Origin of the sequence: Klenkia taihuensis, from assembly GCF_900112525.1 — a bacterium.
GTDB lineage: Bacteria > Actinomycetota > Actinomycetes > Mycobacteriales > Geodermatophilaceae > Klenkia > Klenkia taihuensis.
In genome coordinates this window covers 1,301,628-1,415,364 of record NZ_FOMD01000001.1, presented here as the reverse complement: position 1 = coordinate 1,415,364, position 113,737 = coordinate 1,301,628, and the positions used below count along the sequence as shown (strand labels likewise).

109 protein-coding genes, 3 tRNA genes and 1 pseudogene (2 of these 113 only partly in view) are annotated in these 113,737 nt (G+C 74.7%); 51 read left to right on the top strand and 62 right to left on the bottom strand.

The genetic code is table 11. From position 1 onward, the window contains the following. The 4 genes from treS to BM158_RS07005 all read left to right on the top strand — a co-directional run. Positions 1-1,812 carry the 3' portion of a maltose alpha-D-glucosyltransferase gene (treS, locus tag BM158_RS07020; protein ID WP_091555798.1) on the top strand. It extends 21 nt beyond the left edge of the window, so 1,812 of the gene's 1,833 nt are visible here — the last part of the coding sequence; its start codon lies off the left edge, out of view; it ends in the stop codon at positions 1,810-1,812. After that, entirely contained in the window at positions 1,809-3,158 is a 1,350-nt protein-coding gene (locus BM158_RS07015; protein ID WP_091555796.1) for a maltokinase N-terminal cap-like domain-containing protein, read from the top strand. The genes treS and BM158_RS07015 overlap by 4 nt, the downstream gene beginning before the upstream one ends. Positions 3,159-3,184: 26 nt before the next feature. After that, entirely contained in the window at positions 3,185-5,857 is a 2,673-nt protein-coding gene (gene glgB / locus BM158_RS07010; RefSeq protein WP_091555795.1) for a 1,4-alpha-glucan branching protein GlgB, read from the top strand. A 125-nt stretch (positions 5,858-5,982) separates the two neighbouring features. Beyond that, positions 5,983-7,383, top strand: coding sequence for a neutral zinc metallopeptidase (locus tag BM158_RS07005; RefSeq protein WP_091555793.1), 1,401 nt, complete (start codon positions 5,983-5,985; stop codon positions 7,381-7,383). Between the two features lie 10 nt (positions 7,384-7,393). Here BM158_RS07005 and BM158_RS07000 read toward each other — a convergent pair whose 3' ends face one another. Beyond that, complete coding sequence (locus tag BM158_RS07000; RefSeq protein WP_091555791.1) at positions 7,394-8,371, bottom strand: tetratricopeptide repeat protein; 978 nt, start codon at positions 8,369-8,371, stop codon at positions 7,394-7,396. Between the two features lie 328 nt (positions 8,372-8,699). On the opposite strand from BM158_RS07000, the gene BM158_RS22660 reads away from it, so the two are divergent. Then, entirely contained in the window at positions 8,700-9,242 is a 543-nt protein-coding gene (locus BM158_RS22660) for a C40 family peptidase (protein ID WP_268247915.1), read from the top strand. 162 nt (positions 9,243-9,404) lie between these two features. Further along, a complete protein-coding gene (locus BM158_RS06990; RefSeq protein ID WP_091556439.1) occupies positions 9,405-10,271 on the top strand; it encodes a hypothetical protein in 867 nt (288 codons plus the stop codon). Between the two features lie 67 nt (positions 10,272-10,338). Here the strand turns inward: BM158_RS06990 and BM158_RS06985 are convergent, their stop codons facing one another. Genes BM158_RS06985 through BM158_RS06975 form a run of 3 tightly spaced genes read right to left on the bottom strand, consistent with a single transcriptional unit; the run spans position 10,339 to position 13,991 of the window. After that, complete coding sequence (locus BM158_RS06985) at positions 10,339-11,811, bottom strand: phytoene desaturase family protein (RefSeq protein ID WP_091555788.1); 1,473 nt, start codon at positions 11,809-11,811, stop codon at positions 10,339-10,341. A gap of 24 nt (positions 11,812-11,835) precedes the next feature. Further along, positions 11,836-12,786 carry a methylmalonyl Co-A mutase-associated GTPase MeaB gene (meaB, locus tag BM158_RS06980; RefSeq protein WP_091555787.1) on the bottom strand — a complete coding sequence of 317 codons (951 nt, stop codon included), beginning with the start codon at positions 12,784-12,786 and terminating at the stop codon, positions 11,836-11,838. A gap of 2 nt (positions 12,787-12,788) precedes the next feature. Continuing rightward, positions 12,789-13,991: an acetyl-CoA C-acetyltransferase gene (locus BM158_RS06975; protein WP_091555786.1), complete on the bottom strand. Its 1,203-nt coding sequence runs from the start codon at positions 13,989-13,991 to the stop codon at positions 12,789-12,791. Positions 13,992-14,156: 165 nt separating this feature from the next. Here BM158_RS06975 and BM158_RS06970 point away from each other — a divergent pair, with 165 nt between their 5' ends. The 7 genes from BM158_RS06970 (at position 14,157) to BM158_RS06940 (ending at position 21,681) form a co-directional block, all read left to right on the top strand. Continuing rightward, on the top strand, positions 14,157-14,993 hold the full coding sequence (locus tag BM158_RS06970; RefSeq protein WP_091555784.1) for an alpha/beta fold hydrolase: 837 nt from the start codon (positions 14,157-14,159) through the stop codon (positions 14,991-14,993). 120 nt (positions 14,994-15,113) lie between these two features. Beyond that, the gene (gene mce / locus BM158_RS06965; RefSeq protein WP_091555783.1) at positions 15,114-15,563 is read left to right on the top strand and encodes a methylmalonyl-CoA epimerase; all 450 of its coding nucleotides are present in this window, start codon (positions 15,114-15,116) and stop codon (positions 15,561-15,563) included. Between the two features lie 66 nt (positions 15,564-15,629). Further along, a complete protein-coding gene (gene ccrA, locus BM158_RS06960; RefSeq protein ID WP_091555782.1) occupies positions 15,630-16,961 on the top strand; it encodes a crotonyl-CoA carboxylase/reductase in 1,332 nt (443 codons plus the stop codon). Between the two features lie 88 nt (positions 16,962-17,049). Continuing rightward, positions 17,050-18,270: a coiled-coil domain-containing protein gene (locus BM158_RS06955; protein ID WP_091555780.1), complete on the top strand. Its 1,221-nt coding sequence runs from the start codon at positions 17,050-17,052 to the stop codon at positions 18,268-18,270. A gap of 91 nt (positions 18,271-18,361) precedes the next feature. Then, on the top strand, positions 18,362-20,083 hold the full coding sequence (locus BM158_RS06950; RefSeq protein ID WP_091555779.1) for a hypothetical protein: 1,722 nt from the start codon (positions 18,362-18,364) through the stop codon (positions 20,081-20,083). An 84-nt stretch (positions 20,084-20,167) separates the two neighbouring features. Next, complete coding sequence (locus tag BM158_RS06945; protein ID WP_229827594.1) at positions 20,168-21,019, top strand: DUF4397 domain-containing protein; 852 nt, start codon at positions 20,168-20,170, stop codon at positions 21,017-21,019. 101 nt (positions 21,020-21,120) lie between these two features. Then, on the top strand, positions 21,121-21,681 hold the full coding sequence (locus tag BM158_RS06940; RefSeq protein WP_229827595.1) for a class F sortase: 561 nt from the start codon (positions 21,121-21,123) through the stop codon (positions 21,679-21,681). Here the strand turns inward: BM158_RS06940 and BM158_RS06935 are convergent. From BM158_RS06935 to BM158_RS06920, 4 genes are all read right to left on the bottom strand, one after another. After that, the gene (locus tag BM158_RS06935) at positions 21,675-21,974 is read right to left on the bottom strand and encodes a hypothetical protein (protein ID WP_091555778.1); all 300 of its coding nucleotides are present in this window, start codon (positions 21,972-21,974) and stop codon (positions 21,675-21,677) included. The genes BM158_RS06940 and BM158_RS06935 overlap by 7 nt on opposite strands. Before the next feature lie 13 nt (positions 21,975-21,987). Next, on the bottom strand, positions 21,988-23,769 hold the full coding sequence (locus BM158_RS06930; protein ID WP_091555776.1) for a 3-hydroxyacyl-CoA dehydrogenase family protein: 1,782 nt from the start codon (positions 23,767-23,769) through the stop codon (positions 21,988-21,990). A gap of 106 nt (positions 23,770-23,875) precedes the next feature. Then, a complete protein-coding gene (nucS, locus tag BM158_RS06925) occupies positions 23,876-24,547 on the bottom strand; it encodes an endonuclease NucS (RefSeq protein ID WP_091555775.1) in 672 nt (223 codons plus the stop codon). Between the two features lie 43 nt (positions 24,548-24,590). Next, the gene (locus tag BM158_RS06920; RefSeq protein WP_229827596.1) at positions 24,591-25,925 is read right to left on the bottom strand and encodes a dicarboxylate/amino acid:cation symporter; all 1,335 of its coding nucleotides are present in this window, start codon (positions 25,923-25,925) and stop codon (positions 24,591-24,593) included. A 237-nt stretch (positions 25,926-26,162) separates the two neighbouring features. Between BM158_RS06920 and BM158_RS06915 the strand changes: the two genes are divergently transcribed. After that, complete coding sequence (locus BM158_RS06915; RefSeq protein WP_091555772.1) at positions 26,163-26,888, top strand: YqjF family protein; 726 nt, start codon at positions 26,163-26,165, stop codon at positions 26,886-26,888. A 6-nt stretch (positions 26,889-26,894) separates the two neighbouring features. Here the strand turns inward: BM158_RS06915 and BM158_RS06910 are convergent, their stop codons facing one another. Then, the gene (locus BM158_RS06910) at positions 26,895-28,904 is read right to left on the bottom strand and encodes a protein meaA (protein ID WP_091555771.1); all 2,010 of its coding nucleotides are present in this window, start codon (positions 28,902-28,904) and stop codon (positions 26,895-26,897) included. Between the two features lie 98 nt (positions 28,905-29,002). On the opposite strand from BM158_RS06910, the gene BM158_RS06905 reads away from it, so the two are divergent. Further along, the gene (locus tag BM158_RS06905) at positions 29,003-29,326 is read left to right on the top strand and encodes a hypothetical protein (protein WP_091555770.1); all 324 of its coding nucleotides are present in this window, start codon (positions 29,003-29,005) and stop codon (positions 29,324-29,326) included. Between the two features lie 7 nt (positions 29,327-29,333). On the opposite strand, the gene murA is transcribed toward BM158_RS06905, so the two are convergent. Continuing rightward, entirely contained in the window at positions 29,334-30,623 is a 1,290-nt protein-coding gene (gene murA, locus BM158_RS06900) for a UDP-N-acetylglucosamine 1-carboxyvinyltransferase (RefSeq protein WP_091555768.1), read from the bottom strand. Positions 30,624-30,662: 39 nt separating this feature from the next. Here murA and BM158_RS06895 point away from each other — a divergent pair, with 39 nt between their 5' ends. Then, a complete protein-coding gene (locus tag BM158_RS06895) occupies positions 30,663-31,274 on the top strand; it encodes a cob(I)yrinic acid a,c-diamide adenosyltransferase (RefSeq protein ID WP_091555766.1) in 612 nt (203 codons plus the stop codon). Here the strand turns inward: BM158_RS06895 and BM158_RS06890 are convergent. The 14 genes from BM158_RS06890 to BM158_RS06825 all read right to left on the bottom strand — a co-directional run bounded on the left by BM158_RS06890 (position 31,271) and on the right by BM158_RS06825 (position 42,421). Further along, a complete protein-coding gene (locus BM158_RS06890; protein ID WP_091555763.1) occupies positions 31,271-31,675 on the bottom strand; it encodes a DUF2550 domain-containing protein in 405 nt (134 codons plus the stop codon). The genes BM158_RS06895 and BM158_RS06890 overlap by 4 nt on opposite strands. A gap of 31 nt (positions 31,676-31,706) precedes the next feature. Next, complete coding sequence (locus BM158_RS06885) at positions 31,707-32,099, bottom strand: F0F1 ATP synthase subunit epsilon (protein WP_091555761.1); 393 nt, start codon at positions 32,097-32,099, stop codon at positions 31,707-31,709. Positions 32,100-32,273: 174 nt separating this feature from the next. Further along, positions 32,274-32,513, bottom strand: coding sequence for a hypothetical protein (locus tag BM158_RS06880; RefSeq protein WP_091555759.1), 240 nt, complete (start codon positions 32,511-32,513; stop codon positions 32,274-32,276). A 267-nt stretch (positions 32,514-32,780) separates the two neighbouring features. Further along, complete coding sequence (atpD, locus tag BM158_RS06875; RefSeq protein ID WP_091555757.1) at positions 32,781-34,223, bottom strand: F0F1 ATP synthase subunit beta; 1,443 nt, start codon at positions 34,221-34,223, stop codon at positions 32,781-32,783. 37 nt (positions 34,224-34,260) lie between these two features. Next, positions 34,261-35,223, bottom strand: coding sequence for a F0F1 ATP synthase subunit gamma (locus tag BM158_RS06870; RefSeq protein WP_091555755.1), 963 nt, complete (start codon positions 35,221-35,223; stop codon positions 34,261-34,263). A gap of 1 nt (position 35,224) precedes the next feature. After that, positions 35,225-36,862 carry a F0F1 ATP synthase subunit alpha gene (gene atpA / locus BM158_RS06865; RefSeq protein ID WP_091555753.1) on the bottom strand — a complete coding sequence of 546 codons (1,638 nt, stop codon included), beginning with the start codon at positions 36,860-36,862 and terminating at the stop codon, positions 35,225-35,227. Between the two features lie 50 nt (positions 36,863-36,912). Continuing rightward, positions 36,913-37,746 carry a F0F1 ATP synthase subunit delta gene (locus BM158_RS06860; RefSeq protein WP_091555750.1) on the bottom strand — a complete coding sequence of 278 codons (834 nt, stop codon included), beginning with the start codon at positions 37,744-37,746 and terminating at the stop codon, positions 36,913-36,915. Then, complete coding sequence (locus BM158_RS06855; RefSeq protein WP_091555748.1) at positions 37,746-38,330, bottom strand: F0F1 ATP synthase subunit B; 585 nt, start codon at positions 38,328-38,330, stop codon at positions 37,746-37,748. The genes BM158_RS06860 and BM158_RS06855 overlap by 1 nt, the downstream gene beginning before the upstream one ends. A 49-nt stretch (positions 38,331-38,379) precedes the next feature. Further along, entirely contained in the window at positions 38,380-38,607 is a 228-nt protein-coding gene (gene atpE, locus BM158_RS06850) for an ATP synthase F0 subunit C (RefSeq protein WP_056288464.1), read from the bottom strand. A 97-nt stretch (positions 38,608-38,704) separates the two neighbouring features. After that, the gene (gene atpB / locus BM158_RS06845) at positions 38,705-39,538 is read right to left on the bottom strand and encodes a F0F1 ATP synthase subunit A (RefSeq protein WP_091555746.1); all 834 of its coding nucleotides are present in this window, start codon (positions 39,536-39,538) and stop codon (positions 38,705-38,707) included. Then, on the bottom strand, positions 39,535-39,918 hold the full coding sequence (locus BM158_RS22005; protein ID WP_191328630.1) for an AtpZ/AtpI family protein: 384 nt from the start codon (positions 39,916-39,918) through the stop codon (positions 39,535-39,537). Before BM158_RS22005 ends, atpB begins: the two co-directional genes overlap by 4 nt. 14 nt (positions 39,919-39,932) lie before the next feature. Further along, positions 39,933-40,445: a hypothetical protein gene (locus tag BM158_RS06835; RefSeq protein WP_191328632.1), complete on the bottom strand. Its 513-nt coding sequence runs from the start codon at positions 40,443-40,445 to the stop codon at positions 39,933-39,935. Continuing rightward, positions 40,442-41,698: a glycosyltransferase family 4 protein gene (locus BM158_RS06830; RefSeq protein WP_091555744.1), complete on the bottom strand. Its 1,257-nt coding sequence runs from the start codon at positions 41,696-41,698 to the stop codon at positions 40,442-40,444. Before BM158_RS06830 ends, BM158_RS06835 begins: the two co-directional genes overlap by 4 nt. Before the next feature lie 81 nt (positions 41,699-41,779). Then, positions 41,780-42,421 carry an L-threonylcarbamoyladenylate synthase gene (locus BM158_RS06825; protein ID WP_091555742.1) on the bottom strand — a complete coding sequence of 214 codons (642 nt, stop codon included), beginning with the start codon at positions 42,419-42,421 and terminating at the stop codon, positions 41,780-41,782. Between the two features lie 34 nt (positions 42,422-42,455). Here BM158_RS06825 and BM158_RS06820 point away from each other — a divergent pair, with 34 nt between their 5' ends. Continuing rightward, positions 42,456-43,226 carry an endo alpha-1,4 polygalactosaminidase gene (locus BM158_RS06820; protein WP_207506218.1) on the top strand — a complete coding sequence of 257 codons (771 nt, stop codon included), beginning with the start codon at positions 42,456-42,458 and terminating at the stop codon, positions 43,224-43,226. Here the strand turns inward: BM158_RS06820 and prmC are convergent. The 9 genes from prmC to argS all read right to left on the bottom strand — a co-directional run bounded on the left by prmC (position 43,202) and on the right by argS (position 54,622). Continuing rightward, on the bottom strand, positions 43,202-44,044 hold the full coding sequence (prmC, locus tag BM158_RS06815) for a peptide chain release factor N(5)-glutamine methyltransferase (RefSeq protein ID WP_278247562.1): 843 nt from the start codon (positions 44,042-44,044) through the stop codon (positions 43,202-43,204). The two genes, BM158_RS06820 and prmC, sit on opposite strands and share 25 nt — an antisense overlap. 14 nt (positions 44,045-44,058) lie before the next feature. Further along, positions 44,059-45,129, bottom strand: a complete 1,071-nt coding sequence (prfA, locus tag BM158_RS06810) for a peptide chain release factor 1 (RefSeq protein WP_229827598.1) — start codon at positions 45,127-45,129, stop codon at positions 44,059-44,061. 85 nt (positions 45,130-45,214) lie between these two features. Continuing rightward, entirely contained in the window at positions 45,215-45,439 is a 225-nt protein-coding gene (gene rpmE / locus BM158_RS06805; RefSeq protein ID WP_091555736.1) for a 50S ribosomal protein L31, read from the bottom strand. Positions 45,440-45,574: 135 nt separating this feature from the next. Then, positions 45,575-47,929, bottom strand: coding sequence for a transcription termination factor Rho (gene rho, locus BM158_RS06800; protein ID WP_091555734.1), 2,355 nt, complete (start codon positions 47,927-47,929; stop codon positions 45,575-45,577). Positions 47,930-48,182: 253 nt separating this feature from the next. Next, positions 48,183-49,109 (bottom strand): homoserine kinase, encoded by a 927-nt coding sequence (gene thrB / locus BM158_RS06795; protein WP_091555732.1) that lies wholly within the window; start codon positions 49,107-49,109, stop codon positions 48,183-48,185. Then, complete coding sequence (thrC, locus tag BM158_RS06790) at positions 49,106-50,170, bottom strand: threonine synthase (protein WP_091555731.1); 1,065 nt, start codon at positions 50,168-50,170, stop codon at positions 49,106-49,108. Before thrC ends, thrB begins: the two co-directional genes overlap by 4 nt. Next, positions 50,167-51,486: a homoserine dehydrogenase gene (locus BM158_RS06785; protein WP_091555729.1), complete on the bottom strand. Its 1,320-nt coding sequence runs from the start codon at positions 51,484-51,486 to the stop codon at positions 50,167-50,169. Before BM158_RS06785 ends, thrC begins: the two co-directional genes overlap by 4 nt. Then, complete coding sequence (gene lysA / locus BM158_RS06780) at positions 51,483-52,964, bottom strand: diaminopimelate decarboxylase (protein ID WP_091555727.1); 1,482 nt, start codon at positions 52,962-52,964, stop codon at positions 51,483-51,485. Before lysA ends, BM158_RS06785 begins: the two co-directional genes overlap by 4 nt. Continuing rightward, positions 52,961-54,622: an arginine--tRNA ligase gene (argS, locus tag BM158_RS06775; protein WP_091556430.1), complete on the bottom strand. Its 1,662-nt coding sequence runs from the start codon at positions 54,620-54,622 to the stop codon at positions 52,961-52,963. Before argS ends, lysA begins: the two co-directional genes overlap by 4 nt. Before the next feature lie 195 nt (positions 54,623-54,817). Between argS and BM158_RS06770 the strand changes: the two genes are divergently transcribed. From BM158_RS06770 to BM158_RS06745, 6 genes are all read left to right on the top strand, one after another. Then, a complete protein-coding gene (locus BM158_RS06770; RefSeq protein WP_229827599.1) occupies positions 54,818-55,756 on the top strand; it encodes a DUF3105 domain-containing protein in 939 nt (312 codons plus the stop codon). 69 nt (positions 55,757-55,825) lie between these two features. Next, positions 55,826-56,515 carry a DUF305 domain-containing protein gene (locus BM158_RS06765; RefSeq protein WP_091555725.1) on the top strand — a complete coding sequence of 230 codons (690 nt, stop codon included), beginning with the start codon at positions 55,826-55,828 and terminating at the stop codon, positions 56,513-56,515. 38 nt (positions 56,516-56,553) lie between these two features. After that, positions 56,554-56,625: transfer RNA gene (locus BM158_RS06760), tRNA-Arg, on the top strand. A gap of 72 nt (positions 56,626-56,697) precedes the next feature. Further along, complete coding sequence (locus BM158_RS06755; protein WP_091555722.1) at positions 56,698-57,216, top strand: SRPBCC family protein; 519 nt, start codon at positions 56,698-56,700, stop codon at positions 57,214-57,216. Beyond that, positions 57,213-58,415: an MFS transporter gene (locus BM158_RS06750; protein ID WP_091555720.1), complete on the top strand. Its 1,203-nt coding sequence runs from the start codon at positions 57,213-57,215 to the stop codon at positions 58,413-58,415. Before BM158_RS06755 ends, BM158_RS06750 begins: the two co-directional genes overlap by 4 nt. A gap of 69 nt (positions 58,416-58,484) precedes the next feature. Continuing rightward, a complete protein-coding gene (locus tag BM158_RS06745) occupies positions 58,485-59,273 on the top strand; it encodes a lysophospholipid acyltransferase family protein (RefSeq protein ID WP_091555719.1) in 789 nt (262 codons plus the stop codon). On the opposite strand, the gene BM158_RS06740 is transcribed toward BM158_RS06745, so the two are convergent. The 3 genes from BM158_RS06740 to BM158_RS06730 are packed head-to-tail and all read right to left on the bottom strand — an operon-like array spanning position 59,245 to position 62,406. After that, positions 59,245-60,876 carry an ABC-F family ATP-binding cassette domain-containing protein gene (locus BM158_RS06740; protein ID WP_091555717.1) on the bottom strand — a complete coding sequence of 544 codons (1,632 nt, stop codon included), beginning with the start codon at positions 60,874-60,876 and terminating at the stop codon, positions 59,245-59,247. The two genes, BM158_RS06745 and BM158_RS06740, sit on opposite strands and share 29 nt — an antisense overlap. Then, a complete protein-coding gene (locus BM158_RS06735; protein ID WP_091555715.1) occupies positions 60,873-61,892 on the bottom strand; it encodes an adenylate/guanylate cyclase domain-containing protein in 1,020 nt (339 codons plus the stop codon). The genes BM158_RS06740 and BM158_RS06735 overlap by 4 nt, the downstream gene beginning before the upstream one ends. Before the next feature lie 55 nt (positions 61,893-61,947). After that, positions 61,948-62,406, bottom strand: coding sequence for a universal stress protein (locus tag BM158_RS06730; protein WP_091065631.1), 459 nt, complete (start codon positions 62,404-62,406; stop codon positions 61,948-61,950). A 160-nt stretch (positions 62,407-62,566) separates the two neighbouring features. Here BM158_RS06730 and BM158_RS06725 point away from each other — a divergent pair, with 160 nt between their 5' ends. The 7 genes from BM158_RS06725 (at position 62,567) to BM158_RS06695 (ending at position 71,316) form a co-directional block, all read left to right on the top strand. Beyond that, positions 62,567-63,478 (top strand): ABC transporter ATP-binding protein, encoded by a 912-nt coding sequence (locus BM158_RS06725; RefSeq protein ID WP_229827600.1) that lies wholly within the window; start codon positions 62,567-62,569, stop codon positions 63,476-63,478. Beyond that, positions 63,475-64,251 carry an ABC transporter permease gene (locus tag BM158_RS06720; protein ID WP_091555712.1) on the top strand — a complete coding sequence of 259 codons (777 nt, stop codon included), beginning with the start codon at positions 63,475-63,477 and terminating at the stop codon, positions 64,249-64,251. The genes BM158_RS06725 and BM158_RS06720 overlap by 4 nt, the downstream gene beginning before the upstream one ends. A 43-nt stretch (positions 64,252-64,294) precedes the next feature. Continuing rightward, positions 64,295-65,146 (top strand): ankyrin repeat domain-containing protein, encoded by an 852-nt coding sequence (locus BM158_RS06715; RefSeq protein WP_091555711.1) that lies wholly within the window; start codon positions 64,295-64,297, stop codon positions 65,144-65,146. 118 nt (positions 65,147-65,264) lie between these two features. Further along, positions 65,265-69,101 carry a multifunctional oxoglutarate decarboxylase/oxoglutarate dehydrogenase thiamine pyrophosphate-binding subunit/dihydrolipoyllysine-residue succinyltransferase subunit gene (locus BM158_RS06710; protein WP_229827601.1) on the top strand — a complete coding sequence of 1,279 codons (3,837 nt, stop codon included), beginning with the start codon at positions 65,265-65,267 and terminating at the stop codon, positions 69,099-69,101. 17 nt (positions 69,102-69,118) lie between these two features. Further along, positions 69,119-69,313, top strand: coding sequence for a DUF6104 family protein (locus BM158_RS06705; protein WP_091555707.1), 195 nt, complete (start codon positions 69,119-69,121; stop codon positions 69,311-69,313). A gap of 18 nt (positions 69,314-69,331) precedes the next feature. Beyond that, positions 69,332-70,507 (top strand): multidrug effflux MFS transporter, encoded by a 1,176-nt coding sequence (locus BM158_RS06700; RefSeq protein WP_091555705.1) that lies wholly within the window; start codon positions 69,332-69,334, stop codon positions 70,505-70,507. Between the two features lie 104 nt (positions 70,508-70,611). Continuing rightward, positions 70,612-71,316, top strand: coding sequence for a metal-dependent hydrolase (locus tag BM158_RS06695; RefSeq protein WP_091555703.1), 705 nt, complete (start codon positions 70,612-70,614; stop codon positions 71,314-71,316). Between the two features lie 2 nt (positions 71,317-71,318). Here BM158_RS06695 and BM158_RS06690 read toward each other — a convergent pair whose 3' ends face one another. Next, on the bottom strand, positions 71,319-72,494 hold the full coding sequence (locus BM158_RS06690) for an NAD(P)-dependent malic enzyme (RefSeq protein ID WP_207506210.1): 1,176 nt from the start codon (positions 72,492-72,494) through the stop codon (positions 71,319-71,321). A 63-nt stretch (positions 72,495-72,557) separates the two neighbouring features. After that, complete coding sequence (gene sodX, locus BM158_RS06685) at positions 72,558-72,890, bottom strand: nickel-type superoxide dismutase maturation protease (RefSeq protein WP_229827602.1); 333 nt, start codon at positions 72,888-72,890, stop codon at positions 72,558-72,560. Between the two features lie 85 nt (positions 72,891-72,975). On the opposite strand from sodX, the gene sodN reads away from it, so the two are divergent. From sodN to BM158_RS06660, 5 genes are all read left to right on the top strand, one after another. Beyond that, positions 72,976-73,380 carry a superoxide dismutase, Ni gene (gene sodN / locus BM158_RS06680; RefSeq protein ID WP_091555697.1) on the top strand — a complete coding sequence of 135 codons (405 nt, stop codon included), beginning with the start codon at positions 72,976-72,978 and terminating at the stop codon, positions 73,378-73,380. A 76-nt stretch (positions 73,381-73,456) separates the two neighbouring features. Further along, the gene (locus BM158_RS06675) at positions 73,457-74,140 is read left to right on the top strand and encodes a phosphatidylserine decarboxylase (RefSeq protein ID WP_091555695.1); all 684 of its coding nucleotides are present in this window, start codon (positions 73,457-73,459) and stop codon (positions 74,138-74,140) included. Next, on the top strand, positions 74,137-74,943 hold the full coding sequence (gene pssA, locus BM158_RS06670; protein WP_091555693.1) for a CDP-diacylglycerol--serine O-phosphatidyltransferase: 807 nt from the start codon (positions 74,137-74,139) through the stop codon (positions 74,941-74,943). Before BM158_RS06675 ends, pssA begins: the two co-directional genes overlap by 4 nt. Then, positions 74,940-75,422, top strand: coding sequence for a GNAT family N-acetyltransferase (locus tag BM158_RS06665; protein WP_091555691.1), 483 nt, complete (start codon positions 74,940-74,942; stop codon positions 75,420-75,422). Before pssA ends, BM158_RS06665 begins: the two co-directional genes overlap by 4 nt. After that, the gene (locus BM158_RS06660) at positions 75,419-76,198 is read left to right on the top strand and encodes an HAD-IIA family hydrolase (protein ID WP_091555689.1); all 780 of its coding nucleotides are present in this window, start codon (positions 75,419-75,421) and stop codon (positions 76,196-76,198) included. Before BM158_RS06665 ends, BM158_RS06660 begins: the two co-directional genes overlap by 4 nt. Before the next feature lie 3 nt (positions 76,199-76,201). Here BM158_RS06660 and BM158_RS06655 read toward each other — a convergent pair whose 3' ends face one another. Then, positions 76,202-76,678: a hypothetical protein gene (locus tag BM158_RS06655; protein ID WP_091555688.1), complete on the bottom strand. Its 477-nt coding sequence runs from the start codon at positions 76,676-76,678 to the stop codon at positions 76,202-76,204. A gap of 68 nt (positions 76,679-76,746) precedes the next feature. On the opposite strand from BM158_RS06655, the gene BM158_RS06650 reads away from it, so the two are divergent. Next, on the top strand, positions 76,747-77,721 hold the full coding sequence (locus BM158_RS06650) for a diacylglycerol/lipid kinase family protein (protein WP_091555686.1): 975 nt from the start codon (positions 76,747-76,749) through the stop codon (positions 77,719-77,721). Positions 77,722-78,082: 361 nt separating this feature from the next. Then, complete coding sequence (locus tag BM158_RS06645; protein WP_091065577.1) at positions 78,083-78,334, top strand: WhiB family transcriptional regulator; 252 nt, start codon at positions 78,083-78,085, stop codon at positions 78,332-78,334. Between the two features lie 78 nt (positions 78,335-78,412). Here the strand turns inward: BM158_RS06645 and BM158_RS06640 are convergent, their stop codons facing one another. From BM158_RS06640 to BM158_RS06630, 3 genes are read right to left on the bottom strand one after another with little or no spacing between them, the layout of a single operon-like run. After that, positions 78,413-79,903: a sensor histidine kinase gene (locus BM158_RS06640; RefSeq protein ID WP_091555684.1), complete on the bottom strand. Its 1,491-nt coding sequence runs from the start codon at positions 79,901-79,903 to the stop codon at positions 78,413-78,415. Positions 79,904-79,911: 8 nt separating this feature from the next. Then, a complete protein-coding gene (locus BM158_RS06635) occupies positions 79,912-80,172 on the bottom strand; it encodes a biotin/lipoyl-binding carrier protein (RefSeq protein WP_091065570.1) in 261 nt (86 codons plus the stop codon). Between the two features lie 37 nt (positions 80,173-80,209). Continuing rightward, complete coding sequence (locus BM158_RS06630) at positions 80,210-81,241, bottom strand: biotin carboxylase N-terminal domain-containing protein (protein WP_091555682.1); 1,032 nt, start codon at positions 81,239-81,241, stop codon at positions 80,210-80,212. Between the two features lie 165 nt (positions 81,242-81,406). On the opposite strand from BM158_RS06630, the gene BM158_RS22850 reads away from it, so the two are divergent. Beyond that, on the top strand, positions 81,407-81,481 hold the full coding sequence (locus BM158_RS22850) for a 50S ribosomal protein bL37 (RefSeq protein ID WP_369299104.1): 75 nt from the start codon (positions 81,407-81,409) through the stop codon (positions 81,479-81,481). A gap of 44 nt (positions 81,482-81,525) precedes the next feature. Here BM158_RS22850 and rsrA read toward each other — a convergent pair whose 3' ends face one another. After that, positions 81,526-81,852, bottom strand: a complete 327-nt coding sequence (gene rsrA / locus BM158_RS06625) for a mycothiol system anti-sigma-R factor (protein WP_207506208.1) — start codon at positions 81,850-81,852, stop codon at positions 81,526-81,528. Beyond that, entirely contained in the window at positions 81,849-82,544 is a 696-nt protein-coding gene (locus BM158_RS06620) for a sigma-70 family RNA polymerase sigma factor (RefSeq protein ID WP_278246999.1), read from the bottom strand. The genes rsrA and BM158_RS06620 overlap by 4 nt, the downstream gene beginning before the upstream one ends. A gap of 204 nt (positions 82,545-82,748) precedes the next feature. On the opposite strand from BM158_RS06620, the gene ybaK reads away from it, so the two are divergent. Further along, on the top strand, positions 82,749-83,225 hold the full coding sequence (ybaK, locus tag BM158_RS06615) for a Cys-tRNA(Pro) deacylase (RefSeq protein WP_091555680.1): 477 nt from the start codon (positions 82,749-82,751) through the stop codon (positions 83,223-83,225). Positions 83,226-83,229: 4 nt separating this feature from the next. Here ybaK and BM158_RS06610 read toward each other — a convergent pair whose 3' ends face one another. Then, complete coding sequence (locus BM158_RS06610) at positions 83,230-84,747, bottom strand: fused MFS/spermidine synthase (RefSeq protein WP_091555678.1); 1,518 nt, start codon at positions 84,745-84,747, stop codon at positions 83,230-83,232. A 1-nt stretch (position 84,748) separates the two neighbouring features. After that, positions 84,749-85,495, bottom strand: coding sequence for an SOS response-associated peptidase (locus BM158_RS06605; RefSeq protein WP_091555676.1), 747 nt, complete (start codon positions 85,493-85,495; stop codon positions 84,749-84,751). Positions 85,496-85,626: 131 nt separating this feature from the next. On the opposite strand from BM158_RS06605, the gene BM158_RS06600 reads away from it, so the two are divergent. The 4 genes from BM158_RS06600 (at position 85,627) to BM158_RS06585 (ending at position 91,270) form a co-directional block, all read left to right on the top strand. Then, a complete protein-coding gene (locus BM158_RS06600) occupies positions 85,627-87,051 on the top strand; it encodes an NAD-dependent succinate-semialdehyde dehydrogenase (RefSeq protein WP_091555674.1) in 1,425 nt (474 codons plus the stop codon). A gap of 48 nt (positions 87,052-87,099) precedes the next feature. Beyond that, a complete protein-coding gene (gene aroA / locus BM158_RS06595) occupies positions 87,100-88,377 on the top strand; it encodes a 3-phosphoshikimate 1-carboxyvinyltransferase (protein WP_091555672.1) in 1,278 nt (425 codons plus the stop codon). Positions 88,378-88,390: 13 nt separating this feature from the next. After that, positions 88,391-89,395 (top strand): ribosome small subunit-dependent GTPase A, encoded by a 1,005-nt coding sequence (rsgA, locus tag BM158_RS06590; RefSeq protein ID WP_091555671.1) that lies wholly within the window; start codon positions 88,391-88,393, stop codon positions 89,393-89,395. A 66-nt stretch (positions 89,396-89,461) separates the two neighbouring features. Then, complete coding sequence (locus BM158_RS06585; protein ID WP_091555669.1) at positions 89,462-91,270, top strand: putative bifunctional diguanylate cyclase/phosphodiesterase; 1,809 nt, start codon at positions 89,462-89,464, stop codon at positions 91,268-91,270. Here BM158_RS06585 and BM158_RS06580 read toward each other — a convergent pair. After that, positions 91,237-91,782, bottom strand: a complete 546-nt coding sequence (locus BM158_RS06580) for a DUF2087 domain-containing protein (RefSeq protein ID WP_091555667.1) — start codon at positions 91,780-91,782, stop codon at positions 91,237-91,239. The two genes, BM158_RS06585 and BM158_RS06580, sit on opposite strands and share 34 nt — an antisense overlap. A 23-nt stretch (positions 91,783-91,805) precedes the next feature. On the opposite strand from BM158_RS06580, the gene hisN reads away from it, so the two are divergent. Beyond that, positions 91,806-92,600, top strand: coding sequence for a histidinol-phosphatase (gene hisN / locus BM158_RS06575; protein ID WP_322789650.1), 795 nt, complete (start codon positions 91,806-91,808; stop codon positions 92,598-92,600). A gap of 6 nt (positions 92,601-92,606) precedes the next feature. Here the strand turns inward: hisN and BM158_RS21725 are convergent, their stop codons facing one another. The 4 genes from BM158_RS21725 to BM158_RS06560 form a co-directional block, all read right to left on the bottom strand. Further along, on the bottom strand, positions 92,607-92,780 hold the full coding sequence (locus tag BM158_RS21725; RefSeq protein ID WP_165628847.1) for a hypothetical protein: 174 nt from the start codon (positions 92,778-92,780) through the stop codon (positions 92,607-92,609). Between the two features lie 84 nt (positions 92,781-92,864). Beyond that, positions 92,865-93,377 carry an XdhC family protein gene (locus BM158_RS06570; RefSeq protein ID WP_091555666.1) on the bottom strand — a complete coding sequence of 171 codons (513 nt, stop codon included), beginning with the start codon at positions 93,375-93,377 and terminating at the stop codon, positions 92,865-92,867. Next, positions 93,374-94,315: an aldo/keto reductase gene (locus BM158_RS06565; RefSeq protein WP_229827603.1), complete on the bottom strand. Its 942-nt coding sequence runs from the start codon at positions 94,313-94,315 to the stop codon at positions 93,374-93,376. Before BM158_RS06565 ends, BM158_RS06570 begins: the two co-directional genes overlap by 4 nt. Before the next feature lie 60 nt (positions 94,316-94,375). Then, complete coding sequence (locus BM158_RS06560; protein ID WP_207506206.1) at positions 94,376-95,155, bottom strand: aldo/keto reductase; 780 nt, start codon at positions 95,153-95,155, stop codon at positions 94,376-94,378. 100 nt (positions 95,156-95,255) lie between these two features. On the opposite strand from BM158_RS06560, the gene BM158_RS06555 reads away from it, so the two are divergent. From BM158_RS06555 to nhaA, 4 genes and pseudogenes are all read left to right on the top strand, one after another. After that, complete coding sequence (locus BM158_RS06555; RefSeq protein ID WP_091555664.1) at positions 95,256-96,671, top strand: cystathionine beta-synthase; 1,416 nt, start codon at positions 95,256-95,258, stop codon at positions 96,669-96,671. Then, a complete protein-coding gene (locus BM158_RS06550; protein WP_091555662.1) occupies positions 96,668-97,804 on the top strand; it encodes a cystathionine gamma-synthase in 1,137 nt (378 codons plus the stop codon). Before BM158_RS06555 ends, BM158_RS06550 begins: the two co-directional genes overlap by 4 nt. Positions 97,805-97,837: 33 nt before the next feature. Then, positions 97,838-98,332, top strand: coding sequence for a VOC family protein (locus tag BM158_RS06545; protein WP_091555661.1), 495 nt, complete (start codon positions 97,838-97,840; stop codon positions 98,330-98,332). A 94-nt stretch (positions 98,333-98,426) separates the two neighbouring features. Continuing rightward, positions 98,427-99,572, top strand: a pseudogene (nhaA, locus tag BM158_RS06540) (Na+/H+ antiporter NhaA); the annotation flags it as partial. Positions 99,573-99,596: 24 nt separating this feature from the next. On the opposite strand, the gene BM158_RS22310 reads toward nhaA, so the two are convergent. From BM158_RS22310 to BM158_RS06510, 6 genes are all read right to left on the bottom strand, one after another. Beyond that, positions 99,597-100,235, bottom strand: coding sequence for a DsbA family protein (locus BM158_RS22310; RefSeq protein ID WP_229827604.1), 639 nt, complete (start codon positions 100,233-100,235; stop codon positions 99,597-99,599). 95 nt (positions 100,236-100,330) lie between these two features. Next, positions 100,331-100,407 (bottom strand) — tRNA-Met (locus tag BM158_RS06530). Between the two features lie 61 nt (positions 100,408-100,468). After that, on the bottom strand, positions 100,469-101,896 hold the full coding sequence (locus BM158_RS06525; protein WP_091555655.1) for a chloride channel protein: 1,428 nt from the start codon (positions 101,894-101,896) through the stop codon (positions 100,469-100,471). Positions 101,897-101,952: 56 nt separating this feature from the next. After that, positions 101,953-102,029 (bottom strand) — tRNA-Met (locus BM158_RS06520). A 48-nt stretch (positions 102,030-102,077) separates the two neighbouring features. Beyond that, a complete protein-coding gene (locus BM158_RS06515) occupies positions 102,078-105,068 on the bottom strand; it encodes a UPF0182 family membrane protein (protein ID WP_229827662.1) in 2,991 nt (996 codons plus the stop codon). 232 nt (positions 105,069-105,300) lie between these two features. Then, positions 105,301-106,335 carry a YlbL family protein gene (locus BM158_RS06510; protein WP_191328634.1) on the bottom strand — a complete coding sequence of 345 codons (1,035 nt, stop codon included), beginning with the start codon at positions 106,333-106,335 and terminating at the stop codon, positions 105,301-105,303. A 118-nt stretch (positions 106,336-106,453) separates the two neighbouring features. Here BM158_RS06510 and BM158_RS06505 point away from each other — a divergent pair, with 118 nt between their 5' ends. Next, positions 106,454-107,869, top strand: coding sequence for a zinc-dependent metalloprotease (locus BM158_RS06505; RefSeq protein WP_091555650.1), 1,416 nt, complete (start codon positions 106,454-106,456; stop codon positions 107,867-107,869). On the opposite strand, the gene BM158_RS06500 is transcribed toward BM158_RS06505, so the two are convergent. Next, positions 107,870-108,406, bottom strand: coding sequence for a M48 metallopeptidase family protein (locus BM158_RS06500; protein ID WP_091555648.1), 537 nt, complete (start codon positions 108,404-108,406; stop codon positions 107,870-107,872). A 259-nt stretch (positions 108,407-108,665) separates the two neighbouring features. On the opposite strand from BM158_RS06500, the gene BM158_RS06495 reads away from it, so the two are divergent. Together BM158_RS06495 and BM158_RS06490 are read left to right on the top strand one after the other, a co-directional pair. Further along, on the top strand, positions 108,666-109,784 hold the full coding sequence (locus tag BM158_RS06495) for a ThiF family adenylyltransferase (RefSeq protein ID WP_091555646.1): 1,119 nt from the start codon (positions 108,666-108,668) through the stop codon (positions 109,782-109,784). Then, positions 109,781-111,103, top strand: a complete 1,323-nt coding sequence (locus BM158_RS06490) for an ABC1 kinase family protein (RefSeq protein WP_207506203.1) — start codon at positions 109,781-109,783, stop codon at positions 111,101-111,103. Before BM158_RS06495 ends, BM158_RS06490 begins: the two co-directional genes overlap by 4 nt. Before the next feature lie 51 nt (positions 111,104-111,154). Here BM158_RS06490 and BM158_RS06485 read toward each other — a convergent pair whose 3' ends face one another. From BM158_RS06485 to BM158_RS06470, 4 genes are all read right to left on the bottom strand, one after another. Further along, positions 111,155-111,382 carry a hypothetical protein gene (locus tag BM158_RS06485; protein ID WP_131801986.1) on the bottom strand — a complete coding sequence of 76 codons (228 nt, stop codon included), beginning with the start codon at positions 111,380-111,382 and terminating at the stop codon, positions 111,155-111,157. Then, positions 111,379-111,648, bottom strand: a complete 270-nt coding sequence (locus BM158_RS06480; RefSeq protein ID WP_191328636.1) for a WhiB family transcriptional regulator — start codon at positions 111,646-111,648, stop codon at positions 111,379-111,381. The genes BM158_RS06485 and BM158_RS06480 overlap by 4 nt, the downstream gene beginning before the upstream one ends. 164 nt (positions 111,649-111,812) lie before the next feature. After that, entirely contained in the window at positions 111,813-112,037 is a 225-nt protein-coding gene (locus tag BM158_RS06475) for a hypothetical protein (protein ID WP_091555641.1), read from the bottom strand. Between the two features lie 105 nt (positions 112,038-112,142). Then, positions 112,143-113,737, bottom strand: the 3' portion of a protein-coding gene (locus BM158_RS06470) for an ATP-dependent helicase (protein ID WP_229827605.1). Its footprint extends 421 nt past the window's final position; the window shows 1,595 of its 2,016 coding nt (coding positions 422-2,016); its start codon lies beyond the right edge, outside the window — the gene reads right to left on this strand; it ends in the stop codon at positions 112,143-112,145.

The following is a 113,737-nucleotide window of genomic DNA, read 5'->3' as shown; positions in this document are numbered from 1 at the left end:
GCCGACCGGCCGGGTTTGCCGGCACCCGGTGCCGACCCGGAGTGGTACAAGCGCGCCGTCTTCTACGAGGTCCTCGTCCGGGGCTTCGCCGACTCCAACGCCGACGGCATCGGCGACCTGCGCGGCATGATCGGCAAGCTGGACTACCTGCAGTGGCTCGGCGTCGACTGCCTGTGGCTGCCGCCGTTCTTCGCCTCGCCGCTGCGCGACGGCGGCTACGACGTCGCCGACTACACCGCGGTGCTGCCCGAGTTCGGCGACATCGAGGACTTCAAGGAACTGGTCGGCAAGGCCCACGAGCGGGGCATGCGGATCATCATCGACTTCGTCATGAACCACACCTCGGACCAGCACCCCTGGTTCCAGGCCAGCCGCAACGACCCCGAGGGCCCCTACGGCGACTTCTACGTGTGGAGCGACGACGACACGAAGTACTCCGACGCGCGGATCATCTTCGTCGACACCGAGGTCTCGAACTGGACCTTCGACCCGGTGCGCAAGCAGTACTTCTGGCACCGGTTCTTCAGCCACCAGCCCGACCTGAACTTCGAGAACCCCAAGGTGGTCGAGGCGATCCTCGACGCGCTGCGGTTCTGGCTCGACCTGGGCATCGACGGGTTCCGCCTGGACGCCGTCCCCTACCTGTTCGAGGAGGAGGGGACCAACTGCGAGAACCTCCCCAAGACCCACGAGCTGCTCAAGACCGTCCGCAAGGTGGTCGACGCCGAGTACCCCGACCGGGTGCTGCTGTGCGAGGCCAACCAGTGGCCGGCCGACGTCGTCGAGTACTTCGGCGAGGACGGCGACGAGTGCCAGATGGCCTTCCACTTCCCGGTCATGCCGCGGTTGTTCATGGCCGTCCGCCGGGAGCAGCGGTTCCCGATCTCGGAGATCATGGCCCAGACGCCGGCCATCCCCGAGAACTGCCAGTGGGGCGTCTTCCTCCGCAACCACGACGAGCTGACCCTCGAGATGGTCACCGACGAGGAACGCGACTACATGTGGGGCGAGTACGCCAAGGACCCCCGGATGAAGGCCAACATCGGCATCCGCCGGCGGCTGGCCCCGCTGCTGGACAACGACACGAACACCCTCGAGCTGTTCACCGCGCTGCTGCTCTCCCTGCCCGGGTCCCCGGTCCTGTACTACGGCGACGAGATCGGCATGGGCGACAACATCTGGCTCGGTGACCGCGACGGCGTCCGCACCCCGATGCAGTGGACCCCCGACCGCAACGGCGGGTTCTCCACCGCCGACCCGCAGCGGATGCACCTGCCGCTGGTCGCCGACCCGGTCTACGGCTACCAGGTCACCAACGTCGAGCAGCAGATGCGCAACACCACCTCGATGCTGCACTGGATCCGGCGGATGATCTCCGTCCGCAAGGAGCACCCGACCTTCGGCGTCGGCACCTTCACCGAGGTCGGCTCGCGCAACCCCACCGTGCTGTCCTTCGTCCGCGAGCTCGGCGACGACGTGGTGCTGTGCGTGAACAACCTGTCGCGCTTCCCGCAGCCGGTGGAGCTGGACCTGCGCCGCTTCGAGGGTTGCATCCCGGTCGAGCTGACCGGGCGGGTGGAGTTCCCGACCATCGGGGTGCTGCCCTACATGCTCACCCTCGCCGGGCACGGCTTCTACTGGTTCGAGCTGTCCAAGCCGGCCACGCCGGCCACCGAGGAGGACGACGAGGCCTGGGAGACCGCCACCAGCTCCAGCGTGGCGCAGTCGCTGCTGGACGCCGGCATCGTCGGCTCGACCGAGGACCCGCCCGGCGGCAGCGGCGGCCTGGGCGTCGAGGGGAGCGACCGATGAGCGCGCTGACCGACCTGCTGGCCGAGTGGATGCCGCACCAGCGCTGGTTCGGCGGCAAGGGCCGCGAGTGGGCGTCGGTGGCCGAGGACGGCTTCTTCCTCGACGAGGCCTCCCCCGTGCTGTCGGTGCACCGGGTGCGGATCGGCTACGCCGACGGCGCCGAGGAGACCTACCTGGTCCCGCTGTCCTGGCGCAGCGAGGCCGACGAGGAGGTCGCGCACGCCTACGTCGGCTCGGTCGGCGACAACCACGCCTACGACGCGATGCGCGACCGCGACGCCACCGTGCCGTGGCTGACCCACCTGGTCGCGGCCTCCACCGTCGGCCCGATGCACTTCCACCCCGCCGGCGTCGCCTACATCCCCGAGGGCCTGCCCGGCGACGTCATCTCCGGCGAGCAGTCCAACACCTCGCTGATCTACGGCGAGACGGCGATCCTCAAGCTGTTCCGCCGGCTCGAGCCCGGGCTCAACCCCGACGTCGAGGTGCACGAGGCGCTGCGGGGCACCGACAACCCGCACATCGCCCCGCTGCTGGGCCACGTGGAGATCGACGGCGACCCGGGCACCGAGCCGGCCACCGTCGCGTTCCTGCAGTCCTTCGTGCCCAACGCCAGCGACGGCTGGCGGCTGGCCACCTCCAGCGTGCGCGACCTCTACGCCGAGGCCGACCTGCACGCCGACGAGGTGGGCGGCGACTTCGCCGGCGAGGCCGAGCGGCTGGGCGAGGCCACCGCCGCCGTGCACCGCGACCTGGCCGCGGTGCTGCCCACCGCCGAGGTGGGTGCCGACTGGTACGCCGAGCTCGCCACCCAGCTCACCGCCCGGCTGGACGCCGCCGTCGGCATCGTCCCCGAGCTGGCCGAGCACGCCGACGGACTGCGGGCGCTCTACGCCGACGTCGCGGGCCTGACCGAGCCGACCACCGCGCAGCGGGTGCACGGCGACCTGCACCTCGGCCAGGTGCTGCGCACCACCACCGGCTGGATCGTGCTGGACTTCGAGGGCGAGCCGGCCCGGTCGCTGGCCGCCCGCCGGGAGCTGGACACCCCGCTGCGCGACGTCGCCGGGATGCTGCGCTCCTTCGACTACGCCGCCCGGCACCTGCTCGTCGAGCAGCCCGGGGAGACGCAGCTGGCCTACCGGGCCCAGGAGTGGGCCGAGCGCAACCGCGCGGCGTTCTGCGAGGGCTACGCCGGCGCCAGCGGCACCGACCCCGCGACCTCCCCGCTGCTGCAGGCGCTGGAGGCCGACAAGGCCGTCTACGAGTGCGTCTACGAGGCGCGCAACCGCCCGCACTGGCTGATGATCCCGTTGACCTCCCTGGCCCGCCTGGCCGCGAGCTGACCGACCCACCACAGGACGGAGCCACGATGACCTCCCCGGACCACCCCCAGGACCATCCGCACGACCCCCTCGACCCCGACGACCTGCAGCGCGCCGTGCAGGAGAAGACCGAGGCGTTCGAGGCCGAGCTCGAGCAGGCCGAGCGCGACAGCCCGAGCAACCCCGGCCAGGGCGTCACCGCCACCCCGGTGGTCGCCCCGGCGCCGGTCGCCGAGCCGGGCAACCCGTCGGCGCCCTCGGCGCCGCAGCCCGAGCCCCCGGACGGCGACCCCGCCGAGCCCGGTCACCCGGAACCGCGCGAGGACGGCCAGCAGGCCGGCACCGGCGGCGACACCCCCGCGGAGACCGCCGACCTGTCCCCCGCCTCGACCAGCCCCGACACCGGTGGCACCCCGGGGGGGGACCAGGGGCCCGCCGCTGACCGCGCGCCGGAGCACCCCAGCCACGCGGTCGCCTCGCCCGGGCGCACCCGCGCCGCCTCGCCGTCCACCCCGCCGGTCGAGCCGACCGTCGTGGCCGGCGACCCGGTCGACCCCGACGCGGTGCGCGCCGTCGTCGAGGGCTGGTCGCACGACCCGCACGCCGTCCTCGGCGCGCACCCGGTCGGCGACGGCTGGGCCGTGCGCACGCTGCGGCCCGACGCGGTCGCGGTGACCGTCGTCGACCAGGACGGCACCCGCTACGAGGCACCCCAGCTGCACGGGGGCGGCGTCTACGAGGCGCAGCTCCCCCAGCAGCCCGGCGACTACCGCGTCGAGGTGGTCTACGGCGACGGGCAGGGCGGCACGACCACCGTGCTGGCCGACGACCCCTACCGCTGGCTGCCCACCCTCGGCGAGATCGACCAGCACCTGATCCGCGAGGGCCGGCACGAGCGGCTGTGGGAGGTGCTCGGCGCGCACGTGCGCAGCTACGACACCCCCGGCGGCACGGTCACCGGCGTCTCCTTCGCCGTCTGGGCGCCCAACGCCCGCGGCGTCAAGGTGACCGGCGACTTCGACTGGTGGCAGGCCCGCGCCCTGCCGATGCGCTCGCTGGGCTCCTCCGGCGTCTGGGAGCTGTTCGTCCCCGGCGCCGAGGTGGGCCAGCGCTACCGCTTCCACGTCCTCGGCGCCGACGGCCAGTGGCGGGAGAAGAGCGACCCGATGGCCTTCGCCACCGAGGTCCCGCCGCTCAACGCCAGCGTCATCACCAGCTCCGAGTACGAGTGGGGCGACGACGCGTGGCTCGCGGAGCGCGCCGAGGGCAACTGGCACCAGCGGCCGGTCAGCGCCTACGAGGTGCACCTGGGGTCCTGGAAGCAGGGCCTGTCCTACCGGCAGCTGGCCGACGAGCTGGTCGAGTACGCCACCTACGCCGGGTTCACCCACCTGGAGTTCATGCCGGTCGCCGAGCACCCCTTCGGCGGGTCCTGGGGCTACCAGGTCACCGGGTACTACGCGCCGTCGGCGCGCTTCGGCGTCCCCGACGACTTCCGCTACCTGGTCGACAAGGCCCACCAGGCCGGCCTCGGCGTGATCATCGACTGGGTCCCCGCGCACTTCCCCAAGGACGACTGGTCGCTGGGCCGCTTCGACGGCACCGCCCTCTACGAGCACGGCGACCCCCGCCGCGGCGAGCAGATGGACTGGGGCACCTTCGTCTTCGACTTCGGCCGCTCCGAGGTGCGCAACTTCCTCGTCGCCAACGCCCTGTACTGGTGCAAGGAGTTCCACGTCGACGGACTCCGCGTGGACGCCGTGGCCTCGATGCTCTACCTCGACTACTCGCGCAAGGAAGGCGAGTGGACGCCGAACATCCACGGCGGGCGGGAGAACCTCGAGGCGGTGGCGTTCCTGCAGGAGATGAACGCGACCGTGTACCGCGAGGTCCCCGGCGTGATGACCATCGCCGAGGAGTCCACCGCGTGGCCCGGGGTCACCCGGCCGACCTACCTCGGCGGCCTGGGCTTCGGGTTCAAGTGGAACATGGGCTGGATGCACGACTCGCTCGGCTACGTCGAGAAGCAGCCGGTGCACCGGGTCTACCACCACAACCAGCTCACCTTCTCGCTGGTCTACGCCTACAGCGAGAACTACGTGCTGCCCATCAGCCACGACGAGGTCGTCTACGGCAAGGGCTCGCTGCTGCGGAAGATGCCCGGTGACCGCTGGCAGCAGCTGGCCAACGTGCGTGCCTACCTGGCCTACATGTGGGCCCACCCGGGCAAGCAGCTGCTGTTCATGGGCCAGGAGTTCGCCCAGGACGGCGAGTGGGCCGACTCCCGGTCGCTGGACTGGTGGCACCTCGACGACCCGGCGCACCGGGCCGTGCTCTCCCTGGTCGCCGACCTGAACGCCCGGTACAAGGAGATCGAGGCGCTCTGGAGCCAGGACGTCGACCCCGGCGGGTTCCAGTGGATCGACGCCAACGACGCCTCGGGCAACGTGCTGAGCTTCCTGCGCTACGGCTCGGGCGGGTCCGCGCTGGCGTGCGTGGCCAACTTCGCCGGCACCCCGCACGAGGGGTACCGGATCGGCCTGCCGCGCGGTGGCCGCTGGCGCGAGGTGCTCAACACCGACGCCGAGGGCTACGGCGGCTCCGGCGTGGGCAACCTGGGCGGGGTGGACGCCGTCCCCGAGCCCTGGCACGGCCAGCCGTTCTCCGCGACGGTCAGCGCCCCGCCGCTGGGCACCACCTGGTTCCTGCACGAGGGCTGACGCCTCCGGGCCCCGGACTCCCCCTCGGGGTGGTCCGGGGCCCGTCTCGTCGCGGGGGCGCCCGCGGTCGGCCATGATGGTCCCGCCGTCCGGGCCGGTTCCGGACCGACGCAGAACGGGAGCCCATGACCGCGACGTCCCGCCCGGTGGCCCTGGCCGCCGGCCTCGTGTCCCTGGCCCTGCTGGTCTCCGGGTGCGGCACGAGCATCGTGACCGGCCAGGCGAGCTCCGCGCAGCCCCCGATCACCGACGTCGCGCCCGAGCAGTTCCCGATCACCGGCGCCGCGGAGACCCCGGCCGACGTCACCGCGCGCAACGCGCTGGCCGACCTGGTCGACTTCTGGACGCAGCAGTTCCCGGAGGTCTACGGCGAGGACTTCCCGCAGCTGGCCGGCGGCTACTTCTCCGTCGACCCCGGTGACGTCGACGAGTCGGCCTACCCCGACGGCGAGATCGGCTGCAGCGCCGCCCCCGAGGAGGTGGAGCAGAACGCGTTCTACTGCCCGCCCGACGTCGGCGCCTCCAACGAGGACTCGATCAGCTACGACCGGGCCTTCCTGCAGGAGCTCGCCGACGAGTACGGCCGCTTCCTGCCCGCGCTGATCATGGCCCACGAGTTCGGCCACGCCATCCAGGGCCGGGTCGGCTACCCGGCGAACGACACCTCGATCAACACCGAGACGCAGGCCGACTGCTTCGCCGGTGCCTGGACCCGCTGGGTCGCCGACGGCAACGCCTCCCACGAGACCATCCGCGCGCCCGAGCTCGACGGGCTGCTGGCCGGCTACTTCATCGTCCGCGACCCCCCGGGGACCAGCGCCGAGGACACCCAGGCGCACGGCTCCTACTTCGACCGCGTGTCGGCCATCCAGGACGGCTACGACGGCGGCGCCGCGGCCTGCCGGGACAACTACGAGTCCGACCGGGTCTTCACCCAGGGCGAGTTCACCGACGCGGACCTGGTCAACGACGGCAACGCCCCGCCGGATGAGGTCGCCGGCCTGATCCAGACCGCGCTGCCCGAGTACTACACCGACTCCTTCCCCGACGACCTGGGCACCGACTTCAGCGACCCGACCATCGAGTCCTTCGACGGCGACGCCCCGGGCTGCCTGGCACCGGACACCAAGGCCGGCTTCTGCGCCGACGACGACACCGTCTACTACGACGAGACCGACCTCGCCGAGCCCGCCTACGACGAGATCGGCGACTACGCGGTGCTCACCGCGGTGGCCATCCCCTACGGCCTGGCCGCCCGCCAGCAGCTCGGGCTGTCCACCGACGACGAGGACGCCATCCGCTCGGCCACCTGCCAGGCCGGCGCCTTCTCCGGGGCCGCCCTCTACGGCGAGGTGCCGACCATCCGGCTGTCCCCCGGCGACTTCGACGAGGCCGTGACCTTCCTGCTCAGCTACGGCAAGGACCCGACCGTCTTCCCCGACGTCAGCCTCTCGGGCTTCCAGCTGGTCGACGTCTTCCGGCAGGGCTTCCTGTACGGCCTGACCTCCTGCGGGCTGGAGGCCTGACCGGCCGCCCTCAGAAGAGGGCGGCGGACAGCTGCCGGCGGGCGGCCCCGACCCGGGGGTCGTCGTTGCCCACGACGCCGAACAGCTCGACCAGGTGCAGCCGCGCGGCGTCCCGGTCCTCCCCCGCGGTGCGCCGGACGACGTCCAGCAGCCGGGCGAAGGCCCCGTCGACGTCGCCGGTGCCGAGCAGGAAGTCCGCGGCGCGGGTCTGCGCGGCGACGTCGTCGGGGGCGGCGTCGGCGGCGTCCAGCGCGTTCGGGCCGGCCTCCTCGGCGCGGCGGAACAGCGCGACCTGCTTGATGGCGACCGAGGCCACCGGGTGGTCGGGCTCGGCGTCGAGGATCTGCTGGTAGGCGGCCTCCGCCCCGGCGAGGTCACCGGCGTCGAGGGCGGCCTCGGCGGCGTCCAGGCGCGGGTCCTCGGGCTCCTCGGGCTCGGCGGCGGCCCCGGGGACCGCTCCCCCGGTGGTGGCCGCGACGAGCTCGGTGACGAACTGCCGGGCCTGCTCCTCGGGGATGGCCCCGGTGAACTCGGCGACCAGCTGGCCCTGCCACACGGCCTTGACCGCGGGGATGCCCTGCACGCGCAGGCCCTGGGCCAGGTTGGGGTTGCCGTCGACGTCGACCTTGGCCAGCACCCAGCTGCCCCCGCCCTCGGCGGCCAGCTTCTCCAGCACCGGGGAGAGCTGCTTGCAGGGGCCGCACCACTCGGCCCACAGGTCCAGCACGACCGGGACCTGGAAGGAGCGGTCGATGACCTCGGTCTGGAAGGTGGCCTCGTCGACGTCGACCACGGCGGCCCCGGGCGCACCGGCGGGGGCCGCGGCGCTGGGCGGCGGGGCGGCCGCCGCGCGGGCGGCGGCGTCCGAGCGCGCCTTCACCGCGGCCAGGTCGACCGCCCCGGCCAGCGAGGCGGCCAGCTGGGCCTGCTGCGCGGCGGCGCGGGGGTCGGTGGGCTGGCCGGGTCGGGCGGGGCGGGACGGCTGCATGGGGGCCATCGTCCCACCGCCGGGACCGGTCCGCCGGGGCCACCCCGGGCCGCTGTGGGGCTCGTCACGCCTGGTTGCGACCCGCCCCCGGGGTCTGGCTACGGTGGGCGAGCCGGCCGGGCGGGGCACCCCGCGACCGACCGGCACCGCCAGGGCACCCGCGTCGGTCGACGACCGGCGCGCGGGTCCGGCCGGGCAGTTCGGCGACCGCCGCGGGCGGGCCGATCCAGGATGCGCCGGAGCGCAGCTGTCCCCGACGTCCGTCCGCCCCTGCCCCGCAGCGGTGCGGTCCGGTGTCCCCGGCGGACGACCAGGAGAGGACCGATCCGTGGCCCCCACCTCCATGACCTCCCCCAGCACCACCACCGGCCTGCGCAGCCGCCTCGGCCGGTTCGTGTTCACCGGCGCCGCCGCGGCCGCCCTGGCCGTCGGCGTCCTGCCCGGCGCCACCGGTACCGCCCAGGCCGCACCCGTCGCGGTGACCGACGCCCCCGCGCCGTCCTCGGGCATCGTGGCCCCCACCCCGGCGACCCAGACCGCAGTCGACCACGCGATGGCCCAGGTCGGCGACGCCTACGCCTACGGCGGCAACGGCCCCTCCGCCTACGACTGCTCCGGGCTGACCCAGCAGTCCTTCGCCGCCGCCGGGGTGGAGCTGCCCCGCCGCAGCGCCGACCAGGCCGCCGTCGGCACCCCGGTGGACCGCGCCGCGCTGCAGCCCGGCGACCTGGTCTTCTACTACTCGCCGGTCAGCCACGTGGCGATCTACATCGGCGACGGCCAGGTGGTGCACGCGCTGAACTCCGACACCGGCGTCGTCACCGGCAGCGTCGACATGCCCGGCTACCAGTTCGCCCGCCGCGTCGCCTGACCACCCCTGACCCCGCTGGATGTGACATCCAGCGGGGTCGCGGTGTCCCGACACCGCGACGAGTCACATCCAGCAGCCTGGCCGACGGGCCCGGACCCGGGCGCCCCTGTGGACACTCCGGACGACGGCTCCCCGGTGCGCCATCCTGCGGCCGTGCCGCCGATGCCGTCCTGCCCTCCCGAGCTCCGGGCCGTCGTCTTCCGCGGCTCCGATGCGGTGCGGGGCGGACAGCTGACCCCCGCGCACCTGCGCTCCACCGCGTTCCGTGCCCTGGCCCGGGACCTGTACGCCGGGCCGGACGTCGTGCTCGACCACCGCACGCGCGCTGCCGCCGTCCGGTTGCTGCTGCCGTCCGCGGTGGTGTGCGGCCGGAGCGCCGCCGTGCTGTGGGGTGTGCCGCTGGCCGGGCCGGCCGACGACGTCGAGGTGACCCTTCCGCCGGGGAGCACGGCCGGCCGGATCCACGGCGTCGCGGTCCGTCGGCGTGCGCTGCCGCCCGAGGAGGTGGTGGTACGCGGCGTCCCGGTCACCGACCTGGTCCGTACCGGGCTCGACCTCGCCGTGGCCGCACCCCGCGACGACGCCGTCGTCCTGGTCGACCGCTTCCTGGGCGCCGTGCCGGTCGACCAGCCCGAGCTGCTCGCCGCGGCCGTGGCGGACCGCTCGCGGGGTGCCCGCCGGGCCGAGGACGTCGTCCGGTTGGCCGACGGTCTCGCGGAGTCACCGACGGAGACCGTCGTCCGGCTGCTCCTGCACCGGTCGCGGTTGCCCCGGCCGGTCGCCCAGTTCCGCGTCGTGCACGGGGGTCGGGAGATCGCCCGGGTCGACTTCGCCTGGCCGGGGCACCGGGTCGCACTGGAGTACGACGGCCGCTGGCACGGCGGCACCGAGCAGTTCGCCCGCGACCGGGCACGCCTGAACCGGCTGACCGCCGCCGGCTGGCGGGTCGTCTTCGTGACGGCCGAGGACCTGAGGCACCCGACGGCGCTGGTGGCCCGGGTCGCGGCCGAGCTGTCCCGCTCGATGTGACATCCGGCGGGCTCCTGGCCGACCGACACCGCAACGAGTCACATCGAGCGGGAACCGAGCGCCGGGGTCAGGTGGGCGGGGCGGGGCGCAGGGGTGGGACGTCGCGGACGCCGAACACCTTCCGCAGGGCCACCCGTGCCGCGTTGTCGCCGCACATGCCGTGCACCGCGGGCCCGGGCGGGGTGGCCGCCGAGGCCAGGAAGACGTGGTCCATCGGCGTGGAGTAGGTGTTCCAGCGCGGCACCGGGCGGGCCAGCATCTGCAGCAGCGACGCCTCGCCGTTGGAGATGTCGCCGCCGACGTTGTTGGGGTTCCACTCCTGCATCTGCGGGGCGGTCTTCGTCGCCCGCGCCAGGATCGTGTCCCGGAAGCCGGGGGCGAACCGCTCGACCTGGGCCTCGATCTGGGTGGTCATGTCGACGTCCGAGCCGTGCGGCACGTGCACGTAGGCCCAGAACACGTGCTTGCCCTCGGGTGCCCGGGTCGGGTCGACCACGGTGGGCTGGACGGCCAGCACGTAGGGCCGGTCGGTGAGCCGGCCGGCGGCGGGCGCGGCCTCCCCGGCGATGGTCTCGGCCAGGGTGCCGGCCACGTGCACGGTGCCGGCCCGGCGGACGTCGGGGTGGGTCCACGGCACCGGGTCCGACAGCGCCCAGTCGACCTTGAACACGCCCGGGCCGTGCTTGTAGCGGCGCACCCAGCGCCCGTAGCCCGGGGGCAGGCGGTCCCCGGCCATGGCGACGAACGCGTCGGGCGAGGTGTCCAGCAGCACCGCCGCGACGCCGTCGAACTCGCGCAGGTCGGTGACCTCGTGGTCGTACTCCACCGAGCCGCCCTGCTGCTCCAGCGCGGTGACCATCGCGTCGGCCATCCGCTGCGTGCCGCCCTCGGGCAGCGGCCAGCCGCGGTGGTGGGCCAGCATCGTGAGCACCATGCCCAGGCCCGCGGTGAGCGGGCGGGTCAGGTCGAGCATCCCGTGCGCCGCGGCGCCGCCGACCAGCGCGCGGGCCGGTTCGCCGTCGAAGGCGCGGTGGGCCAGCCAGCGGACGTTGGGCAGCGCGTTGAGGGCGAACCGGGTGACCGCGCCGGGGCTTCGGGTGGGCAGCCGCCGGAAGGCCGAGGACAGGAAGTAGTCGATGACGTCGTCGCCGTGCTCCACCAGCGGGCCGAGCAGCGCGCGGTAGGCGTCCCCGTCGGCGCCGAGGCCGGCCGCCGTGCGCTCCAGGTCGTGGTGGGCGATCGCGGCCTGCCCGCCGTCCAGCGGGTGGGCGAAGGCGATCTCGGGGTGGATCATCCGCACCCCGCGGGAGGCCCAGTCGAACTCCCGGAAGAACGGGGAGGCCACGCCCATCGGGTGCACCGCGGAGCAGATGTCGTGCGCGAAGCCGGGGAGCGTGACCTCCTCGGTGCGCATGCCCCCGCCGGGCCGGGACGCCCGCTCCACGACCTGCACCCGCAGGCCCGCGGCCGACAGCCGCAGGGCGGCGGCCAGCCCGTTCGGCCCGGCTCCGACGACGACGGCATCCGGTCGCGAACTCATGGGCCCAGTCTCCCCCGGGCCCCCTCAGAGCCGCCCGACGAGCTCGTCCGCCGCGGCGTAGGGGTCGCACTCCCCCGCGACCACCCGGTCGGCGAGCGCGTCGACCGCACCCGCCCCGCCGACGTCGCCCATCCGCCGGCGCAGCTCGCCGACGGCGATGGCCTCGATCTCCCGCGCGGCCCGGACCCGGCGGCGCCGGTCGCCCTCGCCGGAGGAGGCGAGCCAGGCCCGGTGCTCCTCGACCCGGGCCAGCACGTCGTCCACGCCGCGCCCCTCCGACGCGACGGTGCGCACCACCGGTGCCCGCCAGTCCGACGGCGGCGCCATGGTGAGCATGGAGCGCAGCTCGCGGGTGGTGCGGTCGGCACCCTCGCGGTCGGCCTTGTTCACCACGAACACGTCGGCGACCTCGAGGATCCCGGCCTTGGCGGCCTGGACGCCGTCGCCCATCCCCGGCGCCACCAGCACCAGGGTGGTGTCGGCGAGCGAGGCGACCTCCAGCTCGGACTGGCCCACGCCGACGGTCTCCACGACGACGACGTCGCAGCCGGCGCCGTCGAGCACCCGCAGCGCCTGCGGGGTGGCCCAGGACAGCCCGCCGAGATGCCCCCGGGAGGCCATCGAGCGGATGAAGACGCCGGGGTCGTCGGCGTGGTCACCCATCCGCACCCGGTCCCCGAGCAGCGCGCCGCCGGAGAACGGGGACGAGGGGTCGACGGCCAGCACCCCGACCCGCAGGTCGCGCTCGCGCAGGCCGCGGATCAGCGCGGTGGTGGTCGTGGACTTGCCGACCCCGGGCGGGCCGGTGATGCCCAGCACCTGGGCCCGGCCGGTGTGCGGGGCCAGCGCCGCGGCGACCTCGCGCAGCGCCGGGCTCTCCTGCTCCACGAGGGAGATCAGCCGGGCGACCGAGCGCGGGTCGCCGTCCCGGGCGCCGGCGACGAGCGCGCCGACGTCCGGGGTCCGGCGTCCCACCGTCAGGCGGGGACGTGCACGACCAGGGCGTCGCCCTGGCCACCGCCACCGCACAGCGCGGCCGCACCGGTGCCGCCGCCGCGGCGCTTGAGCTCCAGCGCCAGGTGCAGCACGATGCGCGCGCCGCTCATGCCGACCGGGTGGCCCAGCGCGATGGCGCCGCCGTTGACGTTGACCTTCTCCGGGTCCAGCCCGAGCTCCCGGGTGGACACGATGCCCACCGCGGCGAAGGCCTCGTTGATCTCGACCAGGTCCAGGTCGGCCGGGCTGATGCCCTCCCGCTCGCAGGCCGCGGCGATGGCCCGCGACGGCTGCTGCTGCAGGGTGGCGTCGGGACCGGCGACGACGCCGTGCGCGCCGATCTCGGCCAGCACCGTGCAGCCGAGCTCGGCGGCCTTGGCCGCGCTCATCACGACGACGGCGCAGGCGCCGTCGGAGATCTGCGAGGCGGTGCCCGCGGTGATCGTGCCGTCCTTCGTGAACGCCGGCTTCAGCTTGCCGAGCGACTCGGTGGTGGTGTCGGCGCGGATGCCCTCGTCCTCGCGGAACTCGATCGGGTCGCCCTTGCGCTGCGGGATCTGCACCGTAACGACCTCGTCGTCGAACAGCCCGTTCTTGTGCGCGGCGGCCGCGCGCTGGTGACTGGCCGCGGCGAAGGCGTCCTGCTCCTCGCGGGTCAGGTCGTAGCGGCTGTTGGCCTGCTCGGTCAGCAGGCCCATGGCGACCTGGTCGAAGGTGTCGGACAGCCCGTCGTGGGCCATCGCGTCGACCAGCGTCGTGTCGCCGTACTTGGTGCCGGTGCGCGAGTTCGCGAGCAGGTGCGGCGCCTGGGTCATCGACTCCATGCCACCGGCGACGACGACGTCGAACTCCCCGGCCCGGATGAGCTGGTCGGCCAGCGCGATGGCGTCGATGCCGGACAGGCACACCTTGTTCAGGGTGAACGAGGGCACGCTCATCGGGATGCCGCCGGCGACCGCGGCCGGGCGGGCCGGGTTCTGGCCGGCCCCGGCCAGGATGACCTGGCCCATGATCACGTACTCGACCTGGTCGCCGCTGACCCCGGCCTTCTCCAGGGCGCCCTTGATGGCGACGCCGCCGAGGTCGGCGGCGGAGAAGTCCTTGAGGGAGCCGAGCAGCCGGCCCATCGGGGTGCGGGCGCCGCCGACGATGACGGAGCGGTTCTGGGCTGCGGGCTTGACCATCGGTCCTCCAGGGGTGCGCACCGCCCTCGTTGGCGGCGTCCCCGAGCGTAGGGCGCCCCGGTGGCCCGTGCCGACGGCTGGTGACCGACCTCACCCAGGGTTCCGGTCGTGCACAACCGGGCAGTGAGCTCATGACCCTGCACCCCACCCGAGGGAGATCGACCCATGCCCCGCGTGACCGTCGGCACCGAGAACTCCGCCCCGATCGAGCTGTACTACGAGGACCACGGCACCGGCCGCCCGGTCGTGCTCATCCACGGCTGGCCGCTGTCCGGCAAGTCCTGGGAGGCCCAGGTGCCCGCCCTGGTCGAGGCCGGCCACCGCGTGGTCACCTACGACCGCCGGGGCTTCGGCGAGTCGGACAAGCCCTTCGACGGCTACGACTACGACACCTTCGCCGCCGACCTGGACGCCCTGCTCACCCACCTGGACCTCACCGACGTCACCCTCGTCGGCTTCTCCATGGGTGGCGGCGAGGTGGTGCGCTACATCGCCCGCCACGGCACCGACCGGGTCCGCTCCGCGGTGCTGGCCGCCGCCGTCCCGCCGTACCTGTACCAGAGCGACGACAACCCGGACGGCGGCCTGGACGACGCCACCATCGAGGCCTTCCAGGACGGCGTGCGCACCGACCGTCCCGCCTTCCTCGAGGACTTCACGGAGAACTTCTTCGCCGCGGGCGAGCACAAGGACCTGGTCAGCAGCGCCCAGAAGGCCTTCGCCCGGCAGATCGCCCACGTCGCCTCCCCGAAGGGCACGCTGGACTGCATCACCGCGTTCGGCCGCACCGACTTCCGCGACGACCTGACGAAGGTCACCGTGCCGACGCTGGTCATCCACGGCGACAGCGACGCCGTCGTCCCGTTCGAGGTCTCCGGCAAACGGTCGGCCGAGTCCATCGCCGACGCCCAGCTCGTGGTGATCGAGGGCGGCCCGCACGGCATCAACGCCAGCCACGCGCAGGAGTTCAACGCGGCGCTGCTGGAGTTCCTCGCCCGCTGACCTGCGACGACCGACGGCCCGGGTGCACCCGCACCCGGGCCGTCGGCGTGTGGGCAGGGTCACCCGGCCCGACCCGGTCGGACAGGTGCGCGGTACCGCGGGTCACGGCAACATGCCCGCATGAGCGTCGACGGAGCCGCACTGCCCACCGAGCTGTTCACCACCATCGACCACGTCGGGATCGCCGTCCCGGACCTGGACGAGGCGATCGCCTTCTACGACAGGTCCTTCGGGGTGCGGTCGGTGCACGAGGAGACGAACGAGGAGCAGGGCGTCCGCGAGGCGATGCTCGCCGTCGGGTCCGGCGACACCCGGATTCAGCTGCTGGCCCCGCTCACCCCGGAGTCGACGATCGCGAAGTTCATCGGCCGGTCGGGCCCGGGCCTGCAGCAGCTGGCCTTCCGGGTCACCGACGTCGAGGCGGTCAGCGCCACCCTCCGCGAGCGCGGCCTGCGGCTGCTCTACGACGAGCCCCGCCGCGGCACCGCCGGCAGCCGGGTCAACTTCGTGCACCCCAAGGACGCCGGGGGCGTGCTCGTCGAGATCGTGGAACCGGCCACACCCCACTGACATCCGACCTACCCGTCAGTAACATCCGCCAGCACACCGAGCCAACGACGACCCGGGGAGCAGCACGTGAACGAGATCAGGGACGCCATCCTGTCCGACCAGCTGACCGACATCGGGGGGCTGGGCGTGCCCGCCTCCTACCGCGCGGTGCTGGTGCGCAAGGACGAGCAGGACATGTTCGAGGGCCTGGCCACCAAGGACAAGGACCCCCGCAAGAGCCTGCACGTGGAGGAGGTGCCCACTCCCGAGCTGGGCCCGGGTGAGGCGATCGTGGCCGTGATGGCCTCCTCGGTGAACTACAACACCGTGTGGACCTCGATCTTCGAGCCGGTGAGCACGTTCGGGTTCCTGGAGCGCTACGGGCGGGTCTCCGAGCTCACCAAGCGGCACGACCTGCCCTACCACGTGGTGGGCTCCGACCTCGCCGGCGTCGTGCTGGCCGTGGGGCCCGGGGTGAACAAGTGGAAGGCCGGCGACGAGGTCGTCGCGCACTGCCTGTCGGTGGAGCTGGAGGACCCGGCCGGCCACGACGACACGATGATGGACCCCCAGCAGCGCATCTGGGGCTTCGAGACCAACTTCGGCGGCCTGGCGGAGCTGGCACTGGTCAAGAGCAACCAGCTGCTGCCCAAGCCCGCCCACCTCACCTGGGAGGAGGCGGCCGCCCCCGGGCTGGTCAACGCGACGGCCTACCGGCAGCTGGTCAGCAAGAACGGCGCCAACATGAAGCAGGGCGACACCGTGCTGATCTGGGGCGCCTCGGGCGGGCTGGGCTCCTACGCCACCCAGATGGCCCTCAACGGCGGCGCCATCCCCGTCTGCGTGGTCTCCAGCCCCGAGAAGGCCGAGATCGTGCGGAAGATGGGCGCCGAGCTGGTCATCGACCGCTCCGCCGAGGGCTACCGGTTCTGGAAGGACGAGAAGACCCAGGACCCCAAGGAGTGGCAGCGGTTCGGCAAGAAGATCCGCGAGCTCACCGGTGGTGAGGACATCGACATCGTCTTCGAGCACCCCGGCCGGGAGACCTTCGGCGCCAGCGTCTACGTCGCCAAGAAGGGCGGCACGATCATCACCTGCGCCTCGACCTCGGGCTACCTGCACGAGTACGACAACCGCTACCTGTGGATGAACCTCAAGAAGATCCTGAGCTCGCACTTCGCGAACTACAAGGAGGCCTACGAGGCCAACCGGCTCATCGACCGCGGCCTCATCCACCCCACGGTGTCCAAGGTCTACCCGATGGCCGAGGTCGGCCAGGCCGCCCGCGACGTCCAGATGAACTCCCACCAGGGCAAGGTCGGCGTGCTGACCCTCGCCCCCGAGGAGGGCCTGGGCGTCCGCGACACCGCCAAGCGCGAGAAGCACCTGGACGCGATCAACCGGTTCCGCGGCCTGTAGCCGGCGCCCCCGGCCCGCAGCTGTGGACCAGCTGCGGGCCGGTCCGTCACGGGCCGTCGGACGCGCGCTCTCTGGAAGGATGGGGCCCATGAGCGACCCCCACGCCGAACTGCTCCCGCTCCGTGAGGCCACCTACTCCTTCGAGGTGGTCCGCAAGGGCTACCACCGTGACCAGGTGGCCGAGGCGATCGAGCGCTTGGACGCGGACCTGCGGGTCACCATGGCCGACCGGGACGCCGCCGCCTCCCGCGCCTCCGACCTCGCCGCGCAGCTTTCGGCCCTGCACCAGGAGATGGAGGCGCTGCGCCGCAAGGCCGCCTCCGCCGGTGCCCCCACCTTCGAGAACATGGGCGAGCGCATCTCGCACATGCTCCGGCTGGCCGAGGAGGAGGCCGCCGAGGTCCGCCGCCGGGCCGCCGAGGAGGCCGACGCGATCCGGGAGCGGATCACCGCCGAGGAGAACGCCTCGGTGCAGCGGCAGGCCCAGGCCGGCGCCGACGCCGACCGGGTGCTGGCCGAGGCCCGGCACGAGGCCGAGCAGATCGCGGCCAAGGCGCAGGCCCGCGCCGACGAGCTGGTGACCAAGGCCCAGGAGCGGGTCGCCCAGCTCGACGTCGACTCGCAGGCCCGCCGCACGAAGATCGAGGAGGACTTCGAGATCGCGCAGCGGGCCCGGCGCACCGAGGCCGCCCGCCTGGAGGACGAGCGGGAGAAGGCCTCGACCGCGGCCGCCGAGCGCCGGGTCGCCGACGCCACCGCCCGCGCCGCCGCGCTGGTCACCGCCGCCCAGGAGGAGGCCGCCGCGGTCCGCCGGGTCCGCGACGAGCTGGCCGCCCGGCTGCACGAGGTCCGCAGCCTGCTCGGCCGGCTGCCCTCCCTCGCCGACGCCCAGCCCGCCGGCCCGACGGCGCCCGCGGCGGGGTCCGCCGAGGGGACGCCGGAGGACGGCGAGCCCGTGGACGGCGAGCCGGTGGAGAAGCCCGCCGAGGGCACCGCCGGGGCCCCGGCCGACGAGGCGCAGGACGCGGCCGACGAGCAGGCCCCGTCCACCCAGGCCGTCCCCGCCGCACCGACCGGGCCCGCCCCGTCCGGAGCGGCGCCGTCCGGACCTGCGCCGTCCGCAGCTGCGCCGTCCGGGCCCGCGCAGGGCAGCACCGCCGCGTCGGCCGCGCCCTCGCGCCCGCCGCTGCAGCGCCCCACCCCCCGTCCCGCCGCCGCCCCCGGCCCGGCGACGGCGGTGCAGCCGGCCGTCCGGTCGGTGCCCACGGGCAGCCAGCCCGCCCAGGGCGGGGACACCCGCCGGAGCTGACCGCGGAGGGGCCGCGACCGGGAGTGGCCGGTCGTGACCGTGCGTGTCAAGGTGCTCACGTCGAGCCGGACGGCGACGGGAGCGTGATCGGGTGTCGGTGCAGGGTGCCCAGGCCCCTCCCCGGCACCGCTCCCCCGGGCGGTCCGGCGTCCGGTGGACCGTCCTCGCCCCGCTGCTCGCGGTGGTCGTGGCCGGGCTGGTCGCCGCCCGGGTGCTGCGCACCTCGCCGCTGGCCGACGACGGCGCGCTGACCGCCCCCGCCTGGGACTGGCTCGCCGGCGGCCCGGCGCCCGACCCGCTCACCCCCGACGGGCTGGCCGTGGTGCACACCGCCGCCTGGGGCTGGCTGACCCGGGGGCCCGACCGCGACCTCGGCCTGGCCGCCGCGGGCCGGGAGGTGCTCTGGGTCGCCCTCGTGCTGTCCTGCCTGCTGCTGTGGCGGGTCGCCCGCCGGGCCCGGCTGGGCGACGCGGGCGCGGCCACCGCCGTCCTGCTGCTGGGCGCCGTCCCCGGACTGGACCTGCTGCACGCGGTCAGCTCCCCGGCGGCGTGGGCCGTGCCCTGGCTGCTGCTGGCCGCCTGGCTGGGCACCGGACGCCGCCGCCCCGCCGTCCGGGCGATGGGTGGCGTCGCGCTGGTGCCGGCGGTCCTGCTCGCCCCCGACGTGCTGCTGCTGGTCGTGGCCGGCACCGCGGCGGCGCTGGCCGCGGGCCGCCTCGGCCTGCGCTGGTCACCGGTGGCCCGCACCGTGGTGGCCGGTTGCCTGGCACCGGTCTTCGTCGGGCTGGTGCTGCTGCTGCCCGCCTGGGACCCCCAGCCCGACGTCGTGGCGCCCTGGGCGGCGGGCGAGGCCCGCTCGGTGCTCCTGACGGCGGGCCTGCTCGCCGTCGGGGTGCTGGCCGCCTGGTGGCTGCCCCGCTGGCGCCCCCCGGCGGCCGCGCTGGCCGCCACCGTGCTGGCGGCGGTGGTGCCGCCCGGCCGGTTCGCCGCGCTCGTGGTCTGCCTGCCGGTCGGGGCGCTGCTGGCCGGCGCGCTGGTGCAGGAGCTGCTGGCCGTCCGGGCCCTCCGCCGCGCCCGGCCGGTGCTGCTCGCCGCCGGCGCCGTGGGCCTGGTCGCGGCCCTGGTCGCCTCGGCGGTGCTGGTGCGCACCGGCCCGGTCGACGACTTCGGCGCCCGGGACCGGCGGGCCTTCGTCGACTGGCTGACCAGCGAGCTCCCGCCGGGGACGCCGGTCGCGGCCGACGGGCTGCTGGCCCAGGACCTCCGCCTGGCCGGGGTGGTGATCGGCGACGGCGGCCTGCGGGTGGCCCGGGGTGCCACGCCCCCCGGGATGGCCGGGCTGGTCGTCGCCCGGTTCGGCGACCCCGACACCGGGCTGGTCGTCGCCGACCCCGAGCGGCGCGGGCCCGACGCCGAGGAGCGCCGGCTGCGCCGGGAGCTGTCGGCCGCCCTGCTCACGAACCCGACGACCGCCGACGCCGGGCAGGCGACCGGTGCGCTGCTGTCCGGGGACGTCGACCCCCGGCTGCTGACCCTCCTGGCCGGGGTGGCCGCGCAGCAGGGCATCGGGCTGTCGGCGCTGCCCGCCGTCCCCGGCGAGGTGTCCACCCCGGTGCGCTACGCCGTCGTGGACTCCGTGGGCGGCGTGCGGCTGGCCGACGACCCCGCGCTCGTCGGCCAGGTCGAGGACTGGCTGGCCGCCCAGCTGCCGCCCTACGCCCCCGACGTGGTCGAGACCGGCCCGGACGGGATGCGGGTGGGGTTCCGGTACGTCGCCGACCCCGACGCCCTGGTGAGCGCGGCCTCCCGCTGAGCCGCCCCGGGCCCGACTGGCGGGTCCGTGGTGGATCGGTACGGTTGGCCGGCAGTAGTCCGGTCGTGACCAGGGGAGACACCCATGACCATCCGGCGCACCGTGTCGGTCGTCCTGCTGGCCGTGGTGGCCCTGCTCGTCGGGGGCACGTCGCCCGCCGGCGCCGCCGACACCGGCATGCTCCGCCTGGCCCACCTGAGCCCGGACACCCCCTCGGTCGACGTCTACGTCGACTCGGTGTCCAGCCCGGACACCGGCATCGTGCTCAGCGGCGTCGGCTACGGCACCGTCTCGGGCTACCAGTCGGTCCCCGCCGGCACCTACACCGTCTCGATGCGCTCGGCCGGCGCCCCGGCCACCTCGGCCCCGGTGCTGTCGACCACCGTCACCGTCGACCCCGGCACGGCGTTCACCGTCGCCGGCGTCGGCACCTTCGCGCAGCTCGGCCTGACCGTCCTGGACGACGACCTCACCCCGCCCGCCACCGGCCAGGCCCGCGCGCGGGTGGTCAACGCCTCCCAGACGCTCACCCCGGCCGCGGTCAAGCTGGCCGAGGGGCCCACCCTCTCCCCCGACCTGGCCTTCCCCGACCTCACCGACTACGTGTCGGTGCCCGGCGGCCCGACCACGCTGCAGGTGTCCGGTGGTTCCGGTGCGCCCACCGACCTCCCGGTGGACCTCGCGGGCGGGTCCTCCTACACGGTGCTGCTGCTGGACGGCGACTCCGGCGTCCAGGTGCAGACGGTGCTCGACGCGGCGAGCCCGGGCGTCGTCCCGACCGGCGGCGTCGAGGCCGGTGGCGGCGGCGGGGCCGGTTCGTCGTCCCTGCCGGTGGCGCTCGGCGCGGTCGCCGTCCTCGCCCTGCTGGGCTCGGTGACGGCCGCCGGCCGGCGCCTGCCGCGCCGGGGCAGCGCGCCCCGGCACGCCGCGCGCTGAGCGGGCAGCCGGCGGTCGACGACCGCCCCCCGACGGCCCGGCGGCACCGGCACCGCCGTCGCCGTCCGTGGCTGACCGCGCTGCGCTGGTCGCTCGCGGTGGTGGCCGTCGTCGCCGGCGCCGTGGCGCTGCTGCAGCCCACCGGGCCGGTTCAGGAACCCGCGGCCGCGGGCAGCCCGCCCGCCCCGGTGGTCACCGAGGTCGGCGCCGGCAGCCCGACCGCCCCGGCGCCGGTGTCGGTGGCCGTGCCCAGCGTCGACCTGTCCAGCAGCCTGGTCCCGATCGGCGTGGACACCACCGGCGCGCTGGTCCCGCCCGCGGACTACGCGCAGGCGGGCTGGTTCGCCGCCGGGGTGGCCCCCGGCGAGGTGGGCCCGGCGGTGCTCGCCGGGCACGTGGACTCCCGGTCGGGCCCGGCGGTCTTCTGGGGCCTGGAGGACATCCAGGTGGGCGCGCAGGTGCTGGTCGGGCGGGCCGACGGCAGCACGCTCACCTTCACCGTCACCCGGGTGGCCGAGTACCCCAAGACCGCGTTCGCGACCGCGGAGGTCTACGGGCCCACCGTCGACGCCCAGCTGCGGCTGATCACCTGCGGCGGCGAGTTCGACCGGTCGCGGCGCAGCTACACCGACAACGTGGTGGTCTACGCGGCCCTTCAGTGACGCCGGTCGCGGGCGCGCCAGCAGGCGGTGTGCCAGTGCCGGCGCAGGTCGACCGAGGACTCGGTGTCCCAGGGGTCGAGGTCGGAGTCGCGGGCGTAGACCGGCCACGCGACCACGTGCGGGGTGCCGGGGCGGATCTCCTGGTCGCAGCCCGGGCAGCGGTAGGCCCGGGTGCTGGCCGAGCCGGTGACCGGGCGGACCACCCAGTCGCCGTCCTCGCCGCTCTCCACCGGCTGGGGGCGGGACAGCGGCGGCCGGCTCCCTGCGTGCGGCCGCCGCCGTGCTCTCCCCATCTCGGGTCCGAGGTTACCGGCGGGCGTGCTCCCGGAACCCCCGGCCGGTCTTGCGGCCCAGGTACCCCGCGGTGACCAGGTGCTCCAGCAGCGGGGCCGGGGCGAAGCCGGGCTCGCGGAACTCGGTGTAGAGCTCGCGCTCGATGGCCAGCGAGACGTCCAGGCCGACGGTGTCCAGCAGCTCGAAGGGGCCCATCGGGTAGCCGCAACCGACCTTCATCGCGGCGTCGATGTCGTCGGCGCTGGCGTAGTGCGCCTGCAGCATCCGCACCGCGTCGTTGAGGTAGGGGAACAGCAGCGCGTTGACGATGAAGCCCGACCGGTCGGTGCAGGACACCGCGTGCTTGCCCAGCTGGGCGCACACCGCGTGCGCGGTGGCCGCGACGTCGTCGGCGGTGGCGACGGTGGAGACCACCTCGACCAGCTTCATCACCGTGGCCGGGTTGAAGAAGTGCAGGCCGACGACGTCGGCGGGGCGGCCGCTGGCCTGCGCGCACTCGATGACCGGCAGCGAGGACGTCGTGGTCGCCAGCACCGCGCCGGGCTTGCAGATCCGGCCGAGCTCGGCGAAGAGCTCCTGCTTGACCTCCAGCGACTCGACGACGGCCTCGACCACCAGGTCGACGTCGGCCAGGTCGGCGCGCTCGGTGGTGCCGGTCAGCCGCGCCAGGACGGCGGCCTTGCCGTCCTCGTCGAGCTTGCCGCGGGTGACCTGCTTGTCCAGGCTCTTCCCGATCGCGGCCAGCACGCCCTCGACCTTGTCGGGGGTGCGGGCGACGAACACGGTGTCGTAGCCGGCCTTGGCGAACACCTCGACCATCCCGGTGGCCATGGTCCCGGAGCCGACCAGCCCGACCTTGTGCACCGGCCGGGCGCCCTCGGCCGCGCCGCCCGGGGTGGGGGTCTGCGCGTCGGGCACGACCTCCGCGGAGTCGCGCCCGGCGTAGGTGTAGAAGCCGCGGCCGGTCTTGCGGCCCAGGAGCCCGGCGGTCATCAGCTGCTTGATGATCGGGCTGGGGGCGTGCAGCCGGTCGCGCGACTGCTTGTACATCGTGTCGAGGATCTCGTAGGCGGTGTCGATGCCGATGAGGTCCATCAGCGCCAGCGGCCCCATGGGCAGCCCGCAGCCCAGCCGCATGGCCGCGTCGATGTCCTCGCGGCTGGCGTACCTGGCCTCGTACATCGACACGGCGTGGTTGAGGTAGCCGAAGAGCAGGGCGTTGGCGATGAAGCCGGCCTTGTCGCCGACCGTGACGTCGGTCTTGCCCAGGCGCTCGGCCAGCGCCTCGACGTCGGCGATGACCGACGGCTCGGTGACGACGGTGCTGATGACCTCGACGAGCTTCATGACCGGCGCGGGGTTGAAGAAGTGCATCCCGATGACCTTGCTGGGCCGGCCGGTGGCCACGCTCAGCTCGGTGACCGACAGGCTGGAGGTGTTGGTCGCCAGGATCGTGTCCGGGGGGCAGATCTTGTCCAGCCGGGCGAAGACGTCGGTCTTGAGCTCCATCCGCTCGGGGATGGCCTCGATGACCAGCTCGGCCTCGGCCAGGTCGTCCAGCGAGGTCGACCAGCGCACCCGTGACAGCACGGCATCGCGCTCGGCGGCCTCGAGCTTGCCGCGCTGCACGGCCTTGTCGGTGGACTGCTCGAGGTGGCCGCGGCCGCGGGCGAGAGCCTCGTCGGAGACCTCCACGGCGGTCACGTCCAGGCCCGCCCGGGCGAGCACCTCGGTGATGCCGGCGCCCATCGTGCCGAGCCCGACGACCCCGACCTGGCTGAGTTCTCTGGCCACGCTGCCGCTCCCTCGTCCCGGGGCGACCTCGTCGTCGCACCCTGGTCCGGCGAGTCTGCCAGAGCTGGTTACCGGCGGGTAACCGGACAGCGGCGTGAACCGGGTCTCAGAACAGGCGCTGGGTGGGGTCGTCGGTGCCCTTGAGCACCGCGTAGTCGACGGTCAGGCACTCGATGCCGCGGTCGCGGGCGAGCACCCGGGCCTGCGGCTTGATCTCCTGGGCGGCGAACACGCCCTTCACCGGGGCCAGCAGGGGGTCGCGGTTGAGCAGCTCGAGGTAGCGGGTGAGCTGCTCGACGCCGTCGATCTCCCCGCGGCGCTTGACCTCCACCGCCACCGTCGTCCCCCGGTCGTCCCGGCAGAGCAGGTCGACCGGGCCGATGGCGGTCGGGTACTCGCGGCGGACGAGCTGCCACCCCGGCCCGAAGGTCTCCACGTGCAGGGCCAGCAGCCGCTGCAGCTCGGCCTCGACGCCGTCCTTCTGCAGGCCGGGGTCGGGGCCGAGCTCGTGCCGGACGTCGTGCAGCACCTCGTCGATGGTGATGATCAGCTGCTCGCCGGCCTTGTTGGTCACCGTCCAGGTGCCGGCACCGTCGACCGTCTCGTCCTTGAGCGTGCAGGGCGGGGTCATCCAGTTCAGCGGCTTGTAGGCGCGGTCGTCGGCGTGCACGGACACCGAGCCGTCGGCCTTGACCAGCAGCAGCCGGGTCGCGGTGGGCAGGTGGGCGGTGAGGCGGCCGACGTAGTCGACCGAGCACGTCGCGATGACCAGGCGCACGGGCGCCGACGCTACCGCGCCGACGCCCGTGCTCCGTGCCGGGTCAGGCGTTCGCCGGCTCCCGGGTCTCGCCAAGCGAGCGGACCGGGTCGACCGTGGTGGTCGAGTCGAAGCGCTCCTGGTCGAGGATGCCCTCGCGCTTGGCCACGATGGTGGGCACCAGCGCCTGGCCGGCCACGTTGGTCGCCGTCCGGCCCATGTCCAGGATCGGGTCGACGGCCAGCAGCAGGCCGACGCCGGCCAGCGGCAGGCCCAGGGTCGAGAGCGTCAGGGTCAGCATGACCACCGCGCCGGTGACCCCGGCGGTGGCGGCGGAGCCCACGACCGAGACCAGCGCGATGAGCAGGTAGTCGGTGATCGACAGGTCCACGCCGAAGAACTGCGCCACGAAGATCGCGGCCAGCGCCGGGTAGATGGCCGCGCAGCCGTCCATCTTGGTGGTCGCGCCCAGCGGGACGGCGAAGGAGGCGTAGGACCGCGGGACGCCGAGGTTGGCCTCGGTCACCCGCTCGGTCACCGGCAGCGTGCCGATCGAGGACCGGGACACGAAGCCCAGCTGGATGGCCGGCCACGCGCCGGCGTAGAAGCGGCGCGGCGAGAGGCCGTGCAGCTTGAGCAGCACCGGGTAGACCACGCCGAGCACCAGCACCAGCCCGCCGTAGACCGCGGCGACGAAGACGCCGAGCGAGCCCAGGGACTCCCAGCCGTAGCTGGCCACCGCGTTGCCGATCAGGCCCAGGGTGCCGATCGGCGAGAGCAGGATGATCCACCAGAGGACCTTCTGCACGACCGCGAGCGCGGACCGGGCGAAGGACAGGAAGGGCTCGGCGGCCTCGCCCACCTTGAGCGCGGCGATGCCGACGGCGACCGAGACGACGATCAGCTGCAGCACGTTGAACGACAGCGAGCCGTCGGGCGAGCCCTCCAGGCCCAGGATGTTGCCGGGCACCAGGCCGGTGAGGAAGTCCCACCACGAGCCGCCGGTGCCCTCGTACACGGCGGCCGAGGCGGCCACCGAGCTGTTGCGGCCGGGCTGGGTCAGCAGGCCCAGGCCGATGCCGATCGACACCGCGACGAGCGCGGTGATGGCGAACCACAGCAGGGTCTGGCCGGCCAGCCGGGCGGCGTTCCCGACCTGCTTGAGGTTGGCGATGCTGACGATGATCGCGGTGACGATCAGCGGGATGACGATGACCCGCAGCAGCGAGACGAAGGTCGACCCGATGGTGTCGAGGGTCGAGGTCAGCCAGTTCTGGTCGGTGCCCTCGACGAGCTGGCCGTCGACGTAGCTGCCGGGCACGGTGCCGATCGCGCGGGCCACGAGGCCGAGGGCGACGCCGAGCACGAGGGCGATGAGGACCTGGGCCGCGAAGGGCACGCGGCGGAGGCGGGAGAGCACAAGGGTGGCCTTTCGAGCGGGGAGGGGACGGGGAGACCTGGGGACGGCGTCAAGCCGCCGTGGTCGCCCGACCGAAGTCGACGACCCGCCTCCGGGTCAGGCTCAGCGTGTGCACAGGAGGGTCAACCGCACCCGCCGACCGGTGTTCCCCGGTGTGACGCGTCCGTCGGCGCAGCTCACGGTGTCGGGGGCCGCGTGGGCGGGCATGCAGCGCCGGTGGACCCAGAACCGGTCACCCCGCTCGCCCCGCGCCCGGTCACCCGGACCGTCTTCACCCAGGGCTGGGCGGACCTCGCCTTCCTGCACTGGGCCGTGGACCCCGCGCTGGTCGCCCCGCACCTTCCGCCCGGCACCCGCCCCGACACCCTCGACGGCGCCACCCACGTCGGCCTCATCCCGTTCCGGATGCGCCGGATCGGCTTCTTCGGCCTGCCGGGCCTGCCCTACCTGGGCTCGTTCGCCGAGACCAACGTGCGGCTGTACTCCGTCGACGAGCAGGGGCGGCGGGGCGTGGTGTTCTCCTCGCTGGAGGCCGACCGGCTGCTGCCGGTGCTCGCCGCCCGCTGGGTGGCCCGGCTGCCCTACACGTTCGCGCGGATGTCGGTCACCCGCGACGGCGACGTCATGACCTACACCTCCCGGCGGCGCTGGCCCGGCCCGCGCGGCGCGCACAGCCGGATCGCCGTCCGCGTCGGGGACCGGATCGCCGAACCCGGCCCGCTGGAGCGCTTCCTGACCTCCCGGTGGGGCCTGCACCGCGGGTTCCTGGGCCGCACCGCCTACTGGCCCAACGAGCACCCGGAGTGGCCGCTGCACCGGGCCGAGCTGGTGGACCTCTCCGAGGACCTCACCGCCGCCGCCGGGGTGCCCGTGCAGGGCGCCCCGGACAGCGTGCTGTGGACCCCCGGCGTCCCGGTGCGCTTCGGCCCCTGGACGCGCTGACCCCGGCTACGCCGGGACGGGCGCGTCGAGGCCGTTCGCCTCGCGGACGACGTCGACGATCTGGCCCATGATGTCGGTCATCCCGAAGTCCTTCGGGGTGAAGACGCGGGCCACGCCCTGCTCGCGCAGCCGCCGCGCGTCGCCGTCGGGCACGATGCCGCCGACCACCACGGGGACGTCGTCCAGCCCGGCCTCCCTCAGGCCGGCCAGGACCGCGGGCACCACCTGCAGGTGCGAGCCCGACAGCACCGACAGGCCGACGACGTGCACGTCCTCCTCGACGGCGGCCGACACGATCTGCGCCGGGGTCAGCCGGATGCCCTGGTACACCACCTCGAAGCCGGCGTCGCGGGCCCGGACGGCGATCTGCTCGGCGCCGTTGGAGTGCCCGTCCAGGCCCGGCTTGCCGACCAGCAGCCGCAGCCGCCCGCCGAGCTCCTCGCCCGTGGCGCGCACCCGCTCGCGCACCTCGGTGAGCGACCCGTCGGCCTCGCCGGTGGTGGCCGCCGAGACCCCGGTCGGTGCCCGGTACTCGCCGAACACCTCGCGCAGCGCCCCGGCCCACTCCCCCGTGGTCACCCCGGCCCGCGCGCAGGCGAGCGTGGCGGCCATCAGGTTCTCCTCGGTGCCGGCGATCCGCTTGAGCTCCTCGAGCGCGCCGGCCACCTCGGCGTCGTCGCGGTCGGCCCGCCAGGCCCGCACCGCGTCCTGGGCGGCGGCCTCCACGGCCGGGTCGACGGTCTGGATGGCGGTGTCGAGGTCGGCGGTGAGCGGGTTGGGCTCGGTGGACTCGAACTTGTTGACCCCGACGACGACGTCCTCGCCGCTCTCCATCCGCCGGCGGCGCTCGGCCAGCGACGCGACCAGCTGGCCCTTCATGTAGCCGGACTCCACGGCGGCCACCGCGCCGCCCATCTCCTCCACGCGGGCCATCTCGGCCCGGGCGCCCTCGACCAGCTCGGCGACCTTGGCCTCGACCACCACCGAGCCGGTGAACAGGTCGTCGTGCTCGAGCAGGTCGGTCTCGTAGGCCAGCACCTGCTGCAGCCGCAGCGACCACTGCTGGTCCCAGGGCCGGGGCAGGCCCAGCGCCTCGTTCCAGGCGGGCAGCTGCACCGCGCGAGCGCGGGCGTCCTTGGAGAGGGTGACGGCGAGCATCTCCAGCACGATGCGCTGCACGTTGTTCTCCGGCTGCGCCTCGGTCAGGCCCAGCGAGTTGACCTGCACGCCGTAGCGGAAGCGCCGGTGCTTGGCGTCCTGCACGCCGTAGCGCTCCCGGGTCAGCTCGTCCCAGAGCTGGGTGAAGGCGCGCATCTTGCACATCTCCTCCACGAACCGGACGCCGGCGTTGACGAAGAAGGAGATGCGGGCGACCACGTCGCCGAAGCGCTCCTGCGGGACCTGGCCGGAGTCGCGCACGGAGTCCAGGACGGCGATCGCGGTGCTCATCGCGTAGGCGATCTCCTGCACCGGCGTGGCCCCGGCCTCCTGCAGGTGGTAGCTGCAGATGTTGATCGGGTTCCACTTCGGCATCGCCGTCACCGTGTAGGCGACCATGTCGGTGATCAGCCGCATGCTCGGCGCCGGCGGGAACACGTAGGTGCCCCGCGACAGGTACTCCTTGACGATGTCGTTCTGCGTGGTGCCGGTCAGCGCGGCGACGTCGTGGCCCTGCTCCTCGGCGACCACCTGGTACAGCGCCAGCAGCCACATCGCGGTGGCGTTGATGGTCATCGAGGTGTTCATCTCACCCAGCGGGATGCCGTCGAACAGCGCCCGCATGTCACCGAGGTGGCTGACCGGGACGCCGACCTTGCCGACCTCACCGGTGGCCAGCTCGTCGTCGGGGTCGTAGCCGGTCTGGGTCGGCAGGTCGAAGGCCACCGACAGACCGGTCTGGCCCTTGGCCAGGTTGCGGCGGTACAGGGCGTTGGACTCGGCCGGGGAGGAGTGGCCCGCGTAGGTGCGCATCACCCACGGGCGGTCCCGGTCCTTCGGCGCTGAAGGGGTCGGCATGTCCGCGGAGTGTAGGGCTACTGGCCAGTAGGCACAGTGTCGTGCTGCTCACGCGGTGGCACACTCGGTTGCATCCCGCACCCCCAGGAGGAGCCCCCGTGCCCATCGACGCCGGCAGCCTGCACTACGCCGTGGGACCGGTGATCGCGTTCATCGCGCTGGCCATCATCGCGGTCTTCCTGCGCTGGGCCTTCGCCTCCTCGACACCGAAGCGGGCGACCCGGTCCTCCGCGGAGGACGGCCTGCTCACCCGGGTGGCGACGCTGACCCGCAAGGACTCCGCGCTGGCGCTGCGGGCGGTGCTGTCCGACGCCGGGATCCGCTCCACGGTGCGCTTCCCCGCCCCCCACCGGGCCGACGTCCTGGTCTTCCCCGAGGACGCCGCCCGCGCCCGCGAGCTCGCGGGGACGTTCCAGAGCTGACCGCGGCTCAGTCGCGGTCGCGGTGGGTGCGCTCGATGGTGGCGCCCAGCCCGCGCAGCTGCTCCACGAAGTCGGGGTAGCCGCGGTCGACGTGGTGCACGTCGGCGACCTCGGTGACCCCGTCGCTGCACAGCCCGGCCAGCACCAGCCCGGCCCCGGCCCGGATGTCGGTGGCCAGCACCGGTGCGCTGGACAGCCGCTCCCGGCCACGCACCACGGCGTGGTGGCCGTCGATGCGCACGTCGCCGCCGAGCCGGACCAGCTCGTTGACGAACATGAACCGGCCCTCGAACACGTTCTCGGTGGTCGGCGCGTTGTTGGTGGAGACCGCGGCCAGCGCCACGGCCATCGGCTGCAGATCGGTCGGGAACCCCGGGAAGGGCAGGGTGACGACGTCGACGGCGGCCGGCCGCTCGGCCATCGCCACCCGGACGCCGCCCTCGACCTCCTCGACGGTGGCCCCGGCCATGCGGAGCTTGTCCAGCGCGACCGACAGGTGCTCGGGCACCGCCCGCTCCACGACGACGTCGCCGCGGGTCATCACCGCACCGATGGCCCAGGTGCCGGCAACGATCCGGTCGGCGACGGTGGTGTGGGTGACCGGGTGCAGCTCCGCGACGCCCTCGACCGTGATGGTGGAGGACCCGGCGCCGGAGATGCGGGCGCCCATCTCGGTGAGCATCGTGCAGATGTCGACGATCTCGGGCTCGCGCGCGGCGTTGTCCACCACGGTGGTGCCCTCGGCGAGGACGGCGGCCATGACCAGGTTCTCGGTGGCCCCGACCGACGGGAAGTCCAGCCAGATCGAGGTGCCCACCAGCCGGGGCGCGGTGGCGATGAGGAAGCCGTGCTCGCTGCGCACGGTGGCGCCCAGCCGCTCCAGGCCGGCGACGTGCATGTCCAGCCCGCGGGAACCGATCGCGTCGCCGCCGGGCAGCGCGACCTTCGCCTGGCCGCAGCGGGCGACGAGCGGGCCGAGCACGCTGATGGAGGCGCGCATCCGGCGGACCAGGTCGTAGTCGGTCTCGCTGGAGGGCTGCTCGGGGACGTCGACGACGACCCGGCCTCCCCCGCCGCCGCGGCCGTCGGTGTAGCGCTGGAACTCCACGCCGCAGCCCAGCCGGCGCAGCACCTCGCTCATGATGGCCACGTCGAGGATGTCGGGGACCTCCTCGATGGTCGTGCGGCCGCTGGCCAGCAGCGCGGCCGCCATGAGCTTGAGCGCGCTGTTCTTCGCGCCGGTCACCCGCACCCGTCCGCGCAGCGACGTCCCGCCGGTCACCTCGAAGCAGTCCACCGCACAACCCTAGACGCGCGGGCTGCATAGGCTGCGGGCATGACCGTCCGGCTCACCCGCATCTACACGAAGACCGGTGACGCCGGTGAGACCCACCTCGGCGACATGAGCCGGGTGGCCAAGACCGACCCGCGGCTGGTCGCCTACGCCGACGTCGACGAGACCAACTCGGTCATCGGCGTCGCGCTGGCGCTGGGCTCACCCGGCGCGGGGCTGACCGAGCTGCTGCGCAGCGTGCAGAACGACCTGTTCGACGTCGGGGCCGACCTGTGCACCCCGATCGTGCCCGACCCGGAGTTCCCGCCGTTGCGGATCACCCCGGCCTACACGGAGCGGCTCGAGGCGGCGTGCGACGAGCACAACGAGGCGCTGCCGAAGCTGGCGTCGTTCATCCTGCCCGGGGGCACCCCGCTGGCCGCGTTCCTGCACCAGGCGCGCACGGTCGCGCGACGGGCCGAGCGCAGCGTGTGGGCGCTGCTGGCCGCCGACGCCGAGCGCACCAACGCGGAGACCGCGAAGTACCTCAACCGGCTGTCGGACCTGCTGTTCATCCTGTCCCGCGAGGCCAACCCCGGCGGGGACGTGCTGTGGGAGCCCGGCGCGCACAGCGGCGCCCACGCGCAGCGCGCCGCGATGCAGCAGGGCGACTAGCGGCCCAGCGGCGGGGCGGACTCGATCCAGGAGAGGAAGCCGGTCACCGTCGAGGTGTCCATCGCCAGCTCCTGGGGGCCGGCGCCGGTGCGGCAGATGAGCACCTGGCTGTCGTCGGGCACCGCGCCGTCCTCGACGGTGGGGCGGCGGCGGCCCTCGACGTGGAACTCGTTGCGGCACAGCCTCTGGGTCGGGCGCACCGACAGCGACAGGGCGCGGTACCAGAGCAGCTGCTCACCGGAGTACCAGGCGACGCCGACCGACCAGCGGGGCGCGCCGACCGGGCGCAGCCACATGGTGACCGCACCGAGGCCGGAGAGCAGGAAGTGTCGCCGGAGCAGGAAGGTCGCGGCCACCGCGACCACGGCGACGGCCAGGAGGACGAGCAGCGCGGTGGTCACCGTGTCCTCCTGCACCGGCCGCCGGTGGGCCTCAGGCTGCCTGGCCGGCTGCGCGGAGGCGGGACTGGGCCCGGCGGGCGGCGGCGAGGGCGTCCTCGTCGTCGTCGGAGGCCGACTCGGCGCGGCGCAGCGCCTCGCGGGCACGCTCCACGTCGATCTCGGTGGAGATCTCCGCGGTCTCGGCCAGGATCGACACACCCTGCTCGGTGACCGAGAGGAAGCCGCCGTGCGCGGCGACGACCAGGTCCTCGCCGTCGGCCACGCGGATGGTCACGACACCGCCGGGGGCCAGCTCGCCCAGCAGCGGGGCGTGCCCCGGCAGGACACCGAGCTCGCCCTCGGTGGTGCGGGCGATCACCATCGTCGCCTCGCCGGACCAGATCCGGCGCTCGACGGCCACGAGCTCGACCTGCAGGGTCGCCACGACACTCCTCGGGGTCCACCGGCCGGGCCGGTGCGCTGGTCGCCTACCGGCGACGGGTCACGATCAGTCTAGCCGCCGCAGGTGTCCTGGCTGTTGGCCCCGTCGCAGGGCCCGCGTCGAGCTCGCGAGGCGCGGGGGGCGACGGGGTCCTTCCGGTACCGGGAGCCGTCCGGGTCAGAGACCGCGGCGGTAGAGCAGGGTCCAGCGTCCCAGGCGGACCAGCGGACGGCGCACGACCGAGCTGGGCGCCCACTCGTCGACGTCGAAGCGCGGGGTGTCGGCCGGCGGCGGCGGGGCGTAGGGCGGCCAGCACCAGTCGGAGTCCACGGCCGGCAGCGGTGCCGAGGGGTGCTCGGTGGCGGCGGGGGGCTCACCGAGGACCGGGGACGCTCCGGGCAACGGGCTGTCGTCCACGCTGGTTCTCCTGCCGTGCAGCGGGGCTGTCCCGCTGCTCTCGCCGTGATCTTCGGGCCCACCCCGCCCCCGTGCGAGGGCAGAGGCCCACCACCACCCGAACGGGTGCGGTCGGGAGGCGGAGGGGTGGGGGTCGAGGACGCCGCGCCGCGGCCTCGCCGTCGAGACTAGTGGGGCTCCTGGGACGCCGCCCGGCGGGCCCGGGGACGACGACGGCCGGGCACCCCGTGGGGGCACCCGGCCGTCGTCGACGTGCTGGCGGAGCGGCTACTTGGTCAGCTTGGCCGCGTTCGCCTCGAGGTCCTCGAGACCACCGCACATGAAGAACGCCTGCTCGGGGACGTGGTCGTACTCGCCCTCGGTGAGCGCCTTGAACGCCTGCAGCGTCTCCGACAGCGGCACGAACGAGCCGGGCTGACCGGTGAAGGCCTCGGCCACGAACATGTTCTGGGAGAGGAACCGCTCGATGCGGCGGGCCCGGTTCACGGTGACCTTGTCCTCCTCACCGAGCTCGTCGATGCCGAGGATCGCGATGATGTCCTGCAGCTCCTGGTAGCGCTGCAGGATCCGCTTGACCTCGGACGCGATGTCGTAGTGCTCCTGGCCCACGTACTGCGCGTCGAGGATCCGGCTGGTGGAGTCCAGCGGGTCGACGGCGGGGTAGATGCCCTTCTCCGAGATCGGCCGCGACAGGTTCGTCGTGGCGTCCAGGTGGGCGAACGTGGTGTGCGGCGCCGGGTCGGTGATGTCGTCGGCGGGCACGTAGATGGCCTGCAGCGAGGTGATGGACCGGCCCCGGGTCGAGGTGATCCGCTCCTGCAGCTCGCCCATCTCGTCGGCGAGGGTCGGCTGGTACCCCACGGCGGAGGGCATGCGGCCCAGCAGCGTGGAGACCTCGGACCCGGCCTGGGTGAACCGGAAGATGTTGTCGATGAAGAGGAGGACGTCCTGGTCCTTCTCGTCGCGGAAGTACTCCGCCATCGTCAGCGCCGACAGCGCCACCCGCAGGCGGGTGCCCGGCGGCTCGTCCATCTGGCCGAAGACCAGCGCGGTCGAGTTGATGACGCCGGACTCGGTCATCTCGGTGATGAGGTCGTTGCCCTCACGGGTGCGCTCGCCGACGCCGGCGAACACCGACACGCCACCGAACTCCTGCGCGACACGACGGATCATCTCCTGGATGAGCACCGTCTTGCCCACGCCGGCCCCGCCGAACAGGCCGATCTTCCCGCCCTTGATGTAGGGGGTCAGCAGGTCGATGACCTTGATGCCGGTCTCCAGCATCTCGGTGCGGCCCTCGAGCTGGTCGAACTTCGGCGCGTGGCGGTGGATCGTCCAGCGCTCGCCGCCCTCGCCGTGACCCGGGGTGTCCAGGCACTCGCCGAGTGCGTTGAAGACGTGCCCGGTGACCTGGTCGCCGACCGGCACCGAGATGGCCGAGCCGGTGTCCCGGACCTCGGCACCGCGGACCAGGCCGTCGGTCGGGGCCATCGAGATGGTGCGGACGACGTTGTCGCCCAGGTGCTGGGCGACCTCGAGGGTCAGCGTCTTGCCCAGGTCGGCGAGGGTGACGTCGACGTGGAGGGCGTTGAACAGCTCGGGCATCGAGTCCCGGGGGAACTCGACGTCGACGACCGGGCCGGTGACCCGGACGACGCGGCCGGAGCCGGTGGTCTCGCTCGTGCTCGGACGGTCCTCGGTGAGGGTCATCGCTGGTTCTCCTGGCTGCTGTGGGACGTGATCATGGTCAGATGTCCGACCCGCTGGACACGAGGGCGTCGGCGCCGCCGACGATCTCGCTGATCTCCTGGGTGATGCCGGCCTGGCGGGCGGCGTTGGCCTGCCGGGACAGGTTCTTCGCCAGCTCCTCGGCGTTGTCCGAGGCCGACTTCATCGCCCGGCGGCGCGAGGCCGACTCCGAGGCCGCCGACTCGAGCATGGCCGCGTAGATGCGCGTGCTGATGTACTTCGGCAGCAGCGCGTCCAGCAGGGCCTCGGCGGAGGGCTCGAACTCGTAGGACGTCGGGACGTCGGTGGACCTGCTGCCCGCGGTGGCGTCCTCGCGCTCGTGCTCGAACTCCTCCACCTCCTCGACCTCCAGGGGCGCCATGCGCTTGGCGACGGGCACCTGGGAGAGCAGGGAGCGGAACTCGGTGTAGACGATGTGCAGCTCGTCGACCCCGTCGACGCCGTCGGCGTTGCCCGCGTCGTCGTCCTCACCGGCGGTGAAGGCGTCGATCAGGGTGCTGCCCACGGCCTGGGCGTCGGAGTAGCCGGGCTGCTCGGAGAAGCCGGTCCAGGTGTCGACCATCGGCCGGTCGCGGAAGCGGTAGTACGTCTCGCCCTTGCGGCCGACGACGTACAGCACCGGGTCCTTGCCCTCGCTGCGCAGCAGCGCGAGCAGCTCCTCCGTCCGGCGCAGCACGTTCACGTTGTAGGACCCCGCGAAGCCGCGGTCGGAGGTGATGACCAGCACCGCCACCCGGCCGGGCTTGTCCCGCTCGGTGAGCAGCGGGTGGTCCAGGCTCGCCGACGACGCCAGCGCCGAGAGCACCTTGGTGATCTCGCGGGCGTAGGGCTTGGAGGCCTCCACCCGGTTCTGGGCGCGCACGATGCGGGCACCGGCGATCAGCTCCTGGGCCGAGAAGATCTTCTTCGTCGACCGGGTGGAGCGGATGCGGCGCCGCAGCTGGCGGAGCGATGCGGCCATGTCAGCCCTTCTTCTTGACCTGGACGCGCTCCTGGCCGCGCTCGGACGCGTCCATCGCCTCGACCTCGGGCTCGTTCACCTTCAGCGACTCGCCGTCGCTGGTGGTGAACTGGCCGTAGAAGGAGTCGACGGCGGACTCGAGCGAGGCCACGGTGTCGTCCTCGAGCTTCAGCGAGGTCCGGATGGCGTCGAGCGCACCGGAGTCACCGCGCGAGAGGTAGTCCAGGAACTCGGACTCGAACCGACGGACGTCGCCGACCGGGACGACGTCGAGCTTGCCGCGGGTGCCCAGCCAGAGGGACACGACCTCGCGCTCCAGGGAGAACGGGGCGTACTGACCCTGCTTGAGCAGCTCGACCAGGCGCTGGCCGCGGTCCAGGGTGGCCCGCGAGGAGGCGTCCAGGTCCGAGGAGAAGGAGGAGAAGGCCTCCAGCTCGCGGAACTGGGCCAGGTCCAGGCGCAGGCGGCCGGCGACGGCCTTCATCGCCTTCGTCTGCGCGGACCCGCCGACCCGGGACACCGAGATGCCGACGTTGATGGCCGGGCGGACACCGGAGTTGAACAGACCCGTCTCGAGGAAGATCTGGCCGTCGGTGATCGAGATGACGTTGGTCGGGATGTAGGCCGACACGTCGTTGCCCTTGGTCTCGATGATCGGCAGACCCGTCTGGGAGCCGGCGCCGAGGTCGTCGGACAGCTTCGCGCAGCGCTCCAGCAGGCGGGAGTGCAAGTAGAAGACGTCGCCGGGGTAGGCCTCGCGGCCCGGCGGGCGGCGCAGCAGCAGGGACACCGCGCGGTAGGCCTCGGCCTGCTTGGACAGGTCGTCGAACACGATGAGGACGTGCTTGCCCTCGTACATCCAGTGCTGGCCGATGGCCGAGCCGGTGTAGGGGGCGATGTACTTGAAGCCCGCGGAGTCCGAGGCGGGGGCGGCGACGATGGTGGTGTACTCCATCGCGCCGGCGTCCTCCAGCGCGGCCTTGACGCCGGCGATGGTGGAGCCCTTCTGGCCGACCGCGACGTAGATGCAGCGGACCTGCTGCTTCGGGTCGCCGGTGGCCCAGGCCGCCTTCTGGTTGATGATCGTGTCGATCGCGATGGCGGTCTTGCCGGTCTGGCGGTCGCCGATGATCAGCTGGCGCTGGCCGCGGCCGATCGGGGTCATCGCGTCGATGGCCTTGATGCCGGTGGCCAGCGGCTCGCCGACGGACTGGCGCTGGACCACCGAGGGGGCCTGCAGCTCCAGGGCGCGGCGCTCGCTGGTCTCGATCTCGCCGCCGCCGTCGATCGGCACGCCGAGCGGGTCGACCACGCGGCCGAGGAAGCCCTCGCCCACGGGCACCGAGAGGACCTGGCCGGTGCGGCGCACCGTCTGGCCCTCCTCGATGGAGGCGAAGTCGCCCAGGATGACGACGCCGACCTCGCGCACGTCGAGGTTCAGGGCCAGCCCGCGCACGCCGCCCTCGAACTCCAGGAGCTCGTTGGTCATGACCGAGGGCAGGCCCTCGACCCGGGCGATGCCGTCGCCGGCCTCGGTGACGGTGCCGACCTCCTCGCGGGAGACGTCGGTGCTGTAGTCACTGACGTAGTTCTGGATGGCACTGCGGATCTCGTCCGCGGAGATCGTGAGCTCGGCCATGGCCCTGGGTGTCCTCTTCCCTGCTCAGGTTCTGTCTGTGGTGGTGGGGGTCAGCCGGCGAAGCGCCGGCCGGCCGCTGCCAGCCGGTTGGCGATGCTGCCGTCGACGATCTCGTCGCCGACCCGGATGACCAGGCCCCCGACGATCGAGGGGTCGACCTGGACCTGCAGGCCGATGGTGCGCCCGTAGGTCCGCTCGAGGATCCCCGTCAGCCGCTGCCGCTGCGCGTCGCTCAGCTCCACGGCGCTGACCACGTGCGCGACCGACTGGCCGCGCCGGGCCGAAGCCGCTTCGGAGAGACGCTCGACGGCGTTCGCTGCGTTGTGCACGTGCCGGCTGGTCAGGGAGTTCCGCACCAGCCGCTCGGTGACCGGCGAGACCTTCCCGGCCAGCAGCCGGTCCAGCAGCGTGGTCTTGCCGGTGCGGTCGGCCGCCGGGTCGCCCAGCAGGCGGCCCAGGTCGGGGTCGCCGTCGACGATGCGGCCGAACCGGAACAGCTCGTCCTCGACGGTGTCGAGCTCGCCACGGGCCTCCGCGGCGTCCAGCGCCGCGTCGGTGGCCAGCGTCTCGACGGCCTCGACCAGGTCCAGCGGCCGCGACCAGCGCTGCCGTGCGACGGTCTCCACGACGTCGGCCGCGGCGTCGCCGACCTTGCCGCGCAGCAGCCGGCCGGCCACCCCGGCCCGGTCGTCGGGGCGCACCGACGCGTCGGCCAGGGCCCGCCGGAGCGAGACCTGCCCGTCGAGCAGGTGGGCCACCGCGAACAGGTCGTCGGCCAGGCCGATCAGGCCCTGGCCGTCGGACCGGGCGCCCGAGGGGCCCCCGGTGTGCTGCGCCAGGCGCTCGCGGGAGTGCGCGAGCGCCTCGCGGCTGGCGGCCTGCATCAGCGGTCGCCCTCGGGGACGTACACGGTGCTGCCACCGGCGGTGCCGGTGGACGGGGTGGAGGTGGACATGGCGTCCAGCTCGTCGAGGAAGCGGTCGACCGTGCCGCGGCGACGGGCCTCGTCCTCGAGGGACTCCCCCACCACGCGGCCGGCGAGCGTCACGGCCATCGAGCCGATCTGCCCGCGCAGCTCGTTGACCACCTGCTGGCGGGAGGCAGCGAGCTGCTCCTCGCCGCGGGCGACGATCCGGGCGGACTCCTCCTGGGCCTGGGTGCGCAGCTCCTCGAGGATCTGCTGGCCCTCGGCACGGGCGGCGTCACGGATCTGCGCGGCCTCGGTGCGGGCCTCGGCCAGCTGCGCGCGGTACTGCTCCAGCGCGGCCTTGGCCTCGGCCTGGGCGGCCTCCGCCCGCTCGATCCCACCCTCGATCGCGTTGCGCCGCTCCTGGAACGTCTTCTCGATCATCGGAAAGACGAACTTGACGACGACGAACGCCAGGATGGCGAACGTGATCAGGCCGACGATGATCTCGCCGACCGGGGGGAGCAGCGGGTTGACCGACTCTGCGGCGATCAGATCCACGTGGAGTCTCCTCGTCCGGGCTCAGGTCCGACGGGCAGGACGGACAGGGTCACTGACCGAAGATGAAGGGCACGACCAGGCCGATGAGCGCGAGCGCCTCGGACAGGGCGGCACCCAGGAAGGCGTAGGTGCGGGTCAGGCCGGCCGACTCGGGCTGGCGGGCGGTCGCCTGGATGTAGGCGGCCCACACGATGCCCACACCGATGCCGGGGCCGATGGCGGCGAGGCCGTAGCCGACCGAACCGATGCTGCCGGTGAGCTCTGCCAGAACGTCCATTGCGGGGTGTTCCTCCTGTGTCGGTCACCCGGGGTGGTCCCGGGTGGCTGGCGGGGTGGTGCGTCTGTGGGGGTGGTGCAGGGTGCCGAGCAGGTGCTCAGTGCGCCTTCTCGACCGCCCCGTTGAGGTAGGTGGCGGTGAGGACGGTGAAGACGTAGGCCTGCAGCACGATCACCAGCACCTCGAAGAAGGTCATGAACAGCGCCATGAGGAAGGAGAACGGCGCGAACACGAAGGAGAAGTTCTCGCCGATCTTGCCCAGCAGGTACACCGTGCCGAGGGAGAAGACCACCAGCAGCATGTGGCCGGCGAACATGTTGGCGAAGAGTCGGACCGCCAGGGTGAACGGCCGGATCACGAAGACCTGCAGCAGCTCGATCGGCGTGACCAGCACCAGGAAGGGGATCGGCACACCCGAGGGGACGGCGACCTCCTTGAGGTAGCCCCCCAGTCCCTTGTTCTTGATCGAGACCGCGTTGTAGAGGATGTAGACCAGGATCGCCAGCACCAGCGGGTAGGCGAACTTGCTCATCGGCGAGATCTGGAAGAACGGCACGATGCTCATCGCGTTGTTGGCGATGATGAAGAAGAACAGCGCGCCCAGGAACGGCACGAACTGCTTGTACTTCGGGCCGATGACGTCGCGGCCGATGTTGTCCCGGACCAGGGAGTAGCTGCCCTCGAGCAGGAACTGCGACTTGCGCGGCACGACGGTCATCCGCCGGCTGGCCAGCACGAGGAAGGCCAGGATCGCGGCGGTGGCGATCCAGGAGATCACCGTGATGCGGGTGATCGTGAAGTCGATCCCGAAGATCGAGAACTCGGCCAGCGCCGGCGGGTAGAACTCGGCGATGGTCGGCGAGACGAAGCCGCCGCCGGGGTCGCTCTCGACCGCGAGCACGCTGGCGAGCGCGGAGGCGCTGGAGGTCACCGGTGTCCCTTCTGCGTCATCTGCTGCGCCCGTGGCCGGCTCCGTCGTCCGCCCGGGGTCCTGCGGTAGGTCGTGTAGCTCTTCGAGCTGATCTTGCTGTAGCTGGTCGAGCTGATCCTGACCGGCTCGTCGCCGGCCGCACCGTACTTGACGACGACCAGGTAGATGGCCGAGGCCAACCCCAGGAGCATGCCGACCACGACGAACAGACGGGTGTCCAGCCAGCGGTCCAGCAGCCATCCGGCACCGCCCCACACGACCAGCCCGGACAGCAGGGTCCCGGTGATCCCCCATCCGACGTCGGCACCGCTGTGGTGCTCGTCGTCGGCCGGGGAGGGGTCAGGTCGGCGGCCACCGTTCTGCGGGGAGGCGCTGTCCATCACATCGGACACTATCAGCCGCCTGTGGACGCCTGTCCGGGGTCTTCTACAGGCTGTCGCAGAACGCCCCGATCGGGCGACGGCGCAGGTGGGGCAGGGGGCGCCGTGTAGTACAGCTGCCGGGTCCAGACCCACCGCGCCTGCACGCCGCTCCACAGCAGGGCCCCGGCGACCACCGTCCAGGCGGTGGCGGTCCGGTCCGGGACCCCGTCGGCCGGCAGCGCCTGCAGCAGGACGAAGAAGCCGATGATCTTCACCATGAAGGTGGCGAGCGCGGCGGGCAGGGTGAAGGAGTCGTCGATCTTGCCGGCCCAGGCGATGGCGTAGCCGGACAGGCAGAAGAACGAGGTCACGACGACGGCGCCGAGCACGACGCCGAGGGCCTCGGGCCAGCCCACGAGCAGGCCCACCACCGGGACGGCGACCAGCGCCAGCCCGCCGGTGACCAGGGCACCCACCCGCAGGAAGGACAGGTCCCAGGGGCCGGCGGCGCTCCGCGGCCCGGTGCGGGCGGCGGGTCGGGTCATCGGGGTGCTCCGGTGGGGTCGGGCGTGCGCGGGGACGGGGTGGTTCCTCCCCGTGACGGTACGGCGGGGGCCGACCGGCCCCCCGGGCGGCGGTGCCACCAGCGGCCCGCCCGCGCGGCCCGCGTCTCCGACGCGGTCACCGAGGCCGCCGTCCGCTCCGCCCGGCGGGCGCGGGGGCTGAGCACCACGACGACGCCGACGACGAGCAGCACGCCGACCACCACCAGCAGCTCGACCCGGCCGCCGGTGATGGACAGGCCGATCGCGCCGAAGCTCAGCAGCGCGGCCCAGAAGTACATGATCAGCACGGCGCGGCGGTGCGAGTGCCCGATGGACAGCAGCCGGTGGTGCAGGTGCATCTTGTCCGGGCTGAACGGCGACTGGCCCTTGCGGGTGCGGCGGACGACGGCCAGCACCAGGTCGGTGAACGGGATGAACAGCACCGCCAGCGGGATGAGCAGCGGGAGCGCCAGCGGCAGCACGCTGGCCGCGGAGTCGAAGGTCTGGGTGTCCACCCGCCCGGTCGCCGACACCGCGGCCGCGGACAGCATGAGCCCGACCAGCATCGACCCGGAGTCGCCCATGAAGATGCGGGCCGGGGAGAAGTTGTGCGGCAGGAAGCCCAGGCACGCCCCGGCCAGCACGGCGGTGATCAGCGCCGGGGCCGACGCGGTGTCGTCGTAGCCGACCAGGCCGAGGTTGTAGCTGTAGGCGAACAGCGCGATGGCCGAGATGGCCGAGACCCCGGCGGCCAGGCCGTCCAGGCCGTCGATGAAGTTCAGCGCGTTGACCACCAGCACCGTGGTGAGGATGGTCAGCGGCACCCCGGTGTCGCCGAGGATCAGCGTGCCGATGTTGCCGAAGGGCAGGAAGACGTAGAGGAACTGCACGCCCAGCAGCACCATCACCCCGGCGCAGGCGATCTGGCCGGTGAGCTTGGTGAGCGCGTCGATCTCGAACCGGTCGTCGAGCACGCCCAGCAGGCAGATCAGGCCGCCGGCGACCAGGACCGCGTAGGTCTGGGAGTCCTCGAAGGTGCGCTGCAGCGCCGGCAGCCTGCTGGCCACCAGGACGGCGGCGGCCACCCCGGCGTACATGGCCACCCCTCCCCCGCGGGGGGTCGGGATGACGTGCACGTCCCGGTCGCGGACGGCGGAGACCACCTTGAGGCGCATCGCCAGCATCCGCACCACCGGCGTGGTCAGGTAGGTGACCAGCGCCGCGGTGAGGCAGACGACGACGTACTCGCGCACGAGGGGTTCGGGCTCCGTCCGGGAGGGGCGACGACGGCGCCCACGGTATCCCGCGCGGCCGGGTCCCCCCGGGACGTCGGGCTACTCGACGAGCGCGGGCACCACGGCGCGCAGCGCGTCCACCTCGACCGCGCCCACGCGGAGCACCCGCGGCCGGTCGCCGGTGCAGTCGACGATCGTGCTGGGTGCGCCGACCTCGCGGGGGCCGTCGTCCAGGATGACCGCGGCGTGCTCGCCGAGCTGGTACTCGGCCTGCTCGGCGGTGGTCGCGGCCGGGCGGCCCGACCGGTTGGCGCTGGAGACCGCCAGCGGACCGGTGCGGCGCAGCAGGTCGCGGGCCACGTCGTCGTCGGGCAGCCGGACGGCGACCGTGCCCTCGCTCTCCCCCAGGTCCCACGACAGCGTCGGGGTGTGCTCCATGACCAGGGTCAGCCCCCCGGGCCAGAACTCGCGGGCCAGGGCGTGCGCGTCCGGGGGCACGACGGTGACCAGCCCGGCCAGCGTGGAGGCCTCGGCCACCAGCACCGGCACCGGCATGTGCCGGCCGCGGTTCTTCGCGGCGAGCAGCCGCGCCACGGCGTCGGGGGTGAAGGCGTCGGCGGCCACCCCGTAGACGGTGTCGGTGGGCAGCAGGACGAGCTCGCCGCGGGACAGGGCGGCAGCGGCGGCGGCGATGCCCGCGGCGCGCTGCTCGGGGTCGGTGCAGTCGTAGACGTCGGCCACGACTGCCCAGTCTCCCCCACCTAGGCTGCGGCCCGTGCGCGGGTGGCTGTTGGTGGTCCTGCTGGTGCTGACGGCCTGCTCGGCGCCCACGGACGGCGATGCGGACGGCCCGCCGTGGGGGCTGCGCGTGGACTACCAGCTCGGCGGCGCGTACGAGCCGGCCGACGGCGTCACCGGGGTGGTCCGCGACCGCACCGACCCGCCGGCCCCGGGGCTGTGGTCGGCCTGCTACGTCAACGCCTTCCAGACCCAGCCGGGCAGCGACGAGGTGCCCGGCGACCTCCTGCTGCGCACCGCGGACGGCGAGCGCGTCGAGGACCCCGACTGGCCCGGGGAGTTCCTGCTCGACATCTCCACCCCGCAGCTGCGCGACCGGGTCGCCGCGCTGGTCGGGTCGTGGGTCGACGGCTGCGCCGACGACGGGTTCGACGCCGTCGAGCCGGACAACCTGGACAGCTGGACCCGGTCGGGCGGCCTGCTCACCCGCGCCGACGCCGAGGCGATGACCCGCCTGCTGGTCGACCGCGCGCACGCCGCCGGCCTGGACATCGCGCAGAAGAACGCCGCGGAGCTCGACGGCGCCGCCCTGGGCCTGGACTACGCCGTCACCGAGCAGTGCCAGGTGTACGACGAGTGCGACGTCTACACCGACGCCTACGGCGACCGGGTGATCGAGGTCGAGTACACCGACGACGCGTTCGAGGAGGCCTGCGCCGCCCGGGGCGACCGGGTCGCGGTGCAGCGCCGGGACCTGGACGTGTCGGTGCCGGGCAGCGAGGGCTACACGTCCCGGTTCTGCAGCTGAGCCGTGGTGAACCGGGGCCGGCCGGCGAGGTCGGGGTGGTCGGCCACGCCGGTGAAGCCGCCGTGCGCGCGCACCAGCGCCGGCAGCGAGGTGCCCTGCGCGTCGGCGTGCTCGATCGCCAGCAGGCCGCCGGGCCGCAGCAGCCGGGCCGCCGTCCGCAGCAGACCGCGGACGACGTCGAGGCCGTCGGGGCCGCCCCACAGCGCCAGCGGCGGGTCGTGGTCGGCGACCTCTCGCGGCAGCCGGGCGTCGTCGGGCACGTAGGGCGGGTTGGACACGACGACGTCGACCGCGCCGTCGACGTCGGCCAGCAGGGCGGGGTCGGTCATGTCGCCGGCCAGCACGGTGACCGGGGTGTCCCCCGCGTCGGCGCGGGCGGCGGCGTTGACCCGGGTCCAGGCGATGGCTTCGGGGTCGCGCTCGACGGCGGTCACCTGGGCCCCGGGGTGCTCGTGCGCGACCGACAGCGCGATGGCGCCCGAGCCGGTGCCGAGGTCGACCACGACGGGGGCCTCGGTGCCGGCGAGGTGGTCGAGCACCCACCCCGCGATGAGCTCGGTCTCCGGGCGCGGCACGAACACGCCCGGGCCCACGGCGAGCTCGAGGTGCCGGAACGGGGCGCGGCCGGTGAGGTGCTGCAGCGGCACCCGGTCGGCCCGCTGGGCGACCAGGTCGTCGAAGCGGCCGGGGTCGGCGACGTCGGCCAGGGTGAGCAGCCGCTGCCGGGGGACGCCGAGGGCGTGGGCGAGCAGCAGCTCGGCGTCCACCCGGGGGGACTCGACGCCGGCGTCGGCCAGCCGCCGGGAGGCGGCGGCCAGCAGGTCGCGCGGGCTCAGCTGCCGGCCTCGAGCAGCTCGGCGGTGTGCGCGGTGACCAGCGCGTCGATGACCGCGTCGAGGTCGCCGTCGAGCACGGCGTCGAGGTTGTGCGCCTTGAACCCGACGCGGTGGTCGGAGATGCGGTTCTCCGGGTAGTTGTAGGTGCGCACCCGCTCGCTGCGGTCGACGGTGCGGACCTGGCTGCGACGGGCGTCGGACGCCGTCGCCGCCGCCTCCTCGCGCGCGGCGGCCAGCAGCCGGGAGCGCAGCACGCGCAGCGCGGACTCCTTGTTCTGCAGCTGGCTCTTCTCGTTCTGGGAGCTCACCACGGTGCCGGTGGGCAGGTGGGTGATGCGGACGGCGGAGTCGGTGGTGTTCACGCTCTGCCCGCCGGGGCCCGAGGACCGGAAGACGTCGATGCGCAGGTCGTTCGGGTCGATGGTGACGTCGACCTCCTCGGCCTCAGGCAGCACCAGGACGCCGACGGCGGAGGTGTGGATGCGGCCCTGGCTCTCGGTGACCGGCACGCGCTGCACGCGGTGCACGCCGCCCTCGAACTTCAGCCGCGACCAGATGCCCTCGTCCCCGCGGGCCTTGACCGCCACGGCGACGTCCTTGTAGCCGCCGAGCTCGGCGTCGACGGCGTCGAGGACCTCGGTGGCCCAGCCACGGCGCTCGGCGTAGCGCAGGTACATCCGCAGCAGGTCCCCGGCGAACAGCGCGGACTCCGCGCCGCCCTCCCCCGCCTTGATCTCGAGGATGACGTCCTTGTCGTCGTCGGGGTCCTTGGGCAGCAGCTGCTCGCGCAGCCGGTCCTCCAGCCGCGCGATCTCGGACTCCAGCGCGCGGGCCTCGGCGGCGAAGGCCGGGTCCTCGTCGGCGAGCTCGCGGGCGGCACCCAGGTCGGCGCGGGCGGTGTCCAGCGCTGCGGAGGTCGCGACCACCGGGGCCAGCGCCGCGTAGCGGCGGGCCAGCCGGCGGGCGCGCGCCTGGTCGGCGTGCACCGACGGCTCGGCCAGCTCGAGCTCCAGGGAGGCGTGCTCGGCCAGCAGGTCGGCCAGCCCGCCGTCCGGGGTGCCGCTCACGGGTCCTCCTGGTCGTTCGTGGTCAGGACAGACGACGGCGCCCGTGCCGCTCCGGTGAGGAGCGGCACGGGCGCCGTCGGGGGTGCTACTTGCTCGCGCCGGCGGTGCGCTTGCCGAAGCGCTTCTCGAAGCGGGCCACGCGGCCGCCGGTGTCCAGCACGCGCTGCTTGCCCGTGTAGAACGGGTGGCAGGCCGAGCACATCTCGACGGTCAGCGTGCCGCCGGGGATGGTGCTGCGGGTGGTGAAGGTGTTGCCACAGCCGCAGGTCACAGCGGTCTCGTGGTAGTCGGGGTGGATGCCGGGCTTCATGTCCCTCGCCCTCTCTCTAGGTCTGTCGCGTGGGCTCCAGGACCGGGCGGGTCCATCGGCCGTGCATGGTGGTGAACGTCGTCGGCGGGCTGGTATTCCGCCTGCGCCGGGGCTCGGTCGACCAGTCTCCCACACTCAGGAGCTGCGGCCGCCCTGGGGCTGCTCGTCGCGCAGGGTGGTCTTCTGCACCTGCATGAGGAACTCGATGTTGTTGCGGGTCTTCTTCAGCTGACCCAGCAGCAGCTCGAGGGCCTGCTGCGGCTCGAGACCGGCCAGCACCCGGCGGAGCTTGATGACGATGGCCAGCTCGTCCGGGCTCATCAGCAGCTCCTCCTTGCGCGTGGAGGAGGCGTTGACGTCGACGGCGGGGAAGACCCGCTTGTCGGCCAGCCGCCGGTCGAGCTTGACCTCGGCGTTCCCGGTGCCCTTGAACTCCTCGAAGATGACCGTGTCCATCGTCGAGCCGGTCTCCACCAGCGCCGAGGCGATGATGGTCAGCGAGCCGCCGTTCTCGATGTTGCGGGCCGCGCCGAGGAAGCGCTTGGGCGGGTAGAGCGCCGTGGAGTCCACGCCGCCGGACAGGATGCGCCCGCTGGCGGGGGCCGCCAGGTTGTAGGCGCGGCCCAGCCGGGTGATGGAGTCGAGCAGGACGACGACGTCGTGGCCCATCTCGACCAGCCGCTTGGCGCGCTCGATGGACAGCTCCGCGACCGTGGTGTGGTCCGACGGCGGCCGGTCGAAGGTCGAGGCGATGACCTCGCCCTTCACCGACCGCTGCATGTCGGTGACCTCCTCGGGACGCTCGTCGACCAGGACGACCATGAGGTGGCACTCGGGGTTGTTGGTGGTGATCGCGTTGGCGATCGCCTGCAGCACCATCGTCTTGCCGGCCTTGGGCGGGCTGACGATGAGCGCGCGCTGGCCCTTGCCGATGGGCATGACCAGGTCGATGACCCGGGTGGTGAGCAGGTGCGGCTCGGTCTCCAGCCGCAGCCGGTCCTGGGGGTAGAGCGGGACCAGCTTGGTGAACTCCGGGCGGGTGCGGGCCTGCTCGGGGTCCAGGCCGTTGACCGAGTCCAGCCGGACCAGCGCGTTGTACTTGTCCTTGCGCTCGCCCTCGCGGGGCTGGCGGACCGCGCCGGTGATGGCGTCGCCGCGGCGCAGGCCGTAGCGGCGCACCTGCGACAGCGAGACGTAGACGTCGTTGGGCCCGGTCAGGTAGCCCGAGGTGCGCACGAAGGCGTAGTTGTCCAGCACGTCGAGGATGCCGGCGACGGGCAGCAGGACGTCGTCCTCGGCCACGGTGGGCTCGCCCTGGTCGTAGCGGTCGCGCCCGCCCTGGGTGCCGCCGCGCCGGTTGCGGTCGCGGTAGCGGCGGCCACGGCGCCGGCCGTTGCCGTCGAAGTCGTCGTCGTCCTCGTCGTCGCGGGTGTCGCGGCCTTGGTCGCGGGTGTCGACCCGGCCGTCGTTGCGGTTGTCGGGGCGGTCACCGCGGTCGTTGGTGCGGTTGCGGTTGCGCCCGCGGTCGCCGCGGTCCTCGTCGTCGCCGCGGCCCTGGTTGTTGTCGGCGCGGCCCTGGCCGTCGTTGCGGCCCTGGCCGCGGCCGGCGTCGCGGTCGTCGTCGCGGTCCCGGTGCGTGTCGCGGTTGCCGTCCCGGCCCTGGTCGCGGGCGCCGTCGCGGTCCCGGCCCTGGTCACGGCTCTGGTCACGCCCGTTGTCGCGGTCCTCGCCGCGGTTGCGGGTGCGCGTCCGGCCGCCGCGGTCGTCGCGGTCGGTGTCGTCGCGCTCGGACCGGTCGGTGCGCTCGGTCCGCTCCTCGCGGCCGTCGCGGGCGTCCTCGCGGTCGGCCCGCTCGGTGCGGGCGCGGCCACGGCTGCGCTGCGGGCGGCCGCCCTCGTCGTCCCGCTGCTCGGCACCGCGCTGATCGGCACCGCGCTGATCGGCACCGCGCTGCTCGGCGCGGTCCTGGGGGGCGCGGTCCTGCCGGTCACCGTCGGCGCGGACGTCGGGGGTCCGGTCGGCGGGCGCGTCGGCGGTGTGCTCGGCCGGGGCGGGGGCACCGGCCGGGCGGCTGGCGGCCCGGCGACGACGGGGAGGTGCGGTCGCGGCGGCGTCGGTGGCCCCGGCGTCGGTGCTCGCGGTGCCGGTGCTCGCGGTGTCGGTCCCCGGGGCGGTGGCCTGCGGGGCCGGGGCCTCGACGGGGGCAGCCGGGGTGCTGGCGGCCGACTCGCCGCCGGCCGGGGTGCTGGTGGCCGGGGTGCTCTCGGCCGGGGCGGCGGCGCGCGGGGCGCCGACCTGCCGCTCGGAGATGGCGGCGACCAGGTCGCTCTTGCGCATCCGGGCGGTGCCGGGGATGCCGAGCTCGGCGGCCAGGCGCTGCAGCTCGGGGAGCAGCATGCCCGACAGGCCGGCGCCTCGGCGGCGCTTCCCGGCTCCGGTCGCGGCGTCCTCGTTCGGGGCGCCCTCGACCAGGGAGGTGGTCTCGCTCACGTACAGGTCCTTCCCTGCGGTGACCCGCGCCTCCTGGCGCAGGAGATGACCCCCGGACCTCTCGGGTTCGCCCGGGTGAGGACCGGGCGGGACCGAGGAGGGGTGGGTCTGTGGGGAGCTAGACGGAGGACGGCGGTTCGGCACGTCGGACACGTCTTGCGTGGTGCTCGCCCGAGGGCGGCTGTGCGACCAGCCTAGACACGACTGGCGGTGCCGTACAACACCGGCTGTCCCCGGTGCCTTCCCAGGCAGGTCAGGACGATACAGCACCGTTCTCGTGCCCGGCCCCGTGCCGCACGCGCGCGCCGCCCGCCTCGACGGGCAGGTCCAGCACCGTCCAGCCGTCGGGGACCACGGTGTGCACCAGCGGCGCGTGACCGGGCTCGGCGCCCAGCACCAGCACGCTGGGGCCGGCGCCGGAGACGACGGCGGCGTGGCCGGCGTCCCGCAGGTCACCGACCAGCGCCGCGGTGGCCGGCATGTGCGGCCCGCGCTGGTCCTGGTGCAGGCGGTCCTCGGTGGCCGGCAGCAGCAGCTCGGGCGCGGCGGTGAGGGCGTGCACGAGCAGGGCGGCGCGGCCGGCGTTGAAGGCGGCGTCGCCGTGCGGCACGGTCGGCGGCAGCAGCGCCCGGGCGACGTGCGTGGACAGCGTCGCGGTCGGCACGCACACGACCGGGGTGACCCGGGTGTCGACGGCCAGCGAGGTGGCGCGGGCCCCGTCGGCGTCCGACCAGGACAGCGTCAGCCCGCCGAGCAGGCAGGCCGCGACGTTGTCGGGGTGGCCCTCGACCACGTCGGCGAGGGCGAGCACGCGCTCGTCGTCGATGCCGGTGACCGCCGGGCACAGCGCCCAGGCGGCGAGGATGCCGGCGACGACGGCGGCGGCCGACGAACCCAGCCCGCGACCCTGCGGGATGGCGTTGCGGGCGTGCAGCCGCAGGCCCGGGGGCAACCAGCCGAGGTCGTCGCAGGCGGCCTGGAAGGCCCGCACGACCAGGTGCGACTCGTCGCGGGGCAGCTCCTCGGCGCCGATCCCCTCGACCTCGACGGACCATCCGTCGGCGACGGAGACCTCGACCTCGTCGTAGAGGGCGAGGGCCAGGCCTGCGCTGTCGAAGGCGGGACCCAGGTTGGCGCTGGTGGCCGGCACGCGGATGCGCACCGGGGCGGGGCCGGTCACAGGCCCAGCTGCGCGGCGGCAGCGGCGGCGTCGACGGGGACGGTCACCGGCGCGGGGGCGCCGGAGATGGCCCACTCGGGGTCCTTGAGGCCGTTGCCGGTGACCGTGCAGACCACGCGCTGGCCGGGCTCGAGCTCCCCGGCCTCGGCGACCTGCAGCAGGCCCGCGACGGAGGCGGCCGAGGCGGGCTCGACGAAGACGGCCTCGGTGCGGGCCAGCAGCCGGTAGGCGGCCAGGATGGCGCGGTCGGTGACGGCGTCGATGCGCCCGCCGGACTCGTCGCGGGCGGCCAGCGCCTTGGTCCAGGACGCGGGGTTGCCGATCCGGATCGCGGTGGCGATGGTGCTGGGGTTCTCCACCACCGAGCCGCTGACGATCGGGGCGGCGCCGGCGGCCTGGAAGCCGAACATCCGCGGGCGCCGCGTGGCGGGGCCGTCGTCGGAGTACTCCCGGTAGCCCTGCCAGTAGGCGGTGATGTTGCCGGCGTTGCCGACCGGCAGGCAGTGCACGTCGGGGGCGTCGCCGAGAGCGTCGACGATCTCGAACGAGGCCGTCTTCTGGCCCTCGATGCGGTACTGGTTGACGCTGTTGACCAGGCTGACCGGGTAGTCGATGGCCAGCTTGGAGGCCAGCGCAAGGCAGTCGTCGAAGTTGCCCTGCACCTGCAGCAGCTTGGCGCCGTGCACCAGCGCCTGGGCCAGCTTGCCGGTGGCGATCTTGCCCTGCGGGACGAGGACGGCGCAGACCAGGCCGGCCCGCGCGGCGTAGGCCGCGGCGCTGGCCGAGGTGTTGCCGGTGGAGGCGCAGATGACCGCCTGGGCGCCCTCCTCGACGGCCTTGGTGATGGCCATCGTCATGCCGCGGTCCTTGAACGACCCGGTCGGGTTGGCGCCCTCGACCTTGAGGTACACGTCGCAGCCGGTGCGGCGGGACAGCTCGGGGGCAGGCACCAGCGGGGTGGCGCCCTCCTGCAGGGTCACCACCGGGGTGGAGGCGCTGACCGGCAACCGGTCGCGGTAGGCCTCGATCAGCCCCGGCCAGAACGGCGAAGCGGCGGTCATTGCAGTCCCTCCACGCGGAGCACGCTGGTCACCGCGCGGACGGCCGGCATGCCGCGCAACGCGGAGATCGTGGCAGACAGGGCGGCGTCCGGTGCCCGGTGGGTGACGATCACCAGCGTCGCGGCCTCGCCGGAGCCGTCCTGGCGGACGGTGGAGATGCTCACGTCGTGCGCGGCGAACTCCTGCGCGACCTGCGCAAGCACGCCCGGGACGTCGGCCACGTCGAGGCTGACGTGGTACCGCGTCGGGGTGTCGGCCATCGGCGCGACCGGCAGCCCGGCGTAGGCCGTCGTGCCCGGCCCGGCGACGCCGGCCACCCGGTTGCGGGCCACCGCGACCAGGTCGCCCAGCACGGCCGAGGCGGTGGGCTCGCCACCGGCGCCCTGGCCGTAGAACATCAGCTGGCCCGCGGCCTCGGCCTCGACGAACACGGCGTTGAAGGCCCCGCCGACCGACGCCAGCGGGTGCGAGGTCGGGATCATCGCCGGGTGCACCCGGACGGCGACCGACGCCCCGTGTCCCTCCCCGCCCTCACCACCCCGGCCGCCACGCTCGACCTTCTCGCAGATGGCCAGCAGCTTGACCGTGCAGCCGATCTCGGCGGCCCGGGCGACGTCGGTGGCGCTGACCGCGGCGATGCCCTCGCGGTGCACGTCGGCGGCGGTCACCGGGGTGTGGAAGGCCAGCGAGGCCAGGATGGCGGCCTTGGCGGCGGCGTCGAAGCCGTCGACGTCGGCGGTGGGGTCGGCCTCGGCGTAGCCCAGCTCCGTGGCCTCGGCCAGCGCCTCGGCGAACCCGGCGCCGGTCTCGGCCATCCGGGACAGGATGTAGTTCGTCGTCCCGTTGACGATGCCGACCACCCGGGTGAGCTGGTCGCCGGCCAGCGACTCGCGCAGCGGGCGCAGCAGCGGGATGGCCCCGGCGACGGCGGCCTCGTAGTACAGGTCGACGCCGGCCTCGGCGGCCGCGGCGTGCAGCGCGACGCCGTCGTCGGCCAGCAGCGCCTTGTTCGCGCTGACCACGCTCTTGCCGGCCGCGAACGCCGCGAGCATCAGCTCGCGGGCGGGGTCGATGCCGCCGATGACCTCGACGACCAGGTCGACGTCGTCGCGGGTGACCAGCGCGTGCGCGTCGGTGGTCAGCAGCCCGGCGGGGACACCGGGGTGCCGGTCGGGCCGGCGGACGGCGACCCCGGCCACCTCGACCGGCCGGCCGACGCGGGCGGTGATGTCCCCGGCCTGCTCGTCGAGCAGCCGGAGCACCGCCGAGCCGACCGTGCCGCAACCCAGCAGCGCGACCCGCAGCGGCGCGCTCACGAGCCCACCCCCACGTGCGGCTGGGACGGCGGGACGGCGGGCGCGGGGACGTCGGCGAGGACGGCGTCGAGGGCGAACACGTCGGACAGTGTCTGACGCCGCACGACCACGGTGGACACCCCGTCCCGCACGGCGACCACCGGCGGCTTGAGCAGGTAGTTGTAGTTCGAGGCCATCGACCAGCAGTAGGCCCCGGTGGCGGCGACGGCGAGCAGGTCCCCGGGCACGACGTCCGAGGGCAGCCACAGGTCGCGGACCAGCACGTCGCCGCTCTCGCAGTGCTTGCCCACCACCCGGCACAGCGCCGGCGGGGCGTCGGAGACCCGGTTGGCCAGCACGCAGGTGTAGGCGGCGTCGTAGAGGGCGGTGCGGATGTTGTCGCTCATCCCGCCGTCCACCGAGACGTAGTTGCGCACGCCCGGCGTCCCCGGGGCGCCCGAGGAGCCCAGCCGGACCGGCTTGATGGTGCCGATCTCGTAGAGGGTCACCGTGCCGGGGCCGGCGATCGCGCGGCCCGGCTCGACCGACAGCCGCGGCACCGGCAGGCCCAGCGCCGCGCACTCGGCCGCGACGACCGCACGCATCCGGGCGGCGACGTCGGCCGGGGCGATCGGGTCGTCGTCGGCGAGGTAGGCGATGCCGAACCCGCCGCCGAGGTTGAGCTGGCCGAGCACCACCCCGGTGGCCTGCTCGACCTGGGCCATCAGCCCGACCACGCGGTGCGCGGCGGCCTCGAAGCCCTGGGTGTCGAAGATCTGCGAGCCGATGTGGCTGTGCAGCCCGGCCAGCTCGAGCGCGGGCTCCCGGATGACCCGGACGGCGGCGGTGAGCGCGTCGCCGGTGGCCAGCGAGAAGCCGAACTTCTGGTCCTCGTGGGCGGTGGCGATGAACTCGTGGGTGTGCGCCTCGATGCCCACCGTGGTGCGGACCAGGACCGCGACCGGCGCTCCCCCGGCGGCCACCCGCGCGGCGGCCAGCTGCACCAGCCGGTCGACCTCGTCGAAGGAGTCCAGCACCACGTGGCCGACCCCGGAGTCGACGGCCAGGGCCAGCTCCACCAGGGACTTGTTGTTGCCGTGCAGCGCGATCCGGTCGGCGGGGAACCCGGCGGCCAGCGCCACCGAGAGCTCGTTGCCGCTGCAGACGTCCAGGTGCAGGCCGTCCTCGGCCACCCAGCGCGCGACCTGCCCGCACAGGAACGCCTTGGACGCGTAGTGCACGTCGGCGTCGGCGAAGCCCTCCCGGAAGTCGGCGGCCCGGCCGCGGAAGTCGGCCTCGTCGAGCACGAACAGCGGGGTGCCGTGCTCGCGGGCCAGCTCGGTCACCGGCCGGCCGGCCAGGTGCAGCTCGCCGTCGACCCGGGTCGCGCCGCGGGGCCAGACCGCGGCGTCGAGGTGGCCGAGGGAGGCAGGGGGTGCGCCGGCGGCCGAGGGCGGGGTGATGTTCCCGTGCAGCGGCCCCGCCGGGTGCGCCCTCACATCCGCTCCGGGGCGTGCACGCCGAGCACGGCCAGGCCGTTGCGCAACACCGTCGCGGTGGCCGAGCACAGCCACAGCCGGGCGACGGTGGTGGCCGTGGCCTCCTCGTCGCCGCGGGGCAGCACCCGGCAGGCGTCGTAGAAGCGGTGGTAGGTGCCGGCCAGCTCCTCGAGGTAGCGGGCCACCCGGTGCGGGGCGCGCAGCTCGGCGGCGGCGGTGACCACCCGGGGGAACTCCGCGATCGCGCGCAGCAGGTCGACCTCGCGCGGGTGGGCCAGCTGGGTGGCGTCCACGGTGTCGGCGGTGCCCAGGTCGATGCCGAGGTCGGCGGCGCCGCGCAGCAGCGAGGCGATCCGGGCGTGCGCGTACTGCACGTAGAAGACCGGGTTGTCGCTGGCCTGGGTGCTCCACAGGTCCAGGTCCAGGTCGATCTGCTGGTCCACCGAGGCCCGCGCCAGGGCGTAGCGGGCGGCGTCGGCGCCCACCGCCTCGACCAGGTCGGCCAGCGTGATGACCGTGCCGGCCCGCTTGCTCATCCGCAGCGGCTGACCGTCCCGGACCAGGTTCACCAGCTGGCCCAGCAGGATCTCCAGGTTCTGCGCCGGGTCGTCGCCGAGCGCGGCCACCAGCGCCTTGTACCGGCCGACGTAGCCGGCGTGGTCGGCGCCCAGCATGATCACGACCCGGTCGAAGCCGCGGTTCCGCTTGTCCTGGTAGTAGGCGCAGTCGGCGGCGAAGTAGGTGTAGTCGCCGTCGCTCTTGACCAGGGGCCGGTCCTTGTCGTCGCCGAAGTCGGTGGTGCGCAGCCAGGTGGCGCCGTCGGCCTCGTAGACGTGGCCCCGCTCGCGCAGCGTGCCGATGACCTTCTCCAGCGCGCCGGAGGCGTGCAGCGTGGCCTCGGAGAAGTAGGTGTCGAAGACGACGCCGAACTCGGCCAGCGAGGTCTTGATCTCGGCGAACATGAGCTCCACGCCGCGTACCCGGAAGCGCTCCTGCTCCTGCGCGGCGGGCAGCTCGGTCACCCCGGGCTCGGCGGCCACGACCTGCCCGGCGATCTCGCCGATGTAGTCGCCGGCGTAGCCGTCCTCGGGCGCGGGCCGGCCGTGCGCGGCGGCGACCAGGCTGCGGGCGAACCGGTCGATCTGGGAGCCCGCGTCGTTGAAGTAGTACTCCCGGCTGACGTCGGCGCCGCTGGCGGTGAGCAGCCGGCCCAGCGCGTCGCCGACCGCGGCCCACCGGGTGCCGCCGATGTGCACCGGGCCGGTCGGGTTGGCCGACACGAACTCCAGGTTGACCCGCTGCCCGGCCAGGGCGTCGGTGCGCCCGTAGGACTCCCCCGCCGTCACCGCGTCGACCGCGATCTGGCCGAGCGCACCCTGCGCGAAGGTGATGTTGAGGAAGCCGGGGCCGGCGACGTCGACCCGGGCGATGCCCGGCTGCTCGCGCAGGTCGGCGGCCAGCACCTCGGCCACCTCGCGCGGCGGGCGGCCGGCCTGCTTGGCCAGCTTCAGCGCCACGGTGGTGGCGTAGTCGCCGTGCTCGGGGTTGCGCGGGCGCTCCACGACGACGTCGGCCGGGACGTCGACGGACAGGGCCCCGCGCTCGACGGCCCCGCCGACGACGGCACGGACGAGGGCACTGAGCTGCTCGGGTGTCACCTGGCGATCGTAGGGGGCCGGAACCAGCGACTTCCCCGCGACGTTGCACACCCCGGGACCCCTGTGGGGGTCCTCACGTCCCGGTCCCGCACAGGTGCGGCACCTAGACTCGCCCGCCGGACGGGCACCTGCTGCTGCCGTCCCACCGGCGGCCGGCCGCGACCGCGCCGGACCCACGACCCACCTGGAGAGGCCTTGCCCGAGGACCGCACGCCCGACGCCGACGACGCAGCCGCTGCCGCGAAGAAGGACGCCCCGGCGCGACGCACGCCCGGCAAGGGCGCCGGTGGCCGCCAGGCCACCCCCGCCGGCAAGGGCCTGGGCAAGGGCGCCGGCGCCTCCGGCAAGGGCGCGGGCTCCCGCCCCGGCGGCAAGGGTGGCCGCACCCGGCCGCAGCAGGCCGCCGTCGCCAAGCCCAAGCCGTGGGGCCTGATCGCCGCGGCCGTCGCCGTCGTCGTCTTCGCCGGCGCCGTCATCGGCTACGCGGTGTACGCGGTGAACAAGAGCAACGCCGACCGGATCACCGCCGCCGACCAGATCCAGGGCGTGCAGGCCTTCGACTACGCCGCCGGCCAGCAGCACGTGACCGAGAACGTCTCCTACGAGGAGAACCCGCCCGTGGGCGGCCCGCACGACCCGTACTGGGCCGACTGCACCGGCACCGTCTACGACATCGACATCCGGCACGAGAACGCCGTGCACTCCCTCGAGCACGGCGCCGTGTGGATCACCTACGACCCCGACGTGCTCAGCCAGGACGACGTCGACACCCTGGCCGGGATCGTGCAGGGCAACTCCGGCCTGATGCTCTCCCCCTACGCCGGCCTGGCCACCGCCTCGGACCTGGGCACCCCGATCAGCCTGGAGTCCTGGAACCACCGGCTGGGCGTGGACTCCGTCGACGACCCGCGGATCCAGCAGTACGTCGACTTCTTCACCTACGGCACCGACGAGGACGGCACCTCGCTGTACCCCGAGGTCGGCGCCAGCTGCCAGAACCCGGAGTTCGCCGCCAACCCGCTGCCGGCCGAGGCCAGCAGCGAGCCGATCGGCAGCAGCGACGCCCCCACCACCGACTCGGCCGCGCCCGCGACCGGGTCGAGCACCGAGCCCACCGCCACGACCGCCCCCTGACGACCGCCCGCTGACGACGGCCCCTGACCCGGGCCGGGCCCCGCGCCCGGCCCGACCGAGGTGATCGAGATGTCCACCACCCTGACCCCGCGGACCACCGGCGACCCGGCCGGCGACGCGCCCGCCGCACCGCGGTCGCGCCGCTGGCTGGCCGCCGGGCTGGTGGCGGTCATCGCGGCCGGGCTGCTCGTCATCGGCGGCGGGCTGGCCGTCGCGCTCGGCGTCGGGCGCACCGACACCCCCACGGCGGACTCGGTGGACGCCGGGTTCTCCCTGGACATGTCCCACCACCACCTGCAGGCCGTCGAGATGGCCGTCCTCGCACAGGGGCGCAGCACCGACCCCGAGGTGCTGTCGCTGGCCTTCGACATCTCCCAGACCCAGCTCAACCAGGTCGGCCGGATGCAGGGCTGGCTGACCCTGTGGGGCCTGCCCATCACCGGCGCGAACGACATGTCGTGGATGGGCTCGTCGATGCACGACCACTCCTCGGGCGGGCTGATGCCCGGGATGGCCACCGACGACGAGCTCACCGCGCTGCGCTCGGCGTCGGGGAACGACTTCGACGTGCTGTTCCTGCAGCTGATGATCCGGCACCACCAGGGCGGCCTGGAGATGGCGCAGTACGGCGAGGAGCACGCCTCCGAGGCCGTCGTCCGGGGCCTGGCACGGTCCATCGTGGCCACCCAGAGCGCGGAGACCACGACCATGGCGAGCATGCTCGCCGCCCGCGGGGGGTCCCCGCTCCCGGCGCCGTGAGCGACTGCTAGCGTTCTGCTCGCTTCCCCACCACACGAGCCCCCGTAGCTCAGGGGATAGAGCACTGCCCTCCGGAGGCAGGGGCGCAGGTTCGAATCCTGCCGGGGGCACGCACCGACCGGGCCGGATCCTCCGCGGATCCGGCCCGTCGTGCGTCCAGCACCGGGCGACGGGGGTCCTCCATGGCACGACAGCGCACCGCGCGGCAGCGCACCGTCACCGACTCGGTGGTGGTCGCCGCGTCGCCGTCGGCGGTCTACGCGCTGGTCAGCGACCCCACCCGGACGCCGGAGTGGAGCCCGGAGAACCGCGGCGCCCGTGCCGACCGGGCCGGGTCCCTGCCGGTGGGCGCGGTCTTCACCGGCCTCAACGAGCGACGCGGGTTCCGCTGGGTCACCGAGTGCATGGTCACCGCGGCCGACCCCGGCGAACGCTTCGCCTTCCGGGTGCGCGCCATCGGCGGAGCCCGGCGGCGGGTCCGCGCCCGGATCGCCTCCTGGGAGCACCGCCTCGAGGCCGTCGACCTGCCCGGCGGGGGCTCGGGCACGCGGGTCACCCAGACCTGGACCGACGAGCGCACGATGCCCGACGCCGTCGCCCGGGTCTTCGACGCGGTGGCCACCCGAGGGCCGTTCGCGGACTTCCAGCGCCGCAACCTGGCCGAGAGCCTGCACCGGCTGCAGACCGTCCTGCGGGCGTGAGCGCCCCGACGACCCCGCGCCCCCGGGCGTGGATCCCGGTCGCGCTGACCATGTTCGCGATCGGCTGGGGCGCCAACCAGTTCGTCAGCCTGCTGGTCGCCTACCGCCGCGACGAGGGCCTGTCCGCGGTCGACGTCGCCGCCCTCGTCGGGGTCTACGCGCTGGGCCTGATCCCCGCGCTGCTGCTGCTCGGCCCGGTCTCCGACGCCCGCGGCCGCTCCCCCGTGCTGCGCGCCGCCGCGGTGGTGTCGGTCGCGGCGACCGGGGTGCTGCTGCTGGACCACCTGTGGGCCCTCTACGCCGGCCGGCTGCTCGCCGGGGTGGCCAGCGGCGCCGCCTTCGCCGCCGGCAGCGCCTGGGTGCGGGAGCTGTCGGGCACCGCGTGGGACCCCACCACGGTGCCCGGCACCGGGGCCCGCCGGGCCGCCACCGCGCTGTCGGCCGGGTTCGGTCTCGGCCCGCTGGTCGCCGGGCTGGTCGCGCAGTGGGCCCCGCACGCGCTCACCGTCGCCTACCTGCCGCACCTGGTGCTGGCCCTCGCCGTCCTGGTGCCGCTGTGGCGCGCGCCGGAGACCGTGCCGCGCGCCGAGGCCGCCGTCCCGCTGCGGCAGGCGCTGCGGGTGCGGTCGGTGGCCCGGACCCGCTTCCGCCGGCTGGTCGTCCCGGTCGCGCCGTGGGTGTTCACCGCCGCGACCGTGTCGCTGGCCGTGCTGCCCGGCCTGCTCGTGGCCCGCGGCGGGGCGGCGGCGGACTACGCGGTCGCGGTGAACGCCGTCGTCGCCGGGCTGACGCTGGGCACCGGCGTCGCGGTGCAGCCGCTGGCCCGGCGGCTGGCCGCGCAGGACACCCGCCCGGCCGCCAGGCTGGGCTGCGCGGCGGTGCTGGCCGGCCTGCTCGTGGCCGCCGGGTACGCCGCCTCCCCCGCGCCATGGCTGCTGCTGCCCACCGCCCTGCTGCTGGGCACCGGCTACGGTTGCTGCCTGGTGGCCGGGCTGCTGGAGACCCAGCGGGTGGCGGCCCCGCACGAGCTCGCCGGGCTGACCGGCGTCTTCTACGCGCTGACCTACCTGGGGTTCGCCGCACCATTGGTGCTCGCCGCGCTCACCGCGGTGGCGCCCTACCCCGTGCTGCTGCTCGTGCTCGCCGGCCTCGCGGCCGCGACGCTGGCCTGGACGTCGCTGGACCGCCGCACAGGTTGACCGCCACCGGACGTGCCCCGGTGGGCGTCGCGACACCTGGGCGACACCTGCGGGCCCGACCGTGGGCGCATGAGCACCGGCCCCTGCGCGACCGACTGCCTCGCCGGCGTGGTCCCCACCGCGCCGGCCGGCCTGCGCCGACGCCGCGCCGCGGCGCTGGCGGTGGCCCTGGCCCGCGCCACCGCGCGCCCCCCGGCCGGGGACGGGCGCCGGCACGCGGTGTGCACCGCGGCCCGGTTGCTCACCGCGGCCGGCGTCCGGGTCGCCGTGCTGCCCCCCGCCACCGCGTGGCCGGCCGGCCCCAAGCTGGTCGTCGCCAACCGGGTGTCCTGGGTGGACGACCTGGCACTGCGCACCGCGGTCGCCGCCGTGCCCGAGGCCGGCAGCACGTCGTGGCCGGGCCTGCCCAGCGTGCCGGCCGACCAGGTCGGTGCCGCGCTGGCCGCCGGGCGCAGCGTGCTGGTGCGCCCGGAGCCGGCCGCCAGCTGCGGCACCGAGCTCGGCCGGTTCGCGCCCGCGGCGCTGCAGCCCGCCGTGGACGCCGGCGCGGCGGTCTGCCCGGTCGCCGTCCGGGCCCGGCTCGCCGGCCGGCCGACGACGGCCACCGCGCAGCTGCCCGGGGAGTCCTGGTGGTCCAGCGCGGCCCGGGTGCTGGGCGCGGTCGACCTGGTCCTCGAGGTGCACGCGCTGCCGGCCGTCGACCCCCGCGGCAGCACCGCGGCCGAGGTCGCCGCGCTCGCCGAGTACGCCGTCGCCGGTCTGCTGGAGGCCGACCCGCCCCGGCCGGTCAGCCACCCCCGCCGGCCGCGGACGCACGTGGCCGCACCGGTCAGCCCTCGGACACCTGCCCCGAGCTGACCACCAGCCGGCGGGTGACCGCCACGGTGTCCAGCATCCGCCGGTCGTGGGTGACCAGCAGCAGCGTGCCCGCGAACCCGGCCAGTGCCTGCTCGAGCTGCTCGATGGCCGGCAGGTCCAGGTGGTTGGTCGGCTCGTCGAGCACCAGCACGTTGACCCCGCGCGCCTGCAGCAGGGCCAGCGCCGCCCGGGTGCGCTCCCCCGGGCTCAACGACCCCGCCGGGCGCAGCACGTGGTCGGCGCGCAGCCCGAACTTGGCCAGCAGCGTGCGCACCTCGGCGTCGGGCAGGTCGGGCACCTCGGCGCCGAACGCCGCGGCCAGCGTGGCGTCCCCGACGAAGCTGCGGCGGGCCTGGTCCACCTCGCCCAGTGCCACGCCCGACCCCAGCGACGCCGACCCGGCGGTCAGCTCGACCCGGCCCAGCAGCGCGGCGAGCAGGGTGGACTTGCCGGCACCGTTGGCGCCGGTGATCGCCACCCGGTCACCCCAGTCGACCTGCAGGTCCACCGGGCCGAGCACGAAGTCCGCGCGCTCGACGACGGCGCCGCGCAGCGTGGCGACCACGGCGCCGGCCCGGGGGGCGGCGGCGATCTCCATGCGCAGCTCCCACTCCTTGCGCGGCTCCTCCACCACCTCCAGCCGCTCGATCATCCGCTGGGTCTGCTTCGCCTTGGCCGCCTGCTTCTCCGAGGACGCCCGCTGCGCGGCCCGGATGTGCTTGTCGCCGTCCTTGCTCTTCTTGATCGAGTCCCGGACGCCCTTGGCCATCCAGTTCTTCTGCATCCGGGCCCGCGCCTCGAGCGAGGCCCTGGTGCCGGCGTACTCCTCGTAGTCCTCGCGGGCGTGCCGGCGGTCGACCTCCCGCTCGGCCAGGTAGGCCTCGTAGCCGCCGTCGTGCACCCGGACCAGCTGCTGGGCCAGGTCCAGCTCCACCACCCGGGTCACCGTGCGGGCCAGGAACTCGCGGTCGTGGCTGACCACCACCACGCCCGTGCGCAGGCCCTGCACGAAGGACTCCAGCTGGTCCAGGCCGGCCAGGTCCAGGTCGTTGGTGGGCTCGTCGAGCAGCAGCACGTCGTAGCGGGACAGCAGCAGCGCGGCCAGCCCCACCCGCGCGGCCTGCCCGCCGGAGAGCCCGGTCATCGGTGCGTCCGGGGCGACCCCCGGCGCCACGGACGCCAGGACCTCCTCGACCCGCTCGTCCAGGTCGGCGCCGCCCAGCGCGAGCCAGCGCTCCAGGGCGTCGGCGTACCCGTCGTCGGGCTCGCCCGCGGTGAGCGCGGCCAGCGCGTCGTCCATCGCCCGCTGCGCCTCGGCCACGCCGGTGCGGCGGGCCAGCGCGCCGAGCACGCTCTCGCCGTCGCGGCGCTCGTGCTCCTGGGGCAGGTAGCCGACCGTGGCGGTGGGCGGGGACAGGCTGATGCCGCCCTGCTCGGCGGGCAGCAGGCCGGCCAGGGTGCGCAGCAGCGTCGACTTGCCCGCGCCGTTGACCCCGACCAGGCCGACGACGTCCCCGGGGGCGACCACCAGGTCGAGGTCGGCGAACAGGACGGTGCTGCCGTGCCCGGCGGCCAGGCCCCGGGCGACGAGGGTTGCGCTCACGTGGGAGGAGTGTCCAGGACGTCGTCGGTGAGCTCGTCGAGGAAGTCCTCGAAGGGGCCGGTGTCCTCCCCCGGGACGGGGACGCCGGGACGACGGCGCACCAGCCAGGGCTGCAGGTGGTCGTAGCCGCGCACCGACACCCGGCGCAGCGGCCGCACCCGGTAGGCGCGCCGGCCGCGCAGCAGCCGGGCCAGCTCCTGGTCCACCAGCAGCGTGCCCGGCCGGGCCAGCGACGTGAGCCGGCTGGCCAGGTTGACCACCGGGGAGTAGACGTCGCCCAGCCGGGTCAGCACCATCCCGAACGCGGCACCGGTGCGCAGCGGGGGGCGGTCCTCGGCGGCCCACTCCTCGGGCAGCAGCAGGCCGATCTCCACCGCGTCGACCGGCGAGGCGCAGGTGAACAGCACCCCGTCGCCGACGGTCTTCACCACCCGGCCGTGGTGCCGGGCGACCAGGTCGGCGGCCAGGCCCTCGAAGTCCTCGACCATCGCCCCGAGCTCGCGGCCGCCCATGCCGCGGCTGCGGGAGGTGTAGCCGACCAGGTCGACGAACCCGACGGCGAGCTCGCGGCGGTCGGCCCGGTCGTCGGGCCCGGCGGCCAGCAGCCGCTCGGCGTTGGCGGCCAGGTGCCGGCGCCAGACGTAGTCCTGCACCTCGCGCATCAGCGGCAGCAGGGTCTCCGCCGCGGCGACGGCGTCCACCGGGTCGTCGGGGTGCTCGCGCAGCAGCGCGGCCAGCATGTCGGTCTGCCAGTCGGCCAGCCGGGACAGCGACTGGCCCATGGCCCGGGCGATCGAGGCCTCGGTCGCCAGGTCCACGAACCCGGAGTCGATGAGCCGGCCCAGGGTGGTCAGCGCCTCGACGTCGGCGTCGGTGAAGACCGCGTCGTCGTCGCCGACGTCGGCGAAGCCCAGCGCCCGCCACAGCCGCTGGGTGCGCTCGGGGTCCACCCCGGAGCGGCGGGCGACCTCCAGCCGGGTCCAGCGCCGCGGCCCGCCCAGCAACAGCCGGTCCATCGCCTCCCGGGCGTCGGGGACGGCGTCGGGGGGTTCGCTCAGCGCGGCGCCCCGGTCAGTCCGTGGTGTGCACGACGAGGACGTCGACCGCGGAGCGGCGGGTGGCGTCGGCGGGCACCGAGCCCAGCAGCCGGCCCTTGATCCCGTTCAGCCCGCGGTTGCCGACGACCAGCAGGTCGGCGGACTCGCGGCGGACGACGTCCAGCAGCGCCTCCACCGGCGACCCGACGACGGCGACGGTGCGCACCTGGCCGGCACCGGAGGCGGTGGCGCGCTCGTGCGCGGTGCGCACCGTCTCCTCCGCCGGCGAGGAGCCCATGACCTGGTAGGCCTCGTCCTTGAGCACCTCGGTGGCGCCGCGGATCTCCCGGTCGTCGGGCTCGGTGGGCAGGTAGGCGCAGGCGATGACCAGGGTGGCCCCGCAGGCACCCGCGAGTGCGCCGGCCCGGGCCACCGCGCGCAGCGAGGACTCCGAGCCGTCGGTGCCGACGACGACGGTGCGGTAGGCAGTCACGGGGCGGAACCTAGCGGACGCACCGGCGGTCCGCGCGCCAGCTGTGTCGAGAGGTAACAGGAACCGGCCGGTACCGGTCGGTGCGGTTGGATGGACGCGGACCCGGAGGACCACCGAGGGAGGCGTCATCAGCAGCAGCACGGCCGTCGACGAGGGTCGGGTGGAGGTCCGGGACCTCACCAAGACCTTCGGCTCCGTGACCGCGGTGGACTCGTTGAGCTTCACCGTCGAACCCGGCCAGGTGACCGGGTTCCTGGGCCCCAACGGGGCGGGCAAGACCACCACCCTGCGCATGGCCCTGGGCCTCATCACGCCCGACCGGGGGACGACGACGATCGGGGGCACGCCCTACGCCGCCCTCCCCCGGCCGGCCACCCGGGTCGGCGCGGTGCTGGAGACCGCCTTCCACCCCGGCCGCAGCGGGCGGGACCACCTGCGGGTGTACTGCCGCGCCGCCGGGCTGCCCGCCCGCCGGGCCGACGACGTCCTCGCCCAGGTCGGGCTGACCCCGGCCGGCAGGCGGAAGGCCGGGGGCTACTCCCTCGGCATGCGGCAGCGGCTCGGCCTGGCGACCGCCCTGCTCGGCGACCCGCGGGTGCTGGTGCTCGACGAGCCGGCCAACGGCCTGGACCCCGAGGGCATCCAGTGGCTGCGCGGGTTCCTCCGCCACCTGGCCCACGACGAGGGCCGCACCGTGCTGGTCTCCTCCCACCTGCTGGCCGAGGTCGAGCAGACCGCCGACCGGGTGGTGATCGTCGGCGCGGGCAAGCTGGTCCGCGAGGGCAGCCTGGCCGAGCTCCGGGCCGAGTCCGTGGGCACGGTGCTGGTGCGCACCCCGGCCACCGCGCAGCTGACCACCGCGCTCACCGGCGCCGGCGCCGCGGTGGAGTCCACCGGGCCCGGTGCGCTGACCGTCACCGGCCTGACCACCGAGCAGGTCGGCGCAGCCGCCTTCGCCGCCGGGGTCGAGCTGCACGAGCTGCGGGCCCGCACCTCCGGGCTCGAGGAGGTGTACTTCCGGCTCACCAGCGGTGCCGAGCAGTACGCCGCGGCCGGCGGGGCCGCCTCGTGAGCGGCGTCGTGGACCTGGTGCGCGCCGAGTGGACGAAGCTGCTCACCACCAAGGTCGGCTACTGGCTGGTCGCGGTCGGTGCGCTGATGGCCGCCGGGTTCACCGCACTGTTCACCGCCTTCGCCGGCGAGCAGGGCGGGCCCGAGGGTCAGGGCATCCCGCCCGTGGGCACCGAGGCCTACGGCTCCCTGGTGGCCGGCGTCCCCGCGCAGGTGGTCGTCATCGCCGTCGTCCTCGGGGTCATCGGGACCACCCAGGAGTACCGGCACCGCACGGCCACGCCGACCTTCCTGGTCACCCCGCGCCGCGGCCGGGTGGTGGTGGCCAAGCTCCTCGCCTACGCGGTGGTCGGGCTGGTCCTCGCCGTTGCCGCGGTGGCCGCCACCGTGCTGGTCGCGACCGTCTACGGCGGCGCCCGCGGCGGGGCCCCGGACTGGACCGGCGACACCGTGGGCACGCTGCTGCGCTCGGGCCTGGCGGTGGTCGTCTACACCGTCATCGGGGTGGGCGCCGGCGCGCTGGTGCGCAACCAGGTCGGCGCCGTCGTCGGCTCGCTGGTCTACCTGTTCGTCGTCGAGGGGATCATCGCCAGCGTCCCGGCGACCGCGGACGCCTACCGCTGGCTGCCCGGCGGGGCGCTGGCCGCGCTGACCGGCGACGGCCGCGGGACCGACCTCCTGGGGACCTGGGAGGGCGGCCTCCTCCTGCTCGGCTACGGTCTGGTGGCCGCCGTGCTGGGGGCCGTCCTGGCCGTGCGCCGGGACGTGGTCTGACCCGCCCGAGACACCGCCACCGAGAAGCGACGAGGTCCCCGCGATGCCCGAGCAGACCCCCTCCAGCGGCCCGAGCACCGGCGAGCTGCGCGCCCTGCGGATGACCGCGCAGCGCCTGGCCGGCCTGGTCGCCGCCCGCGACACCGAGGCCGTCGTGGCCGCCGTGCAGGCGCAGCCCCGGCTGCTGACCACCACCGTCGAGCGGTCCGGAGACGACTGGACGCCGCTGCACCTGGCCGTCGCCACCGGTGACCTCGGCCTGGTCGACGCCCTGCTCGGCGCCGGGGCGCAGCTGGAGGCCACCACCGACCACGGCCGCACCCCGCTGCACGTGGCGCTGGAGTTCGCCCCCGGCCTGGTCAACCCGCTGCTGGAGCGCGGCGCCGAGCTCGACGGCGCCGCCGCGGCCTACCTGGGCGACAGCGCCCGGCTGGCGGCACGGCTGGACGCCGGGGAGTCCTCGGTCCGCGACGACGCCGACGTCTCGCTGCTGGGCTGGGCGGCGCTCGGCGGGTCGGTCGACGCCGTCCGGCTGCTGCTGGACCGGGGTGCCGAGCCCGACCCCGGCGCCCTGCGGATGGCCGCCGCCGCCCCCCACCCCGAGGTGGTGGACCTCCTCCTGGCCGCCGGCGCCCCGGTGGGCGCCCGCGACCCGGAGAGCGGGCGCACCGCGCTGCACGCCGCCGTCGACGCACCCGCCGGCCCGGCCCGGCTCGCCGTGGTGCGCGCCCTGCTGGCCGCCGGCGCCGACGTGGAGTCGACCACCTCCGACGGCGCGAGCGCGGTCGACATCGCGCGCGTGGCCGCCGCCCGCGACCGGGCCGGCGACGACACGGTGTCGCGCGCGCAGGACGACCTCGTCGACCTGCTCGAGGACGCCGCCGTCACCCGGTGACCCGCACCACGTCACACGCACCACCTCGACGACGGCCGCGCCCCATCCGGGCCGGTACAGTCGGCAACCGGTCCAACGACGTCCACCGACGAAGAAGGCACTCGACCCCGTGTCAAGCGTGAACGCACCCCAGCCAGCCCCCACCGCCGCCGCAGCCGGAGGGTTCGGCGCCAACGAGTGGCTCGTCGAGGAGATGTACCAGCAGTACCTCGCCGACCCCGCGAGCGTGGACCAGGCCTGGCACGACTTCTTCGACGACTACAAGCCGGGCGGCGACGCCGCCGCGCCCGCCGAGGCCGCGCAGCCCGCCGAGGCCCCCGCGCCCGCGAAGCCCCCCGCTCCCGCGAAGCCCGCCGGGCCCGCGCAGAAGCCGGCCCCCGCCGAGGCCGAGGCGTCCGCGACCCGGCCCGCCACCACCGACGCCTCCCCCGCCGCCGCGCCGGCCCGGCCGGCCACCCCGGCCCCCGAGCCGAAGGCGACCGCCCCGGTCGTGGCCCAGGCCGCCGACAAGGCCGCCGACCAGCGCCCCGCCACCAAGCCCGCCGAGCCCAAGCCGGCCGCCAAGCCCGCGGCAAGGGCTGCGACGAAGGACGGCGCGCAGGGCCCGCGCACCAGCGTGCTGCGCGGCGCTGCGGCCAGCGTCGTGAAGAACATGAACGCCTCGCTGACCGTGCCGACGGCCACCAGCGTGCGCGCCGTCCCGGCCAAGATGCTGGTCGACAACCGCATCGTCATCAACAACCACCTGGCCCGCTCCCGCGGCGGCAAGGTGTCCTTCACCCACCTCATCGGCTACGCGCTGGTGCGGGCGCTGGACGACTTCCCCGAGATGAACGCTGCGTTCGCCGAGGCCGACGGCAAGCCGACCCTGGTGCAGCCCGAGCACGTCAACTTCGGCCTGGCCATCGACCTGCCCAAGCCCGACGGCACCCGCTCGCTGGTCGTGGCGAACATCAAGGGCGCCGAGGGCATGGACTTCGCCGGCTTCTGGGGCGCCTACGAGGACGTCATCCGGCGGGCCCGCGGCGGCAAGCTGACGATGGACGACTTCACCGGCACCACGATCAGCCTGACCAACCCGGGCACCGTCGGCACCAACCACTCGGTGCCCCGCCTGACCCAGGGCCAGGGCACCATCGTCGGCGTCGGCGCCATGGACTACCCGGCCGAGTTCCAGGGGATGAGCCCCGAGACGCTCACCGACCTGGCGGTCGCCAAGACCATCACGCTGACCTCGACCTACGACCACCGGATCATCCAGGGCGCGCAGTCCGGGGACTTCCTCCGCCGGCTGCACGGGCTGCTGCTGGGCGAGGACGGCTTCTACGACGGCGTGTTCGCCTCGCTGCGGATCCCCTACGAGCCGGTCCGCTGGGTCCCCGACGTCACCGTCCGGCACGAGGGCCAGATCGACAAGGGCGCCCGGGTCGTCGAGCTCATCGAGGCCTACCGGCGCAACGGCCACCTGATGGCCGACACCGACCCGCTGGAGTTCAAGGTCCGCACCCACCCGGACCTGGACATCACCCAGCACGGCCTGACCCTGTGGGACCTCGACCGGCAGTTCCCGGTCGGCGGGTTCGCCGGCGAGAAGGTCATGCCGCTGCGCGACGTGCTCGGGGTGCTGCGCAACTCCTACTGCCGCACCGTCGGCATCGAGTACATGCACATCACCGACCCCGAGGAGCGCGAATGGCTCCAGCGGCGCATCGAGGTCAAGCACGACGCCCCTGACCGCGCCAAGCAGAAGCACGTGCTGGCCCGGCTGAACGCCGCCGAGGCCTTCGAGACCTTCCTGCAGACCAAGTACGTCGGCCAGAAGCGGTTCTCGCTCGAGGGCGGCGAGTCGGTCATCCCGCTGCTGGACGAGGTGCTGGTCGCCTCCACCGAGTACGAGCTCGACGAGGTCGCCATCGGCATGCCGCACCGCGGCCGGCTGAACGTGCTGGCCAACGTGCTGCAGAAGCCCTACTCCAAGATCTTCGGCGAGTTCGAGGGCAACATCGACCCGGGCACCGTGCAGGGCTCGGGCGACGTGAAGTACCACCTCGGCGCCACCGGGCACTTCCAGCACCCCTCGCGCGATGCCGGCATCACCGTGTCGCTGACCTCCAACCCCAGCCACCTCGAGGCGGTCAACCCCGTCCTCGAGGGCATCGTGCGGGCCAAGCAGGACATCCTGGACAAGGGCGAGCAGGGCTTCACCGTGCTGCCGGTCCTGCTGCACGGCGACAGCGCGTTCGCCGGCCAGGGCGTGGTGGCCGAGACGCTGAACCTGTCGCAGCTGCGCGGCTACCGCACCGGCGGCACCGTGCACGTCGTCGTCAACAACCAGGTCGGCTTCACCACCAGCCCGGCCGCGGCGCGCTCGAGCCTGTACTCCACCGACGTGGCGCGGATGATCGGTGCGCCGGTCTTCCACGTCAACGGCGACGACCCCGAGGCCTGCGTCCGGGTCGCCCGGCTCGCGGTGGACTACCGCCAGGCGTTCCGCAAGGACGTCGTCATCGACATGGTCTGCTACCGCCGCCGGGGCCACAACGAGGGCGACGACCCCTCGATGACCCAGCCGCTGATGTACGACATCATCGACCGCAAGCGCTCGGTCCGGAAGCTCTACACCGAGGCCCTCGTCGGCCGGGGCGACATCACCCTGGCCGAGGCCGAGGAGGCGCTCAAGGACTACCGCGGCCAGCTGGAGCGGGCCTTCGCCGAGACCCACGACGCGCAGGACTCCTCCAAGCAGGTCCGCCCGGTCGACCAGCGCCCCTCCGAGTCGGCCACCACGGCCATCACCACCGAGGTGCTCAAGGCCGTCGGCGACGCGCACGTGTCCCTGCCGCAGGACTTCACCGTCCACCCCAAGCTGCAGAAGATGCTCGAGCGGCGCGCGGCCATGGTCAGCGAGGGCGGCATCGACTGGGCGATGGGCGAGCTGCTGGCCTTCGGGTCCCTGCTCATGCAGGGCATCCCGGTGCGGCTGGCCGGCCAGGACTCCCGGCGCGGCACGTTCGTGCAGCGGCACTCGGTGCTCATCGACCGGGAGAACGCCTCGGAGTACACCCCGATCGCGAACCTCTCCGACGACCAGGCCCGGTTCTTCGTCTACGACTCGTTGCTCAGCGAGTACGCAGCCGTCGGCTTCGAGTACGGGTACTCGGTGGCCCGCCCCGACGCCCTGGTGCTGTGGGAGGCGCAGTTCGGCGACTTCGTCGACGGCGCGCAGCTGATCATCGACGAGTTCATCTCCTCGGGCGAGGCCAAGTGGGGCCAGCGTTCGGGCGTGGTGCTGCTGCTGCCGCACGGCCTGGAGGGCCAGGGCCCCGACCACTCCAGCGGTCGGCCCGAGCGGTTCCTGCAGCTGTGCGCGGAGAACAACATGACCGTCGCCAACTGCTCGACCCCGGCGAACTACTTCCACCTGCTGCGCCGCCAGGCGCTGTCGGAGACCCACCGCCCGCTGGTGGTGTTCACGCCCAAGTCGCTGCTGCGCGCCAAGGCCGCGGTCAGCCCGGTCGAGGACTTCACCGACGAGCGCTTCCGGCCGGTGCTGGGCGACCCGGGTGTCGGCGGCGAGCCGCTGGACGACGCCGCGGTGCGCCGGGTGCTGCTGTGCAGCGGCAAGGTCGCCTACGACCTGTTCGCCGCCCGCGAGGCCGAGGGCACCGACGACGTCGCCGTCCTGCGGGTCGAGCAGCTGTACCCGCTGCCCACCGGCGAGCTGGTGCAGGCCCTCGAGCGCTACCCGAACGCCGCCGAGGTGGTCTGGGTGCAGGAGGAGCCGGCCAACATGGGCGCCTGGCAGTTCATGGCGGTCAACCTGCCCGCCGACCTGCCGGCCGGGAAGACGCTCACCGTGGTCAGCCGCAAGGCCTCGGCCAGCCCGGCCGTCGGCTCGGCGAAGGTGCACGAGGCCGAGCAGAAGGACCTGGTCGCCCGCGCCTTCGCGCGGTAGTCGGAGGAGCAGCACCGGTGTACTTCACCGACCGCGGCATCGAGGAGCTGGTCACCCGCCGGGGCGAGGAGGAGGTCTCCCTCGCCTGGCTGGGTGACCAGCTGCAGGCCTTCGTCGACGAGTTCCCCGACTTCGAGGTGCCCGTCGAGCGGCTGGCCACCTGGCTCGCCCGCGGCGGCACGGGCGACGACGACGACGACGACGAGGACTGAACGCCCCGCCGCAGCCCGGTGGTGCTCCTCGGGGCGCTGTCGGCGTTCGGTCCGCTGTCGATGGACCTCTACCTGCCGGCGCTGCCCTCGCTGGAGGCGGAGTTCGGCGACGGCCAGGGGGCCGCGCAGCTGACCCTGACGTCGGTGGCGATCGGCCTGGCCGCCGGGCAGCTGGTGGCCGGCCCGCTGTCGGACCGCTTCGGCCGGCGGGTGCCGGTGCTCGTGGGGGTCGGGGCGTACACGCTGGCGTCGGTGCTGTGCGCGCTGTCGCCGTCGGTGTGGGTGCTGGTCGGCATCCGGCTGCTGCAGGGCCTGGCCGGGGCCGCCGGCATCGTGCTGGCCCGCGCGGTCGTGCGGGACACCACGGAGGGCGTCGAGGCGGCCCGCGCGTTCGCGCTGCTGGCCTCGATCGGCGGCGCCGCGCCGGTGCTGGCCCCGGTGCTGGGCGGCCAGCTGCTCCGGGTCACCGACTGGCGCGGGGTGTTCGGCGTGCTGGCCGTCATCGGGCTGGTGCTGCTGCTGGCCGCGGCCCGGCGGCTGCCCGAGACGCTGCCGGCCGACCGGCGGGTGCACGGCGGCGCCCGGGCGAGCGCGGCCGCCGCCCGCGAGCTGCTGGGCCAGCAGGGGTTCCGGAACGCGGTGCTCGCCCAGGGGCTGGGCTTCGGCGCGCTGTTCACCTACATCTCGACGTCGTCGTTCGTGCTGCAGAGCGGCTACGGGCTCACCCCGGTGCAGTTCAGCCTGGTCTTCGCCGGCAACGGGGTGGGCATCGTGCTGGCCGGGCAGGTGTCCCGCGCGGTGGTGGCCCGGACCGGACCGCGGGCGTTGCTGCGCGCCGGCCTGGCCCTCCAGCTGGCCGGTGGGGCCGGGCTGGTGGTCGCCGCGGTCGCGGGGGCGGGCCTGCCGGTCGTGCTGCCGCTGCTGGCGCTGGTGGTGTCGGCCACCGGGTGGGTGCTGCCCAACGCCACCGCGCTGGCGATGGCCGGTGCCGCCCGCACCGCGGGGACGGCGTCCGCGCTGGTCGGTGCGGGCCAGTTCGCGGTGGCCGGGGTGGGCGCGCCGCTGGCCGGGCTGGGTGCGCCCGCGGCGCTGGCCCCCATGGCGGTGGTGGTGGCGGGGTTCGCCGTCCTCGGCCTGGTCGCGGCCCTGCGGGTGCCCGTGCTCCCGGGACCGGAGGTGGCCCCGCCGGCCTGATCCCGGCCTGGCCCACTCCGCCCGCTCGGCCGCCCGGCTGCCCGGTCGGCGTGTCCCACCTGCGGATGACGGTGATCACCGGGTGCTGTGCTGACCATGGGTAGGTGCTCGGTCACTCCCACGCCCTGTCGGGTCTCGCCGTCGGCGCGGCCACCCTCCCTGTCGCCCCCCTCTCCGGGACCGTCGCGCAGCTGGGCTGGGTCGCTGCGGTGGGCGGCATGGCGATGCTGCCCGACCTGGACCAGCGGGGCTCGACCATCTCCCGGATGTGGGGGCCGCTGACCGAGGTGCCCTCGGGGATCGTCGGGAAGCTGACCGGCGGGCACCGGCACGGCACGCACGACGCCGTCCTGGCCCCGCTGGCCTTCGGTGGCCTGGCGCTGGCCGCCGCGCAGGCGTTCTGGGCGTCCCTGCTGCTGCTCGCGCTGGCCATCGGGCTGGCGCTGCGCGCGCTGCACGTCGTCGTCCCCGGCCGCTTCGAGGAGACGGTCGTGGGCAACCTGGTGCTGTCGTGGGGCGGCGCCTGGCTGCTGCTCGCGCACAGCCCCGGCCCCACCTGGCTGCCGTGGGCGGTGGGCCTGGGCGTGCTGGTGCACGTGGCCGGTGACTTCCTGACCTGCGGCGGGGTGCCGGTACCGCTGGTCTGGCTGGCCCGGCCGCGGGCCACCGTGGCGTTCTCGCCGATGCAGACCGGGGGCTTCACCGAGAAGGTGCTGCTGGTCCCGGCCTTCGTCGTGGCCACGCTCGTGCTGCTGTGGCTGAACCTGCCGGCGGCGGCGGTCCTCGAGGGGCTCACCGCCGCCGGCTGAGCTCAGCCGCGCACGACCCCCTCGGCGCGCGCGGCGTCGGCCACCGCGGCGGCCACGGCCTCGGCCACGCGCCGGTCCAGCGGCGAGGGCACGACGTAGTCGGGGCGCACCTGGTCGCCGACCACGCCGGCGATGGCGGTGGCCGCGGCCAGCTTCATGCCCTCGGTGATCGCGGTCGCGCCGGCGTCGATCGCCCCGCGGAAGACACCGGGGAAGGCCAGCACGTTGTTGATCTGGTTGGGCAGGTCGCTGCGCCCGGTCGCGACCACCGCGGCGTACTTCGCCGCCATCTGCGGGTCCACCTCGGGGGTGGGGTTGGCCAGGGAGAACACGATGCAGCCCGGCGCCATGGCCGCGATCGCCTCCTCGGCCACCGACCCGCCCGACAGGCCCAGGTAGACGTCGGCCCCGGCCAGCGCGTCGACCATCGACCCGCTGCGGCCGGTCGGGTTGGTGTGCTCGACCAGCCACTGCTTGGAGCCGGTCAGCCCCTCGCGGCCGGCGTGCAGCAGGCCCTTCGAGTCCGCGACCGCGATCTCGCCGATCCCGGCCTCGAGCAGGATCTTGGTGCAGGCCACCCCGGCCGCCCCGGCGCCGGAGACGACCACGCGCAGGTCACCCAGCGACCGGCCGGTCACCGTCGCGGCGTTGCGCAGCGCGGCGAGGACGACGATCGCCGTCCCGTGCTGGTCGTCGTGCATGACCGGGATCTGCAGCGCCTCCTTCAGGCGCGCCTCGACCTCGAAGCAGCGCGGGGCGCTGATGTCCTCGAGGTTGATCCCGCCGAAGGACGGCGCGATCGCCATCACCGCGGCCACGATCTCGTCCACGTCGGTGGTGGAGAGCACGACCGGCACCGAGTCCAGCTCGGCGAACTCCCGGAACAGGCAGGCCTTGCCCTCCATCACCGGCAGCGCGGCGGCCGGGCCGATGTCCCCCAGGCCCAGGACGGCGGTGCCGTCGGAGACCACCGCGACCACCCGCGGGGCCCAGGTGAAGCGGCGGGCGAGCTCCGGCTCGGCGGCGATGGCGCTGGAGACACGGGCTACACCCGGGGTGTAGGTGAGGGCGAGGTCCGCGATCGACGTGATGGCGCCCTTGGTGCGCACCGAGAGCTTGCCGCCCTCGTGCACCGCGAAGGCGGGGTCGTCGGCGAAGCGGTCCGTCGAGCCGGTCATGACACTCTCCGTTGAGCCCATGGACACCGGAGCGTAGGGCAGCCCGGGCCGCGGCGACGCGGCTCAGGGACGTGATCTGGGCAACCTGCCCGGCCGCGGAGCCAGCCGCGCCAGCACCCGCCCGACGACGACGGCCGGGCCGAACGCCCGGCTGTCGTCGGCCACCAGCGGGTTGTCGCCCTCGACCCACCAGCCGCCGTCCACCGCGCGGACCAGGCGCTTGACCACCAGCAGCTCCGGCCGGGCCGGGAAGCGGGCGAGCACCACGTCGCCGGGGCGGGCGCGGTCGGCGCGGGCCACCAGCAGCCGGTCCCCGTGCCGGACGGTGGGCGACATCGAGGGCCCGGTGACCCGGGCCAGCGCCCACCGCGAGGGCAGTGCGGGTACCCCGTCCACCGGCCCTCGTCTCGACATGTCGCCCCTGATCACCGCGAGTAGGGTCGCAGACGACCCACTCCCACGATCTTTGCGAGGACAACCCATGCGGCTCACCCGCCTGTTCTCCGCCGTGGAGGCCACCGCGCACTGCGACCTCCCCTGCGGCGTGTACGACCCCGCCCAGGCCCGCATCGAGGCCGAGTCGGTGAAGGCCCTGCAGGAGAAGTACCAGGGCAGCGACGACGAGGTCTTCAAGACGCGTGCGCTGATCATCAAGGAGCAGCGCGCCGACCTGGTCAAGCACCACCTCTGGGTGCTGTGGACCGACTACTTCAAGCCCCCGCACTTCGAGAAGTACCCGCAGCTGCACGAGCTGTTCAACAAGGCCACCAAGCAGGCCGGCGCCTCGGGCGCCAAGCAGTCGGTCGACCCCGCCGAGGGCCAGAAGCTGCTCGACTACATCGCCGAGATCGACAAGATCTTCTGGGAGACCAAGGCCGCTTCCTGACGGCGCACCTCCCCCGACGCCGGGTCGCCCCTTCGGGGCGGCCCGGCGTTCTCGTGCCCGGTAGCCTCGGGTCCTGATGCGCATCGACCGGGCCGGCTGGCCCTTCATCACCGGCCCGCTGGCGCCCGCCGTGGCCCTCGGCCTGCTCGGGCGCCTCACCGGCCGCCGCTCCGCCCGCGCCGCGGCCTGGCCGCTGCTGGGCCTGTCGGCCTACATGGCGCTGTTCTTCCGCGACCCGCAGCGTTCCTGCGACACCGCCCCACCCGGCCCGGACGACGTGCTGTCCCCCGCCGACGGCATGGTCATGGTCGCCGGGCCCGCACAGGAGGGTGTCGGCCCCGAGCCCGCGCCCGAGGGCGGCTGGCAGCAGGTCAGCATCTTCCTGTCCGTCGTGGACGTGCACGTCAACCGCTCGCCCTACCGCGGCACGGTGACCAGCACCAGCTACACCCCGGGCAGCTTCCTGGCCGCCTACCGCGCCGAGAGCGCGCACCGCAACGAGCGCAGCGAGATCTGGCTGGCCGACGGCGACCGTACGGTGGTGTTCCGGCAGCTGGTCGGCGTGCTGGCCCGGCGCATCGTCACCCGCACCTCCGCCGGCGCGCAGCTGGCCACCGGGGAGCGGATGGGCCTGATGAAGTTCGGCTCCCGGATGGACGTCTTCCTGCCCTCCGACGCCACCCTCACCGTGCGCAAGGGCCAGCGGGTGCGCGGCGGCGAGAGCGTCATCGCGCGGTTCGGGGCGGGCGGGCGGCCGTGACCCGACCGGCGAACCGGCGCAGCCAGACCGTGGAGTTCGTGCGGGCCTCCTCACGCCGCGGCCGCAGCCGGGCCCGGTCCTGGCTGCCCAGCCTGTTCACCCTCGGCAACATGCTGTGCGGCTTCGCCGCGATCCTGGTGTCCTTCCGCGGCCAGTACGGCCTGGCCTGCGTGCTCATCGGCGCCTCGGTGGTGCTCGACATCGCCGACGGCGCGGTCGCCCGGCTCGTCGGCGCGGTGTCGCCCTTCGGCCTGCAGTTCGACTCCCTGGCCGACCTGGTCTCCTTCGGCCTGGCGCCCTCCCTGCTGACCTTCGCGCTGTTCTCCGCCGGCCGCGACGGCTTCGACCCGCTGGGCTGGATCGCCTGCTTCGTGTGGGTGGCGTGCGCGGCGATCCGGCTGGCCCGCTTCAACGTCACCATCGACCCGACCGCCGACAAGCGGTTCTTCGTCGGCTTGCCCTCCCCCGGCGCGGCGGGTGTGGTCATGGCCAGCGTGTTCGCCTTCTCCGACGTCCTCGAGGGCCGCGACCGGCTGTGGGTGCTGCTGGTCGTCGTCGTCCCGGGGCTGCTGATGGTGTCCAACATCCGGTGGCGGTCCTTCCGGTCGCTGGTGAGCCCGAAGAGCCGCCGTCCCTACGGCCTGGTGACCGCCGCCGTGCTGATCATCGTGGGCCTGGCCACCGTGCCGGTGCTGACGTTCTGCCTGGTGGCCTACGGCTACCTGTTCTCCCCGCTGCTGGTGCCGGTGGTCTCCCCGCTGGGCCGGCTGGTGCCCGCCCGGGTCAAGGAGCTGCTGTCGTGATCCGCCCGGTCACCCCCGAGGACGTCGACGCCGTCGTCGCCCTGGTCCGCGAGCTCGCCGACTACGAGAAGAGCCTCGACGAGGCGCGGATGACCTCCGAGCAGCTGCACGACGCCCTGTTCGGCGAGGCGCCCGCGCTGTTCGGCCACGTGGCCTGCGACGACGACGGCGCCGTCGTCGGGTTCGCGCTGTGGTTCCTGAACTTCTCCACCTGGCGCGGCACGCACGGGGTGTACCTGGAGGACCTCTACGTCTCCCCCGCGCACCGCGGCACGGGCCTGGGCCGGGAGCTGCTGCGCACGCTGGCCGCCATCTGCACCGAGCGCGGCTACGCCCGGCTGGAGTGGTCGGTGCTGGACTGGAACGCCCCGTCCATCGCCTTCTACCGGGCCGCCGGGGCCCGCCCGCAGGACGGCTGGTCGGTCTACCGGCTGACCGACGACGCACTGGCCGAGTTCGCCCGGGAGAGGACGTCATGACCGACCGCGCACCCAGCGAGTGCTGGCTCACCGACATGGACGGCGTGCTGGTGCACGAGGGCAGCGCCCTGCCCGGCGCGGCGGAGTTCCTGCAGCGGCTCGTCGACCGGGAGCGCCGCTTCCTGGTGCTGACCAACAACTCGATCTTCACCCCCCGCGACCTGGCCGCGCGGCTGCAGCGGTCGGGCCTGCACGTGCCCGAGGAGGCCATCTGGACCTCCGCGCTGGCCACCGCGGACTTCCTGGCCGCCCAGCTGCCCGGCGGGTCGGCCTACGTCATCGGCGAGGCGGGGCTGACCACCGCGCTGCACGAGGCCGGCTACACCATCACCGACACCGAGCCCGACTACGTGGTGCTGGGTGAGACCCGCACCTACAGCTTCGAGGCCATCACCCGGGCGATCCGGCTGGTCGAGGGCGGCGCCCGGTTCATCGCCACCAACCCCGACGCCACCGGTCCCTCGGCCGAGGGCTCGCTGCCGGCCACCGGCTCGGTGGCCGCGCTCATCACCAAGGCCACCGGCGCCGAGCCCTACTTCGTCGGCAAGCCCAACCCGATGATGTTCCGCTCCGCGCTCAACCGGATCGACGGGCACTCCGAGTCCACCACGATGGTCGGCGACCGGATGGACACCGACATCGTCGCCGGCATCGAGGCGGGCCTGGACACCGTGCTGGTGCTCACCGGCTCCACCCGGGCCGAGGACGTCACCCGGTTCCCGTTCCGCCCCGGCCGGGTCGTGGACTCCATCGCCCAGGTCATCGACCTGGTCTGACCGCTACTGCTCGGCGTAGGCCAGCCGGGCCTCGGGGGTGGCCAGGAACCACAGCACGCCGGCCACGCAGGCCAGCAGCGGCAGGCCCAGCAGCGGCCGGCCGCCGTCGAAGGCGGTGACGTAGCCGAGCAGGCCCAGCAGCAGCTGCAGCACCACCACCGGCCCGCGGGCCCAGCCGGCCACCCGGCGCAGCCCGACGGCCCCGGCGGCCAGCACGGCCGCGCCGACGAGCACGTAGACCACCTCGGCCAGCGCCCGGCCGGTGCTGTCGGGAGTGCCGGTGAGGGTCAGCCAGAGCACGGTGCCGGCCACGCCGACCAGCCCCAGGGCCTCGACGCCGACCAGCAGCGCGGCCAGCCGCAGCGACCGCGGGGCCTGCACGGTGGGCCGCGGTGCGGCGGGCGCGGTGCGGGCCGCGGCGCCGCCGAGCAGCCGCTCGGCCCAGCCGCGCCGGCCGGGGTGCTCGGGTCCTGCTGCCACGCCCCGAGGCTACGTGGACCGCGGAGGACGCGACGGGGCCGCCCGCGCCGCTGGCTACTGTCGAGGCCGTGCGTGCCCTGCTCGTGACCAACCCGGCGGCGACGACCACCACCGCCAAGGTGCGCGAGGTGCTCGTCCGCGCGCTGTCCACCGACCTCAAGGTCGACGTCGCCGAGACCACCCACCGCGGGCACGCGCGCGAACTGGGCCGGCAGGCCGCCGTCGACGGCGTGGACGTCGTGGTCACCCTGGGCGGCGACGGCACGGTGAACGAGACCGTCGACGGCCTGCTCGCCGACGGGCCCGGCGCGCAGGTGCCCACCCTCGCCGTCGTGCCCGGCGGGTCGACCAACGTCTTCTCCCGGGCGCTGGGCCGCTCCCGGGACCCGGTCGAGGCGACCGCGGAGATCCTGGACTCGCTGCGCGCCGGCCGCACCCGGCGGGTGTCGCTGGGCACGGCCAGCGCGCTGGTCGACGCCGGCACCGACATCGCCTGGGGCCCGGGTTGGACCCCGCCGCGGTGGTTCGTCTTCGCCGCCGGGCTGGGCTTCGACGCCGAGGTGATCCGGCAGGTGGAGGAGCAGCGGGCCCGCGGCCGGCGCTCCAGCGGGCGGCTCTACGTCCACGCCGGCACCCGCACGTTCCTGCTCGGCCACGACCGCCGGCACCCCTCGATGACCCTGCGGGTGCCCGGCGAGCCGGCGCGTGAGGGCCTGTTCCTGTGCCTGGTGTCCAACGTCAACCCGTGGACCTACCTCGGTGACCGGGCCATCGCGCCGAGCCCGGAGGCCGGGTTCGAGAACGGCCTGGCGGCGTTCGCGATGGGCCGGCTGGGGCCGATCGCCATGCTGCGGCACCTGCGCACCACGATGGCGGAGCGCCCGGACGTGCGGGGCCGCGGCGTGCACCGCCTGCACGACCTCGCCGAGCTCGAGATCACCTCCACCCGGCCGCTGGAGTGGCAGCTGGACGGCGACCACCTGGGCCCGGCGACCGGGCTGCGGGTGCGCAGCGTGCCCGCCGCGCTCGAGGTCGTCGTCTAGGTCGTCGTCCAGGTCGTCGTCCAGGCCGTCGTCCGAGCCGTCGCCGAGCGGTTCCGCACCGGCCCCGCAGCTCCCTGCCAGGTACCCCCGCCAGGGTGACGGGGACCCGGTCACCCGCAACGGTGGCGGTTCTGCTAGGAGCGTGGTGAGGTTGCTCATACGGGGGGACGGCAGGCGGGTGAACCGCTTGACAGACCCTCAGCGCGTGAAACGATCGACCACGAACGCAACCCGCTGGTAACACCAGCGTGCGGTGTGCCGCCGACACCGGACAAGGACGACGTCGGCAGACCCAGGACCGGTCCACGACCGTTCCGCAGGGTGCGGGCACACCGTAGACGACACCGAGGAGCACACCGACATGGACTGGCGCCACCGCGCCCTCTGCCGGGACGAAGACCCCGAGCTCTTCTTCCCCATCGGGACGACCGGGCCCGCGGTCACCCAGATCGAGCAGGCGAAGGCCGTGTGCCAGCGCTGCCCGGTCGTGCAGTCCTGCCTCGAGTGGGCGCTGACCTCCGGCCAGGACTCCGGTGTCTGGGGCGGGCTGAGCGAGGACGAGCGCCGCGCGCTCAAGCGCCGCACCCAGCGCGCCCGCGTCCGCACCGCCTGACGCAGACGACCACCGGGAGCCGGTCACCTCGCCCGAGGTGACCGGCTCCTGTCGTTGCGGGGCCCGGCGTCCCGGGGCTCAGCGGCGGGCGCGGCCGGCGCCGGGCAGGGTGAGGACGGCGACCGTCCCCGGCCCCTCGGCGGGCGCGGTGATCTCCAGCCGCCCGTGCAGCTCGCTGGTGACCAGCGTGCGCACGATCTGCAGGCCCAGCCCCTTGCTGGCCGCGACGTCGAAGCCCGGTGGCAGGCCGCTGCCGTCGTCGGCGATGGTCACCAGCAGGTCGTGGCCCTCGCGCCGGGCGGTCAGCTCGACCCGGCCCGGCGTCCCCTCGGGGAAGGCGTGCTCGACGGCGTTGTGCAGCAGCTCGGTCACCGCCATCACCAGCGGGGTGGCGCTGGCCGCGGGCAGCTCGCCGAAGCGGCCCACCCGCACGATCCGGGCCGCCGGGCCCACCGACGCGACGTCGCCGAGCATGGGCAGCACCTGGTCCAGCACGTCGTCGACGTCGACGACGTCCTCGCGGCTGCCGGCCAGGGTGTCGTGCACCACGGCGATGGAGGCCACCCGGCGCACCGACTCCAGCAGCGCCTCCCGGGCGGCCGGCTCGGACACCCGGCGGGCCTGCAGCCGCAGCAGGGCGGCCACCGTCTGCAGGTTGTTCTTCACCCGGTGGTGGATCTCCCGGATGGTGGCGTCCTTGGTCATCAGCGCCCGGTCGCGGCGGCGCACGTCGGTGACGTCGCGGACCAGCACCAGCGCGCCGTGCTCGCCACCGGGGGCCTGCAGCGGCAGCGCCCGCACCAGGAGGGTGGCCGCCTCGCCCTCGACGTCCAGCGGGTCGGGGTAGCGGCCGGCGACGGCGGCGGCGATGTGCGCGGCCACCACCTCGCCGGTGACCCGGTCGGTGGCCGACCGCCGGGTCAGCTCGGCGAGGTCCGCGCCCACGACGTCGCCGGTCAGGCCCATCCGGCGGTAGGCCGACAGGGCGTTGGGGCTGGCGTAGACCGCCCGGCCGGTGCCGTCCAGGCGCACCAGGCCGTCACCGACCCGGGGGCTCATCTCGGCGTCCTCGAGCATCCGCGGCGGGAAGGTGCCGGCCGAGACCATCGCGCCGAGCTCGGCGGCGATGTCGAGGTAGGTCAGCTCCAGCTGCGAGGGCGGCCGGGTGGCCGAGAGCCGGCGGTCCCGGGCCAGCACCGCGACGACGGCGCCCTCGTGCCGCACCGGCAGCACCTCGCGGCTGCGGGGGGCCGAGCCGGTGCCGTCGGGCTCCTCGACCACGGGCTCCCCGCCCCGGTGCGCCTGCACGAAGGACGCGGCGGCCTCCCCGGTCAGCTCGACGCCGACGAGGTCCTCGGGCTGGGTGGTGGACGCGGTCAGCGGGCGCACCTGCGCCACGCACCACCAGGCCCCGCCGGCCAGCGGCACCCACAGGGTGAGGTCGGCGAAGGACAGGTCGGCCAGCAGCTGCCAGTCGGCGACCAGCCGGCGGGCGTGGTCGGCCTGCGACGGGCTGACCGCGGGGGCGCGCGAGAGCCGGTCGGACAGGCTGCTGCGCGGCTGGGACACGAGCTGCCTCAGCTGGTGACGGTGGCGATCAGGTCGCCCTCCTGGAGGACCTCGCCCTCCACGACGTGCAGCTCGGCGACGGTGCCCGCGCGCTCGGTGAGCACCGGGATCTCCATCTTCATCGACTCCAGGATGACCAGCGTGTCGCCGGCGGCCACCTCGGCACCCGGGGCCACCAGGACCTTCCAGACGCTGGAGACCATCTCGGCGTGGATCTCCTCGACCGCCACCGGCGCTCCTCCTCCTGCTGAACGGTTGACCGTGGTCATCCAACCACCCCGGCCCCCGCCCGCGGCGGGGCCGCGGTCAGCCCGCGGCCAGCCGGTGGAGCACCTCGCAGACCGCGGCGCCGTCGTGCGGGACACCGGTCTCGGGCAGCCCGGTGAGGACGTCGGCGGCGCGGGCGGCCGCGGTCGCCAGGTCCGGCCCCCCGGCGCTCACCGTGGCCAGCAGCGCGTCGTACCAGCCGTCCAGCCGGTCGCCGGGGGCGTAGCCGCCCACCGCCCGGACGTCGGCCGCCGCCGGTCCGTCCAGGTCGGGCAGCCGGCCGATGACCCGGCCGGCGGTGCCCGGCGGCAGGGTGGCGCGCAGCTGGGCGGCGAGGGCGGGGCGGGGCGCCGTTCCCGGGTCGGGGCGCAGCCGGCCGGTGGCGCAGCGCAGCGCCAGGTCGACGACGTCGACGCCGTGCGCCCGCTCCAGCACACCCAGGTCCAGGGAGAGACCGGCGGCGACCTCGGCCAGCTCGCCGTCGGGGTCGATGCCCACGGTGACCGGGCCGCGCCAGCCCAGGTCGGGCAGCCGCTGCGCCGCCCGGGGCAGCACCGGCCCGCCGTCGCCGGGCCAGCCGGGCGGGGTCCAGGAGACCCGGGCGGTGCCGGCGTCGCGGTCGCGCCGCACCGGCGTCACGTGCCGCAGGCCGTCGGGGGTGACGACGGCGAGGAACCCCTGCGCGCTCGCCGGCTCCACGCCGTCGCCGCCCAGCCGCTCCAGGACCGCGGCCGGCGGGCCGACCCAGGTCAGCCCCACCGCGACCACGGACGCGGCGAGCTCGGCGTTGCCGGCCAGCGCCGGCGGCACGGCGAGGACGGCGTCCACGCCGCTGCGGCGGGCGGCCTCGACCAGGCGCGGGACGGACAGGTAGGACTCCGCGGCGGGCGAGGGACCCAGCAGGACCGCCTCGTCGGCCATCCGGACGTGCCGGGCCCCGGCCTCGCTGGCCGAGTGCACGGCCACCGTCTTCACGCCCAGTGCCTCGGCTGCGCGGATGACGCCGCAGGCCACCGGCCCGCGCCCGGCGACCAGCACGCTGCCGATGCCGGTCCCGCCCGTGTCGGCCACTGCTCCCCCGTCCCGGCGCGCCCCCCGCGCCGTCCTGTCGACCCTGCCACGACCGGGCACCTCGTGCCCGCCGCGGCGCGGCGGGCAGACCCGGAGCGGGCCGTGAGACCCTGGACGGCCGGGGCCCGAGGAGCTCGGACCCGGTACGAGGAGAGGAGGGCAGCGATGTCCAAGCGTGGACGCAAGCGGCGCGCCCGCAAGAAGAACGGCGCCAACCACGGCAAGCGGCCCAACGCCTGAGCCGCACGGCGCGGGTCCTCCGGGGCCCGCGCCGTAGCCCGCCGTCAGTCGGCGGTGCGCTCCACGGAGATGCGCTCGACGGAGACGGTCGTGCCGTCCTCCTCGAACGACACCTGGGTCAGCTGCATCTTGATCCGGTCCTTGAGACCCGTCGGCGTCGGGTCACCGCCGCAGCGCTTGCGGACCAGCGCCTTGAACTCCTGCTCGATGCCGAACTCGCGCAGGCACGGCGCGCACTCGTCGAGGTGCTCGGCGATCACCGCGCGGCGCTCGTCGCCGGTCTCGTGGTCCAGGAACTCGAACACGTGCGTGAGCACGTCGTCGCAGCTGCCGATATCCACGGCGCCGCGCTCGTCGGGTGCGTCGGTCACGACGTCCCCTCCTCTCCGGCCCCGGCACGGGCGAACCCGCGCTCGCGGGCGTAGTCGGCGAGCAGCTTCTGCAGCCCGCGCCGACCGCGGTGCAGCCGGGACATCACCGTGCCGATGGGCGTGCCCATGATCTCGGCGATCTCCTTGTAGGCGAACCCCTCCACGTCGGCGAGGTAGACCGCCAGCCGGAAGTCCTCCGGCAGCTGCTGCAGCGCTTCCTTGATGTCGGTGTCGGGGAGGTGGTCCAGGGCCTCCATCTCCGCCGACCGCAGACCGCTGGAGCTGTGCTCCTCGGCGGCGAACAGCTGCCAGTCCTGCACCTGGTCGGTGGGGTACTGCTGCGGCTGCCGCTGCTTCTTGCGGTAGTTGTTGATGTAGGTGTTGGTCAGGATGCGGTACAGCCACGCCTTGAGGTTGGTGCCCTCGGCGAACTGGTGGAAGGCCGAGTAGGCCTTCACGAACGTCTCCTGCACGAGGTCCTCGGCGTCGGCCGGGTTCCGGGTCATGCGCAGCGCCGCCGGGTACAGCTGGTCCAGGAAGGGCAGCGCGTCGCGCTCGAAGCGGGCGTCGCGCTGGGCGCGCGTCTCGGCCTGCTCGGTGCGGCTGCCGTCGGCGCGGGGCTCGGGGGTCTCCACGACCTGCGGGCCGGCGGTCTGCTGCTCCGGGGTCTGCTGCGTGCTGTCGTCGGGCACCGACCGTCCTCTCTGCGGCGACCGCAGACGGGACACCACGTCGGTCGATGCTAGTCGCGCCGTCGTGGCGCGGCCGGGCGGACGACGGGTCGCCAGGGGCACCGCCGCACGCGTGCGGGTGCGGGCCCGGGTCGGGACGGCTGCACTGGTCACGGTCCCTGCAGCGCCCGCACCGCCCCCGTTGTTCCCCCTAGGGTCGGGTGCATGGCGGCGACCCCCGCGGTGCGGGTGCTGGAGAAGGCGGGCGTGCCGTTCGAGCTGCGCAGCTACGACCCGGACGACCACGAGGACGGCGTCGGGTTCGGCGAGGCCGCGGTCGCCGCGCTCGGCCAGGACCCGGCGACGGTGTTCAAGACGCTGCTGGCGCGGGTGGACGGCGACCTGGTGGTGGCCGTGGTCCCGGTGTCCGGGCAGCTGGACCTCAAGGCGCTGGCCGCCGCGCTCGGGGGCCGGAGGGCGGCCATGGCCGACCCGGCCGACGCCGAGCGCAGCAGCGGGTACGTGCGCGGCGGCATCAGCCCGCTGGGCCAGCGGAAGCAGCTGCCCACCGTGGTCGACGACTCCGCGCTGGCGCTGGCCACGGTGTGCGTCAGCGGCGGCCGGCGCGGCCTGCAGGTCGAGCTGGCCCCGGCCGACCTCGTGGCGCTGACCCGGGCGCGGACCGCACCGATCGGGCGGTGACGCCTCAGCCGTAGGGCGTGAGGAGCTGGTCCACCGGTGCCAGGTCGTCGGTGAGCACCGGGGCGTCGCCGACGAAGGCGGTCAGCTCGTCGCCGGTGACCACCTGCCAGGCCAGCCCGCGGCCGGCCAGGGCGGTGGCCAGCGCACCGGTGTCCAGCGGCCGGCGCGAGGCGACCGCGACCACGTTGCCGCCGTCCTCGCCGGCCACGACCGGGGCCCGGGCCAGCAGCGCGACGTGCGGGAAGACCGCGCGCATGGTGGCGAGCTCGGCGCGCAGGAAGGACAGCGGGCCGTGGTCGATGAGGTTGACCGCGTAGACGCCGTCGTCGGTCAGCGCGCGGTCGACCAGCTGCAGCGCCTCGGTGGTGGTCAGCTGCCAGGGCACCGCGAGCCCGCCGAAGGCGTCGCCCACCACGAGGTCCCGCCTGCCGCCGGGCTCCTCGGCCAGCCCGGTGCGGGCGTCGCCGACGTCGACCTGCAGCTGCGGGCCGGTGACCAGGCCGAGCTCGGCGCGGTCGACGGCCAGCACGCCGGCGTCGACCTCCAGCACCCGGCTGGTGCTGCCCGGGCGGACCGCGGCCAGGTAGCGGGGCACGGTGAGCCCCCCGCCGCCGACGTGCAGCGCCGACACCGGCTCCCCGGCGGGTGCGGCGACGTCGCTGACCGACGCGACGGCCTGCACGTAGGCGAACTCCAGGTACGTGGGGTCGTCGAGGTCGACGTAGGAGTGCCGCAGCGTGTCCAGCACCAGCGTGCGCCCGCCGGGCCGGTCGGGGTCGGCCACCACGCGGGCGCAGTGGTAGGTGGTCTCGACCTCGCACGGGTCGGGGGCGACGACGGCCAGGCCGGTGCCGGCCAGGGTGGCGACCAGCAGCGCGCCGGGCAGCCGGGCCCCGACGGTGCGCCGCAGCAGCAGCCACAGCCCGACCCCGCAGGCGACCACCAGCAGCCCGGTGCCGACCAGGATCACGCTGGTGGGCAGCAGCGCCACCAGCACGAAGCCGGTGCCGAAGGTGGCCGCGATGCCGCCGAGCGTGCCGATGCCCGACAGCTTGCCGACCACCGACCCGGTCTCGCGCAGGCTGCCCAGCTGCAGCGCGACCACCATCGGCGGCACGGCCGACAGCAGCGCGGCCGGCACCACGACGGCGACCGCGGCCAGCAGCAGCACGCTGCCGGCGTCGGCCCCCGACAGCGCCGCCCCGGCGAACCGGACGACGGGCACCACGGCGACCAGCAGCGCACCGCCGCCGACCAGCAGCGGGGCGAGCAAACCGCGCGGGTCGCGCCGGTCGGCCACCGCTCCCCCGGCCCAGGCGCCGATCGCGATCGCGGCCAGGGCGAACCCGATGACCGCGGTGTTGGTCTGCAGGGTGATGCCGACGTAGGGGGCGATGAGCCGCAGGCCGGCGATCTCGAGCACCAGCACGGCGCCCGAGGACAGGAAGGTGACCACCGCGGCCACCCAGCCGGGCAGCGCGCGGGACCCCGGCTGCGGCGGGGCGGTGCCGGGTGCGGTCACCTCAGAACAGCGCGGGCTGGTCGGCCGGTGCCGACACCGGGTCCACCCAGGCGGTCAGCTGCTCGCCGCCGTGCGCCACGTTGCCCACGGCCGGGCCGACCGGCCGGATCTCCAGCTGCTCGACCAGCTCGGGCGGGGTGGGGGCGGCCAGCGCCTCGACGTCGTCGCGGTCCAGGTCGAGCCAGTCGGCCCAGCGCTCGCGGGGCAGCACCAGCGGCATCCGGTCGTGGATGGTGGCTAGCGCGCCGACGGCCGGGGCGGTGACGACGGTGCAGGAGTACAGCCGGTCCTCCCCGCGGCCCCAGACCTCCCAGAGACCGGCGAAGGCGAGCCCGCCGCCGTCCTGGGGCGTGATGTACCAGGGCTGCTTGCCCGGCGCGTGCTCGCGCGGGGACCACTCGTACCAGCCGTCGGCGGGCACCAGGCAGCGGCGGGCGCGGGCGGCCTTGCTGAAGGCCGGCTTGCTGGTGAGGGACTCGACGCGGGCGTTGAGCATGCGGTTGCCGACCGAGACGTCCTTGGCCCAGGACGGCACCAGGCCCCAGCGGACCACCCGCAGCTCGCGGTGCGAGGCGCCGGTGGGGGCGCCCTCGGCGTCGCGCTCGCGGGCCTGCCGGACCACGTAGACGTCCTTGGTCGGGGCGACGTTGAAGTCCGCTCCGAGCGGGTCCTGGCCCGGGGCCGGGACGGCCTCGAAGTCGGCCGCCAGGTCCTCCGGCCGCCGGCTGGATGCATACCGCCCGCACATCGCGTCCTCGCTCCCGTCGTCCCCCGTACCGGCCCCGACTCTAGGTGCGGGGTACGACAGCGGTGTGCTGTCGCAGGCATGGGGTAGGCAGGCACCCGACCGCGCAACCGCGACCGGAGAGGCACGACGACGTGACGAGCACGCAGGACCACCCGAAGACCGACAGCGGCACCGCCGACCGCACCTACGCGACGGTGAACCCGTTCACCGGCGAGACCGAGCGGGAGTTCGAGGCGCTGGCCGGTGACCAGGTGACCGCGGTCGTCGACCGGGCGCACACCGCGTTCCTGGACTGGCGGCAGCGCACCGTCGCCGAGCGCGCCGCCGTCGTCGGGCGGGCCGCCGACCTGATGACCGAGCGCAGCGACGCCCTGGCCGCGCTGATCACCAAGGAGATGGGCAAGCGGATCCAGGAGGCGGCCGGCGAGGTCGCCCTGGCCGCCAGCATCCTGCGCTACTACGCCGACAAGGCCGAGCAGTTCCTCGCCCCGCGCACCATCGAGGTGATGAAGGGCGAGGCCGTGGTGGTCAACGAGCCCACCGGGGTGCTGTTCGCCGTCGAGCCGTGGAACTACCCGCTCTACCAGGTGGTCCGGGTGGCCGGCCCGAACCTGACGCTGGGCAACACCATCGTGCTCAAGCACGCCGAGAACGTGCCGCAGTGCGCCCTCGCCCTCGAGGAGCTCTTCCGCGACGCGGGCGCCCCCGAGGGCGTCTACACCAACGTGTTCCTCAGGATCTCCGACACCGAGCAGGTCATCGCGCACCCCGCGGTGCAGGGCGTGACGCTCACCGGCAGCGAGCGGGCCGGCTCCTCGGTCGCGGCGCTGGCCGGCAAGCACCTGAAGAAGTCGGTGCTCGAGCTCGGCGGCAGCGACCCCTTCGTCGTCCTGGACACCCCCGACCTGGCCCGCACCGTGAAGGCCGCGACCATGGGCCGGATGGCCAACACCGGCCAGGCCTGCATCGCGGCCAAGCGCATCATCGTGCTCGCCGACGTCTGGGACGAGTTCGTCGCCGGCATCCAGCAGGCCTTCGGCGGGTTCACCCCCGGCGACCCGGCCGACCCCGCGACCACGCTGGGCCCGCTGTCGACCGAGCGCGCCGCCGCCGACCTGCACGCCCAGATCACCGACGCGGTCGACAAGGGCGCCACGGTGCTCGCCGGCGGCGGGCGGCCCGACCGGCCCGGCGCGTTCGTCGAGGCCACCCTGCTGACCGACGTCACCCCGGGGATGCGGGCCTTCTCCGAGGAGCTCTTCGGCCCGGCCGCGGTGCTCTACAAGGTGCAGACCGAGGACGAGGCGGTCGCGCTGGCCAACGACAGCGCCTACGGGCTGTCCGCGGTCGTCTACTCCGGCGACGTCGAGCGCGCCCGCGCGGTCGCCGACCGGCTCGAGTCCGGGATGGTCTGGATCAACCAGCCCTCCGGGTCCTCGGCCGAGCTGCCCTTCGGCGGGGTCAAGCGGTCCGGGTACGGCCGCGAGCTGTCCGAGCTGGGCATGTTCGAGTTCGCCAACCGGCGCCTGGTGCGCACCCTGCCCGCGAGCCGGTGAGCGGCCGGCGGTGAGGGTGGGCGGCGTCGACCGGGCAGGATGGGCGGCATGAGCAGCTGGTCGACGCCGTCCGCCCCCGGCCCGGTCGACGCCGTCGTCGCCCTGCCCGGCTCGAAGTCGATCACCGCCCGGGCCCTGGTGCTGGCCGCGCTGTCCGACGGCCCGTCCCGGCTGGTGCGCCCGCTGCGGGCCCGCGACACCGACCTGATGGCCGCCGGGCTGCGGGCGCTCGGGGTCGGCATCGAGGTCGACGGGGAGGACTGGCTGGTCACCCCCGGCCCGCTGCGCGCCCCGGCGACGGTCGACGCGGGGCTGGCCGGGACCGTGCTGCGGTTCCTGCCGCCGGTGGCGGCACTCGCCGACGGCCCGGTGACCCTGGACGGCGACCCGCGGCTGCGCGAGCGGCCCAACGCCGGCCTGCTCGAGGGCCTGCGCGCCTGCGGGGTGCAGGTCTCCGACGGCGGCCGCGGCCGGGCCCCCTTCACCGTGCACGGCACGGGCGCGGTCCGCGGCGGCACCGTCACCGTGGACGCCAGCGAGTCCAGCCAGGTGGTCAGCGGCCTGCTGCTGGCCGGCGCCCGGTTCACCGAGGGCCTGGACCTGCGGCTGGCCGGCGGGGTGCCCTCGATGCCGCACGTGCAGATGACCGTCGAGACCCTCGCCGAGCACGGCGTCGCCGTCGAGCGCACCACCGACGGCTGGCGGGTCGCCCCGGGCCCGGTGGCCGCGGTCGACCGGGTGGTCGAGCCCGACCTGTCCAACGCCGCCCCCTTCCTCGCCGCCGCGCTGGTCACCGGCGGCCGGGTGACCGTGCGCGACTGGCCGGCGCGCACCACCCAGCCCGGCGCCCAGCTGGAGCAGCTGTTGCCCGCGATGGGCGCGGCCGTCGAGCGCACCGCCGACGGGCTGCAGGTCACCGGCGGCCCGGCGATCACGCCGCTGCGGGCCGACCTGTCCGAGGTCGGCGAGCTGACCCCGGTGCTGGCCGCGCTGTGCGCGCTGGCCGACGGGCCCTCCCGGCTGACCGGCATCGCGCACCTGCGCGGGCACGAGACCGACCGGCTGCAGGCCCTCGACGAGGTGCTCGGCGCCGTCGGCGCCGAGGTCACCCAGCTCCCCGACGGCCTGGAGATCACCCCCGGCCCCCGGCGGTCGGCCGAGGTCGACTCCTACGCCGACCACCGGATGGTCATGGCCGCCGCGGTGCTCGGCCTCGCCGTCCCCGGGGTCGTCGTCCGCGACCCGGGCACGGTGGCCAAGACCCTCCCGGACTTCCTGGACCGCTGGGCCGGTCTGCTCGGCGAGCACGCCGGAGCGGTCAGCTGAGGGGCCGGGTCTGATGGCGGGGCGGAAGTTCGACGCCCGCTCCGACGAGGACGACGTCCGGGTCCGCCCGGGCCGGCGCGGGTCGCGGCCGCGCACGCGCACCCGGCCCAGCCACGACGACGCCGTCCCCGGGCTCGTGGTGGGGGTCGACCGTGGCCGGATGACCGTGCGGGTCGAGGGCGACGACGGCCCGGTCGAGGTGACCGCCATGCGGGCCCGCGAGCTGGGCAAGCACGGCGTCGTCACCGGTGACCGGGTGCGGCTGGTCGGCGACACGAGCGGCCGGGTCGACACCCTGGCCCGGATCGTGGTCATCGAGCCGCGCACCACCGTGCTGCGGCGCACCGCAGACGACACCGACCCGACCGAGCGGGTGGTGGTCGCCAACGCCGAGCTGCTGGTCGTGGTCACCGCCGTCGCCGACCCCGAGCCGCACACCGGGTTCCTCGACCGCTGCCTGGTGGCCGCCTTCTCCGGCGGGCTCACCCCGCTGCTGTGCCTGACCAAGGCCGACCTGGGCAGCCCGGACCGGCTGCTGGCCCGCTACGCCGGCCTCGAGGTCGAGGCGATCGCGGTCAGCCGGGACACCGACCTCGACGAGCTGGCCCCGCGGCTGGCCGACCGGGTGTCGGTGCTGGTCGGCCAGTCCGGCGTGGGCAAGTCGACGCTGGTGAACCGGCTGGTGCCCGACGCCGCGCGGGCCACCGGCGGGGTGAGCAAGGTGGGCAAGGGGCGGCACACGTCGTCCTCGGCGGTGCTGCTGGACCTGCCCGGCGGCGGGATGGTCATCGACACCCCCGGCATCCGCAGCTTCGGGCTGGCCGACACCGACCCGGCCGACGTCCTGGCCGCCTTCGACGACCTGGCCGAGGTCGCCCGCGACTGCCCGCCGCTGTGCGCGCACACCGCCGACGACCCCGACTGCGCGCTCGACGACTGGGCCGCCGACGGCCCGGCCGCCCGGGGCGAGCGGCTGGCCAGCTTCCGCCGGCTGGTCGCGGCGGTCGGCGCCCGCTGATCCCCCGCCGGGGGGACAACCGGCCCCCGGCTACAGGACGGATGATTTCCGGCCGATCTGGTTTCTGTGAAGCACAGCCGGTTCCGGGCCCCCGCGGTGGCGACCCCGCGCGTGATGGCCGCGGTGACCGGCTTCCTCTACCTCGCCGGCGGCACGGCCGTCGGCGCGGCCGGTCTGGACGCGCTGCGGTCGAGGGGGCCGGGTCCGCACCCGCACCCCGACGGCCCGGTCGGGCTGCTGCTCATCGCCGCCGTCGCCGTCCTCACCGGGGCCGGTGTGCTGCGCTGGGGACGGCGGCTGCCGCGGGCGGCCTACCACCTGCTGGTGGGCGCCGGAGCCGGGTTGATCACCCTCGCCGCGCTGCTGGCCCCCGGCGCCTCCACCGCCACGGCGGCCGCCGGCGTCATGGTGTTCGTCGCCCTCGACGCGTTCTTCTACTTCGCCTGGCCCGCCGCGCTGGCCCACCTCGCACTGGCCGTCGTTGGCGGCACGTTCGCCCTGGCCCAGCGTTCCGAGCTGCCGGTCGGCTCCTCGATCCTGCTGGCCACGGTCTGCCTCAGCATCGCCGCGGTGGTGGGCGTGCTGGTCGACCGCGCGTCCAGCGCCGGGGTCGACCAGCTGACCGGGTTGGCCAACCGGCGCGGCCTCGACGAGGCCCTCGAGCCCGCCGTGCGGGACGCCACCCGGACCGGGACCGCGCTGAGCACGGCGCTCGTCGAGCTCGACGGCTTCGAGGACGTGGTGCGCGAGGCCGGGGACCACGCCGCGGCCGACCTGCTGCGGACGGCCGCCCGCCTGTGGTCCGCGCAGCTGCCCCCGGGCGCCGTGCTGGCCCGCCGCGACGGCGCCGAGTTCACCCTGCTGCTCCCCCGTCACGACGGGCCGGTCGCGCTCGCCCTGGTCGAGCGGCTGCGCGCTGCCCTGCCCGCGGTCAGCACGGCCGCGGGCGTGGCCGTGCTGCACGACGGGGAGACCGCCGCCGCCCTGCTCCGCCGCACCGACACCGCCCTGGGGCGTGCCCGCGCGACCACGGCCCGGCGCGCCGTCCTCGACGACGCCCAGCCCGACCCCCTGCTGCCCGAGCTGCGCGCCGCCCTGGCCACCGGCCGGACCGCCCGCATCGGCCTGACCGTGCACTACCAGGCGGTGGTGTCCCTGACCGACGGCGCCGTCGTCGGCGTGGAGGCCCTGGCCCGGTGGGAGCACCCGGTGCTGGGGTCGATCAGCCCGACGCGGTTCATCCCGCTCGCCGAGCAGCACGGCCTGGTCGGCGCCCTCGGCGAGGTGGTGCTGCGCCAGGCGTGCGCCGAGATGGCCGCGCTGCGCGCCGCGACCGGCCGGGGGCTGCTGCTCACCGTGAACGTCTCGGGCCACCAGTTCTGCGACCCCGCGTTCCCCACCGTGGTCGCCGGCATCCTGGCCGGCACCGGGTGGCCGGCCGCCGACACCGTCCTCGAGGTCACGGAGAGCCTGGTGGAGGCCGACTCCCCGGTCGCGGTGGCCGCGCTGCGGGGGCTGCGCCGTCTCGGCGTGCAGGTCGCCATCGACGACTTCGGCACCGGCTACTCCTCGCTCGCCCGCCTGGACACCCTGCCGGCCGACTACCTCAAGCTGGACGCCACCTTCACCGCCACCGTGGTCACCTCCGCCCGCCGCGCCCGGCTGGTGCGCAGCGTGGTCGCGCTGGCCGAGGGACTGGACCTGCTGGTCATCGCCGAGGGCGTGGAGACCGCCGAGCAGGCCGACCTGCTGCGCGAGCTGGGCTGCGAGCTGGCGCAGGGGTTCGGCCTGCACCGGCCTTCACCGGTCGCCGGGCTGGCCGCGGTGCTGGCCGGGGAGGGTCAGACCTCGACGGTGCCGCCGCTGCGCCAGTAGGTGCCCTCGGCGCGGCTGAGCATGCCCTCGTCGACGAGGTGGCGGCGCAGCGCCGCGGTATCGGGGTGCCACACCGCCAGCAGCGCGTTGACCTCGCGCTCGGGGTAGCGCACCCCGGGCTCGAAGACCCGCACCAGGTGGTCCAGCACGACCAGCCGCTTGCCGCGGTGCGCCGGGATCGAGGTCAGCCGGCCGTCGGCGACGAAGGCCTGCAGGACGGCGTCCGCGGCCGGGTCGGGCGAGAGCGGCTCCGGGGGCGGCCGGTGCTCCCCCGCCGACCGCGCGGCGGCGCCGAACAGCTCGGCGCGCAGTGCCAGCGCGGCGCCGTCCCGGCGGACCAGACCGCCCCGGCCCAGCCGGCGGGCGGCCAGCGCCACCTCGGTCTGCGACCGGCCGGTCGCCTCGGCCACGGAGGCGATGTCGGCGGCGCCCAGCGCGAGGGCGGCGACCACCGCCAGCCGGGTCGGGTCGGCCAGCAGGCCGACCAGCTTCGCTGCGTCCGGCTGCGTCACGGCACCCAGGCTAGGTTGCGGGGGTGACCGGGCGCGGGTGGACCGAGGACATGCAGCTGGCGCACGTGCTGGCCGACCAGGCCGACGCGATCAGCATGGACAGGTTCAAGGCGCAGGACCTGGTGGTGGACACCAAGCCCGACCTCACCCCGGTGACCGACGCCGACCGCGCGGTGGAGCAGCAGCTGCGCTCCTCGCTGGCCCGGGTGCGCACCCGCGACGCGGTGCAGGGCGAGGAGTTCGGCACCACCGGGCACGGGTCGCGCCGGTGGGTGGTGGACCCGATCGACGGCACCAAGAACTTCGTCCGGGGCGTGCCGGTGTGGGCCACGCTGATCGCCCTGCTCGACGGCGACACCCCCGTGGTCGGGATGGTCAGCGCCCCGGCCCTCGGCCGCCGGTGGTGGGCCGCCGACGGGGTGGGCGCCTACACCGGCCGCCGCCTGGAGTCGGCCACCCGCTGCCACGTCTCCGGGGTCTCGGCCCTGGCGGACGCGTCGCTTTCCTACTCGTCGCTGTCGGGCTGGGAGGAGCGCGACCGGCTGGACGCCTTCCTCGACCTGAGCCGGTCGGTGTGGCGCACCCGCGCGTACGGGGACTTCTGGAGCTACACGATGGTGGCCGAGGGCGCGGTCGACGTGGCCTGCGAGCCCGAGGTGTCGCTGTGGGACCTGGCCGCCCTCGACGTGGTCGTGCGGGAGGCGGGCGGCACGTTCACCGACGTGGACGGCACCCCGGGGCCGGCCGGCGGCAGTGCGGTGGCCAGCAACGGCCACCTGCACCCCGCCGTCCTCGACGCGCTGCGCGCCCGCCCGTAGCCCCGCCTAGCGGAGACCCTTCCCGCCGCCGCCCTGCAGCTTGGTGCGGAACTGGTCGATCTTGGCCCGGTTCTTCGGGTCCTTGGCGAACTGCTGGGCCTTCTGGGTGGCCTGCTGGATCGCCCGCTGCCCCTGGGGGCTCCTCGCGAACTGCGCGATCTTGTTGAACAGCGATGCCACGGGGGTTCCCTTCCGTCGTCCTGCGGACCTGCCTGCGGGTCCGTCCTGCGGTGCACAACGGTGGCACGAGCCCGGGCGTTCCGCCTACCGCGCGAGCTGCCCGCCGGACCGGCCGTTGCGGTCGGCCAGCAGGCCGGCCAGCGTGGACACGGCGATCTCCGCGGGCGCCCGCGAGCCGATGTCCAGCCCGATCGGCCGGTGCACCCGGGCGACCTCCTCGGGCGGCACGCCCAGCGCGGCCAGCGCCGCGACGTGCGGGCCCTCGTGCCGCGGGTTGCCCATCAACCCGATCCACCGGGTGTCGGTGGCCAGCGCGTCGCGCAGCACCTCGCCCAGCTCGTCGCGGTGGTGGTCGCAGACGACGACGTCGGCGTGCGGCTCGGCCGGCACCGCCGTCAACCGGGTGGTGCCCCCGGGCAGCCCGTCGACCTCCCGGCCGCCGGGCTCGACCAGCACCGGGGCGAACCCGCACTCCACGCCGAACCGCAGCAGCGCCGCCGCGACCGGGGAGGCGAAGACGGCCACCAGCACCCGGTCGGCGGCCGGCTCCCCGGGCGCGTGGCCGTGCGCGACGCCGCAGGTCGGGTCGTCGCTCACCGGTCCGACCCCGGCGCGGGGCTGTCGCCGTAGGAGTACCCGGCGTTCGGGTAGCGGCCGCCCTCGGCCACCCCGGGCGGGGCGATCTGCTCGAGCCGGGCCAGGTCGTCGGCGGTGAGCTCGACGTCCCCGGCGGCGGCGTTCTCCTCCAGGTAGGCGACCCGCTTGGTGCCCGGGATGGGGACGACGTCCGCACCCTGCGCCATGACCCAGGCCAACGCGAGCTGCCCGGCGGTGACGCCCTTGTCCTCGGCCATCGACCGGACGGCGTCGACCAGCCGCAGGTTGGCCGCGAAGGCCTCGCCCCTGAACCGCGGGTGGTCCTTGCGGAAGTCGTCGTCGGCGAAGTCGTCGGGGCTGGTGATCGCGCCGGTGAGGAACCCGCGACCCAGCGGGGAGAACGGCACCAGGCCGATGCCGTGCTCACGGGCCGCCGCGGCGACCCCCGACGTCTCCAGGTCGCGGGTCCACAACGACCACTCGCTCTGCAGCGCGGTGATCGGGTGCACCGCGGCGGCCCGGCGGACCGACTCGGCGGAGGCCTCCGAGAGCCCCAGGTACCGGACCTTGCCGGCCTGCACCAGCTCGGCCATCGCGCCGACGGTGTCCTCGACGGGCACGGTCGGGTCGACCCGGTGCTGGTAGTAGAGGTCGATGGTGTCCACGCCGAGCCGGCGCAGGCTGGCCTCGCAGCGGGCGCGCACGTTCTCCGGGCTGCCGTCGATGCGCATCCGGCCCTCGCCGTCGCGGGAGAGGGAGAACTTGGTGGCCAGCTGGACGGCGTCGCGGCGCCCGCGCAGCGACTCCCCCACCAGCTCCTCGTTGTGCCCGTCGCCGTAGACGTCGGAGGTGTCCCAGAAGGTGATGCCGAGCTCGAGCGCCCGGTCCAGGGTGGCCAGGGACTCCCCGCGGTCGGCGGCGCCGTAGGACTGGCTCATCCCCATCGCAGCCCAGCCCCTGCGCCGACACCTCGAGCTCGCCCAGCCTGCGTCGGTCGGTCATGGGGTCATCCTGCCCAGCCCGTCCACCCGGGCACGCTCCTCGTCGGTGAGGGCCCAGGACAGCACCTCGGCGTTGGCGGCGATCCGCTCCGGCGTGACGGACTTGGGGATGACGACGACGCCGTGGTCGAGGTGCCAGCGCAGCACGACCTGGGCCGGGGTGACCCCGTGCGCCCCGGCGACCTCGGCGAGCACCGGGTCGGCCAGGTCGGTGCTCTTGAAGGGGCTGTAGCCCTCCAGCATCACGCCCCGCTCGCGGTGCCCCTCGAGCACCCCGGGGTCGAACAGCGCCGGCGCCCAGCGCACCTGGTTGACCGCCGGGGTGACGCCGGTGGCCTCGGTGAGCTCGTCGAGCTGGGCCAGGGAGAAGTTGCTGACGCCGACGTCCCGGGCCTTGCCGGCGTCGCGCGCGGCGACGAACTCGCGCCACAGCGCGACGTCGTCACCCCCGGTGGACCAGTGCACGAGCCAGAGGTCGACGGCCTCGACGCCGAGGGCGGCCAGCGACGCGTCGAGGGTCGGGCCGGCGGACCCCGCGCGGTCCGGGGGCAGCTTGGTGGTCACGAAGACCTGGTCGCGGGGCACGCCCGACTCCGCCAGCGCGCGGCCGACCTCGGCCTCGTTGCGGTACATCGTCGCGGTGTCCAGGTGCCGGTAGCCGGCGTCGAGGGCGGCCCGGACGGCGTCGGTGCAGGCGCTGCCGGTGATCTGCCAGGTGCCGAACCCGAGCAGCGGCATCGCGCCGCCCCCGGGCAGCTGGGCGGTGGGCTGGTCCATGAGCGGTGACCTGCCCGCGACCGCGGGGGACGACACGTGGGAAGGTCGCAGGTGGCCGGAGGACCCCGGCCGCCCCGCTGCCCCTGCTGGAGGACCTCCCGTGCAGTACGCCGAGTCCGTCGTCGACCTCATCGGGAACACCCCGCTGGTCCGGCTGAACAGGGTCACCGCCCACCTGGGGCCCGACGCCCCGCTGGTGCTGGCCAAGGTCGAGTACGTCAACCCCGGCGGCTCGGTGAAGGACCGCATCGCCGTCCGGATGGTCGACGCGGCCGAGAAGTCGGGGGCGCTGCAGCCCGGCGGCACCATCGTCGAGCCCACCAGCGGCAACACCGGCGTCGGGCTGGCCATCGTGGCCCAGCAGCGCGGGTACAAGTGCATCTTCATCTGCCCGGACAAGGTCAGCGCGGACAAGATCAACGTGCTGCGGGCCTACGGCGCCGAGGTCGTGGTCTGCCCGACCGCGGTCGACCCGGCCGACCCCCGGTCCTACTACTCGGTGTCCGACCGGCTGGCCCGGGAGACGCCGGGCGGCTGGAAGCCCGACCAGTACTCCAACCCGGCCAACCCGCAGTCGCACTACGAGACCACCGGCCCGGAGATCTGGGCGCAGACCGACGGCCGGGTCACCCACTTCGTGACCGGCGCGGGCACCGGCGGCACCATCTCCGGCGTCGGGCGCTACCTCAAGGAGGCCTCCGGCGGGAAGGTGCAGGTCATCGGGGCCGACCCCGAGGGCTCGGTCTACTCGGGCGGCACCGGGCGGCCTTACCTGGTCGAGGGCGTCGGCGAGGACTTCTGGCCCTCGACCTACGACCAGGCGGTGGCCGACGAGATCGTCGCGGTCGGCGACGGCGACTCCTTCGCGATGACCCGCCGGCTGGCCCGCGAGGAGGGCCTGCTGGTCGGCGGCTCGTGCGGCATGGCCGTGGTCGCCGCGCTGCGGGTGGCCGAGCGGCTGACCCGCGACGACGTCCTGGTCGTGCTGCTCCCCGACAGCGGCCGCGGGTACCTCCGCAAGATCTTCGACGACGAGTGGATGGCCGACTACGGCTTCGTCGAGGCCGCCGACGGCGAGACCGTGGGCGAGCTGCTGCGCGCCAAGTCCGGGGACGGCGACGCCCTGCCCGCACTGGTGCACACCCACCCCACCGAGACCGTCCGCGAGGCAATCGACATCCTGCGCGAGTACGGCGTCAGCCAGATGCCGGTGGTCCGCGCCGAGCCGCCGGTGACCGCCGGCGAGGTGGTCGGGTCGGTCGCGGAGAAGGCGCTGCTGGACAAGCTGTTCTCCGGCGCCGCGTCGCTGTCGGACACCCTGGAGAAGCACATGAGCGCACCCCTGCCGATCATCGGCTCCGGCGAGGCGGTCTCGGCCGCGGTCGCCGCGCTGGGCGACGCCGACGCCCTGCTGGTGCACGAGGACGGCAAGCCCGCCGGCGTCGTGACCCGCCAGGACGTCCTCGGTCACCTCGCCGGCGTGCCGGCCGGGAACGCCGCGGGGGTGCAGGCGTGAGCGGCTTCAACACCCGGGCCATCCACGACGGCCAGGAGCCCGACCCCACCACCGGCGCCGTCGCCGTCCCGCTGCACCTGACCAGCACCTACAAGCAGGACGGCGTCGGCGGGCTGCGCAACGGCTACGAGTACAGCCGCAGCGCGAACCCGACCCGCACGGCGCTGCAGGAGGCGCTGGCGTCGCTGGAGCAGGGCGCCACCGGGTTGGCGTTCGCCTCCGGCCTGGCCGCCGAGGACGCGCTGCTGCGCACGGTGCTCGACCCGGGTGACCACCTGGTCATCCCGATCGACGCCTACGGCGGCACGTTCCGGCTGATCAGCAAGGTGCTGCAGCGGTGGGGGGTCGACCACACCCCGGTCGACCTGTCCGACCTCGACGCCGTGCGCGCGGCCTTCCGGCCCAGCACGAAGCTCGTCTGGTGCGAGACGCCGACCAACCCGCTGCTGGGCATCGCCGACGTCGCGGCGCTGGCGCAGCTCGTGCACGAGCACGGCGCGCTGCTCGCGGTGGACAACACCTTCGCCTCGCCCTACCTGCAGCAGCCGCTGACGCTGGGCGCCGACGTCGTCGTGCACTCCACCACCAAGTACCTGGGCGGGCACTCCGACGTCGTCGGCGGCGCCCTGGTGGCCGCCGACGCCGAGGTCGGCGAGCGGCTGGCGTTCCACCAGAACGCGATGGGCGCGGTCGCCGGGCCCTTCGACGCCTGGCTGGTGCTGCGCGGCATCAAGACCCTGGGCGTGCGGATGGACCGGCACCAGGCCAACGCGGCGAAGGTGGCCGCGTTCCTGGTGGAGCACCCGGCCGTGTCCACGGTGCTCTACCCCGGCCTGCCCACCCACCCCGGGCACGAGGTGGCGGCGAAGCAGATGTCGGGGTTCGGCGGAATGCTGTCCTTCCGGCTGCGCGCCGGCGAGGAGGCCGCGCTGGCGGTCTGCGAGCGGGCGCAGGTGTTCACCCTGGCCGAGTCGCTGGGCGGGGTGGAGTCCCTCGTCGAGCACCCGCACCGGATGACGCACGCCTCGGTCGCCGGCAGCGCCCTGGAGGTGCCCGCCGACCTGGTCCGCCTCTCCGTCGGCATCGAGGACGCCGAGGACCTCCTCGCCGACCTCGACCGGATGCTCGGGTAGGCGAGCCTTGACGGCGGTGAGATGGTTGAACGCATGACCATCGATCTCGCCGCCGTCGAGGCCACCCGTGAGCGGCTGCGTGCCGAGTACCTGCGCCCGGCCGGGGAGCGGCCGGCCTCGACCGCGCGCGGGCTGCACCACACCGCGCTGGTCAGCAGCGACGTCGAGCGCACCATCGCCTTCTACCAGGGCGTGCTCGGCTTCCCGCTGACCGAGCTCATCGACAACCGCGACTACCCGGGCAGCACGCACTTCTTCTTCGACATCGGCCACGAGAACCTGCTGGCCTTCTTCGACTTCCCGGGCCTTCCCGTCGGCCCCTACGCCGAGGTGCTGGGCGGGCTGCACCACATCGCGATCAGCGTCGAGCCGGCCCGCTGGGAGGCGCTGGTGGCGAAGCTGACCGAGGCCGGCGTGGAGCACGTGGTCCACTCCGGGGTGTCGGTCTACTTCCGCGACCCCGACGGCGCCCGCATCGAGCTCATCGCCGACCCGCTGGGCGAGATGTACGGGGAACACGTCCTCTGAACCGGAGGTTGGTCGCGCCGTGACCCAGGCACCCCGCCCCGGCCCGGCGCTGCGCGTCTCGGTCCCCACGCTGTCGCCGTCCTCGAGGCTCTACATGGGCACCGAGGCCGGCGGCTCGGCCCTGCTGCTGGTCGGCACGCTGGTGGCCCTGGCCTGGGCGAACTCGCCCTGGGCGGCGGGCTACGAGACGTTCTGGTCGACGACGGCGAGCCTGGGCGTCGGCGACGCGGTGCTGTCGATGGACCTGCGGCACTGGGTCAACGACGGCGCGATGGCCCTGTTCTTCCTGGTCGTAGGGCTGGAGATCACCCGCGAGGTGGCCACCGGCGAGCTGCGCGACCGGCGCACCGTCGCCGCCCCCGCCCTGGGCGCGCTGGGTGGCCTGGCGGTGCCCGCACTGGTCTACCTGGCCTTCAACCCCTCCGGCGAGGCGGCGTCGGGCTGGGGCATCGTGATGAGCACCGACACCGCGTTCGTGCTCGGCGTCCTCGCGCTCTTCGGCCCCCGCTGCCCCGACCGGCTGCGGTTGTTCCTGCTCACCCTGGCCATCGTCGACGACATCGGCGCGATCACCGTGATGGCGCTGTTCTACTCCGACGAGATCGTGCTGCCCGCGCTCGCCGTCGCGGGCGTCCTGGTGCTGGTCCTGCTGCTGCTGCGCTGGGCCGGGGTGTGGACGCTGACGCCCTACGTCCTCACCGGTGTCGCGCTCTGGCTGGCCGTGCACGAGTCCGGCGTGCACGCCACGCTGGCCGGCGTCCTGGTCGGGCTGCTGCTGCCGGCCCGTCCGCCCAGCCGCAAGGAGGTCGAGCGGACGGCGGCCTTCGGGCGCGCGCTGCGGGAGGACCCCGACGCCGCCAAGGCCCGCACCACCAAGCTCGCCGTCGCCTCCACCGTGCCGGCCAACGCGCGGCTGCAGGAGTCGCTGCACCGCTGGACGGCCTACCTCGTGGTCCCGGTCTTCGGCCTGGCCAACGCCGGGGTGGTGCTCGACGGCGAGACGCTGCGCGCGGCGGCGACCTCGCCGGTGACCCTCGGTGTCGCGGTCGCCCTGGTGGTCGGCAACGCGGTCGGCATCACGCTGGGCGCGTTGGTGGCCCTGCGCACCGGGTGGGGCGTGCTGCCCGGCGGGGTGCGCTGGTCGCACCTGATGGCCGGCGCGACCCTGGCCGGCATCGGCTTCACCATCTCGCTGTTCATCACCGACCTCGCCTTCGACGACGAGCTGCTGCGCGAGCAGGCCAAGATCGGGATCCTGCTGGGGTCACTGACCGCAGCGGTCCTCGGCACCGTCCTGCTGCGCACCCTCGGCGAGCGCTTCCCGCTGTGCTCGCCGGCGTCGGAGGAGCCCCCGTCGCTGCCGCCCCGCCCCTGGCTGGCCCCCCGGCTCTGAGGCGGCACCGATCGCCCGGCGCAGCGCCCGCAGGTCCGGCCGGCCGCTGAACAGCTGGCCGTCCAGGTAGACCGTCGGCGTGCCGGGCACCCCGAGGGCCACCCCGGTGGCGAAGTCGGCCTCCACCTTGTCCCCGTAGGGCTGCGCGGCCTCCCCCACCAGCCGGACCGTGTCCAGGCCGAGCTCCTCGCCGTAGCGGACCAGGTCGGCGTCGGCGAGGTGGTCCTGGCGGCGGAACAGCAGGTGGTGCATCTCCCAGTAGCGGCCCTGGTCCGCGGCGGCCTCGGCGGCGAGCGCCGCGGTCAGCGCGTAGGGGTGCACGTCGGGCAGCGGCCAGTTCCGGAAGACCAGCCGGACGCCGCCGCGGGACTCGTCGACCAGGGTCTGCAGCACCGGGGCGGCGGCCGCGCAGTAGGGGCACTGGAAGTCGCCGTACTCCAGGACGGTGACCGCGGCGGCGGGGTCGCCGTAGACGTGGTCGTCGGACCGGACGGCGAAGGGGTCGCTCACGCCCCCACCCAACCGGACCGGCGGCCCGCGGTGTTCCCCGGGCGGGACCCGCACACGACGAAGGCCCGGACTCCGAGGAGTCCGGGCCTTCGTGGTGGTAGCGGGGACAGGATTTGAACCTGTGACCTCTGGGTTATGAGCCCAGCGAGCTACCGAGCTGCTCCACCCCGCGTCGCAAGGAGAACACTACCCCGCGATCGGGACGACGTCGAACCGGCCCGGGGTGAGCACGCTCACCCCGCCCCCTCCACCCGCCGGGCGGGCTCGTCGCCGTCGGCGGTGGGCGCGGTCCGCGGCAGACGGGCCGAGTAGATCGAGTAGCCGTCCACGTACCGCGCCACCACGGTCGCGCCGGCCACGGCCAGGGCCACCGGGACGACGAGGGAGTCCGCGGTCCGGGTCAGCTCGACCACCAGGACCAGCGCCGACAGCGGCGCCTGGGTGGCGGCGGCCAGGAACGCCGCCGCCGCGACGAGGGCGTACCCGCCCGCGGGCCCGCCCGGCCAGGCCAGCTCCCACGCCGACCCCAGGACGACGCCGAGCACCGCCCCGGTGGCCAGCGTCGGGGTGAACAGCCCGCCGGTGGCGCCGCTGCCCAGGCACAGCGCCGTCACCAGTGGCTTGAGCGCGACGAGCACGAGGGCCAGCCCCAGCGGGACGGTGCCGAGGAACGCGCCCTCGGCGAGGTCCTGGCCGTTGCCCAGCAGCTGCGGGAAGGCCACCGCCACCCCGCCCAGGGCGGCGAAACCGACCAGCGGCCCGAGCGCGGCCCAGCGGCCCCGGACGCGGTGCTCGGACACCCACCCGACCAGCCGGGTCCAGGCGACGGCCAGCAGGCCGACCACCGGTCCGGCGACCAGGGCCCACACGACCTGGGTGGCGGTGACGGGGAAGGCGGGGACGTCGGCGTAGGTGGCCTGCACCGGCAGGTAGACCCAGGCGGCGACCGTGGCGACCGTGCTGCAGGCCAGCGCGGGCAGCACGACCGGCAGCGTGATCGACCCCAGCAGCACCTCGGCCGCGATCAGCGCGCCGCCGACCGGCACGTTGTAGACCGCGGCCATCCCCGCCCCCGCGCCGCACGCCACCAGCAGCCGCCGCTGCTCCGGCGGGGTCCCGGCCCACCGCGACAGCAGGCTGCCCGACACCGCGCCCATCAGCTTCGGCCCGGCCTCCCGGCCCAGGGACGCCCCCGCCCCCACGGCGACCATCGACAGCAGCGAGGACACCGAGCTGCGGCGGAAGGACAGCTCCCCCGTCCCGGTCCACACCGCGTCGTCGAGGTCGGCCGGGCGGCCGGCGGCGAACCGGCGCAGCAGGGCCCAGCCGACCCCGGTGACCAGCCCGGCCACGGCGAGCACCACCAGCCGGCGGGCCCACGAGGCCTCCTGCACGGCCGCGGCGAACCCGGCGACGGTGCCGCCGTACGCCAGGTGCACCACCGCGTCCAGCACGGCGGTCAGCGCGACCCCGAACAGCCCCCCGGCCACGCCCACCGCGACCACGAGGACCCAGAACCGGACGTCCAGCCGCAGCGGACCGTCCCCGGTGGCGTTGGGCTGCTCCATCGCGCCCCGCCCGGAGGCGATCCGCCGGCGCAGCAGCGGCTGCGGGTCGCGTCGCCGCTCCGAGGGGCGGCGGGGGTCGCGGTCGGCCGTCACGCAGCCAGTGTGACGACGACGAAGGCCCGGGCTCCGAGGAGCCCGGGCCTTCGTGGTGGTAGCGGGGACAGGATTTGAACCTGTGACCTCTGGGTTATGAGCCCAGCGAGCTACCGAGCTGCTCCACCCCGCGTCGGTGGGACCACCCTACCCCGGCCGGGGCGGGCGGTCCCACCGGGGGTCAGCCCGTCGGGCTGGCCGGTGCGCTGCTCGCCGAGGCCGACGACTGCGCGGCCTCGAACGCCGCCGACGCGTCCGCCAGGGCCTGCTGGGCGGCCCCGACCGCGGCGAAGTCGCCGGCCTGCTGGGCGGCCGCCAGGTCCTGCAGCGCCTGCTGGATCTGGGCGATCGCCTGCGCCGTCGCCGAGTCGACCACGGTGCCCGCGCCGCCGTCCGCCGGCGGGCTGGTGGTGGTCGGCGCCGACGTCGTCGGCGGGCTGGAGCCCCCACCGCCACCGGAGGTGCTGCCGCCGTCGGGGGCCGCGTCGCCGGTGCCGGCGCCGAACACCTGGTCCAGCCCCTGCGCGAGGGTGTCGCCGTACCCGATCCGGCCCTGGTAGTTGACGATCACCTTCTGCAGCAGCGGGAACCCGTTGTTGTCCTGGCTCTGCACGTACACCGGCTCGACGTAGAGCAGGCCGGCGTTGCCGATGGGCAGGGTCAGCAGGTTGCCGAACTGGACCGTGCTGCCCTGTCTCAGGATGTTCAGGTTCGAGGCCACCGTCTCGTTCGACGTCATGGCGTTCTGCACCTGGCTGGGTCCCTGGTAGGGCGTGTTGCCCGGCAGCCGCAGCACCTGCAGCTCGCCGTACGTCGCGGGGTCGGCCGAGGCGGAGATGAACGCCGACAGGTTCTCGCGGTTGAACGCGTTCAGCGCGCTGGTCAGCTGGAACGTCGCCCCGGAGTCACCGGGCCGCTGGCTGAGGATGTAGTACGGCGGCTGCGCCTGGTCGGTGTTGCGCGTCGGGTCGCTCGGGATCTGCCACCGGTCGTTCTGGTTGTAGAAGTCCCCGGCGTCGCTGACGTGGTAGCGGGTCAGCACGTCGCGCTGCAGCTTGAACAGGTCCTCCGGGTAGCGCACGTGGCTGACCAGGTCGTCGGACATGTCCGACCGCGGCTGGACGATGCCCGGGAAGGCCTTCATGTAGGTCTGCAGCACCGGGTCCTGGTCGTCCCAGGCGTAGAGGGTCACCGTGCCGTCGTAGGCGTCGACGGTGGCCTTCACCGAGTTGCGCACGTAGTTGAACGTCTCGTTCGGCAGCGCGGTCGTGCCGGTGCCGGTGAGGGCGTCCGTGGTCGCCTCGCCCAGCTCCATCTGCTCGGCGTAGGGGAAGGCGTCCGAGGTGGTGTAGCCGTCGAGGATCCAGGTCACCCGGCCGTCGACCACCGCGGGGTAGGGGTCGCCGTCCACGGTGAGGAACGGGGCGGCCTTCTCCACCCGGTCCAGCGGGTCGCGCACGTAGAGCACGCGGGAGTTGTCGTTCACCGCGCCGGAGAGGATGAAGTTCCGCTCGCGGTAGTAGATGGCGAAGGTCAGCTGCCGGAAGAAGCTGCCGATCGACACGCCGCCGGAGCCGTCGTAGGTCGAGTTGACCTGGCCCTCGTCGCCGCCGCCGGACTCGGGCCGGTCGAACTCCCGCGGGCCCTCGCCGTCGGCGGCACCGACCACCGAGTAGACGTCGGTGCCGTTGTCGTTGAGCAGCTCGCCGTAGTAGATGCGGGTCTGGTCGACCGGGATGTCACCGGTGGTCGGCAGGTCGCTGGCGCCGGTGAAGTTCGGCTGCCCGCCGTCGTTCTGCCCGGTGACCACCTGGTTGGCCGGCGCGGCCACGAAGCCGTTGCCGTGGGTGTAGACGGTGTGCCGGTTGATCCAGCTGCTCTGGTTGTCCGACAGGTTGGTCTGGTCCAGCTCGCGGACGGCGACCACGTAGTCCTGGGTGACCCCGTCGACGGTGTAGCGGTCGACGTCCAGCCGCTCCGGGAAGCCGTAGACGTTGCGGATCTGCTGCAGCGCGGTGAACGTCGGAGCCAGCACGTTCGGGTCCAGCAGCCGGATGTTCTCCACGGTCGGCGACCCGGAGAGCTCGGCGGCGGCCTGCGCGGCGTCGGCGTCGCTGGCCGAGTCCCCGGTCTGGTCCTGGGCGTAGTTGACGTAGTCGACGTCGGCGATGTCGTAGGCCTCGCGGGTCGCGTCGATCGCCCGGGCGATGTAGGGCGCCTCCCGCTCGTCGGGGGTCGGGCGGACGACGAACTGCTGCACGATCGCCGGGTAGGCGACCCCGATGACCAGCGAGGACAGCATCAGCAGCACCAGCGACGCGGCCGGCAGCGCGAAGTTGCGGACGACGATGTTGGCGAAGAACGCCACGGCGCAGATGACCGCGACGAAGACCAGGATCGTCTTGGCCGGCAGCAGGGCGTTGACGTCGGTGTAGCTGGCGCCGGTGAACACCCCGCCGCGGTCGGAGTAGACCGTGCCGTAGCGGTCCAGCCAGTAGGCGACCGCCTTGAGCGCCACGAAGACGCCCAGCAGCACCGACAGCTGCACCCGGGCCGCGCCGGAGAGCTTCTGGCCGGGGGTCTGCAGCCGCAGGCCGCCGAAGACGTAGTGGGTCAGCAGCGAGCCGATGAGCGCGAGGATCACGATCGCGAACCCGAAGCCCAGCGCCAGCCGGTAGAAGGGGTAGTCGAAGACGAAGAAGGAGTTGTCCAGCCCGAACTGCGGGTCGGTGGTGCCGAAATCGGTGGAGTTGCGGAACTGCAGCCACGTCTCCCAGCTGCCCTGCGCGGTGAACCCGGCGAAGAGGCCGAGCACGACGGCGACCGCGGTGAGGACCACGACGCGGCGGGGCTCGAGGGACTGGCGGTAGCGCTCGAGGTTCTGCTGCTCCAGGCTCATCGGCCGGAACGTGGGCCGGAAGCGGTAGGCCAGGTAGACCGACAGCGCGACCAGGCCGCCGGTGGCCACGCCGGCCACGGCGAACAGCAGCGCACGGGTCTGCAGCTCGGTCCAGAAGACCTCGGTGTAGCCGGTCTCGTCGAACCACAGGTAGTCGACGTAGACGTTGGTCAGGGTGCCGATGACGGTGAACAGCACCAGCAGGACGGCGATGACGCCGATGACCAGCTTGGCGCGCCGGGACAGGGTCGGCACCGGCACGGGTGGCCGCATGGTCACGGGCGGGCTCCTTCGTAGAAACGATCACGTCGTCCCGCTGCCGACGGGACCGGGTGCACAGCGTCCCGATCGGTGTCCGACAGCCGCCCGACAGGTGCGAGGGGCAACCTGGGCCGGGGACGACTGCTCAACTGCCGCGGGCGCCCCGGGGTTCCCGGTTGCCCGTCAAGCACACCACGTCCGCCTGGGTGCCCGGCGGCAAGGTCGGTCAGCGGTCGGTCGGCGGTCAGTCGCCGGCGGTGCAGGGGGCGGGGGTGCCGCCGTCGCGGAAGGTCTGCAGCGCGGTCAGCGCGTCCTCCAGCGAGGCCACCCGGGCCATCGGCAGACCCGGCTGGGCGTTGGCCAGCGCCTCCTGGCAGTTGTCCGCGGGCACCAGGAACAGCTGCGCGCCGATGTCGCGGGCGGCGATCATCTTCAGCGGGATGCCCCCGATGGGCCCGACGGTGCCGGCGGCGTCGATGGTGCCGGTGCCGGCGATGACCGCGCCCTCGGTCAGGTCGGTGTCCCCGACCAGGTCGATGATCCCCAGGGTCAGCATCAGCCCGGCCGAGGGGCCGCCGACGTCGTTGACCCGGATGGACACCGTGAACGGCGCGGACGGCGTCTGCAGCACCCCGATGCCGAGGAAGGAGCCGGGCCGGCTGTCGTTGGACGTCGTGGTGACCGTGGCCGTGCCCGGCTGGCCCAGCCGGGTGTAGTCCACGGCGACCTCGGTGCCGGCCGGGATGGCGGTGAGCGCCGCGTCCAGGGCGTCGGTGTCCGGCGTGGGCGTCCCGTCGACCGCCTCGATGGCGTCGCCGGTCTCCAACTGGCCGGCCGAGGGCGAGCCGTCGGCCACGGTCTGCACGACCACCTTCTCCGGGTAGCCCAGCTCGCCCAGCGCGGCGGCGTTGGCCGACTGCTCGGAGGTCAGGAAGGCCTGCCGGTTCTGCTGCTGGGTCTCCTCGACCGTCCGGTCGGGCGGGTAGACGGTGTCGCGCGGGACGACCGACACCTCGTCGGAGAACCACCCCTGCACCGCGCCGACCAGCGTCAGGGGCCGCTGCGGCACGCCCACGGTGGTCAGGTTGAGGTTGCCGCTGACGTCGTTGCGGTCGCGGCCGGCGACGCTGATGATCGGCTCGCCGTCGAGGTCGCCGAGGGTGTTGTAGGTGGGCCCGGGCACCTGCGCGACGTAGGGCACCGGCACCAGCGTGCCCACCAGGCCGAACCCCAGCAGCAGCACCACACCCGCCACCAGGACGGTCACACGACGGCTCACGGGGGCCGACAGTAGGTGACGGGCCCGCCCCGGGCCTGCGCATCGGTGCCGGTGCGGTGTTCGCCCAGAGCTTCCTGTGCGGCCCTCCCGGGGCGCCCGGCGCGGCTACCGTGGTGCCATGAGCGACCTCCCCTTCGGTTTCGGACCCGCCGACCGCGACCCGCAGCGGCGCGACGAGGGCGGCGGGGGCCAGGACCCGGCCGACCCGTTCGGCTTCGGCGCGCTGTTCGGCGGCGCCGGGGGCGGGTCGCCGGAGGACCTGCTGGGCAAGATGCCGCTGTTCGCCGAGCTGCAGAAGCTGATGACCTGGTCCGGCGGGCCGGTCAACTGGGACCTCGCCCGGCAGGGCGCGATCAGCCAGCTGGCCGCCGGGCACCAGCCCACCTCCGCCGCGGAGCAGGGCCAGGTCGCCGAGGCGCTCCGGCTGGCCGACCTGTGGCTGGACCAGGTCACCGAGCTGCCCTCGGGCATCGAGCGCACCGTCGCCTGGTCGCGGGTGGACTGGCTGGAGCAGACGCTGCCGGCCTGGGGTGCGCTGGTCGACCCGCTGGCCGAGCGGGTGGTCGCGGCCATGACCTCGGCCCTGCCGGCCGAGGCGGCCCAGATGGCCGGGCCGCTGTCGGGGGTCATGGGCCGCATGGGCGGCGTCATGTTCGGCGCCCAGGTCGGCCAGGCGCTGGGCAAGCTGGCCGACGAGGTCGTCACCAGCACCGACGTCGGGCTGCCGCTGGCCCCGGCGGGCACCGCGGCCCTGGTGCCGCAGAACGTCGACGCCTTCCGCGCCGGCCTGGACCGCCCGGCCGAGGAGGTCCGGCTCTTCCTCGCCCTCCGCGAGGCCGCCCACCACCGGCTGTTCGCCCACGTGCCGTGGCTGCGCCAGCAGCTCACCGATGCGGTGCACGCCTACGCCCGCGGCATCCACGTCGACGCCGACGCGATCCAGCGCGGCCTCGAGGACGCGATGGGTGGCATGGAGGGCGGCTTCGACCCGCAGGACCCCGACAAGCTGCAGCAGCTGCTGGGCAGCGGCGTGCTCGAGCCGGCCGAGACCCCCGAGCAGAAGGCGGCGCTGCGCCGGCTGGAGACCCTGCTGGCCCTCGTCGAGGGCTGGGTCGACGTCGTCGTCGCCGAGGCCGCCGGTGAGCGGCTGCCCGGCCACGGTGCGCTGGCCGAGACCATGCGCCGGCGGCGTGCCTCCGGCGGGCCCGCCGAGCAGACCTTCGCCACGCTGGTCGGGCTCGAGCTGCGCCCGCGCCGGCTGCGCGACGCGGCCGCGGTGTGGGGTGCGATGGCCGCCCAGCACGGCAGCGAGGCCCGCGACCGCCTCTGGTCGCACCCGGACCTGCTGCCCTCGGCCGACGACCTCGACGAGCCGCTGGACTTCGTCGGCCGGCAGGGCCGCCGGTCGGACTCCGACGACGAGTTCGACCGGCTGACCGCCGGCCTCGACCTCCCCGGCGACGACGGCACCACCGGCACCCCGGGGGACGACGCCGCCGGCGGGGACGGCCCGGAGGCCCCTCGGGAGGGCTGATCAGCCCGGCTGGGCCGCCTCGACGCCCTCGAGGTAGCCCAGCGCCCGCTCGGCCCGGGGGTAGCGTTCCACCAGCGCCCAGAAGGCCGCGTCGTGGGCGGGCTGCAGCAGGTGCGCGAGCTCGTGCACCAGCACGTAGTCCACGACGTAGTCGGGCATCGTGCGCAGCCGGCTGGACAGCCGGATCGTCCGGTCGGCGGGCGTGCACGACCCCCACCGGCGGTTCTGGTTGTCCACCCACCGCACGCTGGCCGGCAGGACGCCGTCCAGGTAGGCCTCCGACAGCGTCCGGGCCCGGACCATGAGCTCCTCGTCGCTGCCCAGCGTCCGCCGCCCACGGCGCTCGCGGGTCTCCAGCTTGGCCACCATGCGGTCGACCCAGGTGCGCTCCTCGGAGCGGCTGAAGGACGCCGGGATGAGCACCACCGTCCGGCCGTCCTGGCGGTAGGCGGTCACCGTGCGGCGGCGGCGGGCGCTGCGCCGGACCTCGACCGGGCCCTGGGCGCCGGCCGGTCGGGAGCTGGACGTGGACTGCACGCACGCACCGTAACGACCGCCGTCCGCTTCGCCCAGCCCGCCGACACCCGGTCGGGTGCAGGTGCACACCGTCGGTGGACACCGGCCGCCGTCCACACCCGATCGGGCCCTCGACGGGCGGCGCGGGCACCGGTGGGTCCCCTCCGTCCCCGCTCCGTGCACAGCGCCACGCCGAACGCTCAACACGTGCTCCACAGCTCTGTCCACAGGGTGTGGAGCGCGGGCCGAGGACGTCGTCCCCCGGTGCCACGCTCCGCCCGTGACCGACAGCGACCGGCCCCTGCTCCTCCCCGGCACCCCCGTGCTGCGGGTCGACCCCGCATCCGTGCAGGTCGGCGGCACCGACGGCGACCCGGGCGTGCAGGTCGGCCCGCTCCCGCCGGGTGCCGCCGACGCCGTGGCCGCCCTGGTCCGCGGCCTGGACGGCGGGCGCACCACCCGCGCGGTGCTGGCCGGCGCCGTCGCCGACGCGCTGGACCCGGTCGTGGTCGGCGAGCTGCTCACCGGGCTGCGCGCCGGCGGCCGCCTGGTCGACCTGTCCACCGCCGACCTGGTGGCCAGCTCCCCCAGCCCGGCCGCCCGGGCCCGGGACGCCGCCGACGTGGCCGCCGCGGTCGGCGCGGGCGGGGCCGGGGCGTGGGCCCGCCGCCGGGTGGCCGCGGTGGTGGTCGACGGCGCCAACCGGGTCGGCGTGCCGCTGGCCGCGCTGCTGGCCGCCAGCGGCGTCGGCCGGGTGCACGTGCGCGACCGGGGTGCCGCCGTCGCGGCCGACGCCGTCGTCGGGGGGCTGTCCGCGGCCGACGAGGGCCGGCCCCGCACGCTCGCCGCCGCCGACGCCGTCCGCCGCGCGGCCCCGGGCGTCGACCTGCGGCCGCTGCCGGCCGGCTCCGCGCCCGACCTGCTGGTGCTCACCCGGCCCTGGTCGGCGCTGGACCCGGTGCCGGTGCACGGCGAACGGGGCCCGCACCTGGTGGCCACCGTCCGCGGGCCGGTCGGGGTGGTCGGTCCGCTGGTCGTGCCCGGTCGCACCGCCTGCCTGCGGTGCGCCCAGCTGCACCGCACCGACGCCGACCCCGGCTGGCCGGCACTGGCCGGTCAGCTGCACGCCCCGGGCGACCCGGCCGGCGCCGGCGGGGCCGCGCTGTGCCTGGCCACCGCGCTCACCGCGCTCGGTCAGGTGCTCGCCCACCTCGACGGCTCGGCCGCACCTGCAGCGCTGGAGGCCACCCTGGAGCTGCGCGCCCCGGACCTGCTGCCCCGCCGGCGGGGATGGCCGCCGCACCCGGCGTGCGGTTGCCGCCCCGGCACCCGCCCACCGCCGGCGCCGGCCGGGCCGTCCCGGCGCGCGGGGCCGAGACCAGGGACACTGGAGGGGTGACGGACGACGGACGGGTGATCCCCCGCGGCAGCGTGTCGCGCACCGCCCGGCTCGCCTCGTTGCCGTTGGGCGCGGCCGGGCGGGCCACCATCGGGCTGGGCCGGCGGCTGTCGGGCCAGTCGGCCGAGCAGGTGTCGGCCGAGCTGCAGCAGCGCACGGCCGAGCAGCTGTTCGCGGTGCTGGGCCAGCTCAAGGGCGGGGCCATGAAGCTGGGCCAGACGCTGTCGGTGTTCGAGGCCGCGGTGCCCGAGGAGATGGCCGCCCCCTACCGCGAGGCGCTGGTCAAGCTGCAGGAGGAGGCCCCGCCGATGCCGGTCCGCACCGTGCACGCGGTGCTGGCCCAGCAGCTCGGCGGCACCTGGCGCACCCGGTTCGCCGACTTCGACGACACCCCCGCGGCCGCGGCCAGCATCGGCCAGGTGCACCGCGCCACCTGGCGCGACGGCCGCGACGTCGCGGTGAAGATCCAGTACCCGGGTGCCGGCGCGGCCCTGATGGCCGACCTCAACCAGCTGTCCCGCTTCGCCCGGATGTTCGCCGTGCTGTTCCCGGGCATGGACGTCAAGCCGCTGATCACCGAGCTGAAGGCGCGCGTAGCCGAGGAGCTCGACTACTCGATGGAGGCCGACTCCCAGCGCGCCTTCGCCGCGGCCTACGCCGGTGACGAGCAGATCGCCGTCCCCCGGATCGTGGCCAGCGCGCCCAAGGTCATCGTCTCGGAGTGGATGGAGGGCACCCCGCTCTCCAGGATCATCACCTCGGGCACCAGGGAGCAGCGCGACCGGGCCGGGCTGCTGATGTCCACGCTGCACTTCTCCGGGCCCCGCCGTGCCGGGCTCCTGCACGCCGACCCGCACCCGGGCAACTTCCGGCTGCTGCCCGACGGCCGGTTCGGCGTCATCGACTTCGGGGCCGTCGCCCGCCTCCCCGACGGCTACCCCGAGCCGATCGGCCGGCTGGTCCGGTGGGCGCTGGAGGGCCGGGCCGAGGACGTGCTGGCCGACCTGCGGGCCGAGGGCTTCGTCAGGCCGTCGGTGGAGGTCGACGCCCAGGCGGTCCTGGACTACCTGCTCCCGCTGCTGGAGCCGGTGGCGAGCGACCGGTTCCACTTCACCCGGGCCTGGATGCAGGAGCAGGCCACCCGCGTCGGCGACCCGCGCAGCGAGGCCAGCCGGCTGGGCCGGCAGCTGAACCTGCCGCCGGCGTACCTGCTCATCCACCGGGTGACCATCGGGTCGATCGGGGTGCTCTGCCAGCTCGACGCCGAGGCCGACTTCCGTTCGGTCATCGCCCGCTGGCTGCCCGGCTTCGCCGACTGATCCCTCCGGACCGGGGGGACCAGCCGGCGCAGCCGGGCTGCGGTGCCGCCGTCACCGGACGGCGGCGCTGGCGCGGGCGGCGCGACGGCTGGCGCGCTCGGCGCGCCGGGCCCAGCGCCGGGCGGCCAGCACCCGGCGGGCGCGGGCCGCGGCGTCGGCGTCGGCCATCAGGTCGGCCTGGCGGGCGCGCGCGAGGTACAGGTCGCCGGCGAGCCGCTCGTGGTGGAGGTCCATCTCTCCCCCTTCCCGGGGTGTGGTGGTGGTCGGTGGGTGGGTCATGCCGCGACCTTGCGCGGGCGGCCGCGGGGGCGCTTGCGGGCGATCACGACCCCGTGGTCGAAGATCTGCCCGCCCCAGACGCCCCAGGGCTCGCCGCGGTCCAGCGCCCCGGCCAGGCAGGAGGCCTGCAGCGGGCAGGACCCGCAGAACTCCTTGGCCTGCTCCAGCTGCGCCGGCGCCTCGGCGAACCACAGGTCCGGGTCCTGCACCCGGCAGGGCAACGCCGTCCGCTCCGCCCGCTCGAGCTCGGCGCGCGGGACGGACACCGGTCGCTCGATCGTGTGCTGCACGGTCGTACCTCTCTCCTCGTCGTGCTCCGGTCGGCGGAGGTCCCGCCGACCGGTCAGGTCGGTGGGATCGACGGCACGAAGAAGGCCGCGGATCCCGGTTGTCCGGGTTCCGCGGCCTCGAGAGGGACCGACCGAGCTGCCTAGCTCGGTGGGTCTCCCGGTGGCAGGTCACCCGGGGTGTCGCTGTTCAGCTGGACGGCGGTGCGGCCGCCGTAGGCCTTCTCGGCCATCCCGTCGACGCGGAGCCGGACGGCGGTGCCGGTCGGCAGACCGGTGGCGCCGAACGGGGCAGCGGGCAGACCGGTGCCGCGCACGACGACGACCCCGGTGCAGGACGGGGTCGTGGTGATGTCGATGCCGATCACGGGAACCCCTCCTTCCGGGGCCGAGCGGTGCAGCCGGTGGGCTGCTACCCGCGGTGGGTGCGTGCAGGTGAGGTTAGGGGACCCCGTCGGAGGCGGTCAACGCAATTAAGCGGAGGAGTCGGCGCCGACCGTCGCGAGCACGTCGGCGCCGTACATCTCCAGCTTCCGGGCGCCGATCCCGGGGAGTGCGGACAGCTCGGAGAGCGACCCCGGCCGGGTCTCGGCGATGGCCTGCAGCGTGGCGTCGTTGAGCACCACGTAGGCCGGCACGGACGCGGCCTCAGCGGTGGCCGAGCGCCAGGCCCGCAGCCGGTCGAACAGCTCCCCCGCGGCGCCGTCCAGGACCACCTCGGCGCGCCGCGCGGACGGCCTGCGCACCCGGGTGCCGGTGTCGGGGGCCAGGCCCTCGAGGAACCGGCTGCGGGAGCGCGGTCGCTTGCCGCCGGGCTGGCGGGACAGCGACCAGGACAGGGTCAGCTGCTCGCGGGCGCGGGTGACGGCCACGTACAGCAGCCGCCGCTCCTCCTCCACGGCGTCGGGCCGGGCCAGCGACTGCGCGATGGGGACGACGCCGTCGACCAGCCCGACGACGAAGACCGCGTCCCACTCCAGGCCCTTGGCGGCGTGCATCGAGGCCAGGGTCACGCCCTGCACGGTCGGGGCGTGCTGGGCGCCGGCGCGCTCGGCCAGGTGGCCGACGAACCCGGCGAGGGTCAGGTCGGGCCGCTCGGCGACCAGGTCGACGGCCAGGTCGACCAGTGCCGACAGGGACTGCCACCGGTCGCGGGCGGCCCCGCCCGGCGGGGGCCGGTGCTCGGCCCACCCGACGGAGGCCAGCACGTCGCGGACGGCGGTGACCAGCGGGGTGCCGTCGTCCCGGCCGGCGGCGGCCCCGCGCAGCAGCAGCACCGCCTCGCGGACCTCGGGCCGCTCGAAGAACCGCTCCCCGCCCTTGAGCACGTACGGGACGCCGACGTCGGTCAGCGCCGCCTCGTAGACCTGGGACTGCGCGTTGATCCGGAACAGCACGGCGATCTCGGCGGCGGGCACCCCGGCGTCGACCAGCGCCCGGCAGGCGGCGGCGACCGCGGCGGCCTCGGTGGGCTCGTCGGGGTGCTCGACGAACCGCGGCTCGGGCCCGGCGGCCCGCTGGCCGCGCAGCCGCAGCCCGGGCAGGCCGGCCCGGCGCGGCGCCATGCCGATGAGGCGGTTGGCCAGCCCGACGACCTCGGGGGTGGAGCGGTAGTCGCGCTCCAGCGCCACCACCTCGGCGTCGGGGTAGCGGTCGGGGAAGCCCAGCAGGTAGTCGGGGTCGGCGCCGGTGAAGGAGTAGATGGTCTGGTGCGGGTCGCCGACCACGCACAGCTCGGCCCGGCCGCCGAGCCACGCGTCGAGCAGCCGCTGCTGCAGCGGGTTGACGTCCTGGTACTCGTCGACGACGAAGTGCCGGTACTGCCCGCGCACCTCGGTGGCGACGTCGCGGTGCTCCTCGAGGGCGAACGCGGTGACCAGCAGCAGGTCCTCGAAGTCCAGCGTGCCGTCGCGCTGCTTGGCCTGCTCGTAGCTGGCGTACACCGCGGCGACCGCGGCCGGCTCGAAAGGCGTCTCGCGCCCGGCCGCCCGCGCCCGGGCGGGGTAGTCGTCGGGGGTGGCCAGGGTGGTCTTGGCCCACTCGATCTCCCCGGCCAGGTCGCGCAGGG

Excerpts from the sequence above, each read along its gene's own strand:
- BM158_RS07015 (WP_091555796.1), top strand. The coding sequence starts at position 1,809 with ATGAGCGCGCTGACCGACCTGCTGGCCGAGTGGATGCCGCACCAGCGC.
- glgB (WP_091555795.1), top strand. The coding sequence starts at position 3,185 with ATGACCTCCCCGGACCACCCCCAGGACCATCCGCACGACCCCCTCGAC.
- BM158_RS07005 (WP_091555793.1), top strand. The coding sequence starts at position 5,983 with ATGACCGCGACGTCCCGCCCGGTGGCCCTGGCCGCCGGCCTCGTGTCC.
- BM158_RS07000 (WP_091555791.1), bottom strand. The coding sequence starts at position 8,371 with ATGCAGCCGTCCCGCCCCGCCCGACCCGGCCAGCCCACCGACCCCCGC.
- BM158_RS06990 (WP_091556439.1), top strand. The coding sequence starts at position 9,405 with ATGCCGTCCTGCCCTCCCGAGCTCCGGGCCGTCGTCTTCCGCGGCTCC.
- BM158_RS06985 (WP_091555788.1), bottom strand. The coding sequence starts at position 11,811 with ATGAGTTCGCGACCGGATGCCGTCGTCGTCGGAGCCGGGCCGAACGGG.
- BM158_RS06975 (WP_091555786.1), bottom strand. The coding sequence starts at position 13,991 with ATGGTCAAGCCCGCAGCCCAGAACCGCTCCGTCATCGTCGGCGGCGCC.
- BM158_RS06970 (WP_091555784.1), top strand. The coding sequence starts at position 14,157 with ATGCCCCGCGTGACCGTCGGCACCGAGAACTCCGCCCCGATCGAGCTG.
- mce (WP_091555783.1), top strand. The coding sequence starts at position 15,114 with ATGAGCGTCGACGGAGCCGCACTGCCCACCGAGCTGTTCACCACCATC.
- BM158_RS06955 (WP_091555780.1), top strand. The coding sequence starts at position 17,050 with ATGAGCGACCCCCACGCCGAACTGCTCCCGCTCCGTGAGGCCACCTAC.
- BM158_RS06945 (WP_229827594.1), top strand. The coding sequence starts at position 20,168 with ATGACCATCCGGCGCACCGTGTCGGTCGTCCTGCTGGCCGTGGTGGCC.
- BM158_RS06935 (WP_091555778.1), bottom strand. The coding sequence starts at position 21,974 with ATGGGGAGAGCACGGCGGCGGCCGCACGCAGGGAGCCGGCCGCCGCTG.
- BM158_RS06910 (WP_091555771.1), bottom strand. The coding sequence starts at position 28,904 with ATGCCGACCCCTTCAGCGCCGAAGGACCGGGACCGCCCGTGGGTGATG.
- BM158_RS06895 (WP_091555766.1), top strand. The coding sequence starts at position 30,663 with ATGACCGTCCGGCTCACCCGCATCTACACGAAGACCGGTGACGCCGGT.
- atpD (WP_091555757.1), bottom strand. The coding sequence starts at position 34,223 with ATGACCCTCACCGAGGACCGTCCGAGCACGAGCGAGACCACCGGCTCC.
- BM158_RS06870 (WP_091555755.1), bottom strand. The coding sequence starts at position 35,223 with ATGGCCGCATCGCTCCGCCAGCTGCGGCGCCGCATCCGCTCCACCCGG.
- atpA (WP_091555753.1), bottom strand. The coding sequence starts at position 36,862 with ATGGCCGAGCTCACGATCTCCGCGGACGAGATCCGCAGTGCCATCCAG.
- BM158_RS06860 (WP_091555750.1), bottom strand. The coding sequence starts at position 37,746 with ATGCAGGCCGCCAGCCGCGAGGCGCTCGCGCACTCCCGCGAGCGCCTG.
- atpE (WP_056288464.1), bottom strand. The coding sequence starts at position 38,607 with ATGGACGTTCTGGCAGAGCTCACCGGCAGCATCGGTTCGGTCGGCTAC.
- BM158_RS22005 (WP_191328630.1), bottom strand. The coding sequence starts at position 39,918 with ATGGACAGCGCCTCCCCGCAGAACGGTGGCCGCCGACCTGACCCCTCC.
- BM158_RS06835 (WP_191328632.1), bottom strand. The coding sequence starts at position 40,445 with ATGACCCGACCCGCCGCCCGCACCGGGCCGCGGAGCGCCGCCGGCCCC.
- rpmE (WP_091555736.1), bottom strand. The coding sequence starts at position 45,439 with ATGAAGCCCGGCATCCACCCCGACTACCACGAGACCGCTGTGACCTGC.
- thrC (WP_091555731.1), bottom strand. The coding sequence starts at position 50,170 with ATGACCGCCGCTTCGCCGTTCTGGCCGGGGCTGATCGAGGCCTACCGC.
- BM158_RS06765 (WP_091555725.1), top strand. The coding sequence starts at position 55,826 with ATGTCCACCACCCTGACCCCGCGGACCACCGGCGACCCGGCCGGCGAC.
- BM158_RS06755 (WP_091555722.1), top strand. The coding sequence starts at position 56,698 with ATGGCACGACAGCGCACCGCGCGGCAGCGCACCGTCACCGACTCGGTG.
- BM158_RS06745 (WP_091555719.1), top strand. The coding sequence starts at position 58,485 with ATGAGCACCGGCCCCTGCGCGACCGACTGCCTCGCCGGCGTGGTCCCC.
- BM158_RS06735 (WP_091555715.1), bottom strand. The coding sequence starts at position 61,892 with ATGGACCGGCTGTTGCTGGGCGGGCCGCGGCGCTGGACCCGGCTGGAG.
- BM158_RS06715 (WP_091555711.1), top strand. The coding sequence starts at position 64,295 with ATGCCCGAGCAGACCCCCTCCAGCGGCCCGAGCACCGGCGAGCTGCGC.
- BM158_RS06690 (WP_207506210.1), bottom strand. The coding sequence starts at position 72,494 with ATGACCGGCTCGACGGACCGCTTCGCCGACGACCCCGCCTTCGCGGTG.
- sodN (WP_091555697.1), top strand. The coding sequence starts at position 72,976 with ATGCGGCTCACCCGCCTGTTCTCCGCCGTGGAGGCCACCGCGCACTGC.
- BM158_RS06675 (WP_091555695.1), top strand. The coding sequence starts at position 73,457 with ATGCGCATCGACCGGGCCGGCTGGCCCTTCATCACCGGCCCGCTGGCG.
- BM158_RS06660 (WP_091555689.1), top strand. The coding sequence starts at position 75,419 with ATGACCGACCGCGCACCCAGCGAGTGCTGGCTCACCGACATGGACGGC.
- BM158_RS06645 (WP_091065577.1), top strand. The coding sequence starts at position 78,083 with ATGGACTGGCGCCACCGCGCCCTCTGCCGGGACGAAGACCCCGAGCTC.
- BM158_RS06635 (WP_091065570.1), bottom strand. The coding sequence starts at position 80,172 with ATGACCACGGTCAACCGTTCAGCAGGAGGAGGAGCGCCGGTGGCGGTC.
- ybaK (WP_091555680.1), top strand. The coding sequence starts at position 82,749 with ATGGCGGCGACCCCCGCGGTGCGGGTGCTGGAGAAGGCGGGCGTGCCG.
- BM158_RS06605 (WP_091555676.1), bottom strand. The coding sequence starts at position 85,495 with ATGTGCGGGCGGTATGCATCCAGCCGGCGGCCGGAGGACCTGGCGGCC.
- aroA (WP_091555672.1), top strand. The coding sequence starts at position 87,100 with ATGAGCAGCTGGTCGACGCCGTCCGCCCCCGGCCCGGTCGACGCCGTC.
- rsgA (WP_091555671.1), top strand. The coding sequence starts at position 88,391 with ATGGCGGGGCGGAAGTTCGACGCCCGCTCCGACGAGGACGACGTCCGG.
- BM158_RS06565 (WP_229827603.1), bottom strand. The coding sequence starts at position 94,315 with ATGAGCCAGTCCTACGGCGCCGCCGACCGCGGGGAGTCCCTGGCCACC.
- BM158_RS06560 (WP_207506206.1), bottom strand. The coding sequence starts at position 95,155 with ATGGACCAGCCCACCGCCCAGCTGCCCGGGGGCGGCGCGATGCCGCTG.
- BM158_RS06545 (WP_091555661.1), top strand. The coding sequence starts at position 97,838 with ATGACCATCGATCTCGCCGCCGTCGAGGCCACCCGTGAGCGGCTGCGT.
- BM158_RS06515 (WP_229827662.1), bottom strand. The coding sequence starts at position 105,068 with ATGCGGCCACCCGTGCCGGTGCCGACCCTGTCCCGGCGCGCCAAGCTG.
- BM158_RS06505 (WP_091555650.1), top strand. The coding sequence starts at position 106,454 with ATGAGCGACCTCCCCTTCGGTTTCGGACCCGCCGACCGCGACCCGCAG.
- BM158_RS06485 (WP_131801986.1), bottom strand. The coding sequence starts at position 111,382 with ATGACCCACCCACCGACCACCACCACACCCCGGGAAGGGGGAGAGATG.